This window comes from Streptomyces sp. NBC_01267 (genome assembly GCF_036241575.1).
Lineage (GTDB): Bacteria > Actinomycetota > Actinomycetes > Streptomycetales > Streptomycetaceae > Streptomyces.
This window is the reverse complement of record NZ_CP108455.1, coordinates 6,279,511-6,394,853: the sequence shown is the minus strand read 5'-3', so window position 1 is coordinate 6,394,853 and position 115,343 is coordinate 6,279,511. Positions and strand designations below refer to the sequence as shown.

The window sequence follows — 115,343 nt, the reverse complement described above, 5'->3', positions numbered from 1 at the left end:
TGCGCACCCGTTGGATCAACGAGGGCAAGGACCTGGAGATCGTTCCCGGCGCCGAGCTGGACATGGCGGCGATCGACGCGACGGCTGCCCGCCGTACCCGCTCGATCATCATGTTCCTCGGCCCGCTGCTGCACCGCCTGGACAGCTTCAAGCTGCCGTACGCCGGAGGCTGCGACCTCGGTACGCGCACGATCGAGCCCCATATGATCGCGCTGCGCCGCTTCGGGCTGGACATCACTGCGACCGAGGGGCTCTACCACGCCCGGGTGGAGCGGGGAGCGACCCCCGACCGTCCGATCGTGCTGACCGAGCGCGGGGACACGGTCACCGAGAACGCGCTGCTCGCGGCTGCCCGCAGCGGCGGGGTGACGGTGATCCGCAACGCGTCCTCCAACTACATGGTCCAGGACCTGTGTTTCTTCCTGGAGGCCCTGGGCGTGGAGGTCGAGGGCATCGGCACCACGACGCTGACGGTGCACGGAATGCCGCACATCGACGTGGACGTCGACTACTCCCCCTCCGAGGACCCGGTCGAGGCGATGAGCCTGCTGGCCGCCGCCGTGGTCACGGAGTCGGAGCTGACGATCCGCCGGGTGCCCGTCGAGTTCATGGAGATCGAGCTCGCGGTACTGGAGGAGATGGGCCTCGACCACGACCGCAGTGGCGAGTACCCGGCGGACAACGGCCGGACGCGGCTGGTGGACCTCACGGTGCGCCCGTCCAAGCTGGAAGCTCCGATCGACAAGATCCACCCGATGCCCTTCCCCGGGTTGAACATCGACAACGTGCCGTTCTTCGCGGCCATCGCGGCGGTCGCCCAGGGCCAGACCCTGATCCACGACTGGGTCTACGACAACCGCGCCATCTATCTGACCGACCTCAACCGGCTGGGCGGCAGGCTGCAACTCCTCGACCCGCACCGGGTGCTGGTCGAGGGCCCGACCCGCTGGCGGGCGGCCGAGATGATGTGCCCGCCCGCACTGCGTCCCGCGGTGGTGGTGCTGCTGGCGATGATGGCCGCCGAGGGCACGTCGGTGCTGCGCAATGTGTACGTGATCAACCGCGGGTACGAGGAGCTGGCCGAGCGGCTCAACTCCGTCGGGGCGCAGATCGAGACGTTCAGGGACATCTGACCCACCCGTCCCCCAACAGGGCAGCACCCACCGCATCCTGAACCGTGCCGGGCCGGTCGCACCTCGCGACCGGCCCGGCACAGTCATGTCCGGCCTCGGCCCTCGCGGATTCCTCCCGCGACGCCCGGACCCCATCGCGGACAATCGACCCGAAGAATTCCCAACCATGATCAATCGGGCACGTCCGGCAAATAGCCAACACCCCGCATGACCCCAAATGGGCCCCTTGCTGAATTTCCGTCAGATGCCAGATTGATAACGCTTCCCCAGGAACGGCACCCCGTTCCGTGGTGCTAAGATCATCGCACTTGCCTGGCTGTCCCAAACCAGCTATGGCAAATTAATCGCGCAGCGCGTCGGCCCAGAATTCCGCCACCCCGGGGGGAACTATGCCATCAGCCGGGCCTTTCAAGGCAGTCGGGCAGGAGTACGCGCGCGACCGATCCCGTATGTCTGAGGCCACGAGCGAACTCGACCGCACCCCCGAGACATTCAGCACCCGGCGGCCCAGCCACCCGAAGAGAGCCTTATGACTCAGTACTTCCAGGATCCAGCACTCTGGGCTTTGATAGCTGGCACTCCTGTCGCCGCAACCGCGATCGTTCGCGGCAGAAAGTCGCTTTCCCAGATGCGACAGGAAAAGCAGGAACTCCGAACTCACTATGCCGCTCTGGAAGACCATTACGCGGAGTCCGTCGAGGAGGCGAAGGAGCGGGCCGAAGAAGCCACCAAGACCGCTCTGAAATCCGCCATGCGGACGCTCCAGGGCCTCGCGAGTGAGCAGCAGCTCGCCATTTCCAAGCTTCAGGGGAAATACGGCGAGTTGCAGATCCTGCAGGACCTGCTCGACATCGACCACATGAACTCGCAGTTCGCGCGACGGGCCCAGTCCATCGCCGTTCTCTGCGACGGCTGGCTCGGCCGCCAGCGTACGGATGCGTCGCTCTACGACGTGGTCCGCAGTGCCAAGGGCCGTATCCGGCACTTCACGCGTGTCGAGATCCGGACCCAGAGCCATTTCGCGATCGTCAGCCGGGCCGTCGAGCCCGTCGCGCTCACACTCGCGGAACTGCTCGACAACGCCACGAGTTACTCGGCGCCGGAAACGATGATCGAGATCAACATCCGCCCGGTACCCAAGGGCGTCTGCATCATCGTCGACGATGCCGGTGTCGGTATGAACGAGGAAGAGAAGAGCCGTGCGGCCAAGCTTCTCTCCAGCGAACGTTCCCCCGGCGTCTCGGGGCTGGGCAACCCGCCGCAGTTCGGATTCACCGTGATCGGTGTGCTCGCCGCCCGGTACGGATTCAGCGTGTCCGTGGACACCACCTCGCCGTACGGCGGTGTGCGTGCGGTCGTGCTGCTTCCCGATGAGCTCCTCACGGCCATGCCGGAGCCCGCCCCCCAGCCCGAGGCAAAGGAGATTCCCACCGTGGCCGCGTCTTCCCCGATGCCGCCCGAAGAGGATTCGGCGGCTCGCTCGACCACGTTCGGCGGCCTGCCGAAGCGCAGCCGAAGGGGTGCGATATCCATCGTGCCGACAGCCGACAGCGAGGAAACCCCGGTCCGCTCCACCGAGCAGATCGCATCCGTGATGGGGGCGTTCCAGCGAGGGACGCAATCCGGACGCCGTTCCACCAGTGCACGCAGCGAAGGGCATGAGACTCAGTGAATTACGACCTTTCATGGATGCTTGACAGTGCCCTGGAAGTCCCCGAGGCGCGGCACGCGATTCTCGTCTCCGCGGACGGACTGCTCATGGCCCGCTCGAAGGACGTCGGCAAGGACCACGGCGACACCGTCGCCGCCGCGATGAGCGGCATGCAGTCCTTGAGCCGTACGGTGGCCGACTTCTGCGGCGGCCCCCCGAGCAACCGGCCGCAGTGGCGTCAGACGCTGGTCGAGTTCGAGCACGGCTGGGTCTTCCTGATCTCTGCCGGCGAAGGCGCCTACCTCGCCGTCTCGGCTTCCCCCGAGGTCGACATGGCGGAGATAACCTTCCGGATGCAGCAGCTCGTCGGCCAGCTCGGCAAGGCGCTCACCAGTCCCCCGCGCGAGATTGCCGACACCCGCGCATGACGACGCCAGTGGATCCGGAACAGGGACCGGAAGCCCCGCAATTAGTGCGGCCGTACGTCATCACCAACGGGCGCAGCCTGCTGGACGACCACGAGCTGTCCTTGATCACGCTGGTCACGGTGGCCGAGGACAGTCCCCGGAGCGATCACCTCGACCCGGAGAAGCGCCGTCTCGTCGAGCTGTGCTCGGGCGGCTATCTCGCGGTCGCCGAGATCGCCGGACACAGCCAGCTGCCCGTGGGAATCATCAGAATCCTGCTCGCCGACCTCACGGAGGCGGGATATCTCTACACACGCAAACCCATCCCACGTGCGGAGCGGGTCGAACGCCACATACTCGAGGAGGTGCTGAATGGCCTACAAGCCCGTTTCGGATGACGGTGTCTATCTGCGCGATTCAGTGCGGACCGCGGCGAAGATCCTTGTGGTCGGCCATTTCGCCGTGGGAAAGACAACGTTCATCGGGACCATGTCGGAGATCCCACCGCTGCGGACCGAAGAAGTAATGACGCGGGCCGGCGAGGAGATCGACGACCTCAAGGGCACGCGCGGTAAGACCACGACGACCGTGGCCATGGACTTCGGCCGCCTCACGCTCAGCGAGAACCTGGTCCTCTATCTCTTCGGGACACCCGGTCAGCAGCGCTTCGTCCAGGTGTGGGAAGACATGTCCCGGGGCGCGCTCGGGGCATTGGTGCTGGTCGACCCCGAGCGCCTGGAGGAGTCGTTCCCGGTGATGGACCTGGTCGAGCAGTACGGAATTCCGTACACCATCGCCGTCAACCGTTTCGACCTCAAGCCGAATCACGAGGATGCGGAGATCCGGGAGGCGCTCGACCTGCTGCCCGAGACCCCGCTCGTGAATTGTGATGCGCGCGATCAGCGCTCGTCGGCGAATGCCCTGATCGTTCTCGTCCGCTATCTTCAGTCGCGCCTTTCCTAGGAGTTCGGCATGCAGTACCATTCGGAAGCTCAGGCACCGCCGCCTGGCTGCCCGGCACACAACAGCGGAAAAAGCGTCCCCTTGCACGGGTCCGAATTCGCTGCCGCTCCCGACGCCTTCTACGAGCACATGCGGGCGTACGGCACAGCCGCTCCGGTCGAGCTGTCCCCCGGTGTGGAGGCCTCGCTGGTCACGGACTACGCTTCGGCGCTCCATGTCCTGCAGAACCCCGACGTGTTCGCCCGGGACTCGCGTCGCTGGCGGGCCCTGAACGAGGGTCAGGTGCCGCTGGACAGCCCGGTCCTGCCGATGATGGCGTACCGGCCGAACTGTCTGTTCACCGACGGCACCGAGCACTTGAGGCTGCGTCAGGCGGTGACGGACTCGCTGTCCCGGATCGACACGCACCGGGTGAGCCGGCACGTGGACCGCGTCGCGCGGTACCTCATCGCACAGTTCAGTACGCGTGGCCGGGCCGATCTGATCGCCGAGTACGCCCAGTTGGTTCCGCTGCTGGTCTTCAACGACCTCTTCGGCTGCCCCGCGGAGATCGGCGACCGGCTGGTCTACGGGATCTCCTGCCTCTTCGACGGGGTGGACGTCGAGAAGGCCAACGAGATCCTGACGGAGTCCCTGTTCGAACTGGTCGCGCTGAAGCGTGCCCAGCCGGGTGAGGACATCACCTCCTGGCTGATGCAGCACGAGGCGGGGCTGTCGGACGAGGAGATGATCCACCAGCTGGTCATGCTCATCGGGGCCGGCACCGAACCCACCCAGAACATCATCGCCAATGCGCTGCGGCTGCTGCTGTCCGACGACAAGTACTCCGGCGGTCACCACTCGGCGGGTCTGCTGGTCGAGGACGCCATCAACGACGTGCTCTGGAACGGACCGCCGATAGCCAACTACGCGGCGCACTACCCGCTGTACGACGTCGACCTCTCGGGAACCACCCTGCGGGCCGGCGAGCCCGTCCTGATCAGCTTCGCGGCAGCGAACAGCGATCCGGCTCTCGCCATGAGCCGTCAGTCGCTCAGCAAGGGAGCCCATCTCGCCTGGGGCGCGGGCGTGCACGCCTGCCCGGCGAAGGACCCGGCGCTGCTGATCTCCGTGCTGGCGATCGAGAAGCTGCTCAACACCCTGCCGGACATCGATCTGGCCGTGCCCGCCGACAATCTCACCTGGCGGCCGGGCCCGTTCCACCGGGCACTCAACACCCTGCCCGCCCGTTTTACCCCGGAACGGAAAGAAAGGGGTCTGTCCGCGTCTTACGCGCCGGGCAACCGGGCCCCTGGAATCGCTCCCGCCCAAAACCCCCCGAAGAAGCCGGAGAAGGGTAGCTGGTGGAGTGGATTCCTGAGCTGGCGCAAGGTGTGACATCCACAACACCTTCAGTGACTTTACCGTCGCATGAACGTTCAAGCGTACGGGTAGACAGGGTTGGCAAATCTTATGTGTCTCTTGAAACAAGGAGTCGCTGTGGAGCTTTCTCTGGCTACCCCGCCTGTTGACAGGCGCGCTGTTGTTTCCCTGTTCTCGCGTATCCGAACTTCAGCAGGACAGGCGAATCCGTTCCCTTTTTACACAGACCTCAGGGCGATGGGTGATGTCTTCCCAGCCCCCTGGGGCGGCTATCTCGTCACCCCTTACCACCTGTGTGACCAGGTACTGAGGGACAGGTCCTGGACCGTTCCGGGCAGCGAGTGGCGGACTCGGCAGGAGGACGCCACTCGCTGGAGCGCGCCCGCTTCTCTTCAAATGGGCGACACGCTCCCCATGCTTAATCCGCCCGATCACACGCGAATGCGGCGGTCTATGGGAAATATGTTCGACCGAAAATCCCTGGAGATCATGCGGGAATCGGTCGACCGAATAACCGAGCGATTGCTCGATCAACTCACTGATGAATTGAAGGACGGTGACGCAGATTTCTGCGCGCTTGTCAGTGAGGAATTGCCGGTCATGGTGATAGGGGAATGGCTCGGCCTGCCGCCGACCGATTTCCCTCTTATGCGTTCGCTCACGCACGACCAGGTATTCACCCAGGAATTGTTCCCGTCCCGGAGTCAGCTCGCGCTCTCCGATGCCGCGACCAGCCGTTTGCGGGAGTATTTCACCGCCCTGGTCCAGGAACGCCGCAAGAACCCCGGGGACGATCCCGTCTCGACCTGGATCCGCACCTGGGACGAGCTGGAACCCGACCGCGCAGCCGCCGACGAGGCCGTCTACTCCCTCGCGCTCTTCGTGGTCCTGGCAGGTCTGGAAACCACCTCCCACCTGCTCTCCACCATGGTCTGGCTGCTCCTTGAGCACCCCCGCCAGCTGGACTGGCTGCGCACGCACCCCCAGCACCTGCCCGGCGCGATCGACGAAGTGCTGCGCTACGACCCGCCGATCCACATGATCAGCCGGATCGCCCCCGAGGACACCTGTCTCGGCGATGTACTCATTCGCAAGGACGAGATGGTGCAGCTGATGGTGGGCACCGCCCACCATGATCCGGAAAAGCACGATGCCCCTGATCTGTTCAACATCCACCGCAAGGCGTCGCACCTCAGCTTCGGCGGCGGAATTCACTACTGCATGGGTGCGCCACTCGCCCGGCTCGAAGCCACCTCGTTGCTGACCGGACTGCTGAATCGGCTTCCGGATCTTCAGGTCAGCGGCACCCCCGTCTGGTCGCCGCGCGTCGCTTTCCGCCGACTCAGCGAACTGCGGGTCGTCCGTTCATGACGTCGTAGGACCCCTCTTCCCCCCACAGGACTTGGAATGCCTCGTCGCGCCCACCGGCCGCGCATATGCCATGGGCCAATGAATCCAGTGAACAAGGAAAAGAAACCAGCATCGTGGAAGACTTCAAGACCCTGCGTGTCACGCACGAGGGCCCCGTACTGAATGTGGAGCTGAGCAGCCCCGAGACGGGCAACGCGATCTCCGGACTCGTCCTCGACGAACTCCTCGCCGTACTCGACGCGTTGCACGACGACCCGAGCATCCGGGTTCTGGTCCTCTCCGGTGCCGGGGACGACTTCTGCCTGGGCGGCGAACGCAAGGAATTCGCGACGCTGCTCGCCACTGATCCCGGCGGGGCGGGTCTGCACGCCCTCGGCAACAAGGCCCGCCGGGTCTGCGACGCTCTCGCGACGGCCAACGCCGTGACCATCGCCCGGCTGCACGGCGGGGTGATCGGTGCCGGCATCGGGCTCGCGGTCTTCTGCGACCTGCGGGTGGGGGCGGACAGCTGCCGGTTCCGGATGCCCGAGCTGGCGCTCGGAGTGCCGCCGGCCTGGGGTGGCGTCCTGCCGCGGCTGCTGAGCGAGGCGGGCGCGGCCCGGGTCCGGGAACTGATCCTGACCGCGGACAACTTCGACGCCGCGAAGGCGGTCGAGCTGTCCATCCTCCACAAGGCGGTCCCCGAGAGCGAGCTGGACGCCACCGTCACCCGGTGGATCAAACCGCTGGTCCGCCGCTCCCCCGCAGCCCTGCGCAGCGCGAAGGTCATGCTCAACGCGTACGCGGGTGCCAGCAGGCTGGCCGACGCCTCGTTCTTCGACGCGGAGCTGCTGACGTCGTCGGTGGCCGCGCGGCTCCGCTGAGCCACGGGCCGGGCGCCCGACCGTGCCGGGGTGTACGGCCGGGCGCCCGGTGTCAGCCGGTGGTGGCGATGCCGGTGGTGGCGATGAATTCCCGCAGAGCGGCGGTCAGTTGCTCCGGCTGGTCCTCGGCGATCAGCGTGCAACTGTCCTCGATCTCCAGCAGCCTTCCCTGCGGCAGCAGTTCGGCGAGCCGTCGCCCGTGGGCCCGGGGCATCATCCGGTCCTCGACCGCCCAGACGACCAGGGCGGGCTTGTCGAACGTCCGCAGCCCCTCGGCGGCTTCGAGCAGTTCCGTCTTCCGCACGCCCAGGTTGTAGCGCCGGAAGTCCGCGCGGATGGCCTTGTCGGTGAGCAGCGGGCGGAGCCAGCCGTCCACGATCTCGTCGGGGACGGGCCGTTTGGTGAGTGCTCCGAGGCCGACGGGGAGTCGGCGCATCGGCTTGACCGCGAGCGTACGGGCGAGGAGGGAAATACCTCCCGGCACCCGGCAGGCCCACCCGATCAGCTTGCCCGGGACGCCCGGCGGGTAGTTGTCGAAGGCTTCGCAGGAGGTCAGGACCAGCCGGGCGAGCCGTTCGGGGTGTCGCGCGGCGACGCTCTGGGCCCGGCCGCAGTCGTTCTCCACCAGGGTCACGTCCCGCAGGTCCAGCCGGTCGAGGAACTCCACGACGAGTTCGGCCACCGAGTCGGGGGTGAGCGGGACGTCGGGGCGCATCGGGATGCGGTGGGAGCCGTACGGCAGGGTCGGCGCGAGCACCCGGTGGCCGGGGCGCAGGCCGGCGATCACCTTGCGCCAGACGGTGGAGTCGTGGACGAGTCCGTGGAGCAGGACGACGACGGGTCCGGGGCCGCCGGTGTCCTCGTAGCTGACGGTGCCTGCGGTGAGCTCGATATCGGGCATGTCAGGACAGTACGGCGACGCCGTCGATCTCCACCACCGTGTGCTCGTCCCAGAGCCGCGTGGCGCCGATCACCGCCATGGCCGGGTAGTCGCGCCCGGCCAACTCGCGCCAGATACGGCCCAGTTCGGCGGAGTGGGTCCGGTAGTCGGCGATGTCGGTGGCGTACACGGTGACCCGAGCCAGGTCCGCGGGGGCGCCGCCGGCCGCGCGCAGGGCGGTGAGGAGATTCGACAGGGCCAGCCGGAACTGGGCCGGGAGGGTGGCACCGGTGACCTTGCCGTCGCCGTCCAGCGCGGTCTGTCCCGCCAGGAAGACCAGCCGGGTCCCGGTGGCGGCGACGGCGTGCGAGAAGCCGGTGGGCGGCGAGAGCTGCGGCGGGTTGACGCGGTCGAGACTCATCCGTACAGCTCCTTGGCGATGATGGTGCGCTGGACCTCGGTGGCACCTTCGTAGATCCGTGGGGCACGGACCTCGCGGTAGAGGTGTTCGAGGAGGTGGCCGCGCTGGAGGGCGCGGGCGCCGTGCAGTTGGACGGCGGTGTCCACGACGTACTGGGCGGTCTCGGTGGCGAAGAGCTTGGCCATCGCGGAGTGCCTGGCGATGCCGGGGGCGCCGGTGTCGTACGCGGAGGCCGCCGCGTACACCAGCAGCCGGGCCGCTTCGGTACGGGTGGCCATCTCGGCGACCTGGTGGGCGACCGCCTGGAGGTCCTTCAGCGGGCCGCCGAACGCGGAGCGCCGGGAGGTGTGGTCGCGGGTCGCGTCCAGCGCCGCCCGTGCCATGCCGACGGCGAAGGCGCCGACGCTGGGACGGAAGAGGTTCAGGGTGTTCATGGCGACCCGGAAGCCCCGGTCGGGCTCGCCCAGGACGTCCGCGGGCCCGACCGGGACGTCGGCGAAGTCCAGGGCGCCGATCGGGTGCGGGGACAGCATGTCCAGTGCGGTGCCCGTCAGTCCGGGCCGGTCGGCGGGTACCAGGAACGCGGTGACTCCACGGGCCCCGGCGCCCTCGGTCGTGCGGGCGAAGACCGTGTAGAAGTCGGCCTCCGGGGCGTTGGAGATCCAGCACTTCTCCCCGGACAGCCGCCACCCCCCGCCGTCGGGCACGGCCTTCAGCGCGAGGGCCGCCGCATCCGATCCCGCGCCGGGCTCGCTCAGCGCGAAAGCGGCGACGGCGCGGCCCGCGATCACCTCGGGGAGCAGCCTCGCGCGCTGCCGCTCGGTGCCCGCCTGGACGAGCGGATACGTCCCCAGCCCCTGGAGGGCGAGGGCGGTCTCCGCCTCGGTGCAGCCGTACGCCAGGGACTCCCGCAGCAGGCAGAGGTCCAGCGCCCCGGCACTGAACAGCCGCTCCAGCAGGCCGAGTTCACCGAGGGCGGCGATCAGGGGGCGGTTGACCCGGCCCGGCTCGCCCGCCGCGGCGAGCGGCGCGAACCGCTCCGCCGCGAGTGTGCGCAGCTCGGCGCACCACGTCTGCTGATCCTGGTCCAGCGCGAATGCGCCCATCGACGATCCCCTCTATCGTGAACCGTTGACTGTCGTCACACAAACGATACGCTCCATGGGCGACCAGGGAGGCGATCCCGTCATGGAGCTGAAGACCTCAGCGCACGTCGACACCTTTCCCCGCGAACAGCTGCCGCCCGCCGATCAGTGGCCGGAGCTGCTCCTCGACTCTCCGGAGCTGTCCGACCCGCCCTGCCCGGACCGGCTCAACTGCGCCACGGAACTGCTCGACCGGACCATCGAGCGCTTCGGCGCCGACCGCCCCGTCTTCCGCACCGGGGACGGCGAGCTGTGGACGTACGGGGAACTCCAGGCCGAGGTCGGGCGTATCGCGCATGTCCTCACCTCGGACCTCGGGGTCGTGCCGGGCAACCGGGTGCTGCTGCGCGGACCCACCACGCCGCGTCTCGCCGCCTGCTGGCTCGCGGTGCTGAAGGCGGGCGCGGTGGCGGTGACGGTGCTGGCCACCCAGCGGGCGCACGAGCTGGCCACGATGTGCGACATCGCCCGCATCAGCCATGCGCTGTGCGACATCCGGTCCGTGGGCGATCTGGAGAAGGCGGAGGTTCCGGGGCTGCGGATCACCACGTACGGCGGTGACGGCCCGGAGGATCTGCTGCGGCTGGCCGCCACCAGACCGGCGGTGTATCCGGCCGTCGAGACCTCGTCGGACGATGTCGCGCTGATCGCGTTCACCTCGGGAACGACGGGGCGGCCCAAGGGCTGTATGCACTTCCACCGTGACGTCCTGGCCGTCGCGGACACGTTCTCCCGGCACGTCCTGGAACCCCGCCCCGACGACGTCTTCGCGGGCAGCCCGCCGCTCGGCTTCACCTTCGGCCTGGGCGGTCTGGTGATCTTCCCGATGCGGGCGGGGGCTTCGGCACTGCTGCTCGAACAGTCCGGCCCCCGGCAGCTGCTGCCCGCGCTCGCCGAGCACCGGGTGTCGGTGCTGTTCACCGCGCCGACCGCGTACCGCACGATGCTGGACCGGCTGGGACCTGCCGGGGACGCGTACGACATCTCCGCCCTGCGGCGCTGTGTCTCGGCCGGTGAGAACCTTCCCGCGGCGACCTGGCGCGCCTGGCACGAACGGACCGGGCTGCGGATCATCAACGGCATCGGCGCGACGGAGCTGTTGCACATCTTCGTCTCGGCTGCGGACGAGGCGATCCGTCCGGGGACCACGGGGGTGGCGGTTCCCGGCTGGCAGGCCCGGGTGGTGGACCGGTCGGGGCGGCCGGTCGCCGACGGTGAGCCGGGGCTGCTCGCGGTCCGCGGCCCGGTGGGCTGCCGCTATCTCTCCGACGAGCGGCAGTCGGAGTACGTCAGGGACGGCTGGAACCTGACCGGCGACACCTATGTGCGGGATCCGGACGGCTACTTCCGCTACGTGGCCCGCGCCGACGACATGATCATTTCTGCCGGGTACAACATCGCGGGCCCCGAGGTCGAGGACGCGCTGCTGCGGCATCCCGACGTCCTGGAGGCGGCGGTGGTCGGGCGGCCGGACGCACGGCGGGGACAGGTGGTGGTGGCGTACGCGGTGCTGCGGGACGGCGCGGTACGGGACGCCGGGGCGCTGCGCGAGTTCGTGAAGTCCGAGCTGGCTCCGCACAAGTGCCCCCGGGAGGTGGTGTTCCTGGACGCGCTGCCACGGACCGCGACGGGGAAACTCCAGAGGTTCCGGCTGCGGGAGTGACGCGGGGCTCCCCTCCGCGGCCCCGGAAATCGCGTGCCCCGCATGCCCGGCATCCTCCACCATGTGGCCCATGGCCTGGACCTTCACGCACGACCTCGACGCCTTCCTGACCATCGCGGCACCCTCGGCCTCCGACCGGCCTGCCGAAAACACCCTTGTGCTCAGCATCACCGCCGCTCTGCACCGCCACGGCCCGCACTTCTACGGCGACGAACCGCCGCTCTTCGGCTGGTGGCGATCCCCCGACGACGTGGTGGACGGCACCGTGGTGTGGACTCCACCGCATGCCGTACAGGTCGGGGCGGTCCCCGACGAGGCCGTCGCGCCGCTCGCCGAGGCGTTCGGGGAGCTGGGGGTGTTCGGCGAGCTGGGGGTGACGGCCGTCAATGCGATGCGGTCCGTCGCCGATGCGCTCACCTCGGGCTGGCCGGACCGGGTCACCACCGGCGAGCAACGGCTGTACCGGCTGGCGGAGTTGATCCTGCCGTCGCCCGCCCCGCCGGGCCGGGCCCGTGTCGCCACGGCCGGTGACCGGGGACTGTTGGTCGAGTGGTACCGCGCCTTCGGCCGGGAAACCGGTCAGCCGGTGGACCGGGTGGAGAGCACGGTGGACGACCGGCTCTCGTACGGCGGGCTGACCCTCTGGGAGTCCGGGGGCGTCCCCGTGTCGCTGGCCGGGGCGACCCGCCCCGGCGCGGGCACGGTCCGGGTCGCCCCCGTGTACACCCCGCCGGAGCTGCGCGGTCGCGGCTACGGGGCAGCGGTCACCGCGCACCTCAGCGGCGCGGCCCGGGACGCAGGCGCGGGTGAGGTGCTGCTCTTCACCGATCTGGCCAACCCGACCAGCAACGGCCTGTATCAGCGCATCGGTTACCGGCCGGTGGCCGACCGTGTCGTCGTCGCCAGGGCGCTCAGCCGAGTCTGAGCCGCGGCTTCGGGTCGTCCGTCCTGCCCGTCCGTGGGGCGCGGCTGCCCGCCCGGTACGGGAGGGGCCAGGGCGCGCCGGGGCCCGCGTAGCCCTGTTCCGCGGCGGCGTGCAGTGTCCACTGCGGGTCGTAGAGGTGGGGGCGGGCCAGCGCACACAGGTCCGTACGGCCCGCCAGGAGCAGGGAGTTGACGTCGTCCCAGGAGGAGATCGCGCCCACCGCGACGACCGGGACGCCGAGTTCGTTGCGGATGCGGTCGGCGTACGGCGTCTGGTACGAGCGGCCGAACGCGGGCTGCTCGTCGGGGACGACCTGGCCCGTCGAGACGTCGATCGCGTCCGCGCCGTGGGCGGCGAAGGCACGGGCGATGGCCACCGCCTCGTCGGGTGTCGTCCCGCCGGGGGCCCAGTCGGCGGCGGAGACGCGGACGGTCATCGGCCGGTCGGACGGCCAGACGTCCCGTACCGCGTCGAAGACCTCCAGCGGGAAGCGCAGCCGGTCCTGGAGCGGGCCTCCGTAGGCGTCGGTGCGCCGGTTGGTGAGCGGGGAGAGGAAGCCGGAGAGCAAGTAGCCGTGGGCGCAGTGCAGTTCGAGCAGGTCGAAACCGCACTCCGCGGCGCGGCGGGCCGACGCGGTGAACTGCTCGCGGATCCGGGCGAGCCCGGCCCGGTCCAGCTGCGCGGGGACCTGGCTGACGCCCGGCCGGTACGGGAGCGGGGACGCGGCCGACAGCGGCCAGTTGCCGCCGTCCGGGAGAGGCTCGTCCATGCCGTCCCACATCAGCCGGGTGGAACCCTTGCGGCCCGAGTGGCCGAGCTGGATCCCGATGGCCGTGCCGGGTGATTGGTCGTGGACGAATGCGGTGATCCGCTGCCAGGCCGTGGCCTGTTCGGCGGTGTAGAGGCCGGTGCAGCCGGGGGTGATCCGGCCCTCCGGACTCACGCACACCATCTCGGTCATGACCAGTGCGGCCCCGCCGAGCGCGCGGGCGCCGAGGTGGACGAGGTGGAAGTCGCCTGCATTGCCATCCACGGCGGAGTACATGTCCATGGGCGAGACGACGACGCGGTTGCGCAGTTCGAGAGCGCGCAGCCGCAGCGGGGTGAACATCGGGGGTGTGCCGTCGGGGCAGCCGAAGTCCCGCTCGACGGCGTCCGTGAACGCGGCGTCGCGCAGCCGCAGGTTGTCGTGGGTGACCCGCCGGCTGCGGGTCAGGAGGTTGAAGGCGAACTGGCGCGGCGGCTGGCCGAGATACATCTCCAGCTGCTCGAACCACTCCAGGCTGGCGCGGGCCGCGCGCTGGGTGGAGGCCACCACGGGGCGGCGTTCGCTCTCGTACGCGGTGAGGGCGGCCGGGAGGTCGGGCTGCTCCTCGATACTGGCGGCCAGTGCGAGCGCGTCCTCGACGGCGAGTTTGGTGCCGGAGCCGATGGAGAAGTGCGCGGTGTGGGCGGCGTCGCCGATGAGGACGGTGTTCCCGTGCGACCAGCGGTCGTTGACGACGGTACGGAAGGCCGTCCAGGAGGAGTTGTTGCCGGTGAGCGGGCGTCCGCCGAGCGCCTCGGTGAAGATCGCGGCGCAGCGTTCGGTGGACTCCCGCTCGTCGCAGGAGTCGAGCCCGGCGGCCCGCCAGACCTCCTCGCGCATCTCGACGATGACGGTGGAGGCGTCCGGCCCGTACGGGTAGCCGTGCAGCTGCATCACACCGTGCTCGGTCTCGGCGATCTCGAAGCGGAAGGCGTCGAAGGCGAACGGCGCGGAGAGCCAGATGTAGCGGCAGCGGTGCGTGGTGACACGGGGGGCGAAGACGTCGGCGTACGCCTGGCGGGTGGCGCTGTGCACACCGTCGGCGGCCACCACCAGGTCGTACCCGGCGGCCAGTTCGGCGGGGGGCGGCGCCTCTTCCCGGAAGCGGATGTCCACGCCCAGGGAGCGGCAGCGCCGGTGCAGGATCTCCAGCAGTCGGCGCCTGCCGAGCGCCGCGAAGCCGTGGCCGCCGGAGGTCAGTGTGGTGCCGCGGTGGACGATGTCGATGTCGTCCCACCGCACGAACGCGTCCTGGAGCGCCCGGTGGACGACCGGGTCGGCGTGTGCGATGCCGCCGAGGGTCTCGTCGGAGAGGACGACGCCGAAGCCGAAGGTGTCGTCGGGGGCGTTGCGCTCCCAGACGGTGACCGAGCGGGCCGGGTCGAGCCGTTTGAGCAGCGTGGCGGCGTAGAGGCCGCCGGGACCGCCGCCGACGACCGCGACCCGCAGCGGCTGGGCGGCCGGTCGTTTCTGCGGCTGCGGCTGCGGCTGCGGCTGCGGGGCCACCGTTACCTGCCCTGCCATTTCGGGGGCCGCTTCTCGGTGAACGCGGCGTGGAATTCGGCGTAGTCCTCGCCGTTCATGAGCAGCGCCTGGGTGGCGGCGTCCAGCTCGACGGCGGCGGCGAGCGGCATGTCCAGCTCGGCCGTGAGCAGCGCCTTGGTCTGCGCGTACGCCAGCGCCGGCCCCTCGGCGAGGCGGCGGGCCAGCGCGGCGGCCCGTTCGTCGGCCCGGCCCTCCTCCGCCAGCTCGCTGATCAGTCCGATCCGCTCGGCCTCGGGAGCGCGGACGGGCTCCCCCAGCATCAGTAGCCGGGTGGCGTGCCCGAGGCCGACGACGCGTGGCAGCAGGTAGGCCGCGCCCATGTCGCCGCCGGACAGGCCGACCCGGGTGAAGAGGAAGGCGAAGCGGGCGGACGGGTCGGCCACCCGGAAGTCGGCGGCCAGCGCGAGGACCGCGCCGGCGCCCGCCGCGACCCCGTGCACGGCGGCGATCACCGGGAAAGGACACTCGCGCAGCGCCCGTACGACCTGTCCCGTCATCCGGTTGAAGTCCAGCAGCTGGGCGGTGTCCATGGCCAGGGTCGCGCCGATGATCTCGTCGACATCGCCGCCGGAACAGAAGCCGCGGCCTTCGCCTGCGAGGACGAGCGCCCGTACGGATCGCTCACGGGACAGTTCGGCGAGCAGGTCACGCAGATCGGCGTAGCCGCCGAAGGTGAGGGCGTTGAGTTTCTCCGGTCGCGCGAGAGTGACGGTAGCCACCCCGTCCTGCCTGGTCAGGCGCAGATGGCGCCACTTCTCCACACGGGGGGCTGAGCCGGAAAAGGGGCTCATGAGGGCGGCCTCCTTCGGTCGGTGGGCCCGTCCGGAGGCCGGGCGGAGACCCGGTGGAAGGGCTACCTGTTCGCACAAATTATCACTCCCCCGTGACTACCGTCACGAGTACGCGATAAACAAGATGGAGGCGACCCTGGCAGAAGGTCCCGCCGAAATGTGACGCAGGTCCCATTTCCTCCCGGCTGCTTCCTCTACTCGCCACGCCTCTCGGTTCGTATCGTTTAAACCAGGACGACCCCTCCCACACCGAACGGAACATCAGCCGTGCCGGACATCTCGCACCCCGCCTCGTGGCGCATCGCGCTGCCGCACACCGCGGCAGCCGCGCCCATAGCGCGGGCGCTGATCCGTACGGTGTTCGCGGACATCGAGGGCGAGGAGGCGGCGGACAGCGACACGGTCGAACTCCTCACCACCGAGCTGGTCGCCAACGCCGTGGAACACACCGACGGCAGCGAACCCATCGAGCTGGTCGTCGAGATCCTGCGCGCGGGCTGCCAGGTCGAGGTCCACGACCGCGATCCGGTACCGCCGGGCGAACTCACCCGGACGCCGCCGGTCGCGCCGCCGGACCCCTGGCAGGAACACGGCCGCGGTCTGCTGCTCATCCGTACGCTCAGCTCGTCCTACGGCCACCGGCCCACCGAGCACGGCAAGGCCGTCTGGTTCACGCTGCCGGCCGCCCCGCGGAACTGAGATCGCCCGGCAGCCGCGAGTTGCGGCGCCCGTAAGCGGCGTACACCGCGGCCCCCACCACCAGGAACACCGCGAACTGCACCCAGGTCCGCCAGCCGGTCCCGTACATCAGGTAGACGCAGAAGCCGACACCCAGCAGCGGGCTCACGGGGAACAGCGGCACCCGGAAGGTGCGCGGGAGCGCGGGGTGGCTGCGGCGCAGCGCGATCACGGCGATGTTCACCGCGACCATGGTCGCCAGCGCCCCGATGGTCGTCAGGTTCACCACGACGTCCAGCGAGGAGAAGGCCGCCGGGATCGCGACGACGGTCGCGACGATCCAGGTGTTGGCGATGGGTGTCGAGGTCTTCGCGGAGACCCGCTCGAAGACTCCCGGCACCAGCCCGTCGCGGGACATCGCCATCAGGATGCGGGTCTGGCCGTACATGACCGCGAGCACCACCGACGCGATGGCGACGACCGCGCCGAACGCCACGATTCCGCCGCCGACCGCCGATCCGGTGACCTGGTCGACGATCAGGGAGAGCGCGGCGGGCCGGTCGGCGACGGCGGGTGCGCCGAAGGCCCCGATGGCGGCGAGGGCGACCGCGCAGTACAGCACGGTGACGATGCCGATGCACACCATGATCGCGACCGGGATGTTGCGCCGGGGATTCCTGACCTCCTCACCGGCCGTGGTGATCGCGTCGAAGCCGATGTACGAGAAGAAGGCGATCGAGGCACCGGACGTGATGCCGCCGACGCCGTGGGAGGCGAACGGCACGAGGTGGCCGTGCCGGAACGCGGTGAAGGCGATGGCGCAGAAGACCAGCAGGATGCCGATCTTCAGCACGGCCATCGCGGCCGTCGCACCGGCGCTCTCCCGGATGCCGCGCACCAGCAGCAGGGCCGCGAGCGCGATCACCACCACGGCGGGAAGGTTGATCACCCCACCGTCGCCGGGGCCCTTGGAGAGCACGGCGGGCAACTGATGGCCGATGACACTGTTCAGCAGTTCGTTGAGGTACTGGCTCCAGCCGACGGCGACCGCGCTCACCGAGATGCCGTACTCCAGCAGCAGGCACCAGCCGACGAGGAAGGCGGTGCGCTCGCCGAGTGTGGCGTACGCGAAGGAGTACGAGCTGCCCGACACCGGAATGGCGCCGCCGAGTTCGGCGAAGGAGAACGCCGTGAAGACACAGGTGATCGCGGCGAGCGCGAAGGAGACGATGACGGCGGGGCCCGCTTTCGCCACGGTGTCCGACAGGCCGACGAAGATGCCGGTCCCCACGATGGCGCCGACGCCGAAGCACACCAGCTGGAAGAGGCCCATGCTGCGCCGGAGGCCGTGCCCCTCCAGGTCCGCGCCGGATTCGGCGATGAGCATTTCGGGGGGCTTGATTCGCAGTCCTGACGGACCCATGGATGCGGTTCTTTCTCTGGACTTTCCTACGGCGGACGTACACACGGCGGTCCGCACACGACGGACGGCACACAGCGAAGTGGGGTTCGGGCGTGCGAGCCCGAACCCCACCAATACGCGCCACAATATCTGCCGAACCGTACATTCACCCCATTGGGGGCATGTGCCTTCTTACTGCCGCTCACTGCCCGCGAGCGTGGCGACCATGACCGCCTTGATGGTGTGCATCCGGTTCTCGGCCTCGTCGAACACGACCGAGTGCGCGGACTCGAAGACCTCGTCGGTGACTTCCAGCTCGGTCAGCCCGTACTGCTCGTGGATCTCGCGGCCGACCTTGGTGCCGAGGTCGTGGAAGGCGGGCAGGCAGTGCAGGAACTTCACCTGCGGGTTGCCGGTGGCGCGCAGCACGTCCATCGTCACGGCGTACGGGGCCAGCGCGGCGATGCGCTCCGCCCAGATCTCCTTCGGCTCCCCCATCGAGACCCAGACGTCGGTGACGACGAAGTCGCACCCCTGGACGCCCTCGTCGATGTCCTCGGTGAGGGTGACGGTCCCGCCACTGGTTTCGGCCAGCTCGCGGGCCCGCGTCACGACGTCCTCGGCGGGCCAGTAGGCGCGGGGGGCGACGATCCGCACGTCCAGGCCCAGCAGCGCGCCGGTGACCAGGTAGGAGTTGCCCATGTTGAAGCGGGCGTCACCGAGGTAGGCGAAGGCGATCTGCTCCAGTGGCTTGTCGCTGTGCTCGGTCATGGTGAGCACGTCGGCGAGCATCTGGGTCGGGTGCCAGTCGTCGGTGAGCCCGTTGTAGACGGGGACCCCGGCGTACGCGGCGAGCTCCTCGACATGGGGCTGACTGTCCCCGCGGTACTCGATGGCGTCGAACATCCGGCCGAGGACCCGCGCGGTGTCCTTGAACGACTCCTTGTGCCCGATCTGCGAGCCGGAGGGGTCGAGGTACGTCGTCGACGCACCCTGGTCGGCCGCCGCGACCTCGAAGGCGCAGCGCGTCCTGGTCGAGGTCTTCTCGAAGATCAGGGCGACATTCCTGCCGCGCAGCCGCTGCACTTCGGTGCCTGTCTTCTTGGCGGCCTTGAGCTCGGCGGCCAGCTCGATCAGACTGCGGAATTCCTCCGCGGTGAAGTCCAGTTCCTTGAGGAAATGGCGGCCTGCGAGGTCTATCGCCATGGTGGCTGCTCCTGGGGCGCGAGTAGGGGACAGTGGAAGTCTATGCGTTCGAACGCATCACTATACGGCATCCCGTACGACCGGACAGCTCATGCACCGCGGCCCGCCCCGGCCCCGCCCCAGCTCGCTGCCCGGGATCTCGATGACTTCGATCCCCTGTTTGCGCAGATGGGAATTGGTGGTGAAGTTCCGCTCGTACGCGACGACCACCCCCGGCTCGACGGCGAGGACGTTGCAGCCGTCGTCCCACTGCTCGCGCTCCGCCGCGTGGACGTCCTGGGTCGCGGTCAGCACCCGGATACCGCTCAGCCCGAGGGCCGCCGCGATGGCACGGTGCATCTGCTCCGGCGGATGGTCGGTGACTTTCAGGTCGCGCTCGGTGTCGCCCGGCTCGATCGTGTACGAGCGGAGCATGCCGAGCCCCGCGTACTGCGTGAAGGTGTCCGCGTCGACCATGGTCATCACCGTGTCCAGGTGCATGAACGCCCGCCGCTTGGGCATGTCGAGGGCCACGATCGTCGTCGCCGAACCGGCCGCGAAGAGGCCGCGGGCCAGCATCTCCACCGCCTGCGGGGTGGTGCGCTCGCTCATTCCGATCAGGACGGCGCCGTTGCCGATGACCAGGACGTCGCCGCCCTCGATCGTCGAGGGGTAGTCGACCTGCCCCTGCGACCAGTGGTGGAAGGCACCGGACCCGGTGAACAGCGGGTGGTGGCGGTAGATCGCCTCGAAGTGGACGGTCTCCCGCTGTCTCGCCGGCCAGCGCATCGCGTTGATGGAGACGCCGTCGTAGATCCACGCGGACGTGTCGCGGGTGAAGAGGTGGTTGGGCAGCGGGTCGAGCAGGAAGTCGTCCAGGTCCATGACGTGGAAGCGGACGGAGACCGGTTCCACGTGGCGCTCCAGGAACTCCCGCTTGGTCATCCCGCCGACCAGGGCCTCGACGAGTTCCCCGGCGGGCAGCTCGTCGAAGGCCGCCCGCAGATGGCCGGTGGCGAGCGGGCCGTACTCCTTCTCGTCGAAGACCCGGTCCAGGACGAGGGTGCGGGCCTCGGGCACCTCCAACGACTCGCGCAGCAGGTCACCGAAGAGGTGCACCTCGATGCCCCGGTCGCGGAGCACGGCGGCGAAACCGTCGTGCTCCTGGCGGGCCCGGCGCACCCACAGCACGTCGTCGAAGAGCAGTGCGTCCTTGTTGGTGGGCGTGAGCCGCTTCAGCTCCAGATCGGGCCGGTGGAGGATGACGCGGCGCAGCGGCCCGGTCTCGGAGTCGACATGGAATCCCATGCCCCCATCCTGTCCCCGGGCCGCTGCGCCCACCCCCTGAACGAATCGGTTCAGAGCCGCGGGTCGACCGGCTCCGACTCCAGTGCCAGGACCGCGAAGACCGCCTCGTGGATCCGCCAGAGCGGTTCGCCGTCGGCGAGCCGGTCCAGCGCCTCCAGGCCGAGTGCGTACTCGCGCAGCGCGAGCGAGCGCTTGTGGCCGAGGAAGCGACCGCGCAGCCTGGCCAGGTTGTCCGGGTGGGTGTACTCGGGGCCGTAGATGATCCGCAGGTACTCCCGTCCGCGGACCTTGATGCCGGGCTGGACCAGTCGCCCCTTTCCGTCGCGCGCGAACGCCTGGAGCGGCTTGACGACCATGCCCTCGCCGCCGCGCCCGGTCATCTCCAGCCACCAGTGGATACCGGACCCCACGGACTCCTCGTCGCCGGTGTCGACGATCAGCCGGCGCGTGGTCCGCAGGAGTCCGCTCTGGTCGTGCTCCACCAGCCGGTCCAGCCAGGCGAGCTGCTCGTCGTGCGGTACGGCGGCGAGCGAGCGGCCCTGCACGGCGAGGAGCTGGAAGGGGGCGAGACGTACGCCGTCCAGGCCGTCCGTCGTCCAGCAGTACCGCCGGTACGCCTCGGTGAACGCGACCGCGTCGTCGGACCGTCGGCGCTGCGCCGCGAGCAGCCCCTCGACCTCGATGCCACGGGCGGCAGCCGCTTCGAGCGCCCCGATGACGCCGGGGAACACGGCTCGGGAGGCGGCGCCCACCGCCGCGTACTGCTTGCGCAGCAGGCCGGTGGCCTTGAGCGACCAGGGCATCAGTTCCGCGTCGAGCAGCAGCCAGTCGGTGGCGAGTTCGTCCCAGAGTCCGGCGTCGGTGACGGCGGTGCGCAGCCGGTCCAGGATCTCTTCGGTGACTGCGGGGTCGTCGAAGAAGGGGCGGCCGGTACGGGTGTGCAGCGATCCCGTCGGACCCGACACCCCGAAGCGCTCGCGCGCCGCCTCGGCGTCCCGGCAGACGAGCGCCACCGCGCGCGAACCCATGTGCTTCTCCTCGCACACGACTCGCCCGACACCGTCCGACCTGTACTGCGCGAAGGCTTCGGCGGGGTGCTCCAGATAGCCGTCGAGGTGCGAGGTGCCGGTGGGCGACATGGTCGGCGGGAGGTAGGCGAGCAGCCGGGGGTCGACCGCGAACCGGCTCATGACCTCCAGTGCCGCCGCCGCGTTCTCCTCGCGCACGGCGACCCGGCCGGTGTGCCGGGTCTCCACGACCCGTCGGCCGCTGACGTCGGCGAGGTCGAGCGGCCGGCCGTCGTGGCCGCCGGGCGCCTCGGTGGTGAGGGGCCTGGACGGCTCGTACCAGACCTGCTCGGCCGGTACGTCGACCAGCTCGCGCTCGGGCCAGCGCAGCGCGGTCATCCGCCCGCCGAACACGGCGCCGGTGTCCAGGCAGATGGTGTTGTTGATCCAGCTGGTACTGGGGACAGGCGTGTGGCCGTAGACGACAGCGGCCCGGCCCCGGTAGTCCTCGGCCCACGGGTAGCGCACGGGCAGGCCGAACTCGTCGGTCTCGCCGGTCGTGTCCCCGTACAGGGCGTGCGAGCGGACCCGGCCGGAGGTGCGGCCGTGGTACTTCTCGGGCAGCCCGGCGTGGCAGACGACGAGCTTGCCGCCGTCCAGGACGTAATGGCTGACCAGTCCGTCGATGAACTTCCTCACCTGCTCGCGGAAGTCCGGGTCCCTGGCGTCCTCCTTCTCCAACTGCTCGATCGTCTCGGCGAGTCCGTGACTGTGCTGGACCTTCCTGCCCTTGAGGTAACGGCCGAGCTTGTTCTCGTGGTTCCCGGGCACGCAGAGGGCATTGCCCCCGTCGACCATCGACATGACGCGGCGCAGCACACCAGGGCTGTCCGGGCCACGGTCCACCAGGTCACCGACGAAGACGGCGGTCCGGCCGTCGGGGTGCACGCCGTCGGTGTACCCGAGTTCGGTGAGCAGGGTCTCCAGCTCGGAGCTGCAGCCGTGGATGTCGCCGATGATGTCGAAGGGGCCGGTGAGGTGGGTGAGGTCGTTGTAGCGCTTCTCCAGGACGACTTCTGCCGCATCGGCCTCCTCGGCGCTGCGCAGGATGTGCACCTTGCGGAAGCCCTCACGTTCCAGCCCGCGCAGGGAGCGGCGCAGTTCGCGGCGGTGGCGCTGGATGACGTGGCGGGGCATGCCGGCCCGGTCGGGACGGGCGGCGTTGCGCTCGGCGCAGACCTCCTCGGGCAGGTCGAGGACGATCGCGATGGGCAGGACGTCGTACTCGCGTGCCAGCTGGACGAGTTGCCTGCGGCTCTCCGACTGCACGTTGGTCGCGTCCACGACGGTCAGCCGTCCGGCGGCCAGCCGCTTCCCGGCGATGTAGTGGAGGACGTCGAAGGCGTCGCGGCTGGCGCTCTGGTCGTTCTCGTCGTCGGCGACGAGGCCCCGGCAGAAGTCGGACGAGATGATCTCGGTGGGCTTGAAGTGCTGGTGCGCGAAGGTGGACTTGCCGGATCCGGTGGCGCCGACGAGGACCACGAGGGAGAGGTCGGTCACCGGAAGAGTGCGCTTGCCGGTGCCGGTGGTGCTGATGCTGCTGGTACTGGTACTGGTGCTGCTGGTGCCTTCGGTTCTGCTCATGCCGCCTTCGCCTCCTTCACGGTCGTGCCCTTGTCCGTCGCGTCCTTGCCCTTCGTTTCCTGCACGGACTTGTCCCTTGCCGCCTTGGTGAAGACCGCCATCTGGGTCGGCGGTCCGACCTCGGGGTCGTCCGGGCCCACCGGCAGGAACTCCACGTCGTACCCGTGTCGTTCACCGACCGTTCCCGCCCAGTCGCGGAACTCCTCGCGGGTCCACTCGAAGCGGTGGTCACCATGGCGGACATGTCCTGCGGGCAGGGTCTCCCAGCGCACGTTGTACTCGACGTTCGGCGTGGTCACCAGCACCGTCTGCGGCCTGGCCGCACCGAACACCGCGTACTCCAGCGCGGGCAGCCGCTCGGGATCGACATGCTCGACGACCTCGCTGAGCACCGCGGCGTCGTAGCGCTTGAGCCGCTTGTCCGTGTACGCGAGGGAGCCCTGCATCAGCTTCACCCGCCCCGCCAACCGCTCGCCCATCTGCTCCAGGCGGAGCCTGCGGGACGCGATGTTCAGCGCGCGCATGGACACGTCGACGCCGACGATTTCCGTGAAACGGACGTCCTTCAGCAGCTCCTGGACCAACTGGCCCTGGCCGCACCCCAGGTCGAGCACCCGGGTCGCGCCGGACGTGCGCAGCACTTCCATGATCACCTCGCGCCGCCGGGCGGCGAGCGGGACCGGCTTCTCCTCGGTGTCCGTGGTCTCGTCGACGGCGTTGTCGATCGTCTCGACCTCGGTGTCGTCGGCCTCCGCGAGGCGCACCAGTTCCAGGGCCTCCCTCGCCTGCCGGGTCAGTCCCCAGCGATGGGACAGGTAGCGGCTGGTGATCAGGTTCTGCTCGGGGTGCTCGGCCAGCCAGCCCTCGCCCGCGCGCAGCAGCTTGTCGACCTCGTCGGGCGCCACCCAGTAGTGCTTGGCGTCGTCGAGCACGGGCAGCAGGACGTACAACTGCCGCAGGGCGTCGGCGAGCCGCAGTTCACCTTCCAGTACGAGCTTGACGTACCGCGATTCGCCCCAGTCCGGGAACTTCTCGTCCAGGGCGATCGGTTCGGCCTTCACGGTCTCCCAGCCGAGCGGGCCGAAGAGCTTGTGCACCAGTTCGGGGCCGCCGCGCGCGGGGAGCGCGGGCACCTCGATACGCAGCGGCAGCGGGCTCGCGGCCCGCTCCGGCATGGCCTTGCAGTCGCCGCGCAGGGCGCTCTTGAAGACGGTGGTCATGGCGACGGACAGCAGCGAGGAGGCGGCGTACGGGCGGTCGTTGACGTACTGCGCGAGCGCCGAATCGGGCGCGCCGCCACGTCCCTTGCCTTTCCCCCGCCGTACGAGTACCACCGGATCCACCTCCAGCAGCAGCGCCGCGGTGCAGCGCTCGGCGGTGGCCTCGGGGTAGAGGACGTGCGCCGTGCCGTGGGAGGTGGAGAACATCTGCGCCTTGTCGGGATGCTTGTGCAGCAGAAATCCGAGGTCGGTGGCAGGACGCTCTGGGGTGCCGGTGGTACTGATCGTCAGGAACACAGGTCCGATTATCGTCCGCCCCGTGCACCCCGACCAGAGGTTTTCACCCCCGTGGTTACGGTCCGCGGGGAAGGTCCGGACGCCCCGGGCCCGGCAGAGACCGGCCGGACAGGGGCCCAGAGTCTTCCGTTTGGATCAGGCCGGGCTCGCGTGGTCCGGCCCGATCCAAACGAGAGGCCCTAGTTCAGCTGGGACAGGACCTGCGAGGAGATCAGCTCCAAGTGGTCCAGGTCGTCGAGATCGAGGACCTGGAGGTAGATGCGCGACGCCCCGATCGCGCCGTACCTCCCGATCTTGTCGACGACCTCGGCGGGCGAACCGCCCAGACCGTTCGCCTTGACGTCCGCCGTGTCACGCCCGATGGCGTCCGCCCGCCGCGCCACCTCCGCGTCGTCCTTGCCGACGCAGACGACCAGGGCGGTGGAGTACACCAGGTCGTCCGCCCTTCCTGCTGTCGCGGCGGCCTCCTTGACCCGCCCGAACTGCCGCTCGCTGTCCTCGACCGAGGCGAACGGGATGTTGAACTCATCGGCGTACTGCGCGGCCAGCCGGGGTGTACGGGTCGCTCCGTGCCCCCCGATCAGCACGGGCACCTTGGCCTGGGCCGGCTTGGGCAGCGCGGGCGAGTCGGCGAGCTGGTAGTACGTACCGTCGTAGCTGAAGGTCTCGCCCACCTCGGTGCCCCAGAGCCCGGTGATGATCGCCAGCTGCTCCTCCAGGCGGCCGAACTTCTCCTTGGGGAACGGGATCCCGTACGCCCGGTGTTCCTCCTCGAACCAGCCCGCGCCCAGGCCCAGTTCGACCCGGCCACCGGACATCTGGTCGACCTGGGCCACCTGGATCGCCAGGACGCCGGGCAGCCGGAACGTGCCCGCGGTCATCAGCGTCCCGAGGCGGATCCGCTTGGTCTCGCGGGCAAGACCCGCCAGCGTGATCCAGGCGTCGGTCGGTCCGGGAAGACCGTCCCCGGACCCCATCCGCAGATAGTGGTCCGAGCGGTAGAACGCATCGAAACCGAGGTCCTCGGTGGCCTTGGCGACGGTCAGCAGGGTGTCATAACTCGCCCCTTGCTGGGGCTCGGTGAAGATTCGAAGATCCATGCATCCATCCTGCACCTTCGAAGGGCCGCGGACCGCCCCCGCACCGCCCGCCGCCCGCCGCCCGCCGCCCAGGACACGACCGGGACCGGTTCCGGTCAGTGCCACGCTCTCTCCCCGTCCCGCTCGTCCAGCCTGCGCAGCATCCCGCTCACCCGGTCACCCGATTCGTCCGCCGCGTCCATCGCCTCGATGCACTGCCAGTAGACCCCCTCCTCCTCCGTGCCACAGGCGACGCCGACCAGGGCGATCCCCACCTCCCCGAGGAGCACGCCCAGCGCGGTCAACGCCTCGCGCACATCCGATACTTCCGACAGCTGCGCGGCACGTATCAGCCCGCCGCGCAGTGCCGGCACTTCGAGCGCCCCGCAGCCACGGCCGCCGGACTCACCCAGCGCCCGCGCCTCGGCCCGCAACTCCTGCGGGCCTCTCAACGCCAGGTGTCCGCCCACGGCCTGGGCGAGCGCCTGCGCCTGCCACGCCTCCACCATGGTGTCCAGTTCCGGCACGCTCTGCGCCAGAGCGTCCCGACTGATCGCAATGAGTCGCACCCCATCCATCCGCGTCCCCGTTCCTCAGACTTTCCCTCTCCCCTTTCATTACCCAGCGTGAGGGCAGTAGGACCGTAAAGCCAGGGGAATTCGGAAATCTGTGGACTCAAGGCGCATTGTTGATAACTCACTCACTCCGGAGAGTGACGATGCGGGGTGTCCTTTACTGAAAGACCCACCGGGAAGCGTGTCTCATTTCGGTCAATTTTGTCGGAAAGTGCCGCAAGAGCATCGATCCCCAGCACCTCGCAGAACTGCAGCACATAGGCCAGGACATCGGCGACCTCGTCCACCACCCGGTGTGCCGAAGCGGTCTCCTCCATCACCCGGGCCGACTGCTCCGGGGTCAGCCACTGGAAGATCTCGACCAGCTCGGCCGCCTCCACGCTCAGCGCCGACGCCAGATTCTTCGGCGTGTGGTACTGCTGCCAGTCCCGCGCCGCGGCGAACTCGGCCAGCCGACGCTGCAATCCCGCTACATCCAGTTCCGTCACGCGCTCAGGTCTACCACTGCGACGCCTTCCGCCCCACAGGCCCATCCCGCGTCCAGAGCCGTCCCCACCAGCCGGACACGGCCCCGCGCGCAGACCGCCGCCGCCAGGGAGGTCAGCTCCCGGATCTGCCGCCCGTCCAGACAGCGGTCGAATCCGTCGGCCAGGACCGTGAGCGACTGCATCGTGGACGGAACCTCGCCCGCGGCCCCCGCAGCGAGCACTCCGGGCCCCGTCAGCATCACCAGCGCGAGGGCCAGATAGCGCAGCTCGCCCTCGCCCAGTCCCCCCGCCGGTGCGACCGTCCCACGGCCCCGGCCGAGCACCATCCGCACGGTCCCGTCCGTCAACTGCTCGGCGGCCAGCTCCTCCACGGGCCCCGAGCATCCCGCACGCGCCGCCGCCGCCAGCTGCCTGTGCCCGTCCCCGCACTCGGACCGGGTGCGGTGCAGCACCGCGGCGAGGTTGTCACAGCCGCTCCGCAACCGGTCGTCCGTCACCACCGAAGGGTCCCGCATCCACTGCGGCTGGGGGTCACAGGCGAAGACCGTGCGGAGCGCCACCACCATCTGCTCGGCGGCGGCCAGCACCTTCAGCTGCCCGACGGTCTTGCCCGCCACGCGCAACGGCAACAGCGCGGTACCCAGCCGGTCGTCGGGCAGCGGAGCGCGGGTCACCGGGACCGAACCCGCCGTGTGCCAGGCGGCCTGTACGGTACGGCGCGCCGGATCGCGCAGCGCCGTGGACAGCAGTAACTCCCCGCCGGCGGTGAGGCGTTCACCGACGATACGCAGCGCGGGCTGTGCCTGGACCGCGAGATCGAGCCGCACGGGACCGGCCGGGCCGTCGGCGGTGCAGCCGATCCGGAATCCCCGTCTGCCCTGCTCGTCAGCCCCGGCCCACTCGGGTACGCACCCGGCCGGATCTCCGAAGACCGCGCCGAGTTCCTCCCCCGCACCGAGACGCGCGAGCGCCTCGTACGCCTGGAGCGCGCTCGACTTGCCGCTCCCGCTCGCTCCGGTGAACAGGGTCAGCGGGGCGAGCGGGAAGACGGCACTCCGGTGCGACTTGAAGGCGGAGAGCCGCAGTTCGGTGACGGCGGGGCGGGTGTGCTTCAGGTCCATGGTCCGGACCGTATGCACCCTCCACGGTGGCGAACCGTTCCGTCTCTCCTACCTTCCTACGATCGGGGGACCGCAGCCGCAGCGATCCCTTCGACCTCCATGCCGACCGGAGCCAGCAGGAAGACGTTCTTGTCGACCCGGTGCATCCCGCTGCCGAGACCGAAGACCACACCACTGGTGAAGTCCAGGATGCGCTTGGCCACGTCGGTCTCCGCCGCCGTCAGATCCAGCAGCACGGGAACCTGGGCGATGAGGTGCTCGGCGACTTCCCGGGCGTCCGAGAAGATCTGCACCCGCAGCACGACGAGCCGCCGCTGCTCGGACGCCTGGTCGTTGGGGATGGTTTCGTGATCGATCCGCGACGGCCATTCGTTACGGCCACGCAGCGGTACTACCTGGGCAAGCCCCTCCCACTGTTCATCGGTGACGTCGTACCTGTCGTACCTGCTCACCGGACCACCTCGGCTGGGCTTTCTATCTGCATCAGCCAATTCTGACCCTCCTCACCCGTTCGGCCCAACTCCGACACGGGCGAGTCCCTTGATCAGGTCCCGGTGTGAGCACACTCACCGCGCCGCGGCGGCCTCCACGGCGTCGGCCACCGCACCGAAGAACCGGGCGTGCGCGCGGGCGGTGCCGGGGGATTCCGGGTTCCACGGCATCACCCGGGCACCGGCCCCGATACGCTGCCAGCCCTCGACCGCACGCAGCGTGTCGAGTGGCGCGGCATTGGCGCGGACGTCGGCGAGCACGATGTCGGGGCGCAGCTCCGCCGCCTCCGACCAGCTGACGGTGGCCCAGTTCGCCCCGCCGCCCTCCGGTGGCCGCACGGTCCGGACACCACACTCCGTCAGCGCGCGCAGATCGGGCCAGGCGGTGGGGCGGGCCAGGTGCACCTGGTCGGGCCCGGCCGGCGAGAGTGCCAGTACCCGCGGCCCGGACGGTGCGCCCGCCACCGTACGGAGCCGGTCCCGCGCGGCGTCCAGCAGCCGCTGCCCCTCCCCGTCACCGGCGGCCCCCAGCGAGCGGGCCAGGGCGCCGAACCGCTCCCGGATCTCACTCAGGGTGCGCGCCTGTCCGACATCGACGACCACGACCGGTACCCGCTCCTCCAGATGTTTGGCGGCGTCCGGGTCCAGCCCGTACACCTGACCGCCGCCGTAGCTGACGGCCACGACGAGGTCCGGCCCGCCGGTCAGCAGGGTGTCCACGTCCAGGGCGCTGCCCGCCCCCAGATAGCCGATGCCGTCCAGGGGCAGCGAACCCGCTTTCACCGGGTCGGCCGTGGAACCGTCGTGGAACGAGCCGAATATCGCGGCCGGGGCTATGCCGTGGTCCCACAGGGTGGCTCCGGCCTGGATGTACGCCGTCACCTTCGAGGGCGTCCGCCCGGCTGTCGACAGCTGTCCACGGTCGTCGGAAAATTGCCAGGCCGGCTGTTCCATGACGTTTCGCGCCCCCTCCGGGTCCGCGCCGTCCGGACACCCGGACGCCGCACACCTGTACCTGCCCAGCCCGCGGGCGGGACATTCGGCGCCCACAGCCGATCGGCCCGGAATCGCACCAGGACCGCACCAGGACCGCACCAGGAATCGTGCCGGAACCGCCCGCGTTGCCCGGTCGCGGGTATGCCGGGAGAATGGCGGTATGCAGAGACTGTCCCTGGAAGCTCTGGCCCGCCAGCAGATCGAACTCGCCGCCGCGGCCGGTGGCGGCCACACCGCGGACACCGTCTACGGCGGCCACGAGAAGGTTCTGCGCCAGACAGTGATCGGCATGACCCTGGGCGCCCAGCTCGCCGAGCACGAGAACCCCGGCGAGGCGACCGTACAGGTGCTGCGCGGGCGGGTGCGGCTGACGGCGGGCGACCTCGCCTGGGAAGGCCGGGAGGGCGACTTGATCATCGTGCCCGACAGCCGTCATCGGGTTGACGCCCTGGAGGATTCCGCGATCCTGCTGACCGTGGCCAAGCTGCTCTGACGGTCACCGAGGAGTTCCGACAGACCTCGGCGATTCCGCCCGACGGCACCAAGCCGTAACCTCGTCGGGCGGGAGTTCGACCTACAGGGGACGGGGCGGCGATCCATGGGGCACGCGGGCGACGACGGAACAACATTTGCATCCGAAGCAGCTCTGCGGGCAGGCCCGTTGGGCAGGCTGCCGGCGGTCGTCAGGGGTGGGGTGACCATCGCGCTGCTCATCGTTGTGGCCGCAGTCGGGGCCGTCTTCCTGCCGGTTTCGGCGACCGTCGACCCGGCGGAACCCGGCACCGTCTACACCTACCCCAGGCAGGTGCACTGCGGGTCGGTCGTGCGCCCGGCGGGTGACGATGCGCTGGCCGACGACACCCACGATGCGGCGGCATGCGGCTCCGCACGGGTGCAGCGCCTGGGCTGGATCGGGGTGGGGCTCGGCGGTGCGTTCGCCGTTCTGCTCTTCACCCTGCTGATGGGCGACGGTATGTCCGGACCGCCGGAGGCCGCTTCGCCGGAGACCGGGCGGATGCCCGAAGAGGCAGAAGGGCGCCGAGAGACCGAAGAGTCAGAAGGTAAGGACGGGCCCGAAGTGCCGCACAGGAGCGCGTAGTTCCGGACCGCGCACTGTGTCGAGCCACAGCTCCGGTCACGGCGCCAGGTCAGCCTTCAGCGACCGGCACCGGTGCCTGATCGGTACAGCTCCGCCACGAGAAAGGCCAGATCGAGCGCGCCGGAGTGGCTGAGGCCGGGGGCCGCGGGCGCATCGGTGACGGTGCCCGCGCCCGAATCCGTACCGGTCAACTCGACGTGGATTCCGCCCGGATGGGTACCCAGGGCCCGGTGCACGTCGAAGAAGGCCGTCACCCGGTCGCGCACCGCGTCGAAGCGGCTGCTCGCACCGCCACGGGGCGCGTCCGATGCCGTGTCGTGCACGGGGTCGCAGATCCAGGTGACCAGATGGCCCTCCGCGGTGACCTTCTCGATCAGCGCGGACAGCCTGTCGCTCCCGGGCCCACCGCCCATGCGGACGAGGAAGGTCAGCCGTCCCGGCTCGCGCGCCGGATCGAGCCGGTCCAACCGGTCCAGCGCCTCGTCGTGGCCGCTGTCGGGGCCGAGTACGACGCCCAGCGGATTGCTGATCGTGGCGGCGTGGTCGACACGTGCCGGGTCGAGTTCTTCTGCGCCCGTCCCCGTGCCCGCCCTCGTCCCCGTACCGAGCCCGACGAAGTGGCCCGCGGTGTTGTACAGCCGCCCGGTGTCCGCGTCGGCCCGGGTGAGCGCGGAATCGTAGTCCGGTAACAGGCCCTCGTGGGAGGCGAAGAGCTCCACCGTGCGCAGCGGTTCGGGCGCGGTGCCGCAGGCCCGCATGAACGTGAGCGCGCGCCCGATCTGTGTGGTCAGTGACTCGTAGGAGGCGCCGCAGGGCGAGTTGGCGACGAAGTCGAGGTTCCAGTCGTGGACCCGGCGCAGATCGGCGTACCCGCCGGCGGCGAAGGCCCGGACCAGGTTCAGGGTGGCCGCGGCGGACCGGTAGCCGCTCACCGGGTTGCCGGCCGGTCCGGCGATCCGGCTGATCTTGACCACGGGCAGGGACGTGGCGTAGGTCAGCAGGGCGGACATCTGGAGCAGAGTCCTCAGCCGGTGACGGATCGTGTCGCCGGTCGCGCCGTCGAACGTTGCCGGGCGGGCTCCGCACTGGAGCACGAAGCCCTCACCGCGAGCGGCCTGCGCCAGCCGCCGCTTGAGCAGTTCACACTCCGCGGCGAGCACCAGGGGCGGGCACGAGCGCAGCTCGGCGGTGGCCTCGCGCACGGGATCGGGTCCCGGCGGCCGGCTCTCCGCCGTACGGATCACCCTGGTCTCGATGTCGGTCATTTCCACCCACCAGCTACCTGACCCCGCGTGTGTCCGACCCGTCCTTCTGCTTTCTCCGAGAAGACGGACCATAATGCGTGATCACACTCGGTGGCCCGGGTTACGGCGAGTCACTATAAGAAGTGCCAGAGGCGGGGGACTTACCCGTTGGCGCAGCCCTCGGACACGCCGGAGATACGGCTCGGCACGGGGTCCCGCGCGGGTGGTGGAATTGCACCTTTTCGTACCGGTGGTTCACCCAGTTGTCGCCCGACGGGACAGTTGGATAGGATCTTGACGCACCGCGAAGAGACCATGCAGTCTTTATGAAATCCTTTGGCATTGGGTCGGTTGAGAAAATGACACAGGGAATGGTAGTCCGGTTCGACGAGGCCAGAGGATACGGCTTCATCGCACCGGACGACGGCGGGGACGATGTATTCGTCCATGCCAACGAGTTGAGTGAGCGCGGCGCCTCCATCGGCTTCGGTACCCGGGTCGAATTCAGCGTTCTCGACGGCGGTCGCGGCCCGAAGGCGTACGGCGTCCATGTCGTCGACACGGCGCCGCCGGGCACCGGCACCGCTGTCGCCGACCGGTCCGGTGACAGCACGGGACCGGCCGACGCGGCGCCCGGCGGACCGGTCCCGACAGCCGGCGACCAGCCTTCCGCCGTCCGGGGCGAGGGGATCGCCGACGGGCTCTGCGAGGTGTTCTCGAAGGGCGAGTTCACCCGGCACGTCACCGAACTGCTGCTGGCGAACGGCCCCGACCTCACCGGGAAACAGGTCCTCGCCCTCCGCGCGGCCCTGGTGGACTTCGCCTCCCAGCGCGGTTGGGTCGACTGACACACGCGAGCACGGGGCCGACGGTTCGCCCGCCGGCCCCTCCGTTCCCGTCGGACAGCGATCGGACAGCGATCGGACAGCGCTCAGTCAGCAACGGGCCGGGGCACCCGCAGCCGGGTCACACGGACCCGGCGAGCGTCAGCCGGTAGCCCGATCCCTCGACCGCTTCGAGCCGGTGCGGCGCGCCGAGGCGCTGACTCAGTGACGCGACACAGCGGTGGACCGACTCGTGCAGCGTCGTCCTCTTGGCCCGCAGGATCTCGTCGGCGAGCTGCTCGAAGCAGAGCGTCTCGCCGGGCCGCCTGGCGAGCGCGGCCAGGATGCTGAACTCCTCGTCGGACAGCTCGGTCGGGTATCCGTTGATCAGCACGACCCGCTCCCACAGGTCGATCCGCACCGGACCGGCCAGGATGAGATCCCCGGGTGCGGCGCTGCCCGCCGCCGGCTCCGGCGGTTGCCGTCGCCTCATCACCGCCCGTACCCGGGCCAGCAGTTCGGCCAGGTTGTACGGCTTGACCAGGTAGTCGTCGGCGCCCAGGTCGAGCCCCCGCACCCGTGAGGCGTGGTCCGAACGGGCCGTGGTCACGAGGAGCGGAACCGAACTCCTCGCCCGGATCGCGCTGCACAGCGCGAACCCGTCGCAGTCCGGCAGGTCGATGTCGAGGAGAATCGCATCCGGGTGGCTGTCGAGCAGGTCGATCGCGGCCTTGCCGGTACCGGCGCAGACCGCCTCCAGCCCCTGCTGGGTCAGCGCGGCCTCCAGCGCGGCCGACACCCGGGCGTTGTCCTCCACTACCAGGAATTTCAAGACGCCCGCCCCCCGACCGTTCTGCGTCTGCGCTCCTCGTGTGCGTCCTGGCGGCCGTCGCCCCGGGTGCGCTCGGACCCGTTCCGATCGGCACGGATGTACTCCGGGAGCACGGTGGGCGGCCAGCAGCCGATGCTGAACATACCCATCGAGTACGCCTTCGCGGCGAGCGCGGTCCGGTTGGGCACCTTGAACTGCCGCAGCAGGATGCTCACGTGGTACTCGATGCCCTGACGGCTCAGGAACAGCTTGGCCGCGAGCCGTACGGTCGGGTCGCCCGCGGCGACCCCTTCGAGGACCCGCGCCGTGAGGGGCGTCAGCTTCCGCTGGGCGCCGATGAGCACCTGCTGGTCGTCGGACTTCTCGGGCGTGAACTGCACCATGATCATCTTGACCTTGCCGGCGTCGTCGTCGACCGGGAAGGCGCTCAGCTTTCCGGCGAGCGCGGTGTCGTTGAACCACATCGCGATGGACTGCCCCACCAGGCGTGCGTGGTGCCCCTGCACGAGCCTGCCGAACTGGCGCATCAGGTACTGCCGGACGCTCGGGTGGAGGAACTCGGCGAAGCTGCGCTCACAGATGTCGTCGTGGTGCCGGCCGCACTGCCCGCTGAACGCCCCGTTAACGGCCCTCACACGCAGCGTCGGATCAAGAATCGCGAGCCCGATCCCGGACCGCTCGAAGAACGACAGCACCACGTCGCCGTATTCGTCGCTGCGGATCTCCGCGTCGAAGAGAGATGAATCCGCAGGGCGAGAAGTATCGATGGAATTTGTCGACTGCCGAGGTATGAGTGCCACATCGGGCGACAAAGGAAATGGTGAATTTACGGTTGGATCCGGAGTCGAATAAAATTCGGCTCCCTCTCGAATGTCGCTGTCCGTGCCATTCTCTGTGAAGATCATCTACGCCACACCTTCCCCGTTGCGTTTACCGGCGGGCGTCGGGAGCGTAAGCACGGCGGGCCCAGGGGGTCAATGCATCACTGTGACGCGAGTTAACACTGTGGTCGCCCCTGCGGGGTTCGGAGAGCGGGCGGTGCGTGGAGCCGGGACCGACTGCCGTAACCCTGCGGACACCGCCCCCCTGCCCGAAGTCGACGTGCGGGACTTGGCGCCCGCGGCGGACGCGGGTCGGCAGGTACGGAAAGAGGGGATCGGGCCGTCCCGGATAGCCGGTTGGTGCACCGATCGGCTACCGAAGCACCGGACCGCAGCACGGCCGACGGGCCCGGGAACCGCACCGAGGGGTCGAGCCGGTGCAAACGTCCTGCACAGCGCCACTTCCTGTGGTCGAAGACGACCGACAGCGACCGGTGGAACACTCCCCGTGGGCGGATTCTCACCGACCGTACCAGAACCGGAGTACGTTGCCTCCGGCATTGCCAGGGGCGCGTGTCCGCCTCGACCGAGGCTCAACTCACCTTGTAGTGAACGGAGATGAGGTCCTTCGTACCGGCTCACTGGGCGCGGTACAGATCCTCCGGCCGGACTCCCCAGCCGTACGCCGTCGCACCCGCGATCCGGCGCACCACCGGGATCAGTTCCGCCCGGCTGGACACACCCAGCCGTCGGTAGAGCCTCGTCAGGCACTTCTCCACAGCGCGCCGGGTGACATCGAGTTCATCGGCGACGCCCTGATTGGTGCGGCCCAGCGACACCAGTCCGGCGACCCGGCGCTCGGTGACGCTCAGCCAGTCGGTGCCCAGCAGGCCGACCCCGCGCGACTCGCCCTGCCCCGGCTCCGCCCAGCACTTCAGCAGTGAGGTGCCCACCGTGTCGGCGATCCCGTCCGCCTCGGTGAAGAGGTCACGGAAGCCAGGCCGTCCCGCGGCGCGCAGCCGGGTGCCGTACGCCATCAGCGCCCGCCCCAGCTCCAGGGTGTTGGAGCTCTCCCTCAGTACGGCGACCGATTCGGCCAGCAGGGACAGCGCGTACCGGCCGGGAACGAGCGTCCCCCACACCCGCAGGGCCCGGCCCAGGGTCGCCGACGCCCCCCACATGCGGGCCCGGTCGCACTCCTCGGCGATGAGCTCGCGCGCCGTCTCGGTCTCCCCGAGCCGCAGCAGGGCGGGCGCGGCCCAGTACGCCATCGGGAAGAGCGAGGGGTTGTGCCAGCCCGCCGCGGCAGCCCGGCGTGCGCCGTCGACCAGTTCGGCCACCAGGCCGGGCAGTTCGGACATCGGCGCGGTCTGGGCGCGCAGTGCCAGCAGCCCGACGTGCAGGACGGGCATCCCGGCGTCGCGCTGGTCCGCGCACGCGGCCTGCACCTCGCCGATCAGCCAGGGGTCGCGGGTGTCGACCGCCACCGACATCAGACCGAGTACGGACAGCCAGTCGTTGGTTCCGAGCACGACCGAACCGGGGCCGCAGGCGTCCCGCGCGTCCGACCAGGCGTCCGCGAGGAGACCCGTGTGCTGGGCCGCCATCGCCCGCCAGCAGAGCATTCTGGTCCGCTGCCGTTCGTCGCCGCGCCCGCGTGCCGTCTCCAGCGCCATGTCCAGCCAGCTGCGGACGGGTTCGCCCGCCCCGGCCGCCGTGCCGGACGCGATCATCAGTGAGGTCGCCGCGTACCCGGAGGCGGACGAGGCGGGCTCGCGGTCCAGCATCCGCCCCACCAGCGTGGCCACTTCGCCCGCCGGGAGCTGTCCGCCGACGGTCCCGCCGAAGGTGAGGACGGCGACGAGTTCGCGGCCCGCGGAGGTGCCCAGGTCGGCCTGCGGCCCCAGTTCCCGCAGTCGCGCGACCGCGTCGGCCGACGCGGTGGGGCTGCCGAGTCCGGCCAGCCGGGCACGGGCTTCGAGCCGGGCCGCCAGGTCAGCGGTGCCGGGGTCCGGCGTCCCCGAGCCGGCCAACGCCGCGCGGGCGCACTCGATCGCCTCGTGCGCGGCGGGCGACGCAGCCGCGGACAGGGTCAGCGGCACGCAGGCCGCGACCGCCGCGCGTTCCCGGGCGGACCCGAGCAGCGGCGCCGCCTGGGCGAGGTGTCGCAGCGTCGCGGAGGTGTCGAAGTCCTGTTCCGCATCGGCCAGCGCGGCCAGGTATCCGCCGCGCCGGGGGCTGTCGAGCGGGAATTCGCGCAGCGCCCTGCGCAGGTAGCGGATCGCGCGGTAGTGGTCGCCCCTCCCGCGTGCGTCATCGGCTGCCTCGTGCAGGATCCGGGCGGCATGGGCGTGCACACCCGGGCCGACCTCCAGCAGGTGTCCTGCCACTTCCTCGGCCGGGTGGCCGGACGCGTGGAGGAACGTGGCGGCGCGCCGGTGCAGATCGTCGCAGGCCGCGAGGGAGTAGCTGTCCTCGGCGATCTCCCGTACGCACTCCCACAGCACCTCCGGTCCGTATCCGTCGGCGGACCAGCCGAGTCTGCGCAACGCCCGTTCGGCAGCGGCCTGTTCGGCGGGGTCCAGCCGGGCGAGGCGGGCGATGAGCTGCCCCTCCGCGGGGCCGCCGAGGAGCGCCGCGCAGTAGGCGTAGCGGCGCACCGGCTCCGGGTGGCCGCTCAGCGCGGCGGCGACCCGGCCGCGCAGGCTCCACGGCGCGGGCCTGGCGAGGGCGGCGGCGAGCAGGTGGGGGTGTGCGGGCCGCCGTATCCCGGCCAGGCGTTGGCACAGGGAGTCGAGGAGCGCGGGATTGCCGCCCGCGGCCCGCGCCCACGCCCGGCTCCCCTCGTCGGAGAGGAGGACGGACCGCTGCCCGAGGAAGGCCCTGGCGCCGTCCGCGGTGAGCGGTCCGAGCCGGATGACACGATCGGCGGCGTTCAGCATGTCCTGCACGGCGGGCAGTTCGGCCTCGGCCTCGCCGTCGCAGACCGTCACCAGCACGAGCAGTCCGGCCGGGCCCGTTGCCGTATCGGCGAACAGCCGCGCCAGCCAGTCCAGTGATGCCTCGTCGGCCCACTGCAGGTCGTCCACCAGGATCGCGACGGCGGTGTGCGCGGGGGCGCGGCCGGACGCCGACAACGCGTCCCCGAGGACCGCGCCCGGTACGCATCCGTCCAGCGCCGCGCCGCACGGGGTCCGCGGCGGGGACCAAAGCGGCTCGCCGTCGTCCGCGCCGATCGCGCTTGCGAGGACCTGCCGGGCTACGCCGGACGCGACCCCGTGCTCCAGCCGTCCGGCTGCGGCCCGCAGGACGACGAGCCCCTGCCCGTCCGCCAGTTCGGCGGCCGAGTCGAGGAACGCCGAGCGGCCCGCGCCCGGTGTCCCGGTGACCGCCACGAGTCTTCGGCCACCGGCCAGGACCGGCGCCGTCGCCGCGCCGACTGCGGCGAGGTCCTCCGCCCGGTCGTGGAGCAACGCGGGTGCCTCCGTCGTGTACACGGCCGTCCTCCGCCACGGCCGAAGGCGGGAACGGGAACCGTTCGGCGCCGGGCCGGAAGGAGAGCGGCATCGGTGGTCGAGCGAATGTTGAACGAGACAATACAGTCGACCGACTACAGCGGAACGTCGGGCAGCCGCACGGGATCCGCCCGCTCCACGTCGTGCGATCCGCCCCGTGCCAGGGTGCCGTCAGGACTTCTGAGGACCTTCTGAGAACGGGGCGTCGCTCGCGCACCGGATGTCCGAACTCGGCGGTTTCCACCGGCAGATGGAACCTGGTGTCCACCTCGCTGCCGTACGTTTGTCCGACCTGGGTTCACAGTTTCGTCGTACTGTAAGAATCATGAGCTCGATCCGGTCAGAGCACGACTACGCCTGGACGCCGACCGCGGCCCAGAGACACGGCCTGCCCGATACCGACCTCCTCGGGAGAGCGTGGCGGACGAGCCGGCCACTCGTCCGCGTTCCCACCGGACCGTCCTCCGCACGCTGCGTCGTCACGCTCGGCTCGCACGCCCCGGCGCCGGTGGACAAGATCGTCCGGCGTATCTGCGGCAGTTACGGGGAGACGGCGACGCTGCGTCGCTTCAGATGCCTCCCGCACGGCATCGGCGCCGAGTACTCCGTACTCCGGGGGCTGTTCGGGGAGCAGAGCGATGCCTGGGCACGGGCCCACCGGACGCCGTCCGAAGCACTCGCCCATGTACACGGGCTCGTCGAGCGGGCGCCTCTGGTGCTGGCCCTGGTCGATGCCCAGTGGTGCGACGCCGGTACGCTCCGCTGGATCGACCAGCTGATGCGCCGTCTGCCCGGTCGGCCGCTGACGGTCCTGCTGTCGTCGTCGCACCGCGCGCTCGGCGCCGCCGACGCGACATTCCACGAGATCACGACCCGGGACTACTGCACGGTCGCCGAGGTCGCCGACTTCCTGACGGCCGGGGCGGGCCAGGCGGCGAGCCCCGACTACGACGACCTCGTACGGCACGACCCGCACCTGCTGCACGTGGCGCGGGCCGCCGCCGTGCTGCGCAGCACCGACACCGACCTGGTCGGCGCCCTCACCCGTCTCCCCGCGCGGCTGGTCGGCAAGGCGCTGAAGGCCGCGCGGAGCACCGGGATGATTCCCGAGCCGATGCCGCCGATGGGGGTGTCGCACCCCGTCGACGCCCTGCTCGCCGAGCTGCCCGAGGCCGAGAGCGAGCGGATGCACGCACAGGCCGCCGCGATCCTCAACGACGCGGCCCGGCCGGTCGGGCAGGTGGCCGACCTCCTGCTGGCGCAGTCGACCCTGGACCGGCCCTGGATGGTCTCCCTCCTGAAGGAGGCCACCGCGTCCGTGTGGCCGAACAGCCCGGCGGACGCGGTGCGTTACCTGTCGCGGTTGCGTCGCCTCGACCCCGACGACGTGTCGACGCGCGTCGACCTCGCCACGGCGCTGCTCGACACCGACCCCCTCGCGGCGCTGGACCAGCTCGGCAGGCCGCTGCCGCGCACCGCGGGGCCGGCCGCCGAGGACCGCACGGTGGTACTGCTCGGACTCATCGCGCTGATGACGGGTGAACGCCCGGACACCCCGCACGCGTTGGACGAGATCCTCGGTGATCTGCGCACCGGGGTCGGCACCGGACCGCTCAGCGCCCGCTGCGCGCCCCGGGCACCCCGGCCGGGCGCCGTACGGACACACACCGGGCCGGCGGAACAGGCCGGGCCGCCGGTGGCCGACCACGCGCTCCGCGCAGGGCCGCGTCCCGCCACGCCGCCGGCCACCGCCGCGCCGGGGCGGCTCGCACTGGCCACCCGGGCACTGCGCGACGCACTGCGCGGCACCACGTTGCAGGACACGGTCGACGATGCCCACCAGGTGCTCCGCTGCGACCAGCCGCGCAGCGCCTGGGCGACGGTCGCCGCGGCGCGGGCCCTGAGCCTGGCCGACCACACGGCCTCCGCGCTCGACCATCTGGGCCGGGCCGTCGCCGAGAGCCGACACCGCGAAGAGGTGTGGGCGGAGTGCCATGCCCGTTCGGTACAGGGCTGGATCCTGCTCCGCACCGGCGAGTTGGCCGAAGCCGTGGCCCAGGCCCAGGCCGCGCTGCGGATCGCGGAGGCACACGGCTGGGAGACGCAGACGGCTCTCCCGCTGACCACTCTGGCGATGGCCATGCTGGCCAGGTCGGACACCGACGGTGCGGAGAGGACGCTGCGCAGACTCGACGGCAGGCGGACCGACGGCTCGGTCGGGGAACACCGCCGTCTGATGGCGGCGGCCCTGATCCAGCGCAGGCGTGGCCGGCCCGAGGAGGCACTGGAGCTGCTGAATGCCTGCGGAACGAGCCTGGAGTCGGCGGGTGTCGGCAATCCGGTGTTCACCACCTGGTGGGTGGCGAGCACCGATCTGCTCGTGCGGCTCGGCCGTGCGGACGAAGCCGCCGACCGGGCCGAACGGGGACGGCAGTTGGCGGAGCGGTGGCCCACCGGGCGCAGTATCGGCCTGAGCCTGCTCGCGTCGGGGATGGTCGCCACCGGGTCCGCCCGTGCGGAGCTGCTCGCCGAGAGCGTACGGACCCTGGCGACCAGCCCGGACCGGCCGTACCACGTGCTCGCCGAACTGCGCCTCGGCTGCGCCCTGCTCGAACTGGGCGACAAGAAGGCCGCGCGCGCCCATCTGCACGCGGCACGGACCCGGGCGACCCAGCACGGTCTGCTGGTCCTGGCCGGTCACGCCCGTGCCGCGCTGGCGACGGCAGGTGGCCGGGCACCGGCCGTGGGGCGCCTCTCCCAGGACGTCCTCACCGCCGCCGAACGGCCGGTGGCGGAGCTCGCGGCGACCGGCGCGACGAACCGCGAGATCGCCGACGCCCTCTGTCTGACGGTGCGCACCGTCGAGTACCACCTGACGAACGCCTACCGGAAGCTGGGTGTGACGGGCCGGACGGATCTCGCGGAGCGGCTCGATCCGGACAGCGCGCGGACACCGCCGAGAGCGCTCGGCGATCCGCGATGAGCCCGCAGCACCGGGCCCCCGGCCCGGCGGACCCGGACGGGGACCGGGTCCGGCTGGTGGAGAGGGCGGCGGAGTCGGCGGCCCTGCGGGAAGCCGTGCGGCAGGTGGCGGGCGGGGGGTCGGCCACCGTGGTCGTGCACGGCCCGCCGGGCACCGGCCGCAGCGCCCTGCTCACCGAGGCCGCGGAACTCGCCCGGGATGCCCGGCTCCAGGTCATCACGGTGAGGTGCGCACCCGCCGACCGCGCACGCCGGTACGGGATCGCCGGGGACGTCGTCACCGCGGTGCGAGGCGCCGGTGCGCGATCGGCCGGGGAACCGTCCGGGCCACAGCCACCGCTGGCACTCCTCGTCGACGACACCCAGTGGGCCGACCCGCACTCGCAGCGGTGGGCCCACGCGCTGACCCGTCGCCCGGTGGACCGCCCCCTGCTCCTGGTCCTCACCGGTCACGGCCCGGTGCTGCCGACGGTGCGCGCGGCGGCACGGTACGAGCTGGCGCTGCGCCCGCTGAGCCGCAACGGGGTGCGCACCCTGCTCATCGAGGCGTACGGCGAGCGTTCCTACCGCCCGCTCGTCCCGGCGGCCGTCGCCGCGACCGGCGGCAACCCCGCGGTGCTGCGGGCCACGCTCCACCGCTGTCCGGCCCCGGCCCCGGCGGCCGGTGAACTGGGCGCGGTGGCCGACCAGGTGGGCAGGGACCAGGTACGACGGGCGCTGGCCGCACTCCCCGCGCAGCTGATCGCGCTCCTGCGGGCGAGCGCGGTGGGGAGCGGTGACCTCTCCTTCCGGCAGGTGTACGAGATCGCCGAGGTCCCGTCGTCCTGCGAGCGGGCCCGCGCGGAGCTGGCACACACCGGGCTGCTGGACGATCCGGCCCGGCCCCGGCTGCGCGACCCGCTCATGGCCGACCGGATCCTCGGCCTGATGGACGGCGCCGAGCGGCGTGAGCTGTACGTCCGCGCGGTCCGGCTGGGGCGCCGCGACGGGGCACCGGCCCCGGTCCTCGGGCGGCTCGTGTCGCACACCCGGCTGACCGAGGCGTGGGTGCCCCGGATCCTGCACGCGGCGGGCGCACACGCCCGCCGGTCCGGTGACCCCGGAGGTGCGGTCGCGCTCCTCGAACGCGCCGTGGACCGCGGGGCCACCGGCGCACTGCGGGCCGAGGTGCTGCTGGAACTCGCCATGGCACAGACCTATGTGCGGCCGGAGGCCGCCGACCGCGGATTCCACCGGGTGCTTGCCGAGGTGACCGAGCCGGAACTGTCCGGGCCCCGGCTCATCGCAGCCGATGTCCTGGCGCTGCGCGGCGGTGGCCGGGCCGCGGCGTGCGCGCTCGCTTCGGCGGGCGGCCGGGACACGGTGCCGGAGGCCGAGCGGCGCACGCTGCTCGGCCTGCACGGTCTGTCGGCCGCCGAACAGCCCACGGCCGGGCAGGCGTTCGCGCCCACCGGTCCCGTCGCGCCCGGCGGTGCCCGCACGGAACCCGCCCCGCCGCCGACCGATCCGGCGCAGGCCGCTGCCGCCGCCTGGCGCCGCTGCGCCCTCGGGACCGAACCGCACGAAGCGCGCCGTCTCGCCGCGGTGGCGCTCACCCGGGCAGCCGTCGCCGCCGGGCCCCTGGCACCCGGACTGGCCGCGGTCCGGGTGATGGCGGTCGCCGAGGACATGGACGCCGCACGCGCCGGTCTCGACCTGATCGAGGCCGAGGCCAGGCGGCGCGGGGTACGCCCCGCTGTCGGTCTGGCCATGCTGACCCGCGCCGAACTCGCCCTGCGCTGCGGAGATCTGCCCCGTGCGCGGGCCCGGCTCGCCGAGACCGTGATCGAGGTGCCCGGCGCCCACTGGCACCCCAGGGAGTTGCCCCGGCTGACCGCGCTGGGGGTGCTCGTCGACCTGGAGTCGGGCCTCGTCGACCGCGCCGAGTCCGCTCTCGCGGCGCCGCTCCCCGACGGGCACGAGTACAGCCTCGGCTGGACCGAGCTGCTGTTCGCGAGGGGCCTGCTGGAACTGTGCACCGGCCGGACCTCCGAGGCCACGACCCATCTGCGCGAGTGCGGCCGGCTGCTGCTCAACGCGGGGTGCACCAACCCCGCCGTCATGCCCTGGCGCTCCCATCTGGCCCTGGCGCAGGCGGCCACCGACCCGGAATCCGCCACCCGGTTACTCGCCGACGAGCTGGCCACGGCGCGCGCCTGGGGGGCGTCGGGCACCGTCGGCGCGGTCTATCTCCGGACCGCTCTCGCGCTGCCGGGACCTGCGGCGGCCAGACATCTACGGAACGCCGTACGGGTGCTGGCTGGCTCCCCCGCCCGCGCCCGGTACGCCCAGGCGAAGGTGGAGCTGGCCGCGGTACTGCTGGACGACGGACAGCCGGCGAACGGCCGCCGCATGCTGCGCGAGGCGATGGAGACGCTACGGGTGGGCGGCGGGCGCCCGACGCCCCGCGCGGACGAGGTGGCCGCACGGTACGCGGCGCTCGCCCGCACCGCACAGGTCCGCCTGACGGCGGCGCAGCTCCGGGTCGCGCTGTTCGCCGCCGAAGGCTTGCCGAACAAGGCGATCGCCCAGGCCCTGTCCATCTCCCTGCGCGCGGTGGAGCTCCATCTGACCAACAGCTACCGGGCGTTGGGGATCAGCGGCCGGGCCGATCTGGCCGCCGCGCTGGGACTCGGCGACGGCGGCACCCCCACCGGATGAAGCCCCCGGGCCGGCTGAAGCCCCCGGGCGGGCCGGTCCTCAGCGGCCCGGTCAGCCCGTACGGTCCTCGCGCCGACCGGCTGCGACCCGGCCCGCGATGCCACGGAATCCCGCGTCGGCGCCGACCAGTCCTTCCCGCAGGGCCACGGCGACGGCCTGGGTACGGTTGGGGCAGTTCAGCTTCGACAGCACGATGGCCACCAGCCGCTTGGCGCTGTGTTCGGAGAACGCCAGCGCCTGCCCGATCTGTTTGTTGCTCCGCCCCTCGACGAGGAGTTCCAGCACGTGCTGCTCGCGCGCGGTCAGCAGTACGGCCGCCACACCGGCCATGGGGGTGACGTCGCCCTTGCGGGTCCGCTGCGCCGCCCGCGCCGTCGGCTCCATCACGAACCGTTCACCGCTCGCCAGCCGTTTGAGCGCGCAGCTCAGCCCGTCGGTGGTCAGGGCGTCCTGGTCCAGGATGCCGTCGCACGGCACGACGATCCCGGCAGCGGCCCGGTCCATCTCGGCCCCGGGCAGGACCAGCACCACCAGGATGCCGTTCTCACGGGCGACCGCGGCGAGTTCGGCGGTCCACGCGTCCTCGCCGTGGCCCGATCCGTTCACGGACCACAGGATCAGCACATGGCAGGAGAGGATGAGCAACTGGATGGCGTCCTCGCGCGCCTCCGCCGCGAACTCCTCGGGTTCGAACACCGCGTAGCCGTCGACGCCCACGGCCTGTTCGAGCATCTGGGCAAGGCCGGTCCGGACCACTTCACTCGTGGCAACGACGGCGGCCTTCAGTATTCCCGAGGCGTTCATGTCCTGCTCCCCCGCTCATCCCACTGCCCTCGCGGACCATGATCTTGCACAGTAGGCGATTTCCGGCCCCGAGATGAGGGGCACCCGTTATTCGCCCCGCCGTACACACGGAGTTCATGTACTGACAGAGCGTCAGGGGGCTGGTTCCCGGGGCCGGGAATGAGACGAGGTGTCAGTCGGTACCGGCGGAAGATCAGCCCCTGGCGCGTGCCTCGATGTAGTCCGCGGCGAGCGAGGGGCCATCGGTGGCGCGCAGGTCGTCGCTGAGCGAGCGGACCCGTGTACGTACCCCTTCGTCCGAAGCGAGGGTGGCCACGGCCGTGCGGAGCCGCTCGGCCGTGACCTCGGCGGGCGGCAGGTGCACGCCGAGGCCCAGCTCCGCCAGGCGCGAGGCGATGAGCCGCTGTTCGGGCATGTGGGGCAGTGCGACGACCGGCGTACCGAAGTACATCGACTCCATGACGCTGTTCATGCCCGCGTGGGACACGAACACGTCGGCCCGTTCCAGTACGGCGAGTTGAGGCACCCAGCGCATCAGCTGGATGTTGTCCGGTACCTCGCCGAGACCACCGAGGTCGAACTGCTCGCCCACCGACATGACCACGTGCCACGGCGTCCCGGTGAACGCCTCCACACAGGTGCGGACGAACGCGTCCTGGTGGTCGTAGCTGAAGCTGCCCATCGACACCAGGACCACCGGCCGGTCCGGCGCGGGCGGCTGCCACTCCGGCTCCGTGGCCCGGCTGCCGATGCACGTGCCGACGAACGCGAACCGGTCGTCGAAGGTCTCCTGGGCGGGCTGGAACCGGCGCGGCAGGAACACCAGGTTCGCTCCGTCCGCCGGGGCGTTGAACTCCTCCAGCGTCATGCCGTCGAGACCGTGTTCCGCCCAGAGCTGCCCCTGCTTCACGAAGAAGTCGATGATCGCCGGGTGGCTCCCGTCGATCTCGTCGGCGTACATCGCGCCGATCTGCTGGGTGAGTGAGTAGTGCTCGTTCGAGGCGAAGGTGGCGAACAGCTCGATCGCGGGCCGTTTCCACTTGCGGGCGAGCACGCGCCCCGCGGCGAAGGTGCTGACGTCGTAGAGCAGCACGTCCGGTACGTCCTCGGCGAACCCGGCCTCGTAGAGCGGCACGGTGGCGATGGCCTCGTCGATGGAGCGGACCGGCTCGTGCGCCAGATAGTCCGCGTCCACCGTGTCGGGCAGCTTGCGCGAGGCGAGCCACGACTCGTAGCGCAGTACGTCCGCACCCGCCCCGGCGGCCAGCGGCGCGAAGCGCTCGTTGGTCGCGAACGTCACCCGGTGACCGCGCCGCACGAGCTCGGCGACGATCGGAAGGGTGGTGTTGATGTGTCCGAATGCGGGAAACGGCAGAAACGCCACGTGGAGTTCCGACATGGCCGCAGCATGTCAGCACCCACCGCCCGCCGACCGGCCGCGCCGGTCAACTCTGGGGAAATCACCAGGCGGTTCGTGCACCCGCCGCCGCGGTTGCGGGAAACACCCGGACTCCGGCTCTTGTCCTGGATCCGGGTGCGGGCGTCGTGCTGGGTTGGGGGCCCACGGCCCCGGCCCCACCACCCCGGCCCCGACGGAGAGCGAGACGTTCCGTGACCCAATCAGCAGGGCACGCCGATGTGCGAGTGCCCGGCGGACACATGAGCCCCGGCCTGGAGGTCTTCTCCCGAGGGTGGCCCGACCAGGCACCCGACACGGTCTGCGGCTGGGGCTCCAGCGAGCCTCACACCCAGCTCGTCCGCAAGGAACTCGTGAACATCCTCGAAACGTACGAGGTGACCACGTTGAACGACGCCGGCTGCGGCGACCTCGCGTGGATGAGCACGCTCGACCTCGGAGGGGTCGACTACACCGGGTACGACGTCCACGAGCGGGACTCCTGGCCCGAGTTGCGGCGCCGCGGGTTCCGGCTCGAAGTCGTCGACATCACGGTGGACGAACCGCGCCCGGCCGACCTGCTGATCTGCCGGGACGTCTTCATCCATCTGCCGAACGACATGATCCTGGCCGCGCTCGAACGGTTCAGGAAGTCCTGCCGGCTGCTGCTCACCACCAGTTACACCAGCGATCCCGGCGTGGCGCGGGGCGAGTTCACCAATTCCGACCGGATGGACGCGCCGAGCCTGCTGCACGCGAAGCTCGACCTCGCGCTGCCGCCGTTCGGCCTGGGGACGCCGCTGGAGCGCATCCCCGAGGACTCGCCGAACAAGTACCTCGGCCTGTGGGACATGTCGGCCGCCCCGGCGGCAGGAGCCACCCGATGACCACACCAGCCACACCGACTACCCCGGCCACACCGCTGACGCTCGCCCACTCGCCGTGTCCCAACGACACCTTCGTCTTCCACGCGTGGACGTCGGGGCTGCTGCCGGGGGCGGTCCCGCCCGAGGTCACCCTCGCCGACATCGACGTCACCAACTCACTCGCCGAGAAAGGCGAGTTGGACGTGCTGAAGATCTCCTACGCGGCACTGCCCCGGGTGCTCGACCGGTATGCGCTGCTGCCCTGCGGCGGCGCACTCGGGCACGGCTGCGGGCCGCTGGTGCTCACCCGGGGAGTCCGCGACCCTGCGGACCTGGACGGCGGGACCGTCGCGATCCCCACGGAGCACTCCACCGCGTATCTGCTGTTCCGGCTGTGGGCCGAGCGGGCACTGCCCGGCGGCAGCGTACGGACCGTGGTGATGCCGTTCCACGAGATCATGCCGGCGGTCCGGGACGGCAGCGTGGACGCCGGACTGGTCATCCACGAGGCGCGGTTCACCTTCCACACGTACGGACTGCACCGCGTCGTCGACCTCGGCGAGGCGTGGGAGGCCCGCACCGGGCTGCCCATCCCGCTCGGGGCCATCGTGGCCCGCAGGGATCTGGGTGCGGAGCGTCTGGCCGGGATCGCCGACGCGATCCGTGGTTCGGTCCGGTACGCCTGGGCGGATCCGGGTGCGTCCCGGGAGTACGTGCGCGCCCATGCGCAGGAGATGGAGACCGAGGTGCTGGACCAGCACATCGGTCTCTACGTCAACGCGTACACCGAGGACCTCGGTGAGTCGGGCTACCAGGCGGTCCGCTCGCTGCTGGGCCTGGCCGCGAGGACGGGCGCGGTTCCGGCGCTCGCTCCGGGGGCACTCGATCTGCCCGCCGTACACGGGAGCGGTTCCGCCGGCGCGGTCTGAACGGACCGGTGGGCCACGCGGGCACCGGCCTGCACCTGGTGCCGTGGCTGCGTGGCCCACCGGATCCGCCCGGCCGCCGGTCTGTTCCCATCGGCGGCCCGTTCCCACCGGCGGTCCGTTCCCACCGGCGGCCGGGCTCAGTTCGGGCCGGACATGAGCGACTCCAGCCGGTCGGCGACGCCGGGCGCTCCCGGCGCCGTCCGCACGGAACGGCTCATCTCCCGAGCGCGCCGCCCGGCGTCCGGATCGGCGGCCACCTCCTCGACGGCGGCCCGCAGCCCGTCGGCGTCGAGATCACCGGGGTGGAGCCACTGCCCCATGCCCAGGTCCCTCACCTGACGGGCAGTGGCGTGCTGGTCCCACTGCTGCGGCACCACCACGACGGGGACGCCCTGGTGGGCCGCCTCCATCAGGCTTCCGACACCGCCCTGGCAGACGAACACGGTGGCGTGTTCGAGCACCGCGAGATGCGGGATCCACTGATGTGCCTCGACGTTGGGCGGCAGCATCCCCAGCTCCGCCGGGTCCACTCCCCCGCCGAGCGTCATCACCACGTGCCAGGGCGTGTCCGCGAACGCCTTCGCGCACGTCCGGAAGAAGTCCGGGTGCTGGTTGGCGGTGGTACCGAGCGAGACCAGCAGCAGCGGTCCGGTGCCCGCCGGAGGTGTCCACCGCCCGCTGAAGTCCGACGCGCGCAGGCAGGGTCCGGCAAAGAGGTACTCGTCGCCGAAGGTGTCGCCCCGCATCTGGAACTCACGGGTGACGAAGGAGATGTCGAGCACCGCGTCGTCGCCGCTGGCCGGTCCGGTGGAGAGCAGGTCGCCCACCCCGGCCGCCGTGATACGGGCGGCGAGTTCGCCCCCCAGCTCGGCCAGCCGCGGGTCGCCCGGATCGGGCGGGGTGTGCGTGGGATCGGCCTCGGTGCCGTTCTGCGGCACGTGACTGTTGGTGCCGAACCCCGCGTACGTCCGTACGGTCGGCACACCGTACTTCCGGCTCAGCACGGCGGCCGTGTCGGAGGCGAGCGCGTCGTGCACGATCAGGTCGGGCGGATCGTCGGCCACGCTGCCCAGCGCGGTCTCCAGGGGCGCGAAGCTCTCGCGCAGGAACGCGACCATCATGGTCGTCGCGGTCTCCTCCCCGCTCAGGGAGGCGGGGAACACCGAGGAGTACGGAACGACCCGCGCACCGGTCTCGGCGACCCGGTCGGCGAGCCGGTCGGCCACGACGTAGGTGACGCGGTGTCCGCGCCGGATCAGCTCCTCGACCATGCCGAGGGAGGCCTTGAGGTGGCTGTACGCGGGGAAGCCGAACCAGAGGATGTGCCGGGACACGGGCGCTTCGGACACCGTCACTTCGGACCTCGGCACTTCGGACAGGGGCACTTCAGGCAGGGCCGCTTCAGGCAGGGGCGCCGTGGACCGCGGCTCGCTAGGCAGGGACATGAGCGCTCCTCGCGTCGTGGACCGCCGACGGCCCGGCCGGGTCCGCGGCGCCCGCCCGGCGGACCACCGATTCGAGCAGCGTCGCCTGGCGCACGGCGTCCGTGCCGTGCCGCCGGTGCCCCGACGGGTCGGCGCAGGCCTCGGCGAAGGTGGTGACCGCGCCGAGGAACTGGTCGGCGGCGGGCAGCACACGCTCCTCCCTGGAGTCCGCGCGGTGCAGCCGGATCACCGGCCGCGTCGTGGGGGGCGGGGTGAAGGCCCAGTCCACCTCGATCCGGCCCTCGCTGCCCCACACCGCGTACGTGTTGCGGTAGGCGTGGGTCAGCCCGAAGTCGCACTGGGCGGTGAGCCCGGCGCTGTCGGCCAGCAGCACCGAGCCGGAGACGTCGACCCCGCTGTCCGGGTCGTACCGCAGTCGCGCGCCCAGCACACCGATGCCGTCGCCGAGGTGGAGCTGGGCGAGCCGGACGGGGTAGCAGCCGGTCTCCCGCAGCGCGCCGCCCGCGAGTTCACGGCTGTACCTGATGAGTCCGGAGTCGGCCCGCGGGATTCCGAACGAGGCGCTGACCACCTGGGGTTCCCCGATGACGCCGTCGGCGATCAGTTCGCGCACCCGGTCGTGCTGGGGGTGCCCGAGGAAGGCGAAGTTCTCCATGAACGCGAGCCCCGCGGTCTCCGCCGTCCGCACCAGTGCGGTGGCCGCTGCCGCACTGGTGGTCAGCGACTTCTCCACCAGGACGTGCTTACCGGCGCGCAGGGCGGCCTCGGCCCACTCCTCGTGCAGGGCGTTCGGCAGCGGAATGTAGACGGCAGCCACGTCCTCACGCGCGAGCAGCCGCTCGTACCCGGTCACGGCCTCGCAGTCGAAGGCGTCGGCGAAGGCCCGCGCCTTCTCCGGGGTGCGGCTCGCGACGGCCTCCAGCCGCAGCCCGGCGCAGCGTCGGATGGCCGGTACGGTGCGCCGCCAGGCGATGTCGGCGGCGCCGAGCACCGCGATGCCGACAGGCTCGATGTCAGACATGTCCCCCCACGGGGTTTCGGTGGCCGACCGGGCCAGGCTTCGGCCGGACCGTTCCCCGGCCGGACCACGCCTCTGGCCGGCGTGATGTGCGGCCCATCCTGGACCGCCGTGGTCACCGTGGCACCGGCCGTGCCCGGAGTCTGCGACTTTCCCCAGAGTGCGGCACCGGGCACGGCGTCCGCCCAGGTCATCGGGGGTCGCGACACTAGGGTTCGGCTCACCCCCGGGCCCGCGGCGGCCGGCCCGGGGACCAGCCACCGGAGGTCTCCCGTGCGCGTGCTGTTCTCCGTGTCGTCCTGGCCCACCCACTACGCCGCGGCCGTACCGCTGGGCTGGGCCCTGCAGGCGGGCGGGCACGAGGTGCGGGTGCTGTGCCCGCCCTCGCAGTCCGCGCCGGTCACCCGGGCAGGTCTGCTGCCGGTGCCGGTGCTCGACGGCATGGACGTGGCGGTGCACAACCGGATGAGTTACGTACGGGAGGCGCTGCGCGGCGAGTGGGCGTACCCCTGGCTGCCCCTCCACCCGCTGACCGGTGCCCCGATGTCGGCGCTCGGTGACTTCGACCTCGCGGAGTACCGGCGGTCCGTCGAGCCGCAGTACGCGCGCCGCTCCGCCCACGGGCACGACGAGGCGGTCCGGTTCGCCCGGCGCTGGCGCCCCGATGCCGTGGTGCACGACCCGGTGAGTACCGAAGGGCTGCTCGCCGCACGGGTGTTGGGCATCCCGGCGGCGCTCGCCCTGTGGGGCCCGGTCGGCACGCACGAGGACCGCGGTCTCGACATCCTGCCGCAGGACCTCGGCCGTTCCTTCGAGCGGTACGGCTGTGCGCCCTTCGGCGCCGATGCGATCGAGTACGTCATCGACCCCTGTCCGTCCGCGCTCCGGCCGCCCGTGCGCGGTGAGCGGCTGCCGGTGCGCTTCGTCCCGTACAACGGCGGTGGGGTGGCTCCGGAGTGGCTGGGCGCGGCGGGCCGGACCCGGCCCCGGATCGCGGTGACCTGGTCCACCGCGCTCACCTCGATGTCCGGTCCGCGCTCCTACCTGCTGCCGCGGATCGTCGAGGCGCTCAGCGGTCTCGACGCCGAGCTGGTCCTCACCGCGACCAGGGACGACGTGGCGGCGCTCGGTGACGTACCGCCGGACGTCCGGGTGCTGGAGCGCTGTCCGCTGCGGCTGCTGCTCGACCACTGCGACCTGGTGGTGCACCACGGAGGCGCGGGCAGCACGATGACCGCGCTGGCCGCCGGGGTGCCGCAGCTGGCGATCACCTTCGCCACCGAGCAGACCCGCGTCGCGGAACGGCTGACCGGCGCCGGGGCCGGGCTCCGGCTGTCCGGGCATCCGGCGGACGCGGAGTCCATCCGTGCGGCGGCCGTGGAACTGCTCGGCGAGCCGCGCTACCTGAAGGCAGCGGCCGGGCTGCGCGAGGACAACCTCCGGCGACCGACACCCGTCGAACTCGCGGCCCGGATGGAGGAGTTGGCCCGCGGCTGACTCCCCGGCCGGACGGGGAGCGAGCAGGCGCCCGCCCGCCCGCCTCCCATCTGTTCAGCTCAGTGCGGCTTGGCGACGAACTCCCGGAGGGAGGCGACCATGTAGTCGACCATCTCGCCGGTGATCCCCGGGTACACACCGATCCAGAACGTCCGGTCGGTGATGATGTCGCTGTTGGTCAGCTCGCCACTGACCCGGTACGTCTCGTGGCGGTACGCGGGGTGCCGGGTGAGGTTGCCCGCGAACAGCAGCCGGGTGCCGATCCTGCGCGCCGTCAGGAAGTCCACCAGCTCCGGGCGGCTGAAGGGCGCGTCGTCGGTGAGGGTGATGACGAAGCCGAACCAGCTCGGGTCGCTGCCGGGGGTGGCCTCGGGCAGCAGCAGCCCCGGCACCCCGTCGAGGCCGTCGCGCAGCCGCTGCCAGTTGCGCTTGCGGGCCGCGACGAAATCGGGGAGCTTGGCGAGCTGTGTCAGACCGAGGGCCGCCTGGATGTCGGTGGCCTTCAGGTTGTAGCCGACGTGCGAGAAGATGTATTTGTGGTCGTACCCGTGCGGCAGGTCGCCCATCTGGTAGTTGAAGCGCTTGAGGCACTTGTTGTCCTCGCCCGGCTCGCACCAGCAGTCCCGTCCCCAGTCCCGCATCGACTCGGTGATCCGGGCCAGCTCCAGGGTGTTGGTGAGGACACAGCCGCCCTCACCGGTGGTGAGGTGGTGGGCCGGGTAGAAGCTCACGGTGGCGTAGTCACCGAAGGTGCCGGTGTTGCGGCCCTGGTACGTGGAGAGCACCGCGTCGCAGTTGTCCTCGATGAGGAACAGGTCGTGCTGCGCTGCCAGTTCGGCGACCTCGGCGACCGGGAAGGGGTTGCCCAGGGTGTGCGCCAGCATGATGACCTTGGTGCGCGGGGTGAGCGCCGCCTCGATCCGCTCGACCGTCGTGTTGTACGTCGCCAGGTCCACGTCCACGAAGACGGGCACCAGACCGCACTGGATGATCGGGTTGACCGTGGTGGGGAAGCCCGCCGCCACGGTGATCACCTCGTCGCCCGGCCGCAGTCTGCGGTCCTCCAGCTCCGGCACCGCCAGCGAGGAGAGCGCGAGGAGGTTGGCGGACGATCCCGAGTTGGTCAGGTGTGCCTTGCGGACACCGATGGTCCTGGCGAACTTCCGCTCGAAGAGCAGTGCCTGGGCACCGGACGCGATCCGCATCTCCAGGGCCTGTTCCACGAGCGCGGCACGGTCGTCCTCGTCGAGGACCGCACCCGACGGCAGGATCGGTGTGACCCCGGGAACGAACTCGCTCCCGGCCGAGGCCCGGTCACGGTGAAGCTTGCGGGTCTGCTCCAGTATGGACTGCACATCGGGGTCAGCCATGAATGCTCTCTCCGTCCACTGCGAGGGTCGTAAGGGGTACGCCGGGGCCGTCGGCGGGTGGGGCGACGCTGTCCCACAGGGCCCGCAGCGCGTCCGCCGGCGTCCGCGCCGGGGACCATCCCAGCTCCCGCAGCGCCAGGCCGACGTCGAGCGGCTGCTCTCCGGTCCCGGCGTCGCGGCGTACGGTCGGCGCCGGGGTGCGGACGACCGCGGCGGTCGAGCCCGCGATCCGGATCAGCGCGTCCACGGCGTCGGTCAGTGCGACTCCGACACCCGCGCCGATGTTGACGACCGGCGGGACCTCCGGCGCGTCCGCCGCGGCCAGTACGGCGTCGGCGACGTCCCGGACATCGATGAGGTCCCGCACCCCGTAGATCGGCGGAAGCTTCAACTCACCTGGTTGTTCAGCGAGTTGCAGGGCCAGCCCGCCGAGCAGGCTGTGCCGTGAGGCGTAGGGGCCGACCGAGACGGTGACCCGCAGGACGACGGCGTCGATACGGCCGTCCCGGACGGCGCCGGTGACGGTGCGGGTTCCGGCGAGTTTGGTCCTGGCGTACCCGCTGGCCGGGGCGCACGGGGCGGACTCCGACAGGGCGGTGTGCCCGGGGACGCTGCCGTACTCGTAGGACGAGCCGATGTGCACCAGCCTGACCGGTCCCGGCAGGGCCGCCACCGCCGACACCAGACGCCCGACCAGCGTCACATTGCCCTCGGTGAGTTCCTCGTCGGTGACGTCCCACAGGGCACCCGCGGCATTGACCACCAGGGTGGGCCGCAGGCGTACCAGCGCCTCGGTGAGCGTGGCGGCGTCCGCCCGTACGGCGTCGATCCGGAGCGTTCCGCAGCCGGGGGGCGCCGCGGCGGCCCGGCGCACCACGGCGGTCACCGCCCAGCCCGCGGCCCGCAGCACCGTACAGACATGGCGGCCGACGAATCCGGCGCCACCGAGCACGACGGCGACGGGCGGCGCCGGGCCGTCGTTCCCCACTGCGCGCATGGGCAGCCTCTCTGGCTCGCTGGACACTCGGACCCCTCACTGGACAACCGGGGCTCGCGGACCCCGGGGCCCGTCGCTCACTATTCACACGGATCGCCTTCCCGGGCACCCGCGTCCCCCCTTGCCGGACCGAACTCTGGGTGTTTCCCCCGACTCCGCGGGCCACCGCCCCCGCCGGCCGGGGAGCGGACGAACCTGGACCCGCACCGGATCACCCGTCCACCCAGGAGTCCACCGTGCGCGTGCTGTTCGCGACCATCCCCGAGAAGTCCCATCTCTTCTGTCTGACCCCGCTCGCCTGGGCCGCGCGGGCCGCCGGTCACGAGGTCCGTGTCGCCAGTACCGCGGAGTTCGTCGACGTCATCGCCCGTACCGGCATGACCGCGGTGGCGGTGGGCAGCAACGACGGCATCAGCGCGGCGATGAGCGCGAACCGCGAGACGCAGCAGTGGGACTCGGTCAACTGGAGTGAGCTCGATCCGCCGAACCCCACCTACCAGGAGGAGTTCGACCGCGCCCAGCTCGGGGCGTACGGGTGCGCGATGTACAACGAGCCGATGATCGACGACCTGGTGGCGTTCGCCCGGGACTGGCGGCCCGATCTCGTCGTCTGGGATCCGCTGACCTACGCGGGGCCGATCGCCGCGGGCGTGGCGGGTGCCGCGCACGTGCGGTCGCTGTGCTTCGCCGACGTGTGGGTGAAGAAGCGCCAGCTGTTCCTGAAGCTCGCCGCCGAGGCCCCGGCCGACGAACGGGCCAGGGACCCGCTGGGCGGCTGGCTCACCGAGCGCACGGAGCAGTTCGGAGGTACCTACTCCCCCGAGTCGACCACCGGTCAGCTGACCCTGGACCCGCTGCCCGACAGCCTCGCCATCGACACCGGGGTGGCGCGGGCCCCGGTGCGCTTCGTGCCGTACAACGGTCCCGCGGTGGTGCCCGCCTGGCTGCGGACGCCGCCGGAACGCCCCCGGATCTGTCTGAGTCTCGGCGCGTCGAACACCGAGCGCTACGGCGGTGACTACGTGTCGAAGTCCGACATCCTGGAGTCCCTGGCGGAGCTGGACGCCGAGGTGGTGGCCGCGCTGCTGCCCTCGCAGGTAAGGGAGTTGGGGGCGCTGCCGGCGAACGTCCGGGTGGTGGAGTCCGTGCCGCTGCACGCGCTGCTGCCGAGCTGTTCGGTGCTGATCCACCACGGCGGTTTCGGCAGCTACGCCAACGCGCTGGTCCACGGCGTCCCGCAGCTCACCGTCACCACCCCGGTGGCCGATCAGATCTACCGCGGGGCCGGTCTGGAGAGCCAGGGCGCGGGGCTGCTGCTCGAAAGCGCCAGCGCCACGGCGGGGCAGGTGCGGGAGAGGACCGCGCGGATCCTGTCCGACGCGGCCTTCCAGGAGAACTCCGACCGGCTGCGCGAGGAGGCGCTGGCGCGTCCGGCACCGGCCGATGTGATTCCGGTACTGGAGAAGCTGGTCGCCGAGCGCCGGACCGATCCCTGGACGGTCTGACGCGGCAGGCTCCGGCTGCCCCTGTCCCCGGGCCGGGTCAGGGATCGACCGGGCCCGGGATCACTGCTCCTGGGCCGGGACGACACCCGCCTCGTGCGCGATCAGTCCGGCCTGGGTGCGGTTCGCGCAGCTCAGCTTGTCGAGCATCCGTGACACATAGCCCTTGATCGTCGCCTCGGAGAGGTGGAGCCGGGCCGCGATCCGCGCGTTGGACAGACCCTCGCCGAGGCAGGCGAGCACCTCGGTCTCCCGCTCGGTCAGCGTCGCGACGAGCTGCCGGGCCCGGTCCCGCGCGGACGAGGTGTCCGTCGACGCGGCGACCAGCCTGCGGGCCGCCACCGCGGACAGCACGGTGTGGCCCTCGGCGGCCACCCGTACCAGTCCTATCAGGTCCTCCGGCGGGGTGGACTTGACCAGGAAGCCCGCCGCACCGGCCCGCAGCGCGCGCATCACGTACTGGTCGGCGTCGAACGTCGTCAGCACCACGATGGGCGGCGGGTCGGGGAGCCGGCCGATGCGTTCGATCGCGGTGAGCCCGTCGACGCCCGGCATCCGCAGGTCCATCAGTACGACGTCCGGCCTGCTGCGTACCACCGCGTCGACACCGGCCGCCCCGTCGTGCGCCTCGTCGACGACTTCGATGTCGGGGGCGGAGCCGAGGATCGTGCGCAGGAACACGCAGACCATCGGCTCGTCGTCCACCACCACTACCCGGATCATGACTCACACCGCCGATTCCGCAGTAGGTACGTAGGCGGGCAGGGTCGCCGCGAGGCAGAACCCGCCGTCCGGCGCGGGTCCGGCGCGCAGGGTGCCGTGGACCAGTTCGATGCGCTGCCTGAGGTTGACGATGCCGAGGCCGGACCCGGTCTCGACCAGGGCGCTGCTGGGTCTGCCGGTGGGGGGCGTGTTGTGGATCGTGACCCGCAACTGGGCCTCCTCGTACTCGACGCGCACGGTGACCCGCGCGCCGGGCGCGTGTTTGCGTACGTTGGTCAGCGCCTCCCGCACGATGCGGTACGCGGTACGGCCGACGACCGGCGAGGCGAGCGACCGGTCGCCCTCCTCGACCAGTTCGGTGGGTATGCCGACCGCGGCCGACTCGGCGATGAGCGTGGTGAATCCGTCCGCCGACGGTGTGGTGTCCTCCTCCGGGGCGGTGCGCAGAATGCCCACCAGGTCCCGGAGTTCGTCCAGTGCCTGGCAGCCCGCGGCGCGCAGTTCCTCCGCGGCCCGCCGGGTCGCTTCGTCGCGCGCCGTCATCTGCAGTGCACCGGCCTGGAGCACCATCAGACTCACCCGGTGGGTGACCACGTCGTGCATCTCCCCCGCCAGCCGGGCCCGTTCCTCGTCGCGGGCCTGCTCGGCGAGCAGATGGTGTTCCCGCTCGGCCCGCTCGGCCCGCTCGGTCAGCGCGAGCACCAGGCGGCGTCGGGCGTCCAGGTACAGGCCGAGCAGCGGCCCGGACACGGTGCGGAGCAGGCCGATCGTGATGATGGTGGCCGTGGGCTGCCAGACCCGCGCGACGATGAGCGTGAACCCGGTCAGAGCGACGAACGCGGTCCGGCGGCTCGTCCCGTAGAACAGCGGCCCGGTGGCGGCGAGCGCCGTCGCGTAGGGCGCCCACACGTTGCCGGGGCGGGCCGGGGTCAGCGCGTGCGCCGGGGAGATCAGCAGCGTCACGGCCAGGGTGAACGCGCCGAGCACGGCGACGACCGTCAGCGGGGCGCGGCGGCGCAGGACGAGTGAGCCGCAGGCGAGGGCCTGCACCCCCAGTAACACCTCGGCGAGCGGCCCCGGGTGGTCCGGCCACCAGGTCGCGCCGGCGAGCGTGGCCCCGGTGTCGAGCAGTACGAAGAAGACCGCGATCACCACGTCCACGGCGACCCGGTGCCGACGGTGCCAGCGCTCTTCTCTCACGCGGCACACGTTATGCCACGCGCGGGTCCGCGGGGTGTGCCTCCGCCGACAAGCAGACCCCCGGCCGGGGCGCAACCTACGAAAGTCGCATCCCGCCCCGTACGACCGGACGTTCGTCTCCTTCACGACCGACCGGCGGCCCTGCTGTTCGCCGTCCGGACGCCGTGTAATGGGTGCATGGAAACGAACCGGGGCAACGGGGCCGCGACTCCCCAGCTGGGCCGCTACGACATCGACACCAGCAGTTCGGTCATCAAGTTCAGGACCAAGCACATGTTCGGTCTCGGCTCGGTGCTCGGCACCTTCGCGATCCGCGGCGGGACGGTCGATGTCGCCGAACCGCTCGGGGAGTCGAGCGTCCGCGTCGAGATCGACACGGCCAGCTTCGAGACGGGGACCGAGAAGCGGGACTCGACCGTACGGTCGAAGACCTTCCTCGACACCGGCCGCTATCCGACGATGACCTTCGTCTCCGAGAGCGTCGACGCCACCGGCATCACCGGGCAGCTGACCGTGCGCGAGGTGACCAGGCCGGTCACCCTGGCGATCCAGGAGTCGCGGACCGCCCCCGGTGCGTTCAGCGCCGTGGCCACGACGCGGATCGACCGGCTGGAGTTCGGGGTGACCGGGTCCCGCGGGATGACCGGGCGCTACCTCGATCTGACGCTGGAGATCCAGTGCACACGCACCTGAGACCGTCGCACGTCCGCCGCCACCCGCACCCGGGCCGGGTCGCGCATGTCTAGCGCGGTGGTGGTCGAGGACCTGCACAAGACGTACGGCACGCTGCGGGCCGTGCACGGGGTGAGCTTCTCCGTCGAGCACGGGGAGATATTCGCGCTGCTCGGCCGCAACGGCGCCGGGAAGACCACCACGATGGAGATCCTGGAGGGCTTCCGCACCCGGGACAGCGGTCGCGCCGAGGTGCTGGGGCTCGATCCGGGTGACACCTCCACGGAACGGGCTCTGCGCGAGCGGATCGGCCTGGTGCTCCAGGACATCGCCGTGGAACCGTATCTGACGGTCCGTGAGACGATCGCGCGCAATGCGGGGTACTACCCGTCGCCGCGTGACGTCGCCGAAGTGATCACGCTGGTCGACCTCGCCGGTCAGGAGAACCGCAAGGTCAGAGCGCTGTCCGGCGGTCAGAAGCGGCGCCTGGACCTGGCGCTCGGCATCATCGGCAACCCGGGCGTGCTCTTCCTCGACGAGCCGACGACGGGCTTCGACCCGAACGCGCGCCGGGGTGCCTGGCAGCTCGTACGCGATCTGCGCGACGCCGGGATGACCATCGTGCTCACCACGCACTACATGGAAGAGGCCCAGGAGCTGGCGGACCGGGTGGCGGTGATCTCCAAGGGCGAGATCGTGGCCGAGGGGACGCCGGAGACGCTCGGCGGCCGGGACACCGCCAAGGCCCGGATCAGCTTCGCCCTGCCCGAGGGGTGCGCGCTCTCCGACCTCCCGGTCGACGCCGCACCCGCGCACGGGATGTCCGAGCCCGCACACGGGCTGATCGTGGTCGAGTCCGCCGAACCGACGCGGACGCTGCACCAGTTGACCGGCTGGGCCCTCGACCGGGGCACGGTCCTCGACCGGCTGTCGGTCGACCGGCCGAGCCTGGAGGACGTCTATCTGCATCTGACGGACCAGGGCGCAGGCGCACCGGAACACACACTGGAGAGGAGCGCACGGTGAGTACCGTCACCGCCGCTGCCGACGTCCGCCGGTCCCCGCACCGTGACTGGGCGTTGCTGTGGCACCAGATCCGCTACGAGCAGCTCACCTTCTGGCGTAATCCGCAGAGCGCGTTCTTCACCTTCCTCTTCCCGGTCGTGGTCATCGCGATCTTCGGTGCGCTGTTCGGCGCCGTGGGCAGCAGTGACTTCTTCTACGGGCGGTCGGCGCTCCAGTACTACGTCTCCACCGTCGCCGCGGTCTCCGTACTGGGCGCCTGTTACAGCCAGTTGGCGATCGTGCTGTCGACCCGCAGGCAGAACGGCATCCTCAAGCGCGTGCGGGCGACGCCCCTGCCGACGTACATCTACTTCCTGGGGCTGCTCGCGCACTGCATCGTCGTCAGCATCGTGGACGTCGCGCTGATCATCGGTGTCGGCAGGCTCTACGGGGTCCCGTTCCCGGCGGGCTCCCAGTGGCCCGCGATCGCGGTGACCCTCGTACTGGGATCTGCCAGCTTCTGCGCCCTGGGGGTCGCGGTGGCCTCCCTGATCCGCAACGCCGAGGCCGCGCCGTCGGTCGTGCAGCTGATCCTCTTCCCGCTGGTCTTCATCTCCGGCACGTACATGCCGATCCACTCCGGCACGCTGAACAGCATCTCGGCGGCGCTGCCGGTGCGGCCGTTCAACGAGGCCCTGCTCAGTGCGTTCGCCGAGCACTCGGGGGTGCCGTGGAAGAACTTCGCGGTGCTGCTGATCTGGGGCCTGGCCGGGGCGGTCGTCGCCATCCGCCGGTTCCAATGGGCCCCCCGGCAGGAGTGACTCCGGTCAACTCCGCTGCTGTACCGGCCGGTTGATCCGGCCCCCACGAACGGCCGTCCGCACGGCCGAAAGAGCCGTGTCGCTGCGACTTCCCCCGAGCAGCGACACGGCTCGCCTCGTTGTCCCGGTCCGGTCGGGTCCGGTCCTGTCGGGTCCGGTCGGGGTGGGCTGCGGGGTTCGGCCAGAGCCGTCACGCCTCCAGGGTGCGGAGCCAGTCGTCGACCACCCGGGCGGTCGTGCCCGCCAGGTCCTCCATCATCGTGAAGTGGTTCCCGGGGACGTCCACGACGGTGTCCGCCGCCGTCCACTGCGTCTGCCACTGCTCCGGTGCGAGCGACTCCCCGCCGGCCATGGGCTCCCCGGCCCGCACCAGCAGTACCGGCGCCGCGAGTTGCTTCGGGGCCCAGTCGCCCAGCAGGTTGAAGTACCAGCTCATCGCCGACAGCCTGGCCGCGTCCATCCGGGCGAAGCCGGCCTCGCGCTCGAACATCCCGCCGAGGAGCTGATCCTCGAACTGGCCGAGGGAGTCGTCACCCGGTACGTAGGTGTCGAGCAGCGCCACACCCCGGGGGGCCCGGCCCTCCTCGCCCAGCCGGGCGGCCGTGGCGTGCGCCAGGATGCCCCCGGAGGAGGACCCGAGCACGGCGTACGGCTCGTCGCCGACCTGCTCGCGCACCATCCGGGCCAGCAGCCCCACCAGCGCCTCGTCGGTGGCCGGCAGCGGCTCGCCGTCGGCGAACCCGGGGACCGCGAGGGCGACGACGTCCCGGACATCGCGGAACGCCGAGGCGAACCGCGCGTACTGGTGCACACCTGCGAGCGCCACCTGGGAGCTGAAGCAGACCAGCCGGACCGGCGCCGGACCTCTGGCGAGGCGGACCGAGGTGGGCAGTTCGCTCACCTCGGCGGCATCGGTGAAGGTGGGGCGCAGATTGGCGACGCTCTGCAGCAGCTCGAAGCCCTCGCGCAGCCGCCGGTCCTCGCAGGCCTGACGGAACAGCCGTCCGATGATCTCGTCCGGTGCGGACCGGCCGGGCCGCGCCACCGCAGCGTCTCCTGCTGTCTCCGCCCCGGTGATCCCCGCCCCCGTGGTCTCCGACGTGTCCCCGCCGCCCAGTTCGGCCTCCAGATGCACGGCGAGGGCGAGCGGGGACGCGTGGTCGAAGGTCACGGTGACGGGCAGCCTGAGGCCGGTCGTCGCGGCCAGTGCGTTGCGCAGTTCCACGGCGGTCAGTGAGTCGAGGCCGAGTTCGAGGAACGCCTGGTCCGGCTCGACCGCCTCCTGCGAGGCGTGCCCGAGCACGGCCGCGGTGGCACCGCGCACCGCCGCGAGCACTTCGCGCCGCCGCCCCGCCCGGTCCAGCCCGCGCAGCCGCCCGGCCAGAGAGGGCCCGGTCCCGCCCGTGGCCGCGACGCGGCGCGCCGCCGGGCGGGCGAGGCCGCTCAGCAACGGGGCCGGGTGGGCACCGAGGGCCGCGGTGTCGATGCGTACGGGGACGAGCGACGCGGCGTCGACGCGCAGCGCCGCGTCGAGGAGCGCGAGCCCTTCCTCGTCGCCGAGGGCGAGCACTCCGCCGCGGGCCATCCTGTTGCGGTCCACACCGTCCAGCCGCCCGGCCATCCCGTGCTCCCAGGCACCCCAGGCGAGCGAGGTGGCGGGCAGGCCGTCGGCGGTCCGCTGTTCGGCCAGGGCGTCGAGGAAGGCGTTCGCAGCGGCGTAGTTGGCCTGGCCGGGTGTGCCGAACGTCGCCGCCGACGAGGAGAAGAGGACGAAGTCGGCGAGCGGCGCGGACCGGGTCAGCTCGTGCAGGTTCAGCGCCGCGTCGACCTTGGGGCGGAACACCGTGTCGAACCGGTCCGGGGTGAGCGAGCCGATCACCCCGTCGTCGAGTACGCCCGCCAGATGCAGCACCACGGTGAGCGGGTGCTCCTGCGGCACGGCCTTCAGTACGGCCGCGAGGGCGTCCCTGTTCCCCGCGTCGCAGGCGACCAGGGTGATGTCCGCGCCCAGCGCGGTGAGTTCCTTCCGCAGGCTCTCGCCCGCCGGGGAGGCCGGCCCACTGCGGCTGAGGAGCAGCAGGTGCCGGGCGCCCCTCCCGGTGACGAGGTGCCGGGCGACCAGTCCGCCCAGGGCGCCGGTGGCGCCGGTGACGAGGACGGTGCCTTCCGGGTCCCACTCGGAGCCCGGTCGCCGCTGCTCGGGAACGGCACACCGGACCAGCCGCGCCTTGTTCAATACGCCGTCTCTGACGGCGAGTTGGGGCTCAGCAGTGTCGAGTGCGGCGGGCAGGGCGAGCACGGAGCCGGTGCTGCCGTCGATGTCCACGAGCACGAACCTGCCGGGGTTCTCCGACTGCGCGGTCCGTACGAGGCCCCACAGGGGTGCGGACGCGAGGTCGTCGGGCCGCCCGCCGTGCGTACCGAGTGCGCCCCGGGTCACGAACGCCAGCCGGGAGCCCGCGAACCGTGTCTCCGCCAGCCAGGAGTGCACCGTGGTGAGCGCCGTGGCCGTGACCTCCCGTACCGCGTCGGCGGGGTCGCTCCCGGCGCGGCCCGCGCAGCAGACCAGGACGATCTCGGGAAGCGTCATCCCGGTCGACACGGCGGCCGTCAGGGCATCGAGATCCACGAAGGACTCCACCGGAACGCCCGCTTCGGCGAGCGGACCCGCGATCCCCAGGACGTCTGAGCCGACCAGCACACAGCGCCGGGAGTCCCGGACCGCGCTGCCGCTGTCGCTTCCTTCGGGCACTGCCCGGGTCCACTCCACGCGGAACATCGAGTCGCCGGTGCGGGAGTTGGTGGGAGCGGCGGCACGGGAGCCCGTCCGGGAGACGGTTCCGTGGGCCGGGGCAGCCAGCGGGCGCAGGGTCAGCGAACCGGCCGAGAGCACCGGCCCGCCGGAAACGTCGGCGGCGCTGACGGCCACCTGTTCGGTACCGGTCGCCGTCAGCCGTACGCGCAGTACGGCGGCGCCCTGGGCGTGCAGCTCGACATCGCTGAAGGAGAACGGTACGAGCCGTCCGGCCGCGCCCGGCAGCAGGTACGCCAGGCCGTGCAGGGCGGCATCGAGCAGGGCGGGATGCAGACCGTAGCGCGGTGCGTCGTCGTGTACCGGTTCGGGCAGGGCGACCTCCGCGTACAGCTCGCCCTCGCGCTGCCAGGCGGCGCGCAGCCCCCGGAAGGCGGGTCCGTAGGCCACACCGGTCACGGGACGCGCGGGCTCTCCGCCGTGGTCCCCGTCGCGCTCGCTGTCCTGCGTGTCGTAGAGGCCGTCGACGGGCACCTCAAGGGCGCCCTCGGGCGGCCAGACCGTGGCGTCGAACGGGTCGGGCTCCGTACGGGCCTTCGTACCGGGCTCCGTACCGGCCGTTGTGGCGGCGGCTGTGGCGGCGGCTGTTCCGGCAGCTGTCAGGGTTCCGGTCGCGTGGAGGGTCCACGGTTCCCCGCCCACCGAACCGCCGTTGGCGTCGCCTTCGGTGAAGTGGGAGAAGAGCTGGACCGTACGGTCTCCGGACTCGTCGGCGGGCCCCGTCACCAGTTGGACCCGGCGGGGACGCGAGTGGTCGAGGGAGAGCGGCGCCGCCAGGACCAGTTCGTCCACGCGGGGGCAGCCGGTGTGATCGCCCGCGTGAATGGCCAGTTCGAGCAGCGCGGTGCCCGGCACGACCGCGGCTCCGTCGACCAGATGGTCGGCCAGCCACGGGTGGGCGGCCGACGAGAGGTTCCCGGTGCAGACGAATCCCCCGTCGGGCAGCGGCATGCACGCACCGAGCAGCGGATGTGTGCCACCTGCGGCACCGGCCGGTGCCGCAGGAGCCGGACCGCCTTCGGCCCAGTAACGCCGGTGCTGGAAGGCGTAGGTGGGCAGGTCGACCTGCCGGGCGCCGCTGCGCGCGAAGAGCGCCGTACGGTCGACCCGGGTGCCGTACGCGAGCAGCCCGCCGAGCACCGTCCCCAGTGTCCGGGCCTCGGGGCGGCCACGGCGCAGCACCGACGCGGCGAAGAACGGCGGGGTCCGGCGCAGCCCGTCCACCGACGCGTCACCGGCCCCGTCATGGGTGCCGTTGCCGGTCCCTGTACCCGTACTCGCACCCATACCCGTACCCGTACCGGCGTCCTGTCCGATGCCGGTGGTGGCCTCTTCGAGTTCCTGGACGGCCGCTGTCAGTACCGGGTCGGGACCGAGTTCGACGAAGCCGGTGACGCCCTCCGCACGCAGGTGGGCGAGCGCGTCGTGGAAGCGCACGCCCTCGCGTACCTGCCGTACCCAGTAGTCGGCCTCCCCGATCCGGTCGGCGAGGTCCGCACCCAGCGTCGGCACGATCGGGATCCGGGCCGGATGGTAGGTGACCGACTCGGCGACCGCGCGGAACTCCTCCAGCATCGGTTCCATCCGGGCCGAGTGGAAGGCGTGGCTCACCCGGAGCCGCTTGCTCGCGCGGTCCGCGAAGTGCCCGGCCACGGCCAGTACCGGGGCCTCGTCACCGGACAGTACGACGGCGTCCGGCCCGTTGACAGCGGCGATGCTCACCCCGTCCCGGAGCAGGGGCAGGACTTCGGACTCGGCCGCACGCAGCGCGACCATCGCGCCGCCCGGCGGCAGCGCCTGCATCAGCCGGCCACGTGCCGCCACCAGCCGGCAGGCGTCCTCCAGCGTGAGCACACCGGACACGTGCGCCGCCGCCAACTCGCCGACGGAATGGCCCACGAGGTGGTCGGGGCGCAGACCGCAGGATTCGAGCAGCCGGTACAGCGCCACCTCGACGGCGAACAGGGCGGGCTGCGCGCAGCCGGTCCCGTCGAGCGCGTGGGCTCCGGACCCCGATGGCTCCTCGTCCCACAGCAGTTCCCGCAGCGGCCGGTCGAAGTGCGGGGCGAGGAGCGGGTCCAGGTGCGCACACACGGCGTCCAGCGCCTCGGCGAAGACAACCGACGAGGCGTACAACTCCCTGCCCATTCCGGGGCGTTGGCTGCCCTGTCCGGTGAAGAGGAACGCGATGCGCCGCTCGGCGGACCGGCCGCGCGTCACCTCGGGAACGGTGCCACCGGCCGCGATGGCGCCCAGGGCGGCCAGTGCGGTGTCCCGGTCGGTCCCGAGTACGAGGGCGCGGTGCTCGAAGACCGTACGGGTGGTGGCGAGCGAGAACCCGACGTCGAGCGGTGTGAGCCCGGGATGGCGCGTCAGGTGCTCTCGAAGGGCCGCCGCCTGCGCCCGTACGGCGTCCTCACTCCGACCGGAGACCAGCAGCGGGACCACGGGCGGCTCCTGCACCGGGCCCTTGTACGTAACTGCCTTCTCCGGGGCGGCCGTTGAGGCGTCGTCCGGGGCTTCCAGGATGACGTGGGCGTTCGTTCCGCTGATCCCGAAGGAGGAGATACCCGCCCGTCGGGGGCGCCCGGCCGGGTTCCACGGCACCGCCTCGGACAACAGCTCCACCTGGCCCGCCGACCAGTCGACCTGCTCGCTCGGCGAATCGACGTGCAGGGTCGGCGGCAGTACTCCGTGCCGCATCGCCTGCACCATCTTGATGATCCCGCCGACACCGGCCGCCGCCTGGGCGTGGCCGATGTTCGACTTGATCGACCCCAGCCACAACGGCTCACCGTCCGGGCGGTCCTGGCCGTAGGTGGCGAGCAGCGCCTGCGCCTCGATCGGATCGCCGAGCACCGTACCGGTGCCGTGTCCCTCGACGGCGTCCACCTCGGCCGGGCGCAGCCCCGCGCGGTCGAGTGCCTGGCGGATCACCCGCTGCTGGGACGGGCCGTTGGGTGCGGTGAGCCCGTTGGACGCGCCGTCCTGATTGACCGCGCTGCCCCGGACGACGGCGAGGATCCGGTGCCCGTTGCGCCGCGCGTCGGACTCCCGCTCCAGGAGCAGCATGCCGACGCCTTCCGCCCACCCGGTGCCGTCGGCCGCGGTGGCGAACGACTTGCACCGGCCGTCGGGGGCCAGCCCGCGCTGGCGGCTGAAGTCGACGAACGTACCGGGGGTCGCCATCACCGTCACACCACCGGCCAGAGCCGTCGCGCACTCGCCCTCCCGCAGCGCCTGCGCCGCCAGGTGCAGTGCGACCAGCGACGAGGAACAGGCGGTGTCGATGGTCACCGCGGGCCCTTCCAGGCCGAGCAGGTAGGCGACCCGGCCGGTGGCGACACTGCCCGCGGAGCCGGTGCCGAGGAAGCCCTCGGCCCCCTCGGGAACGGTCTGCAACCGGGCGAGGTAGTCGTGGTACATGACACCGGCGAACACTCCGGTGCGCCCACCCCGCAGCGTGGAGGGGTCGATCCCCGCCGACTCGACGGCCTCCCAGGAGGTTTCGAGGAGCAGGCGCTGCTGGGGATCCATGACCACCGTCTCGCGCGGCGAGATCCCGAAGAAGGCGGCGTCGAAGTCGGCGGCGTCGTGCAGGAATCCGCCCTCGCGGACGTAGCTGGCGCCACCCGCGTCGGGGTCGGCGTCGTACAGCCCGTCCAGGTCCCAGCCACGGTCCTCCGGGAAGGGGGTGACCCCGTCGGCGCCGGATATCACCAGGTTCCACAGATCGTCGGGGTTCCGCACGCCGCCGGGGAACCGGCAGCTCATCCCGACGATGACGATGCGGTCCTCGGTTCGCCGTGCCGCCGCCCCGGTCGGGGAGGGGGCGGGGCTCGCCGGGTCCTGCTCGGCGCCGAGCAGCCGTTCCAGGACGTGCGTGCTGACGGCCGCCGCGGTCGGATGGTCGAACACCAGCGTCGCGGACAGCCGGAGCCCGGTGATGGCGTTCAGCTGGTTGCGCAATTCGACCGCGGTCAGCGAGTCGATGCCCAGGTCGCGGAACGGCTGGTCCAGGGCCACGTCGTCAGCCGTGTCGTGGCCGAGCACGGTGGCCGCCTGCGCGCGGACCAACTCGCGTACTGCTTCCGTGCGTTCCTCCACGGAGAGCTGCCTCAGCCGCTCGACCAGCGAGGCGGAGGTGGCCGATGCGGCCTCCGCGGCCCGCCTGCGGGGCCTGCGGACCAGGGCGCGGAACACCGGGGGGAGGTGGTCGGCCGTGTCCCGCAGCGCGGCGAGGTCGAGCCGTACGGGCAGGAGCGCGGCTCGCCCGGCCGACGGCGCGAGGTCGAAGAGCGCGACGCCGTCCGTCGCGGACAGCGGGACGACACCGCCACGCGCCATCCGGCGCAGATCCGCCTCGTCGAGACCGCCGGTCATGTCGCCCGCCCCGGCAGGGGCCCACAGGCCCCAGCCGAGGGAGAGCCCGGCGAGACCTTCGGCCCGGCGGTGGGCGGCGAGGGCGTCCAGGAAGGAGTTCGCGGCGGCGTAGTTGCCCTGTCCCGGTGCGCCGAGGGCGGCGGAGACGGAGGAGTACAGGACGAATGCCGACAGCGGTGCGGTACGCGTCAGTTCATGCAGGTTCACCGCCGCGTCGACCTTGGGGCGCAGTACCCGCCGTACCTGCGCGGGGGTCAGCGAGGTCACCGTCGCGTCGGCGAGCACTCCGGCCGTGTGCACGACGCCGGTCAGCGGGCGGTCGGCGGGGATGTCCGCCAGTACGGCCGCGAGCGCCGGGCGGTCGGCCGCGTCGCACGCGGCCAGGGTGACGTGTGCACCGAGTTCCGTCAGGTCGGCGACGAGTTGGGTCGCAGTCGGCGCCGCGGATCCCCGGCGGCTGAGCAGGAGCAGATGCCGTACGCCGTGCACGGCCACCAGGTGGCGGCAGAGGATGCCGCCGAGTTGGCCGGTCGCGCCGGTGACCAGGACGGTGCCCGTGGTGTCCCACATCGGCGTCGGCTGATCCTGCGGCGGCCGGCCCCCCTGCCGCACCGAGGCCCGGCCGAGTCTGCAGGCGAACAGGGCGCCGTCCCGCACGGCGATCTGGGGCTCGGCGGAACGGAGAGCCGATGACGTGGCGGCTGCAGAGAGGGTCGGGACAGCGGTCGGAGTAGTGGTCGGGGACGAGTTCGGGGCCGCGTTCGGGGCTGCGTTCGGGAAGGTGGTTCCGCGCAGTGGGGTGTCGATGAGCTGGAAATGCCCTGGGTGCTCGGACTGCGCCGACCGTACGAGTCCCCAGACCGCCGCTCCGGGCAGGTCGGTGACCCCGTCCCCGGCTCGGACCGCCACCGCGCCGTCCGACACGAAGGCCAGCCTGCTCCCCTCGAACCGCTCGTCTCCCAGCCATCCCTGAATCAGCTCCAGGGCTCGCAGTACCGCGTCGTGCGTGTCCTGTACGACGTCGGCGCCACCGTGTTCCGTCGCTGTTCCGATCCCGGTCAGCACCACGTCCGGCACGGGAGCGCCCGCGTCGAGCGCAGCACGCAGCGCGTCCAGATCCGCGTACCGGTCGCCGCCCGGCCCCGGCGAGTCCTCGTAAGTGTCCGTATCGATGACCGCCCAACTGGTCGGGGCGGTCTCCGGAGCCGGGACCTGGGTCCAGTCCAGTTGGAACAGCGCGTCACGCACCATGCCGTCGGCCGGTCCGGCTGCGAGGGTATCCACGGCCATCGGCCGGAGCGTCAGCGAATCCACCGTGGCCACCGGCCGACCGGACGCATCGGCGACCTGAAGGGTTACCGTCTCGGGCCCGGTGGGCATCAGACGGGCTCGGAGCGCGGTGGCACCCACCGCGTGCAGCGCCACCCCTTCCCACGAGAACGGCAGTCGCCCCGGCTCACGGTCACCGGTGTCGTATCCGGCACCGGATACGGATGCAGATGCGGATGCGGCCTCCCCGAGAGCGCCACCGAGCGCCATCGAGTGCAGCACGGAGTCCAGAGCGGCCGGGTGGAGATTGAAGGGATCCTTGTCCCCCTGCTCGGGATCGGGCAGCAGGACCTCCAGGAAGAGCTCGCCATCACGCCGCCACGCCCGCTGCAACCCACGGAAGACCGGCCCGTACTGAAGTCCGACGCCCGCCAGCCCCTCGTACAGTTCGGTCGCATCGAGGGATTCGGCATCGGCCGGTGGCCACTGGGCGAACTCGAAGGCGGCCTCGTCCGCCGCAGGAGCGAGCATCCCGCCGGCGTGGTGGGTCCACTGCTCAGCCGGATCGTCGTCGTGGCGCGACGACACCTGCAACGGACGGTGCCCCTCGCCGTCCGGCGGGCCGACCAGGAGCTGGAGATGCACGGCGCCGGTCGGGGGAATGACCAGAGGCGTCGTGATGGTCAGCTCTTCGACCCGCTCGCAGCCGACACGGTCCCCCGCACAGAGCGCGAGTTCCAGGAAACCGGTCCCGGGGAACACGATCCGGCCCGCCACCTGGTGGTCGACCAGCCAGGGCTGCGCCTGAGTCGAAAGCCCGCCGAGCAGGAGCACATCGCCCGAGCCGGCCAGCGAGATCACGGCCTGAAGCAGGGGGTGCCCGGCACGGGTGGATCCGAACGGGTGCGGGCCGACGGACAGACGAGCGGTCGGCCAGTAACGCTGGTGTTGGAAGGCGTACGTGGGCAGCTCGGTACGGCAGGCACCGGTCGGCGCGTAGAACGCCTCCCAGTCGACGGAACAGCCGTCCGCCCACAACCGGGCGAGCGCGGTGACAACCGTGCCCGGCTCGGGACGCTTACGGTGCAACAACGGCACAGCCAGCACGTCATCGCCGCAGGTCTCACCGACCGCGCCCACCAGACTTGCGTCAGGACCGACTTCTACGAGCCGGGATACGCCGAGGGCCTGGAGTCGGGTCACGGCATCGGCGAACCTGACTGTGCCGCGTACCTGATCCACCCAGTACCGGCCGGTGAACTCCTCCACCAACTCACCCGTCAGGGTGGACACCACGGGGATCTGCGGGCGATGCATTTCAATGCCAGAGGCAGCGTCGCCGAACGCCTCCAACATGGGATCCATCAGAGCCGAGTGAAACGCGTGACTCACCTCCAGCCAACGCCCTTCACGACCCGGGACAGACGCGGCAACAGACTCGACAGCCGCGCGCTCGCCGGACAGAACCACCTGACCAGGAGCATTCACCGCAGCGATGGACACACCCTCGACCAGAAGCGGCGTGACCTCCTCCACAGACGCCCGCACCGCCCACATCGCACCACCCTCGGGCAACGCCTCCATCAGCTGGGCACGCGCCGCCACCAAACGGCACGCATCCCCCAGGGACAACACACCGGCCACATGAGCGGCAGCCAACTCGCCCACCGAATGGCCCACCACATAATCGGGGACCAGGCCCCACGACTCCACCAGCCGGAACAACGCCACCTCGATGGCAAACAGCGCGGGCTGCGCCCATCCCGTCCGCCGCAGCGCCTCCCCGTCTCCGTCCTCGAACATCACCTCACGCAACGGACGGTCGAGCAGCACGTCGAAATGCCCACACACCTCACCCAAGGTCTGCCCGAAGACCGGAAAGGCGGCGGCCAACTCATGCCCCATGCCCAGCCGTTGGCCTCCCTGTCCGGAGAAGACAAACCCGGTGAGACCAGATCCCGCGACTCCACGCACCACACCAGGCGAGGACTCACCAGCAGCCAACACACCCAGACCCGAGCACAACTCGGCCACATCCGAACCGAGCACCACCGCACGATGCTCCAACGCCGTACGCGTCGTCGCCAACGAGAAACCGACATTCGTGCCGGTCAGCCCGTCGGTGCCGCTCAGAGCGGAGAGCATCTTTGATGCCTGCGCAGCAACACCCGAAGGCGCCTTCGCCGAGATCGCCCACGGCACGACCGGCAGGACCACAGCATCATCGGTCGAGTTGCCCGCACCCTCCGTGTCCGACTTCGCGGGAGGGGAAGCAGGCGCAGGCGGCTCCTCGACGATCACGTGTGCGTTCGTCCCACTGATGCCGAAGGATGACACACCTGCCCGGCGCGGCCGGTCCGCATCCGGCCACTCCTGCACCTCTGCCAGCAACTCCACCGCACCTGCTGACCAGTCCACGTGCGACGACGGCGTACCCACATGCAACGATGCGGGCATCAGGCGGTGTTGGAGCGCGAGGATCACCTTCATGACACCGGCCACACCTGCTGCGGCCTGGGTGTGACCGATGTTCGACTTGACCGACCCCAACCACAACGGCCGCCCCTCCGGCCGCCCCTGCCCGTAGGTGGCCAGCAACGCCTGCGCTTCGATCGGGTCGCCCAGAGATGTACCCGTGCCGTGCGCCTCCACCAGATCCACGTCCGACGCCGACAGACCGGCATCAGCCAGAGCCTGCCGGATCACCCGCTGCTGGGAGGGGCCGTTGGGCGCGGTGAGGCCGTTCGACGCACCGTCCTGATTGACCGCACTGCCCCGTAGCACAGCCAGTACGGGATGCCCATGGCGCCGAGCGTCCGACAACCGCTCCAGTACGAGAACGCCGGCGCCTTCCCCCCAGCTGGTGCCGTCCGCGTCGTCAGAGAACGCCTTGCACCGTCCGTCACCGGCCAGGCCGCCCTGCCTGGCGAACTCCACGAAAGCGCCCGGCGTCGACATCACCGTCACACCACCGGCCAACGCCAGCGAACACTCCCCCGAACGCAACGACTGCGCCGCCAGATGCATCGCCACCAGGGACGACGAACACGCCGTATCCACCGTCACCGCAGGACCCTCAAGCCCCAACACATACGACACCCGACCCGAGAGCACACTCCCCGAACTCCCGGTCCCCCCATAGCCGTCGACGGGCTCGCCCGTCATCGCCAGCAATCCCGGGTAGTCCTGGCCGTTCGTCCCCGCGAACACACCAACCGGCCGTCCACGCAGGGACATCGGGCCTATCCCCGCACGCTCCAGGGACTCCCACGCCACCTCGAGCAGAAGACGCTGCTGCGGATCCATCGCCAACGCCTCACGCGGCGAAATCCCGAACAAAGCAGCATCAAAGTCCGCCACGCCTTGCACAAAACCGCCGATACCACTCTCGGTACCCCAACCCCGGTCCGCAGGGAAGTCGCCCATCGCGTCGACTTCGCCCGCAAGCAGACCCCACAGACTCTCGGGCGAATCCACTCCGGCCGGAAAGCGGCATCCCATCCCGACCACGGCCACCGGATCATCTCCGGTGGACTCCACCTCACGGAGCCGCTGCTTGGTCTCGTGCAGTTCGAGGGTGACCTTCTTCAAGTAGCCGAGAAGCTTGTCCTCGTTGCCCATCAAGCTCACCGCGTCCCGATCTCGTTATCAATAAGGGCAAAGATGTCGTCGGATGTGGCGGCTTCGATCTTTGCCGAGATGTCACCGGAACTGCCCTCGCTCGCGCCGGTCTCCAGGCGTTTCATTAGCTGTTGCAGACGCGAGGCCACCCGCATGCGAGTAACTTCCTGTGCGGGCAGGGCCAGCAGTGTCGCTTCGAGACGGTCCAATTCGGCGTCGGCGTCACGACTCCCGTCGGACGAGTCGTCGACCAGCTCGCCCAGCAGGAACTCAGCAAGGGCCGAGGCCGTCGGATAGTCGAACACGAGCGTCGACGGAAGGCTGAGTCCCGTTGCCACTGCCAGGCCGTTACGTAGTTCGACAGCGGTGAGGGAGTCGAACCCGAGAGCCTTGAACGGAACAGCCGCCTCGACAGCGGTGGCGTCGGCGAAGCCGAGTACGGCGGCGACCTGCGCCCGTACCAACTCCCCGACGAGGGACCGGCGTGCCACTGCGGACTCCCCAGCCAGGCGGTCTCGTAGTCCGTCCTTCTCCGGAGCAGCCTCGATAGCGGGGAGGGTGCGTGGTGGTGCGACCTCGTCCCAGAACCGGTTCTCCCGCACCGCCGTCATCACCGGAACAAACCGACCCCAGTCAACATCCACCACCGTCACACAACCCGACACCGACTCCAACACACCCAACGCCACCCCAGGATCCAACGCCACCACACCACCACGCCCCGCACGCTCCAACACACCACCACCAGCCATACCCCCCTCAGCCCACGGACCCCACGCCACCGACGCACCCACCAACCCCCGAGAACAACGCCACTCCACCAACGCATCCAACGCCGCATTCGCCGCCGCATAACCACCCTGACCCACACCACCCCACACACCAGCCGCAGAAGAAAACAACACAAACGCATCCAACGACCGACCCTCCACCACCCGATGCAAATTCCACGCACCACCCGCCTTACCACCCCACACACCACCCAACCCACCACCAGACAAACCACCCACCACACCATCATCCAAAACACCCGCCACATGCACCACAGCCGACACATCAAACCGCTCAAACAAACCCTCCACCTCACCCAACACACCCACATCACACGCCACCACATCCACCACAGCCCCCAACCCCACCAACTCATCCCGCAACCCCACCGCACCCACAGCACCCAACCCACCACGACTCACCAACACCACACGACCAGCACCCCGACCCACCACCCAACGCGCCACCCGACCACCCAACACACCCGTCCCACCCGTCACCAACACCGTCCCCGAAAACCCACCAACACCCAAACCCCCACCCGAAGCTGACTCAGGCGAAGGACCAGACGGAACCGCAGGAACCAGACGACGACCGAACACACCACCACCACGCACCGCCAACTCACCCTCACCCACCACACCACCCGCCAACACATCCACCAAACGACCCACCACACCACCATCCACAACCTCAGGAACATCAACCAACCCACCCCAACAACCCGGCTCCTCCAACGCCACCACACGACCCAAACCCCACACACCCGCCCTCACCGGACGCAACACCACATCACCACCACCCACACCCACCGCACCCGACGTCACCACCCACACACCACCAACCCCACCCACATCACCCCACGCCTGCACCAACACCGCCGACCCCACCAACCCCACCGGCACACCCGAACCCACCAAACCAGCCGAACCATCCGAACCAGCCGAACCAGCCACGTCACCCGCATCACCCGCATACGCCGACTCACCCTGACCCAAGAACGACACCACCCGCCCACAACCCGCAAACCCAGCCAACAACCCCGCCAACACCCCACGATCCACATCACCCACACCCACCACCAACCGACTCACCCGCGCCCCACGAGACACCAACTCCTCAGCCAACAACCCCGGCCAAGGATCCCCACCACCCTCGAACTCCACCAACAACCACTCACCCGAAACATCCCGATCAGAACTCACACCCACCGGAGTCCACGAGACCTCGTACTTCAGCCGGTCCACCGCCGCACGCTCCTGGCGACGCCTACGCCACGCGGAAAGCGCCGGAAGCGCTTCGCTCAGCGAAGACCCTGCCCCCAGCCCGAGCTCTGCGGCAAACAGATCGGCATCACCCCGCTCGACCGCCTCCCATATCTCGGCGTCGGCACCCACACCGGGCTCCGCCAGGGCAGCGGGCTTCACACGCGGCCAGTAACGCTCACGCTGGAAGACATACGTCGGCAGATCGACGGCGACCGCACCCGTGGGCGCGTAGAACCCCTGCCAGTCCACCGGACAACCATCCACCCACAACCGGGCCAGCGCGGTGACAACCGTGCCCGACTCAGGACGCTTACGGTGCAGCAACGGCACAGCCGGCGCACCTTCACACGTCTCGCCGACCGCGCCCACCAGACTCGCGTCAGGACCGACCTCCACGAACCGGGACACACCCAGAGCCCGCAACCGGGTCACGGCATCCGCGAACCGCACCGTCCCACGCACCTGATCCACCCAGTACCGGCCCGTGAACTTCTCCACCAACTCACCCGTCAGGGTGGACACCACGGGGATCTGCGGGCGATGCATTTCAATGCCAGAGGCAGCATCACCAAACGCCTCCAGCATCGGGTCCATCAACACCGAGTGGAACGCATGACTCACCTCCAGCCAACGCCCATCACGGCCGGACAGAGACGCGGCAACAGACTCAACAGCCGCACGCTCGCCCGACAGAACCACCTGACCAGGAGCGTTCACCGCAGCGATGGACACACCCTCGACAAGAAGCGGCGACACCTCCTCCACAGACGCGCGCACCGCCCACATCGCACCACCCTCAGGCAACGCCTCCATCAGCTGGGCACGCGCAGCCACCAGACGGCACGCATCCCCCAGCGACAGCACACCGGCCACATGAGCGGCAGCCAACTCGCCCACCGAATGGCCCACCACATAATCGGGGACCAGGCCCCACGACTCCACCAGCCGGAACAACGCCACCTCGACGGCGAACAGCGCGGGCTGTGCCCAGCCCGTACGCCGCAGCGCCTCCCCGTCCCCGAACATCACCTCACGCAACGGCCGGTCGAGCAGCACGTCGAAATGCCCACACACCTCACCCAAAGCCCCGTCGAAGACCGGGAAGGTAGCAGCCAACTCCGCTCCCATGCCGAGCCGTTGGCCACCCTGGCCCGAGAACACAAACCCGGTCAGACCACCACTGTTCGCCGTACCGAAGACGACGTTACGCGCGGGTCGACCTGCCATCAGTGCCTCGAGCCCGGCTTTGAACTCCTCGGAGTCCGAGCCGAGTACTACCGCACGGCTTTCAAGGCCGGTTCGGGTGGTGGCCAATGACAAGCCCACGGCCTCCGGCTTCATGCCCGAAGCAGGGTCGGACGCCAGGCGGCTCGCCTGCGCTGCCACCGCATCGGTCGACTTCGCCGAGAGCGGCCATGGCACCAGCGGTAGCTTCCATGCCTCCAGTTGACCGCCCTGTCCCGACAGGTCATCACTGACCGGGACAGCGGCCAGCTCGGGTGCTTCTTCGATGATCACGTGTGCGTTGGTGCCGCTGACGCCGAACGCGGACACACCGGCCCGCCGCGGCCGGTCCGTCTCCGGCCAAGCCCGACCCTCGGCGAGCAGTTCCACCGCACCCGCCGACCAGTCCACGTGCGACGACGGCGTACCCACATGCAGCGACTTGGGCATGGCCCCGTGGCACATCGCCTGCACCATCTTGATGACCCCGGCCACACCCGCCGCGGCCTGGGTGTGACCGATGTTCGACTTGACCGACCCCAACCACAACGGCCGCCCCTCCGGCCGCCCCTGCCCGTAGGTGGCCAACAACGCCTGCGCCTCGATCGGGTCACCCAGAGAGGTACCCGTGCCGTGCGCCTCCACCGCGTCCACGTCCGCCGCCGACAGACCGGCATCGGCCAGAGCCTGCCGGATCACCCGCTGCTGGGAGGGGCCGTTGGGCGCGGTGAGACCGTTGGACGCGCCGTCCTGATTGACCGCGCTGCCCCGCAGCACAGCCAGTACGGGATGCCCATGGCGCCGAGCGTCCGACAACCGCTCCAGTACGAGAACGCCGGCGCCTTCCCCCCAGCTGGTGCCGTCCGCGTCGTCAGAGAACGCCTTGCACCGTCCGTCACCGGCCAGGCCGCCCTGCCTGGCGAACTCCACGAAAGCGCCCGGCGTCGACATCACCGTCACACCACCGGCCAACGCCAGCGAACACTCCCCCGAACGCAACGACTGCGCCGCCAGATGCATCGCCACCAGGGACGACGAACACGCCGTATCCACCGTCACCGCAGGACCCTCAAGCCCCAACACATACGACACCCGACCCGAGAGCACACTCCCCGAACTCCCGGTCCCCCCATAGCCGTCACCCGACTCACCTGCCAGGGCCAGCAGGGCCGGGTAGTCCTGGCCGTTCGTCCCCGCGAACACACCAACCGGCCGTCCACGCAGGGACATCGGGCCTATCCCCGCACGCTCCAGAGACTCCCACGCCACCTCGAGCAGAAGACGCTGCTGCGGATCCATCGCCAACGCCTCACGCGGCGAAATCCCGAACAGACCAGCATCGAAGTCCGCCACCCCCTCCACGAAACCACCCACCGGCGCAAAGTCCCCACCGGCCTCCCAACCCCGGTCCACCGGGAAACCACCCATGGCATCGACCCCACCCGACACCAACCCCCACAAACCCTCCGGAGAAACCACCCCACCAGGGAATCGGCACCCCATCCCCACCACCACGACCGGATCCTCCACACCAGCCACCACCACCGACGGAACCAGCACACCCGACGAAGCGACGCCCTCACTCCCGAACAACTCACCGATCAAGAAATCAGCCAGCGCCTCCACCGACGGGTAGTCGAACACCACCGTCGAAGCCAACTTCAACCCGGAAGCAACCACCAGGGCGTTCCGGAGTTCGACAGCGGTGAGCGAGTCGAAGCCGAGGTCCCGGAATGCCGTCGCCGTATCCACGGCAGTGGAATCCGGAAAGCCGAGCACAGCACCGACCAGCCCGCGCACCAACTCCCTCACCTGCGCGCGCCTGGACGTGGCAGCGAGGCCCGCCAACTGTTCCTTCAGGCCGCCTGCCGTGGCAGGCAAAGATCCTGATGGCGCAGCGGGGAGGGTGCGTGGTGGTGCGACCTCGTCCCAGAACCGGTTCTCCCGCACCGCCGTCATCACCGGAACAAACCGACCCCAGTCAACATCCACCACCGTCACACAACCCGACACCGACTCCAACACACCCAACGCCACCCCAGGATCCAACGCCACCACACCACCACGACCCGCACGCTCCAACACACCACCACCAGCCATACCCCCCTCAGCCCACGGACCCCACGCCACCGACGCACCCACCAACCCTCGAGAACAACGCCACTCCACCAACGCATCCAACGCCGCATTCGCCGCCGCATAACCACCCTGACCCACACCACCCCACACACCAGCCGCAGACGAAAACAACACAAACGCATCCAACGACCGACCCTCCACCACCCGATGCAAATTCCACGCACCACCCGCCTTACCACCCCACACACCACCCAACCCACCACCAGACAAACCACCCACCACACCATCATCCAAAACACCCGCCACATGCACCACAGCCGACACATCAAACCGCTCAAACAAACCCTCCACCTCACCCAACACACCCACATCACACGCCACCACATCCACCACAGCCCCCAACCCCACCAACTCATCCCGCAACCCCACCGCACCCACAGCACCCAACCCACCACGACTCACCAACACCACACGACCAGCACCCCAACCCACCACCCAACGCGCCACCCGACCACCCAACACACCCGTCCCACCCGTCACCAACACCGTCCCCGAAAGCCCACCAACACCCAAACCCCCACCCGCAGCTGACTCAGGCGAAGGACCAGACGGAACCGCAGGAACCAGACGACGACCGAACACACCACCACCACGCACCGCCAACTCACCCTCACCCACCACACCACCCGCCAACACATCCACCAAACGACCCACCACACCACCACCAACCACACCACCATCCACAACCTCAGGAACATCAACCAACCCACCCCAACAACCCGGCTCCTCCAACGCCACCACACGACCCAAACCCCACACACCCGCCCTCACCGGACGCAACACCACATCACCACCACCCACACCCACCGCACCCGACGTCACCACCCACACACCACCAACCCCACCCACATCACCCCACGCCTGCACCAACACCGCCGACCCCACCAACCCCACCGGCACACCCGAACCCACCAAACCACCCGAACCATCCGAACCAGCCACGTCACCCGCATCACCCGCATACGCCGACTCACCCTGACCCAAGAACGACACCACCCGCCCACAACCCGCAAACCCAGCCAACAACCCCGCCAACACCCCACGATCCACATCACCCACACCCACCACCAACCGACTCACTCGCGCCCCACGAGACACCAACTCCTCAGCCAACAACCCCGGCCAAGGATCCCCACCACCCTCGAACTCCACCAACAACCACTCACCCGAAACATCAGCCACCTCACCCACCACAACCGACCGCCACACCACCTCGTACTTCAACTGGTCCACCACCGCACGCTCCCGCCGCCCCCGCTGCCAAGCCGACAGCGCCGGCAACGTCTCACGCAACGACGAATCCAGCCCCACCCCGAGCTCAGCAGCAAACGACTCCACATCGCTCTTCTCGACCGCATCCCACAGTCCGGTGTCCTTCGGCTCGCTGCTGCGCGCGGCCTCGGGGTTGTCCATCCAGTAGCGTTCCCGCGCGAAGGGGTAGGTGGGCAGATCGATGGCAACCGCACCCGTGGGCGCGTAGAACCCCTGCCAGTCCACCGGACAACCATCCGCCCACAACCGGGCCAACCCCGTCACCGCAGTCAGCGGCTCCGAACGCTTCCGGTGCAACAGCGGCACCGCAAGCACGTCATCGCCGCAGGCCTCACCGACCGCGCCCACCAGACTCGCGTCAGGACCGACCTCCACGAACCGGGACACGCCCAGGGCCTGGAGCCGGGTCACCGCATCCGCGAACCTGACCGTCCCACGCACCTGATCCACCCAATACCGCCCCGTGAACTCCTCCACCAGCTCACCCGTGAACGTCGAGACCACAGGAATCTGCGGGCGATGCATCGCCATGCCCGAGGCAACGCCGCCGAACGCCTCCAACATCGGATCCATCAGAGCCGAGTGGAACGCGTGACTCACCTCCAACCAGCGCCCCTCACGGCCGGACAGAGATACGGCAACAGACTCAACAGCCGTACGCTCACCCGACAGAACCACCTGACCAGGAGCATTCACCGCAGCGATCGAAACACCCTCCACCAGAAGCGGCGTGACCTCCTCCGCAGACGCCCGCACCGCCCACATCGCACCACCCTCAGGCAACGCCTCCATCAGCTGGGCACGCGCCGCCACCAAACGACACGCATCCCCCAACGACAACACACCCGCCACATACGCGGCAGCCAACTCACCCACCGAATGGCCCACCACATAATCCGGCCGCACACCCCACGACTCCACCAACCGGAACAACGCCACCTCAACCGCGAACAAAGCGGGCTGCGCCCAACCCGTCCGCCCCAACGCCACCCCATCCCCGTCCCCGAACATCACCCCACGCAACGAGCCGCCAAGAAGCCCGTCGAAATGAGCACACACTTCACCCAACACAGCACCGAACAACGGGAACGCCTCGGCCAACTCCCGCCCCATACCGACCCGCTGCCCACCCTGACCCGAGAAGACAAACGCAAGCCGTTCCCGGGATCGCGCCGTCCCGCCGCGTGAGGCCGTGCCTCGGACGAGCGTCGGTGACGGCTGACCCGCCGCCGCCTGTCCCAGGTCGTTGATCGCCGATTCCACGTCCGTCGCGAGCACTACCGCCCGGTGCTCGAACGAAGCGCGTCCGGTTGCCAGCGAGTAGCCCACGTCCGCCGGGGCCACGTCGGGCCGTGACGTCAGTGAGGTCCTCAGGCGGGCGGCGAGCCGTGGCAGGGCATCGTCCTGACGGGTCGAGAGCAGCCACGGCACCACCGGCAGCTCCGCACGGCGCCCGCGGGTACCTGCGAGAGTCACCCCGCCCGCAGCCCCGGAGCCTGTGCCGGAGCCCTGTTCCGATCCAAGTTCCTCAGTGGCAGTCGAGGTTGGGGCCTCTTCAAGAATGACGTGGGCGTTCGTGCCACTGATCCCGAACGACGACACGCCTGCGCGCCGCGGTCGGTCCGTACGGGGCCAAGGGCGGTCTTCCGTCAGGAGTTCCACTCCTCCCGAGGACCAGTCGACGTGAGACGACGGCGTACCCACATGCAAGGACCGGGGCAGCGCCTCGTGCTGGAGAGCGAGCACCATCTTCATCACACCCGCGATGCCGGCGGCGGCCTGGGTGTGCCCGATGTTCGACTTCACCGAACCCAGCCACAACGGCTGCCCCTCCGGCCGCCCCTGCCCGTACGTGGACAGCAGCGCCTGCGCCTCGATCGGGTCCCCCAACGACGTACCCGTACCGTGCGCCTCCACCACATCCACATCCGACGCCGACAGGCCCGCGTTCGTCAGCGCCTTGCGGATCACCAGCTGCTGCGAAGGGCCGTTCGGTACGGTGAGGCCGTTGGAGGCTCCGTCCTGGTTGACCGCTGTTCCCCGGACGACCGCCAGTACCCGGTGCCCGTTCCGCAGGGCGTCGGACAGCCTGCTGACGACCACCAGGCCGACGCCCTCGGACCAGCCCGTGCCGTCAGCGTCGTCGGAGAACGCCTTGCACCGGCCGTCGGCGGCCAGGCCCTGCTGCTTGCTGAATTCGAGGAACATTCCGGGCGTCGACATGACGGTGACACCGCCGACCAGGGCGAGTGAGCACTCCCCCGACCTCAGCGACTGGGCCGCCGTGTGCAGTGCCACCAGGGACGACGAGCATGCCGTGTCCACCGTCAGCGCCGGGCCCTTGAGACCCAGGGTGTAGGCGACGCGTCCGGAGGCGACCGCCATGGAGTTCCCGGTGAGCAGATACCCCTCCACGCCTTCCGGCAGGGCGGTGAGGTGCGATCCGTAGCCGGTCGAGGCCGCGCCCACGAAGACGCCGGTGTTGCTGTTCTTCAACGAGTGCGGATCGATGCCGGAGTGTTCGAACGCCTCCCACGAGGCCTGGAGCAGCAGCCGCTGCTGCGGGTCCATCGCCAGGGCCTCGCGGGGGCTCATGCCGAAGAACGCCGGATCGAACTCGGTCGCGTCGTGGACGAAGCCACCCTCCCGGGCGTAACTCGTCCCGGTCCCGGTCCCCGTCCCGGTGTCCGACGGGTCGGGGCTGTAGAGCCGTTCCAGGTCCCATCCGCGGTCGGCGGGGAAGCCGGACCTGCCCTCGCCACCGCGGTCGAGGAGCTGCCAGAGATCCTCCGGTGAGCGTACGTCGCCGGGGAACCGGCAGCTCATGCCGATGATCGCGATCGGCTCGGTGCTCGCCGACTCGATCTCGCGCAGCCGCCGGTGTGCCTGGCGGAGGTCGCCCGTGACCTTCTTCAGGTAGTCGAGCAGCTTCTGCTCGCCGTCAGATTTCCGCACAGCCTGGTTCTCGCTCAAGACGCGCCACCAAATTCGCCGTCGATCATTTTGAAGAGTTCGTCGGCCGTGGCCGACTCAAGGGCGTCGTCGTCGACGACGCTGCTGTCCGTTCCGCCCGCCACCACGGCCCACTTGGCCGCGAGTGCCTGGAGGCGCCTGCTCACCGCGCCGTCCGGCCCGTCGCCGGGTGCCCCGCCCTGCGCCGTGCCGTCCAGCCTGCCGCCGGCCGCGAGCCGGTCGAGGGCCTGCTCCAGCCGCTCGATCTCGTCGAGTGCCGCGCTTCCCGTCCGTACGGTGTCCTCGCCGCCACCGGGCGCTGACTCACCTTCGTCCGGGAGGAGTTCGCCCAGTAGGTACTCCGCGAGTGCCGTCGGTGTCGGGTAGTCGAAGACCAGCGTCGCGGGCAGCCGGATTCCGGCGGCCGTGTTCAGCCGGTTGCGCAGTTCGATGGCGGTGAGTGAGTCGAACCCGATGTCGTTGAACGCCTGGTCCGGTTCGATCTCCTCCGCCGTGCCGTGGCCGAGTACCGTCGCGGCCTGCCCGCAGACCAGGTCCAGCAGGTGGTCCGCGCGGTCGGCCGCCGACATGGCGCGCAGGCTCCGGACCAGCCCGATCCCCTCGGACTCGGCACTCGCCACGGCGGCCGTCCTCCGCGGCGCGGCGCCCGCGAGGGCGCGGAACAGTGGCGGGACCGGCCCGGCGGCGAAGGCTCCCGGGCCGGTGCTGAGCCTCATCGGGAGCAGCGCCGCCCGGTCGACGGTGAGCGCGAAGTCGAGGAGCGCCATGCCCTGTTCCTCGCCCAGTGCCCGCAGTCCGGCCTGTTCCATACGTGCGATGTCGGTGTCGGTGAGGTGGCCCGTCATGCCGCGGTCCGCGACCCAGGGACCCCAGGCCAGGGACACCGCGGGCACTCCCCGTCCCCTGGCCCACCGGGCGAACTCGTCGACGAACGCGTTGGCCGCCGCGTAGTTGGCCTGCCCGGCGCCGCCGAGGGTTCCGGCAGCGCCCGAGAACAGGACGAACGCGGCGAGATCGGCGTCCTTGGTCAGTTCGTAGAGGTTGAGGGCCGCGTCCATCTTCGGGCGCAGTGCGGTGTCCATGCGGTCCGGGTCCAGCGCCGGGATCATCCCGTCGTCGACCACGCCCGCGACATGGACCACGGCGGTGAGCGGGTGGGCGGCGGGGACGGCGTTCACGGTGCGTGCGAGCGCGGCCCGGTCCGAGGCGTCGCACGCCTCGATCCGTACGTCGGCCCCGAGCGCGGTCAGCTCCGCGCGCAGCTCGGCCGCGCCGTCGGCCGATTCGCCGCGGCGGCTGACGAGCAGCAGGTTCCGTGCCCCGTGCTGTTCGACCAGGTGCCTGGCCACATACCGTCCGAGGCCACCTGTGGCACCGGTGACCAGTACGGTTCCGTCGGGGCTGAGCCGTGCGGGGACGGTGAGGACGACCTTGCCGATGTGGCGTGCCTGGCTGACGTACCGGAAGGCGTCCGGTGCCCGGCGTACGTCCCAGCTGGTCACCGGGAGCGGGCGCAGTGCCCCGGCCGCGAGGAGGCGCAGCACTTCGGTGAGCATCTCGCCGATGCGCTCGGGCCCGGCCTCGATGAGGTCGAATGCTCCGTACGCCACTCCGGCGTGCTGTTCGGTGACGCTCTCCGGGGTGCGGATGTCGGTCTTGCCCATCTCGACGAACCGGCCGCCCGCACCGAGCAGACCCAGTGAGGTGTCGACGTACTCGCGGGCCAGTGAGTTGAGTACGACGTCCACCCGGCCGCCCGGTGCGACCGTGCGGAACTGCTGCGCGAAGTCGAGGTTCCGCGAGGAGGCGATGTGGTCGTCGCCGAGTCCCAGGTCCCGCAGGGCATGCTGCTTGCTGTCGCTCGCCGTGCCGAACGCCTCGGCTCCCAGGTGCCGGGCGAGTTGCACAGCGGCCATCCCGACGCCGCCGGCCGCCGCGTGGACGAGGACCTTCTCGCCCGGCTGGAGCCGGGCCAGGTCGACGAGCGCGTAGTAGGCGGTGAGGAACACGATCGGCACGGAGGCCGCCTGCTCGAAGGTCCAGCCGTCCGGCATGGGGGCGATCATCCGGTGATCGGCGACGGTCACCGGCCCGAACGCCTTGCCGAACATGCCGAGGACGCGGTCCCCGGGTGCGAACTGGGTTACGTCGGGGGCGACTTCGGTGATGACGCCCGCTCCCTCGACCCCCATGGCGCCCGGTTCTCCCGGATACATGTCGAGTGCGTTGAGTACGTCGCGGAAGTTCAGGCCCGCGGCGCGCACACCGATCCGTACCTGGCCGGGTGCCAGCGGTTCCCGGAGTTCCGGGTCGGCGACCAGGGCGAGGTTGGCCAGGGTCCCGCGGCCGGTGGTGTCCAGGCGCCAGACGTCGGTGCCGGGCGGAGGGACCAGGGATCCGTCGTCGGCGAGGCGGGCCAGGCGCGCCGCCCGTACCGCCCCGTCGCGTACGACGACCTGCGGCTCGTCACCGGCGAGGACGCGTGGCAGTTCGCGTACGGACTGCTCGGCGCCGTCGATGTCCACCAGCACGAAGCGGCCGGGTTCCTCGGACTGGGCGGAGCGGATGAGGCCCCAGACCGTGGCCGCCGCGGGGTCGCAGAGCCCCTCCCGCAGGGACTCGGGGTCGGCCGCCACCGCGCCACGGGTGATCAGGGCGAGCCGGGAGGATGCGAACCTGCGCTCGCCCAGCCACTGTTGGACCAGTGAGAGGACGCGGTTCGAGAGAGCGCGCGCCTCCTGCGCCATTCCGGAGGTGTCGTCTCCGGAGGTGTCGTCTCCGGAAGTCTCGTCTCCGCCGGTGCCTGCCCCGTCTGCTCCCCCGTCTGCTCCTGCCTTCGCGGAGATGCACGGCACCAGGACCACATCGGGGGCCGGGCCTTCGCCGAGGGCGTCGGGACCGGGGACGTGGCGTACGCCGAGCGTTCCCGCCAGGTTCAGTTCGTCGGGACCGAGTACCGCCCACGACGTGGTGTCGGCCGCGCTCGCACCGGGCAGCGCGGTGTCCGCCCAGTCGAGGCAGAACATCGCGTCCGGGTACCGCGTGGGCGAGGTGTGCAGCTGCGCGGCGGACACCTGGCGCATCGCCAACGAGTCGACGCAGGCGACGGGTTGGCCCGTGCCGTCCGCGATGGACAGGGTCAGGGAGTCGGCTCCCGCCTTGGCCAGCCGTACGCGCAGTGTCGACGCTCCCGATGCGAACAGGGAGACACCGGACCAGGAGAACGGAAGTCTGCTCCGGCCGCTGCCGTCGAGTGCGACGAAGGTCAGCGCCTGCAGGGCCGCGTCGAGCAGCGGCGGGTGGAGTCCGTAGCGGGCTGCCTCTGCCGCGTGCTCCTGGTCCAGGGCGATCTCCGCGAAGACCTCCTCGCCGACGCGCCAGGCCTGCCGCAGCCCTTGGAAGGACGGCCCGTACGCGAATCCGCCCTGGCGGTACATCTCGTAGAAGCCGGAGACGTCGATGGCTTCCGAGCCGGGCGGTGGCCAGGCCGTGAGGTCGAACGCGGCAGCCCGTTGGGCGGTGCCCAGGGTGCCGGTGGCGTGCAGCGTCCACGGGGTGTCCGCCGGGCCGCCGTCGGGGCGCGCGTGCAGCTGGAGCTGGCGCAGGCCCGTCCCGTCGGGGCCGCCCACCGCGAGCTGGAGTTGGACGGCGTGGTCGGCGGGCAGGACGAGGGGTGCGGCCAGGGTCAGTTCTTCGACCTGGTCGCAGCCGACCTCGTCGGCCGCGCGCATCGCCAGCTCCAGGAAGGCGGTGCCGGGGAAGAGGACGGTCCCCATCACTTCGTGGTCGGCGAGCCACGGGTGGTCGTGGACGCTGAGCCGGTTGGTGAACAGGTGGCCGTTGTCACCGGCCAGTGCGACGGCGGCGCCGAGCAGCGGGTGCCCCGCGTCGGCCAGGCCGACCGCCGACACGTCACCGGGCCTTCCGGCCATGGCCTCCGGCCAGTACGGCTTCCGCTGGAAGGCGTACGTCGGGAGTGCGGTGACGACCGCACCTGTCGGAGCGTGGAACGCCTGCCAGTCGACCGGGCAGCCGTCCGCCCAGAGCCCGGCGAGTGCGGTGACGGCGGTGGCCGGTTCGGGCCGTTCACGGCGGAGTACGGGGACGGCGAGCGCCCCGTCGTACGTCTCGCCGATCGCGCCGATCAGGCTGGCGTCCGGGCCGAGCTCCAGGAACCGGGTCGCGCCCAGGGACCGGGCGCGGGTGACCGCATCGGCGAAGGCGACGGCACCCCGGACCTGGTCCGCCCAGTACCGGGCGTCGAACTCCTCGACGGGCTCGCCCGTCAGGGTCGAGACGATGGGGATCCGCGGGCGGCGCATCTCGATGTCCTGCGCCACCTTGCCGAACTCCGCGAGCATGGGGTCCATCAGGGCCGAGTGGAAAGCGTGGCTGACGTCCAGCCATCGGCCCCGCCGGTCGGAGAGTGTGGCGGCGACCGTCTCCACGGCCGTCCGTGCACCGGAGACCACCACTTGGCCGGGGGCGTTGACGGCTGCGATGGACGCACCGTCGACCAGCAGCGGAGCGACCTCGTCGGCGGTGGCCCGTACGGCCCACATCGCACCGCCCGCCGGCAGCGCCTGCATCAGACCCGCCCGAGCGGCTACCAACCGGCACGCGTCCTCCAGGGACATGACCCCCGCGATGTGGGCGGCGGCCAGCTCACCGACGGAGTGTCCGACAAGGACGTCGGGGGTGATCCCCCACGACTCGACGAGCCGGAAGAGTGCCACTTCGACCGCGAACAGTGCGGGCTGAGCCCATCCCGTCTGCCGCAGCGCGTCCGCGTCCTCGCGCACGACTTCACGCAGCGGACGGTCGAGCACCGCGTCGAAGTGCGCGCACACCTCGCTGAGCACGTCGTCGAACACCGGGAACGCCTGCGCCAACTCCTCGCCCATGGCCAGGCGTTGGCCACCCTGTCCGGAGAAGACGAACGCGGTGAGTCCGCTCGCGGTCGTTCCCGTGACCACTCCGGGCGCCGAGCCGCCCGCCGCGAGTGCGGCCAGCCCTGCGTGCAAGGTTTCCTGGTCGGAGCCGAGTACCACCGCGCGGTGTTCCAGACCGGCCCGGGTGGTGGCCAGCGAGAGGGCGACATCCACCGGGTTCTGCCCGGTGGGCAGGCCGTTCAGCAGACGGTCGGCCTGCGCGGCGACCCCGGCGGGCGTCTTCGCGGACACCAGCCAGGGGATCACCGGCAGTGCGGCACCGGCGTCGGCGGCCGGCGTGGTGCTCGCCGTGGTGGCCGGGGTTGTGGTCGGCGTGGTGGCCGGGGTGGTGGCCGGCGTGGTGGCCGGGGGCTCGCCGGGCGCCGTGCCATCGGCCGCAGCACCACCGGTCACCACGGCGTCCTCGGCCGGTGGCTCTTCGAGGATCACGTGCGCGTTCGTTCCGCTGATGCCGAACGACGACACCCCGGCGCGCCGCGGCCGGTCCGTACGCGGCCACTCCCGTGCCTCGGCCAGCAGTTGGACCGCCCCTGCCGACCAGTCGACATGTGTGGACGGCGTTCCCACGTGCAGGGTCCTCGGCATCACCTCGTGCTGCATCGCCAGGATGACCTTGATCAGCCCGGCGACGCCCGCCGCGGCCTGGGTGTGCCCGATGTTCGACTTCACCGAGCCGAGCCAGAGCGGCCGGTCCTCGGTGCGCCCCTGCCCGTACGTGGAGAGCAGCGCCTGCGCCTCGATCGGGTCGCCGAGTGTGGTGCCCGTGCCGTGTGCCTCCACCGCGTCCACGTCCGACGCCGACAGACCGGCACTGGCCAGGGCCTGCCGGATCACCCGCTGCTGCGAGGGTCCGTTCGGCGCCGTCAGGCCGTTGGAGGCACCGTCCTGGTTGGTCGCGCTGCCGGAGACCAGGGCCAGGACGCGGTGTCCGTTACGTCGTGCGTCGGACAGCCGCTCCAGTACGAGGACCCCGACGCCCTCCGCCCAGCCCGTGCCGTCCGCGTCGTCCGAGAACGCCTTGCAGCGGCCGTCGGTCGCCAGGCCGTGCTGCCTGCTGAACTGGACGAACGGTGCGGGCGTCGAGATCAGTGTGACGCCACTGGCCAGCGCGAGCGAGCACTCGTCGGCGCGCAGGGCCTGCGCCGCCAGGTGCAGGGCCACCAGGGACGAGGAACAGGCCGTGTCCACCGTCACCGCCGGACCCTCCAGGCCGAGCGTGTAGGCGACGCGGCCGGACAGCACGCTTGCCGCGTTGCCCGTCATGAAGTAACCGTCGGCGCCCTGCGGGCTGCTGAGGAGCAGGCCCCCGTAGTCGGAGCCGTTGCTCCCGGCGAACATGCCGGTGCGGCTGCCTGCCAGCGAGAGCGGGTCGATGCCCGAGCGTTCGGCGGCCTCCCACACGGTCTCCAGGAGCAGTCGCTGCTGCGGATCCATCGAGAGGGCTTCGCGCGGGTTGATTCCGAAGAGCGTGGCGTCGAACTCGCGGACACCACTGACGAATCCGCCCCGTCGGGTGTAGGTGGTTCCCGCCTTGTCGGGGTCGGGGTCGTACACCCCGTCGACGTCCCAGCCGCGGTCGGTGGGGAAGTCGGAGATCGCGTCGGTGCCGTCGGCCAGGAGCCGCCAGAACTCTTCGGGCGAGCCGACACCACCGGGCAGCCGGCAGGCCATCCCGACGACGGCGACCGGGTCGTCCGTCAGCTGGGCGGGCAGGGCCGGGGTGGCGGATGCCTCCGCCACCTCTGGTGCCTCGCCCACGAGTTCATGTCGCAGATGGCGTACCAGTGCGTGCGGTGTGGGGCAGTCGAAGATCAGAGTGGCGGGCAGCCGGAGGCCGGTGACCAGGCCGAGCCGGTTGCGCAGTTCGATCGCGGTGAGCGAGTCGAAACCGATGGCGGAGAACACATGGGTGGGCTCCACGTCGGACGGGGCGGCGAAGCCGAGTACCCCGGCGACGTGTTTCCGTACCAGTTCGAGCAGTTCGCGGTCCCGCTCCGCCTCGGTGAGCGGCGCCAGTCGCGCGGCCAGGCCGTCCGGGGTACCGGCCGGGCTGTCGCCGTCGGCCGCCTCCAGCGCCTTACGGGCTTCCGGGACCCCGTCGAGCAGGGGGCTGCGCCGGGCGGCGGTGAAGGCCGGTGCGTACCGCTCCCAGTCGATTCCCGCGACGGTGAGGGTCGCTTCGCCGTCCGCCACCGCGTGCCGCAGGACCGTGACGGCCGACTCCGGTGCCAGTGAGTGGATTCCGCCCTTGCGCTGCCTGGCCTCGATGGCGGCGCTGTCCGCCATTCCGCTGTCGGCCCACGGCCCCCAGGCGACCGAGGTCGCGGCGAGGCCGTTCGCCCGCCGGTGCTCGGCGAGCGCGTCGAGCACCGCGTTGGCCGCCGCGTAGTTCGCCTGCCCGGGTCCGCCCCACGTTCCGGCGGTGGAGGCGAACATGACGAAGGCGTCGAGAGCGAGACCGCTGGTCAGCTCGTGCAGGACTGTCGCGGCGTGCGCCTTGGGTGCCATGACCCCGGCGATGCGTTCGGGGGTGAGTGCGTCGAGGATTCCGTCGTCGAGTACGCCCGCCGCGTGCACGACCGCCGTGAGCGGGCTCCGCGCGGCCAGCTCGCCGAGCAGTGCGGCGACCTGCTCGCGGTCGGCCATGTCGCAGGCCGCGAGGGTGACTTCGGCGCCGAGTGCCTCCAGCTCCTGCCGGAGCTCCGGGGCGCCCGGTGCTGCGGCGCCGCGCCTGCTGGTCAGTACGACGTGGTCGGCTCCCTGTCCGGCCGCCCAACGCGCCATCCTGGCCCCCAGGGCGCCGGTGCCGCCGGTGATCAGGACCGTGCCCGAAGGGGTCCAGGACGCCTCGGCGCCGGGCTGCCGGGGGGCGCGTACGAGGCGGCGCCCGAAGAGGCCCGACTCGCGGACCGCCAGCTGGTCGTCGGTGCCCGTGGTGAGCGCGTCGACCACACGGCGCGCGGATCGCGCACCGGCCTGGCCGGGTACGTCGACCAGACCGCCCCAGCGGTCCGGATGTTCCAGCCCGGCCACCCTGCCGAGACCCCATACGGCGGCCTGCCCCGGGTGGCTCACTCCGTCCCACTTGGCGACGGACACCGCCCCCGAGGTCAACGCCCAGACCGGAGCAGCCAGTTCGGTGTCGCCGAGCGCCTGGAGCAGTACGGAGGTCAGGCCGACGCCGAGGGAGAGCCCCGGAAGGCCGGTGACCTCGCGGTCCTCCCAGGCCAGCAGCGACACCACACCCGCGACGGCGTCGCCGCCGCCTGTGCCACTTGTGTCCCCTGTGTCACCTGTGCCGTTGATGCCACCTCTGTCGTCCGTGTCCGCGAGGAGCCCGGCCAGCGTGCCGCGTTCCAGGTGGGCCGCGCCGAGCGTCAGCTGCCTGACGGTGGCGCCCCGCCCGGTGAGCTCCGCACCGACCGCGTCCGCCCAGTCCTGCCCGGCTCCGCTCTCCGGCGTCACGACCAGCCAGGTGCCGGTCGCCGGTACCTGCTCCGCCGGGGACAGCGGTGTCCAGGAGACCCGGTAGCGCCAGGTGTCCGTGGTGTTCTGCTCGCGCTGCTCCCTGCGCCACCGCGCCAGTGCGGGCAGCAGCGGGTCGAGTACGGAGCTGTCGGTGTCCAGCGTGCCGGCCAGCGCGGCCGAGTCCTCACGCTCCACCGCCGCCCAGAACTCACTGTCCACCGGGCCGCCGTCCGCCACCGCGACCGCCTCGCCCGGTGCGCCCAACTGCGGCCAGTAGTGCTGACGTTGGAAGGCGTACGTCGGAAGGTCCACGGCCTTCGGGCGGGTACCGCGGAACGCGGCGGCCCAGTCGACGTCGACACCCCTGACCCACAGTTCACCGACTCCGGCCAGGAAGCGGTCCGGACCGCCGTCGTCACGGCGCAGCGACCCGGTCACCGCACCCGGTTCGGCTCCGGACTCCTCCAGCGTCTCCTCGACCGCGGCGGTGAGCACCGGGTGCGAGGAGACCTCCACGAAGGTGCCGTAGCCCTCGCCGGCCAACCGCTCGATCGCGTCGGCGAACCGCACCGGCTCGCGCAGGTTCCGGAACCAGTACGCGCCGTCCATCGTGAGCGGATCGACGAACTCCCCCGTCACCGTGGACAGCAGCGGCACCCGCCCCGCGCGCGGGGTGACTCCGCTCAGTTCCGGGGCCAGCCCATCCTGCAGGACGTCCATCGCGGCCGAGTGCGAGGCGTAGTCCACCGCGATGCGACGCGCCCGGACACCCTGCCGACCACACTCGGCCACCAACTCGTCGACCGCGGTCGCCTCCCCCGAAACCACCACCTGAGAAGGCCCGTTCACCGCAGCCACCGACACCCGGCCCACCCACGCACCGAGCAGCTCCCGGACACGCTCGGCCGACACCCGGACCGACGCCATCGTCCCCTCGACACCGTCCGACCCGACCCCCGCACCAGCCAGCGCCGCGATGGCGGCCGACCGTGCGACCACGATCCGCAGTGCGTCCTCCAGTGACAGCACCCCGGCGACGTACGCCGCGGCGATCTCGCCCTGCGAATGCCCCACCACAGCCGCAGGCTCCACCCCGTACGAACGCCACAACTCCGCCAACGCCACCATCACCACGAACGAAGCAGGCTGCACCACATCCACCCGCTCCAACGACTCACCGCCAGAGACACCCCGCAGCACATCCGTCACCGACCAGCCCACCAGCCCCGCCAACACCCCCTCACAACGCTCCACCATCCCCGCGAACACAGGTGAGGACTCCAGCAACGCCCGGCCCATCCCCGACCACTGCGCCCCCTGCCCGGGGAACACGAACACCGTCCGCCCCACCGGACCCACCACACCCGACACCACACCGGCCGACGGCTCACCCGCCACCAACCCGGCAAGCCCGGACCCGAACCCGCCCACCACCACCGCACGGTGCTCGAACCGCGCACGCGTCGTCGCCAACGACCAACCCACATCCACCGGATCAGCCACATCCACCAGACCGCTCAACGCAGCCGCCTGACCCCGCAGACCAGCCGCACCACGACCCGACAACAACCACGGCACCACCGACGGCTCGTGGGAGACGGAGGCATCCTCCTGTTCGGCCAAGCGCACCTCGGGCACCTCTGCCACCTCGGGCGCCTCTGCCACCTTGGACACCTCGGACACTTCGGGCGCTTGCTCAAGGATCACGTGTGCGTTGGTCCCGCTCATCCCGAAGGCCGATACGGCTGCCCGGCGCGGGCGGCCCTCCTGCGGCCACTCCCGCTCCTCCGCGAGCAGTTCGACCGCGCCGGCCGACCAGTCCACATGCGTGGACGGTGTGCCCACGTGCAGCGACCTGGGCATGACGCCGTGCCGCATCGCCTGGACCATCTTGATCATTCCGGCCACCCCGGCCGCGGCCTGGGAGTGTCCGATGTTCGACTTGACCGAGCCCAGCCACAGCGGCTGCTCGGCAGGACGCTCCTGGCCGTACGTGGCGAGCAGGGCCTGCGCCTCGATCGGGTCACCCAGCGAGGTACCCGTACCGTGCGCCTCCACCACGTCCACGTCCGAAGCCGACAGCCCCGCGTTGGAGAGCGCCTGACGGATCACCCGCTGCTGGGCAGGACCGTTCGGCGCGGTGAGACCGTTGGACGCACCGTCCTGGTTGGTCGCGCTGCCCCGTACGACAGCGAGCACCCGGTGCCCGTTGCGCCGGGCGTCCGACAGGCGTTCGAGGAGCAGCATTCCGGCGCCTTCGGCCCAGCTCGCTCCGTCGGCGTCCGAGGAGAACGGCTTGGAGCGGCCGTCCATGGCGAGCGCGCGCTGGCGGCTGAACTCGACCAGCGAGATCGGGGTGGACATGACGGTCACACCACCGGCGAGCGCCATGGAGCAGTCCCCCTCGCGCAGCGCCTGGCACGCGGAGTGCAGAGCGACCAGCGACGAGGAGCAGGCGGTGTCGATGGTGAGCGCGGGGCCTTCGAGACCGAAGGTGTACGAGACGCGGCCGGACAGCACGCTGGGCGAGTTGCCGGTGCCGAGGAAGCCCTCGAAGTTGTCCTTGGCGACCGCGAGCAGGCCGCCGTAGTCCTGGTAGGTCACGCCCGCGAACACGCCGGTCCGGCTGCCGCGCATCGTGTGGGCGTCGAGCCCGGCCTGTTCCATCGCCTCCCAGCTGATCTCCAGGAGCAGCCGCTGCTGGGGGTCCATGGCGACGGCCTCACGCGGGCTGATACCGAAGAAGGTCGCGTCGAACTGGCCCGCGTCGTGCAGGAATCCGCCCTCGTGGACGTAGCACGTGCCGGGGTTGTCGGGGTCCGGGTCGTACAGCGCGTCGAGGTCCCAGCCGCGGTCGGTCGGGAATCCGGAGATCGCGTCGGTGCCCTCGGCGACCAGCTGCCACAGCTCGTCCGCGCTCCGCACCCCGCCCGGGTACCGGCAGCTCATGCCTATGATGGCGATCGGTTCGTCGAGAGCCCCGGCGAGCCGGGCGGTCGGGGCGGCGGACGCCGGGGACTCGCCGAGCAGTTCCGCCCGCAGATGTGCGATCAGGGCGCGCGGTGTCGGGTAGTCGAACACGAGCGTCGCTGCGAGCCGCAGGCCGGTCTCCTCTTCGAGCGCCTGGCGCAGTTCGACCGCGGTGAGCGAGGTGAAGCCGAGGTCGCGGAAGGCGAGGTCCTCGTTCATCGCCTGCGTCCTGGGCTGGTCGAGCACCATGGCCGCGCGGCGGCCGATCATCTCCAGGAGCATGCTGTGCTGTTCGTCCGCCGACTGTGCGGCGAGCTGTCGGCGCAGCGCGTTCCCTCCGCCGGACACCGCAGCCGCCGCCTTGCGCCGTACGCGCGCCGGACGGGCTGGGCTCGCCGCGGGTGTTGCTCCTCCCTCCGGCGTAAGTACGGCCTCGGCAAGGGGTGTTGCCGATTCATTCTCCGTACGTGCCGCTTCCGATGGAGGTGTTGCTGCCGTGTCCGGTGTGAGTGCGTCCCCCGCGGACGGGCGCAGGATCAGTGAGTCGGCGGTGAGTACGAGCTCGCCCGAGGTGTCGGCGACGGTGACGGAGTAACTGCCGACCGCCTCACCGGGTGCCAGCGCGACGCGGAGCACGGCCGCACCGGTCGCGTGCAGGGTCACCCCGTTCCAGCAGAACGGCAGCCGCGCGGCCCCGGCAGCCGCCTCGTCGAAGGACAACGCCTGGAGTGCGGCGTCGAGTGCGGCCGGGTGCAGACCGAACCGGTCGGCCTCGCTGCGGAATTCATCGCCCAGGGCGACCTCGGCGAAGAGTCCGGCGCCCTTGCGCCACACCGAGGTCAGTCCCTGGAAGATCTCGCCGTATCCGTATCCGGCCGCTGCGCGGGCCGGGTAGTAGCCGTCGATGTCCACGGGGGTGGCCCCGGCCGGGGGCCAGACGGTGAGTGCGTCGTGGGCCGCTCCGGCCGCGGCGGCGAGTACACCGCTCGCGTGCCGGATCCAGGCCGGTTCGCCCTCGCCGCGGGAGCTGATGCCGAAGTACCGGTTTCCGTTCTCGTCCGCCGGGTCGACGACGATCTGCAGCTGGACCGCCCGCTCCGCCGAGAGGACCAGCGGCGCTTCGAGGATCAGTTCATCGACCCGGTCGCAGGCCAGTTGGTCTCCGGCGCGGACGGCCAGTTCCACGTATGCGGTGCCGGGGAAGACGGTGTCGCCTGCCACCTGGTGTCCGGCGAGCCAGGGATGGCTGCGGGTGGAGATCCTGCCGGTGAACACATGGCCACCACCGTCGGCCAGCTCCACCACGGCACCCAGCAACGGGTGCTGCAGCGGGTCGGCCCCGATGGCGCCCACGTGCAGCGGGCCGCTGGCTCCTTCCAGCCAGTAGCGCCGGCGCTGGAACGCGTAGGTCGGCAGGTCGGTGACGCGCGCACCGGCCGGGGCGTAGAAGAGGCTCCAGTCGACGGGGCAGCCGTCGGCCCACAGCCGGGCCAGGGCGGTGACCGCGGTCACCGGTTCGGAACGGTCGCGGCGCAGCAACGAGGTGGCGCGGACCGCGTCGTCGCAGGTCTCGCCGATGGCGCCGACGAGGCTCGCGTCCGGGCCGAGTTCCACGAAGCGGGTGACACCGAGGGACTTCAGCCGCGTGACGGCGTCGCCGAACGCGACGGTGCCACGGACCTGGTCCACCCAGTACCGCGCGGTGAACTCCTCGACCGGCTCGCCCGTGAGCGTGGAGACGATCGGGATGCGGGGCCGCGCGTAGGTGACGCTTGCCGCGGCGATGCCGAAGTCCTTGAGCATGGGGTCCATCAGGGCCGAGTGGAAGGCATGGCTGACGTCCAGCCATCGGCCCCGCCGGTCGGAGAGTGTGGCGGCGACCGTCTCCACGGCCGTCCGCGTACCGGAGACCACCACCTGGCCGGGGGCGTTGACGGCTGCGATCGACGCACCGTCGACCAGCAGCGGAGCGACCTCGTCGACAGTGGCCCGTACGGCCCACATCGCACCGCCCGCCGGCAACGCCTGCATCAGGCTTGCCCGCGCGACCACCAGCCGGCAGGCGTCCTCCAGGGACATGACCCCCGCGATGTGGGCGGCGGCCAGCTCGCCCACCGAATGGCCCACCAGGTGGTCGGGGCGCACACCCCAGGACTCCATCAGGCGGAACAGCGCCACCTCGACGGCGAAGAGCGCGGGCTGTGCCCACCCCGTCCGCCGCAGCGCGTCCCCGTCCTCGTACATCACCTCACGCAACGAGCGGTCGAGCAGCGCGTCGAAATGCCCGCACACCTCGTCCAGAGCGTGTCCGAAGACCGGGTAGGCCTGCGCCAACTCCTCTCCCATGCCCAGGCGTTGACCACCCTGACCGGAGAAGACGAAGCCGGTGAGACCGGCACTCACGACACCCGACACGACACCGGGCGACGGTTCACCGGCCGCGAGTGCCCGCAGTTGCGCGCGCAGTTCGTCGGCGTGTGAGTCGCCGTTGGAGCCGGAGCCGGAGCCCGCATCGGAGCTGGAGCCTGATCCGGATCCGGAGCCGAGCACCACCGCCCGGTGTTCCAGTGCGGTACGGGTCGTTGCGAGGGAGAGGCCCACGTCCTCCGGCCGCACACCGGCGGCCGGGTCGGCGGGGCCGGAGGCCAGCCGGTCCGCCTGCGCCGCCACCCCCTCCGGTGATCTCGCGGACACGATCCACGGCACCACCGGCAAGGTCACCGGCGCCGCCTCCGGGCCGTGCGCGGTGGCGGCAGCGGCCTCCGGTCCGGCCTCCGCTGCGGGTGCCTCTTCGATGATCACGTGTGCGTTGGTGCCACTGACGCCGAACGCCGAGACGCCCGCCCGGCGCGGCCGGTCCGTCCCCGGCCAGGCACGCTCGTCGGCAAGCAGTTCCACCGCACCCGCCGACCAGTCCACGTGCGACGACGGCACACCCGCATGCAACGACTTCGGCAGCACCTCGTGCTGCATGGCCAGGACCATCTTGATCAGCCCGGCGGCCCCGGCAGCGGCCTGGGTGTGACCGATGTTCGACTTCACCGACCCCAGCCACAGCGGCTCACCGTCCCGGCGTTCCTGCCCGTAGGTGGCCAGCAACGCCTGCGCCTCGATCGGGTCACCCAACGACGTACCCGTGCCGTGCGCCTCCACCGCGTCCACGTCCGACGCCGACAGACCGGCATCAGCCAGGGCCTGCCGGATCACCCGCTGCTGGGAGGGGCCGTTGGGCGCGGTGAGACCGTTGGACGCACCGTCCTGATTGACCGCACTGCCCCGCACCACAGCCAGTACGGGATGCCCGTTGCGCCGCGCGTCCGACAGCCGCTCCACCAGGAGCAGGCCGATGCCCTCGCTCCATCCGGTGCCGTCCGCGTCGTCCGAGAAGGGCTTGCACCGGCCGTCGGCGGCCAGACCGCCCTGCCGGGCGAAGTCGACGAACGCGTCGGGGGCGCCGATGACCGTGACTCCCCCGGCCAGCGCGAGCGAGCACTCGCCGGACCGCAGCGACTGCACCGCGAGGTGCAGCGCCACCAGGGACGACGAACACGCGGTGTCCACCGTGACGGCCGGGCCCTCGAAGCCCAGGGCGTACGACACCCGGCCCGACAGGACGCTGCCCGAGTTCCCGGTGATCAGGTGTCCGCCCACCTCGTCGGGTACGTCGTGCACGTTGCTCAGGTAGCCGGAGCTGCCCGCGCCGACGAAGACGCCGACCCGGTCGCCCTTCAGGGACAGCGGCGCGATCCCGGCGCGTTCCAGGGCCTCCCAGGAGACTTCGAGGAGCAGGCGCTGCTGCGGGTCCATCGCCAGCGCCTCACGCGGCGAGATCCCGAAGAGCGCGGCGTCGAACTCGGCGGCGTCGGCGAGGAAGCCGCCCGTGCGGGCGAACGTTCCGGTCTGCGACGGCGTACCGGTGGTGTCGAGGCCGTCGAGGTCCCAGCCGCGGTCGGTCGGGAACGGTGTGATGGCGTCGGCCTGCCCGGCGAGCAGTCGCCACAGCGCCTCCGGGTCCGTGGCGCCGCCGGGGAATCGGCACCCCATCGCGACGAGTGCGATCGGTTCGTCGACGGCCGCCCGGCCGGGCTCCTGCAGTGCGGGGAGCCGTTCCGTACCGAGTACCTGGTCGACGAGGTGCTCGGTGAGCACCGCAGCGGTCGGGTAGTCGAACACCAGCGTGGCGGCGAGCTGCAGCCCGGTGGCCACGACCAACCGGTCGCGGAATTCGACCGCGGTGAGGGAGTCGAATCCGAGGTCACGGAATGCGCGATCCGGCTCGATCGCGGCGGATCCGGTGTGTCCGAGCGCCGATGCGGCCTCACCTCGTACGAGTTCGAGGAGCAACCGTCGGCGGTCCCGGCCGTCGAGCGTACGAAGCCGGGCGCAGAGCGCCGACCCCGCGTCGTCGCTGTCCGGCTCGGCGGGTCCCGCCGACTCGATGTGCCGCGCGGCGAACTCACCGAGCAGCACGCTGGGGCGCCGCACGGTGAACGTCGGCAGGAACCGGCTCCACTCCACATCGGCGACCGACACACACGGGTCGCTGCCGGTCAGTGCCAGCTCCAGCCCGGTCATCGCGTCTTCCGGCACGAGAGACAGCAGGCCGCGGCGGCGCAGGTCCTGCTCGGCGCCTTCCAGTGCGGCCATCCCGCCGCCGGACCACGGCCCCCAGGCGATCGACGTGGCAGGCAAGCCCTGCGCGTGCCGGCGGGTCGCGAGAGCGTCGAGGAAGGCGTTGGCCGCCGCGTACCCGCTCTGGCCGCCACTGCCCCAGGTGGCGGCGACGGAGGAGTACAGCACGAACGCGTCGAGGTCGCGGCCCTCGAGCAGCGCGTCGAGGTTCACCGCGCCCGCGACCTTCGCACCGGTCATCTCGGCCAGCTCGGCCACGTGGGACTCACGCAGCGGCGAGGACTGGGTCAGGCCGGCGGTGTGGAAGACGGAACTGATCCGGTGCCCGCCGGACTCGATCCGCGCCACTGCGTCCGCGAGGCTTGCCCGGTCGGCGATGTCGCAGACGGCGAAGGTGACTTCGGCGCCCCGGGACATCAGCTCGTCGCGCAGTTCGGCGGCGTCAGGAGCCTCGATGCCCCGACGGCTCAGCAGGGCCACCCTCCCGGCGCCCCGCTCGACTGCCCAGCGGGCCACGCGGGCGCCCAGGGCGCCGGTTCCACCGGTGACCAGGACCGTTCCGGCCGGTTTCCACGGGGGCCGTACGGAGGTCTCCTGGGGCGCGACCACCAGGCGGCGCCCGAGCACCGCCCCTGCGCGGAGGGCCAGTTGGTCCTCACTGCCGGCGCCACCGGCCAGTACGTCCACCAGCCGGGCAACTGCTCCGTCCCCGGGACGGGCCGGTACGTCGACCAGGCCACCCCAGCGGTCCGGCTCTTCGAGGGCGACCACCCGGCCCAGTCCCCATACGGCCGCGCGGCCGGGGTGCGACAGCACGTCGCCGGGGCCCGTACCGACCGCGCCGGAGGTCACCGCCCAGATGCGGGAGTCCGGGCTCGTGTCGCCCAGCGCCTGCACCAGGACGGTTGTCGCGACGAGCCCCAGCGCCAGGCCGGGGTGGTCGGCGTGATCCGTGTCGTCCTGGCCGAGGAAGGACACCACCCGGCCGCAGTCCTCGAACGCGGCGAGACGCGCGGCCAGCACGTCCCGGTCCAGATCGGTGGCACCCAGCCGGAGGCGGTGCACCTGTACGCCACGGGTGGTCAGAGCGTCGGTGAGTGCTTGGGGCCACAGGTCCTCGGCCGACTCGGCATCCCCTGCCGTGTCCGGCTCGACGATCAGCCAACTACCCCTGATGTGCGTGGTCTTGACGGGTCCGGTGGGTGTCCAGGTGATCCGGTACGTCAGCCCGTCGACGCTCGCAGCGTGTTCCCGGCGGCGCTGCCAGGCGTCGAGCGCAGACATCACGTCGCCCAGCGGGGCGTCGGCCTCGACGTCGAGCGCGGTGGTGAAGGTGCCGAGGTCCCCTCGCGCGACGAGATCCCAGAAGGGGGCATCGGTCCGGTTGAGAGCGGAGTCGGGCGTGGGCACCTGCGGCCGGGATCGCGGCCAGTAGCGCTGGTGTTGGAAGGCGTACGTGGGGAGCTCGGTGCGGCGGGCACCGGTCGGGGCGTAGAACGCCTGCCAGTCGACCGTGCAGCCGTCCGCCCACAACCGGGCGAGCGCCGTGACAGCAGTAGCCGGCTCGGAACGCTTGCGGTGCAGCAACGGCACGGTCAGCGCGCCGTGCCCGCATGTCTCACCGGTCGCGCCCACGAGACTCGCATCAGGACCCACCTCTACGAACCGGGTCACGCCCAGGGCCTGGAGTCGGGTCACGGCATCCGCGAACCTGACCGTGCCCCGTACCTGATCCACCCAGTACTGGCCGGTGAACTCCTCCACCGGCTCACCCGTCAGGGTCGACACCACCGGGATCTGCGGGCGGCCCGTCGCGATTCCTGAGGCCGCTTCGCCGAACGCCTTCAGCATCGGATCCATCAGGACCGAATGGAACGCGTGGCTGACCTCCAGCCAACGTCCGTCCCGGCCGGGGAGAGCTGCGGCAACGGACTCGACGGCCGCGCGCTCGCCGGACAGCACCACCTGGCCGGGAGCGTTCACCGCCGCGATGGACACACCGTCGACAAGGAGCGGCGTGATCTCCTCCGTGGACGCCCGCACGGCCCACATCGCACCGCCTTCCGGCAGGGCCTGCATCAGCTGGGCCCGCGCGGCCACCAGACGGCACGCATCTTCCAGCGACAGCACGCCCGCCACATGGGCGGCAGCCAACTCGCCCACCGAATGGCCCAGCACGTAATCCGGGACCAGGCCCCACGACTCGGCCAGCCGGAAGAGAGCTACCTCGACGGCGAACAGCGCGGGCTGCGCCCAACCCGTACGCCCCAACGCCTCCCCATCCTCGAACATCACCTCACGCAACGGACGGTCGAGCAGCGAATCGAAATGCCCGCACACCTCATCGAGCGCTTGCTCGAAGACCGGGAAGGCATCGGCCAACTCCCGGCCCATTCCCATTCGTTGGCCGCCCTGCCCGGAGAAGACAAACCCGGTGAGACCAGAACCCGCGACTCCGGACACCACACCCGGCGAGGACTCACCAGCAGCCAACCCACTCAACCCGGAACGCAGCTCCGCCACATCCGAACCGAGCACCACCGCACGATGCTCCAACGCGGTACGCATCGTCGCCAACGAGAAACCGACGTCCGGACCGGACGAGCCGTCCACGCCGACGGACAGCCGCGCCGCCTGCGCGCGGACACCCTCGGAGGTCTTCGCCGATATGAGCCACGGCATCACGGGCAGGGGAACGGGGGCTGTTTCCGGCTCCCCCTGTCCGGCGGGCAGCTCGGGCGGCTCCTCGATGATCAGGTGCGCGTTGGTGCCACTGACGCCGAACGCCGAGACGCCCGCGCGGCGCGGCCGGTCCGTCCCCGGCCAGGCATGCTCGTCGGCGAGCAGCTCCACCGCACCCGCCGACCAGTCCACGTGCGACGACGGCGTACCGGCGTAGAGCGACTTGGGCAACACCTCGTGCTGCATCGCAAGAACCATCTTGATGACTCCGGCGACGCCTGCGGCGGCTTGGGTGTGGCCGATGTTCGACTTGATCGACCCCAGCCACAACGGCTCACCGTCCTGCCGGCCCTGGCCGTACGTGGCGAGCAGCGCCTGCGCCTCGATCGGGTCGCCCAGAGAGGTACCCGTGCCGTGCGCCTCCACCGCGTCCACGTCCGCCGCCGACAGACCGGCATCGGCCAGAGCCTGCCGGATCACCCGCTGCTGGGAGGGGCCGTTGGGCGCGGTGAGACCGTTGGACGCGCCGTCCTGATTGACCGCGCTGCCCCGCAGCACAGCCAGTACGGGATGCCCGTTGCGCCGCGCGTCCGACAACCGCTCCAGTACGAGAACGCCGGCACCCTCACCCCAGCCCGTACCGTCCGCATCGTCCGAGAACGCCTTGCACCGTCCGTCACCGGCCAGGCCGCCCTGCCGGGCGAACTCCACGAAAGCGCCCGGCGTCGACATCACCGTCACACCACCGGCCAACGCCAGCGAACACTCCCCCGAACGCAACGACTGCGCCGCCAGATGCATCGCCACCAGAGACGACGAACACGCCGTATCCACCGTCACCGCAGGACCCTCAAGGCCCAACGCATACGACACCCGGCCGGAGAGCACACTTCCCGAACTCCCGGTGCTCCCGTATCCGTCCGGCTCCTCACCGGACATGGCCAGCAGGGCCGGGTAGTCCTGGCCGTTCGTTCCCGCGAACACGCCAACCGGTCGTCCGCGCAGGGACATCGGGCCTATCCCCGCACGCTCCAGGGACTCCCACGCCACCTCGAGCAGAAGACGCTGCTGCGGATCCATCGCCAACGCCTCACGCGGCGAAATCCCGAACAGACCAGCATCGAAGTCCGCCGCACCCTCCACGAAACCACCCACCGGCGCAAAGTCCCCACCAGCCTCCCAACCCCGGTCCACCGGGAAACCACCCATGGCATCGACCCCACCCGACACCAACCCCCACAAACCCTCCGGAGAAACCACCCCACCAGGGAATCGGCACCCCATCCCCACCACCACGACCGGATCCTCCACACCAGCCACCACCACCGGCGGAACCAGCACACCCGACGAAGCGACGCCCTCACTCCCGAACAACTCGCCGATCAAGAAATCAGCCAGCGCCTCCACCGACGGATAGTCGAACACCACCGTCGACGCCAACTTCAATCCGGAAATTATGGCCAGCCCGTTGCGCAGCTCGACGGCCATCAACGAGTCCACGCCCAGGTCGCGGAAGGCTGTGGAGATCTCCACTGCGCCGGCGTCCGCGAAGCCCAGCACCGCCGCCAACTGCTTGCGCACCAAATCCCGTACAGCAGAACGTCGTGCGGTGGCCGACGCTCCGGCCAGGCGGTCTCGTAGCCCGTCCTTCTCCGGAGCAGCCTCGATAGCGGGGAGGGTGCGTGATGGTGCGACCTCGTCCCAGAACCGGTTCTCCCGCACCGCCGTCATCACCGGAACAAACCGACCCCAGTCAACATCCACCACCGTCACACAACCCGACACCGACTCCAACACACCCAACGCCACCCCAGGATCCAACGCCACCACACCACCACGACCCGCACGCTCCAACACACCACCACCAGCCATACCCCCCTCAGCCCACGGACCCCACGCCACCGACGCACCCACCAACCCCCGAGAACAACGCCACTCCACCAACGCATCCAACGCCGCATTCGCCGCCGCATAACCACCCTGACCCACACCACCCCACACACCAGCCGCAGACGAAAACAACACAAACGCATCCAACGACCGACCCTCCACCACCCGATGCAAATTCCACGCACCACCCGCCTTACCACCCCACACACCACCCAACCCACCACCAGACAAACCACCCACCACACCATCATCCAAAACACCCGCCACATGCACCACAGCCGACACATCAAACCGCTCAAACAAACCCTCCACCTCACCCAACACACCCACATCACACGCCACCACATCCACCACAGCCCCCAACCCCACCAACTCATCCCGCAACCCCACCGCACCCACAGCACCCAACCCACCACGACTCACCAACACCACACGACCAGCACCCCGACCCACCACCCAACGCGCCACCCGACCACCCAACACACCCGTCCCACCCGTCACCAACACCGTCCCCGAAAACCCACCAGACCCCAACCCCGGCACAGGCGAGGGACCAGACGGAACCGCAGGAACCAGACGACGACCGAACACACCACCACCACGCACCGCCAACTCACCCTCACCCACCACACCACCCGCCAACACATCCACCAAACGCCCCACCACACCACCACCAACCACACCACCATCCACAACCTCAGGAACATCAACCAACCCACCCCAACAACCCGGCTCCTCCAACGCCACCACACGACCCAAACCCCACACACCCGCCCTCACCGGACGCAACACCACATCACCACCACCCACACCCACCGCACCCGACGTCACCACCCACACACCACCAACCCCACCCACATCACCCCACGCCTGCACCAACACCGCCGACCCCACCAACCCCACCGGCACACCCGAACCACTCACATCACCCGAACCAGCCGAACCAGCCACGTCACCCGCATCACCCGCGTCACCCGCATACGCCGACTCACCCTGACCCAAAAACGACACCACCCGCCCACAACCCGCAAACCCAGCCAACAACCCCGCCAACACCCCACGATCCACATCACCCACACCCACCACCAACCGACTCACCCGCGCCCCACGAGACACCAACTCCCCAGCCAACAACCCCGGCCAAGGATCCCCACCACCCTCGAACTCCACCAACAACCACTCACCCGAAACATCCCGATCGGAACTCACACCCACCGGAGTCCACGAGACCTCGTACTTCAGCCGGTCCACCGCCGCACGCTCCTGGCGACGCTTACGCCACGCGGAAAGCGCCGGAAGCGCTTCGCTCAGCGAAGACCCTGCCCCCAGCCCGAGCTCTGCGGCAAACAGATCGGCATCACCCCGCTCGACCGCCTCCCATATCTCGGCGTCGGCACCCACACCAAGCTCCGCCAGGGCAGCGGGCTTCACACGCGGCCAGTAACGCTCACGCTGGAAGACATACGTCGGCAGATCGACGGCGACCGCACCCGTGGGCGCGTAGAACCCCTGCCAGTCCACCGGACAACCGTCCGCCCACAACCGGGCCAACCCCGTCACCGCAGTCAGCGGCTCCGAACGCTTACGGTGCAACAGCGGCACCGCAAGCACGTCATCACCACAGGTCTCACCGACCGCGCCCACCAGACTCGCGTCAGGACCAACCTCCACGAACCGGGACACACCCAGGGCCTGAAGCCGGGTCACCGCATCCGCGAACCTGACCGTCCCACGCACCTGATCCACCCAATACCGCCCCGTGAACTCCTCCACCAACTCACCCGTAAGCGTCGAGACCACAGGGATCTGCGGGCGATGCATCTCCATGCCAGAGGCCACATCCCCGAACGCCTCCAACATCGGATCCATCAGGACCGAATGGAACGCGTGACTCACCTCCAACCAGCGCCCCTCACGGCCGGACAGAGACGCAGCGACGGACTCAACAGCCGTACGCTCGCCCGACAGAACCACCTGGCCAGGAGCGTTCACCGCAGCGATGGACACACCCTCGACCAGAAGCGGCGTGACCTCCTCCGCAGACGCCCGCACCGCCCACATCACACCCCCCTCAGGCAACGCCTCCATCAACCCGGCACGCGCCGCCACCAAACGACACGCATCCCCCAGAGACAACACACCCGCCACATACGCAGCAGCCAACTCACCCACCGAATGACCCACCACATAATCCGGCCGCACACCCCACGACTCCACCAGCCGGAACAACGCCACCTCGATAGCGAACAGCGCAGGCTGCGCCCAACCCGTCCGCCCCAACGCCACCCCGTCCCCGAACATCACCTCACGCAGCGGACGGTCGAGCAGCACGTCGAAATGCCCACACACCTCACCCAACACAGCACCGAACAACGGGAACGCCTCAGCCAACTCCCGCCCCATACCGACCCGCTGCCCACCCTGACCCGAGAAGACGAACCCGGTCAGTCCCTCACGTACCGTTCCTGAGATTCCGGTCCCAGCCGATGCCGTGCCCTCGGCCAGTTCCCGGAGTCCGGAGCGCAGTTCTTCCGTGTTCGTGCCGAGTACGACGGCACGGTGTTCAAGGCCCGAGCGGGTCGTCGCCAGTGACAGGCCCACGTCCACGCCCGCAGCTCCCCGCACCGCGGAGGCCAGCCGGGCCGCCTGTGCGGGCACAGCTGCGGCGGTCTTCGCCGAGACCAGCCACGGGATCACCGGCAACGCGACACCGGGGACAGCAGCCTCCGGTGCGTCGGCAGCCGCGTCCTCGTCGTCGGGTGTCCCGATCGGAGGTGCTTCTTCGATGATCACGTGTGCGTTGGTGCCGCTGACGCCGAACGCGGACACACCGGCCCGCCGCGGCCGGTCCGTCTCCGGCCAGGCCCGACCCTCGGCGAGCAGTTCCACCGCGCCAGCCGACCAGTCCACGTGCGACGACGGCATACCCACATGCAGCGACTTGGGCATGGCCCCGTGGCGCATCGCCTGCACCATCTTGATGACCCCGGCCACACCCGCCGCAGCCTGGGTGTGACCGATGTTCGACTTCACCGAACCCAGCCACAACGGCTCACCGTCCCGGCGGTCCTGGCCGTATGTGGCGAGCAGCGCCTGCGCTTCGATCGGGTCACCCAACGACGTACCCGTACCGTGCGCCTCCACCACATCCACATCGGAGGCCGACAGCCGGGCGCTAGACAGGGCCTGGCGGATCACTCGCTGCTGCGAGGGACCGTTCGGCGCCGTCAGACCGTTGGACGCACCGTCCTGGTTGACCGCCGAGCCTCTGACGACTGCCAGCACCCGCCGGCCATGACGCCGCGCGTCGGACAGCCGCTCCAGTACGAGAACGCCCACGCCCTCGCCCCAGCCCGTACCGTCCGCATCGTCCGAGAACGCCTTGCACCGGCCGTCCGTGGACAGGCCGCCCTGCCGGGCGAATTCGACGAAGGCCGCCGGTGTCGACATCACCGTCACACCACCGGCCACGGCGAGAGAGCACTCGCCGGAGCGCAGCGACTGTACGGCCATGTGCAGCGCCACCAGGGACGAGGAACATGCGGTGTCCACGGTGACCGCCGGGCCCTCAAGGCCCAGCGCGTACGAGACCCGGCCGGACAGGACGCTGCCCGAACTGCCGGTCATCACATAGCCGTCGACGCCGTCGGCAGCCGACAGACGGGTGTCGTATCCGGACGGAGAGCCGCCCACGAAGACACCGACACGGTCGCCCTTCAGGGACAGCGGTGCGATTCCGGCGTGCTCCAGCGCCTCCCAGGAGCACTCCAGAAGCAGGCGCTGCTGGGGGTCCATGGCCAGGGCCTCGCGGGGCGCGATACCGAAGAGCCCGGCGTCGAAGTCGGCGACGTCGTGAACGAATCCGCCCCGGGTCGATGCGTCGACGCCCGGCAGTCCGGTGAGGTCCCAGCCGCGGTCCAGCGGTACCGCACCGAGGGCGTCGACGCCACCGTCGACAAGCTCCCACAGGTCGTCCGCGGAACGGACGCCGCCCGGGAAACGGCAGTTCATCGCCACGATCGCGATGGGTTCCCGGGCCGCGTCCTCCACCTCACGAAGACGCTGGCGCGTCTCGTGAAGGTCGGCCGTTGTCCACTTGAGGTAGTCGCGAAGCTTGTCCTCGTTCACTTACGGACCGTCTCCTGTAGGCGTCGCCACGGGAATCGGTAGCTTCGGCGCACCCGCCTCAAGAAGACTTACCGAACTCCCGGTGGATGAATTCGAACAGCTCGTCGTCGGAGGCTGTCTCCAGCTTTCGGGACACAGGCTGGCCGGTTTCGGCGGACTGCCTGTCGCCCAGCGTCGAGATTAGGCTTCGCAGCCTGGCCTGAACGGCGTCCAGGTCGTGGTCTGGGGAAAGAGCTGAAATTCCGGCCTCAAGCTTGTCCAAGTCGGAGAGCACTGCCTGTTCCGGCGGAAGCTCCTGCTGCTCACCGGCGAACTCGGCGCGCAGCAGGGCCGTCAGGTCGAGCGGGGTCGGGTGGTCGAAGACCAGGGTCGCGGGCAGGGTCAGGCCGGTCGCGGAGGTCAGCCTGTTACGCAGCTCGACGGAGGTCAGGGAGTCGAAGCCGAGGTCCTTGAAGGCCCGTCCGGCTTCGACCGCCTGGGGGCTCTGGTGACCCAGTACGGCGGCGACGGCGGAGCGCACCAGGTCGAGCAGCGCGGCCTCGCGCTCGGCCTGCGGCATGTTCCGCAGCCGCTCGCCCGGCCCGGTGCCGGGTGTGCCGGTTTCCCCGACGGGGGCTTGCGATTCGCGCAAGGCCCTTCGTGCCTCCGGCAGTTCGTCGAGCAGCGGGCGCGGTCTCGCGGCGGCGAAGGTCGGCGCGAACCGGGCCCAGTCCACATCGGCGACGGCCACCACGGTGTCCTGGTGCTCCAGGGCCTGGCGCAGTGCGGCGAGGGCCTGTTCCGGTGCCATCACCAGGACGCCACTGCGGCGCAGGTGTTCCTCGGCCCCGGGGTCCGCGGCCATTCCGCCGCCGCCCCAGGCACCCCAGGCGATGGAGGTCGCGGCGAGGCTACGCTCCTGGCGTGACTGCGCGAGTACGTCGAGGGAAGCGTTGGCCGCCGCGTACGCGCCCTGGCCACCACTGCCCCAGACTCCGGCGTTGGACGAGAACAGGACGAAGGCGTCCAGCGGTTCGTCGTCGAACAGTGCGTCCAGATGGGCCGCGCCCAGTGCCTTGGCGGAGAGCACCTCGGCGCACTCACCCAGACTCATCTCCCGCAGCGCGGTGGCCTGTACCACTCCGGCCGCGTGCACGACGGTACGGATCTGCTCGCCTTCGGCCCGCAGGCCGGACACCAGCGCGGTCAGTGCCTCGCGGTCGGCGACGTCGCAGGCCGCGAAGGTCACCCGGGCGCCGAGGGCGGTCAGTTGGGTGCGCAACTCGGCTGCGCCCGGGGCGGTGTCTCCCCGCCGGCTGGTCAGCACGAGGTGTTCGGTACCGGCCTCGGCCAGCCAGCGGGCCACCTGTGCGCCGATCCCGCCCGTTCCGCCGGTGATGAGTGCGGTGTCCCGCGGCTGCCAGTCGCGCCGGGGAGGCGTGTCGCCGACCGGTGCGTGTACCAGCCTCCGCACGAACAGGCCCTGTTCGCGTACGGCGATCTGATCCTCTCCCGGTCCGGCGCCGGAACCGGAGCTGGAGCTGGAGCTGGAGCCGGAGGAACCACCAGAACCACCGGAACCGCCGGTGCCGATGATGCCGCCGAGGGCCTGGCGCAGTCGGTGTGCGGCCCGTTCGTCGATTTCTGCGGGCAGGTCGATCAATCCGCCCCAACGATCGGGGTGTTCGAGTCCGATGACCCGGCCGAGGCCCCAGATCTGTCCCTGGCGGAGGCCGGAGAGCCGGTCGACCGGGGTGGCCAGGACCGCTTCCCGGGTCGCCAGCCACAGAGGTGCGTCGAGTGCCGCGTCGGCCATCGCCTGGGTCAGGAGCAGGGTCGCGGCCAGTCCGGTGGACATCGCGGGATGCGCAGGATGTGGCTGTTCATCGACTCCGAGCAGGGAGAGGACGCCGTCGATCCGGCCTGCCTCGCTCAGGTGGCGGCCCAGCTGTGCGGCGAAGTTCTCGCGGGTGAGTGTGGCCGGGTCGACCTCCACCGTCACCAGGTGTGCTCCGGAGGCGTCCAGTGCCCGGCCGATCGCCCCGCTCCACTGCGGGTCGCTCGCGTCGGAGGCCAACAGGAGCCAGTTCCCGTCGAGTTGGAACGACGGCCGATCGGAGTTCCGGCCGGACTGCTGCCCGGACTGGCGGTCGGTGAGCGGACGCCAGGTGACGCGGTAGCGCCAGGAGTCCAGGGCCGTCGCTTCGCGTCGCGTACGCCGCCAGCCGGCCAGGGCGGGCAGAACCTCGGCGAGTGCGGGGGTGCCGAGACCGAGGGTGTCGGCCAGGCCGTCCAGGTTCTCCTGCTCGACCGCCTCCCAGAACGCACTGTCCACCGGGTCGGCGTTCGTCGGGGCCTCGTCGCGTTCGGCGGGGCGGGGCCAGAAGGTCCGGTGCTGGAAGGCGTACGTGGGGAGTTCGACGTGGTCCGGCCCGGCTTCGCCGAGCACGGACGTCCAGTCGACGTCCACTCCGGTCACGTAGGCCTCGGCGAGGGAGGTGGTGAAGCGTCGCGCGCCGCCGTCGTCGCGGCGCAGCGAGCCGCCCACGAAGACCCTTCCGGCGGTGACGTCGAGGGCGTCGAGCGTTTCCTGCACGGGAACGGTCAGGACCGGGTGCGGGCTGATCTCCACGAAGGTCCGGTGGCCGGTCGCTGCCAGTTCGCGGATCGCCGGGGCCAGCATGACGGGCCGGCGCAGGTTGCGGAACCAGTAGTCGGCGTCGACCGTGCCCGCCTCGTCCGCGCCGATCCATTCCCCGGTGAGCGTCGACAGCATGGGCACGACGGGCTGCCGTGGCGCCGTCGGGCTCAGTGCGGTGAGCAGCTCTTCGCGGATCCGGTCGACGTGCGCGGAGTGCGAGGCGTAGTTCACCGGGATGCGCCTCGCCCGGGTTCCCCGGTCGGCGCAGTCGCGAAGGAGCAGGTCCAGGGCTTGTGCGTCGCCCGAGACGACGACCGACGCGGGGCCGTTGACCGCCGCGACCGAGAGGCGGCCGTCGTATCCGGCGATCAGCTCACCGACCTGCGCGGGGTCGAGCATGAGCGAGACCATCCCGCCCTCCGACGCCGGTGCCTGTTCGGTCGAAGCGGCGGTCGAAGCGCTCGGAATTGTCGGAGCTGTGGGGTCGGCACCGGGTCCGGCGGGGGCCGGCCGGTCGGGTCCGAGCGCGATCAGTGCCTGGCTCCGCAGGCAGACCACCCGGGCGGCGTCGCGCAGCGAGAGTGCTCCGGCGACGCAGGCCGCCGCGATCTCGCCCTGGGAGTGGCCGATCACCGCATGGGGGCGGACCCCGGAGGACTGCCAGAGCTCCGCCAGCGAGACCATCACCGCGAACAGTGCGGGCTGCACCACGTCCACCCGGTCGAGACCGGGCGCGGCAGGGTCGCCGCGCAGTACGCCGGTCAGTGACCAGTCCACGAACTCGGCGAGTGCCTCTTCGCAGTCGGCCAGCTTCGCGGCGAACACCGGTGAGGAATCCCGGAGTTCCGTGGCCATGCCGAGCCACTGACTGCCCTGGCCGGGGAAGACGAACACCGTCTTCCCCGGGGCGCCTGCGGTCCCGGTGACGAGGTGGTGTGCCTCCCGGCCGTCCGCGAGAGAGGTCAGGCCCGCTGCCATCTCGTCGGGTGTGGCACCGATGACGGCGGCGCGCTGTTCGAGTGCCGCGCGCGAGGTGGCGAGTGACCGGGCGATGTCACCCGGGGAAGGGGTCCGATCGCCGTCAGCACCTGTCCGGGCCATGGGAAGCAGCCGTGCGGCCTGACCGGCGAGTGCTTCTGCTGTCTTCCCGGACAGCAGCCACGGTACGACCGGGGGCCCCGACGAGGCCGGTGCGGCAGGTGCGACAGGTGCGACAGGTGCGGCGTCTTCGGTGGCCTGACCCTCAAGGTCAAGGCCGGTGGGGTCGACCAGGCCGGGCGGGGCCGGGAGCGAAGATACGGGCGGCTCGGCCGGGGCCGGTTCGGGTGCCTGTTCCAGGATGGCGTGGGCGTTGGTGCCGCTGACGCCGAAGGCGGAGACACCAGCGCGGCGCGGCCGGTCGAGGCCGGGCCAGGGGCGGGGCTCCGTCAGTAGTCGTACGCTGCCGTCGCCCCAGTTGACGTGCGAGGACGGCGCGGAGACATGCAGTGTCCTGGGCAGTGTGCCGTGGCGCAGTGCCAGCACCATCTTGATGACCCCGGCCAGACCGGCCGCCGCCTGGGTGTGGCCGAGGTTCGACTTGACGGAGCCGAGCCAGAGCGGCCGGTCGTCCGGGCGGTCCTGGCCGTAGGTGGCGAGCAGGGCCTGCGCCTCGATCGGGTCGCCCAGCGCGGTACCCGTACCGTGCGCCTCCACCACGTCCACGTCCGAAGCCGACAGCCCCGCGTTGGAGAGGGCCTGACGGATCACCCGCTGCTGGGCGGGGCCGCTGGGCGCGGTGAGACCGTTGGACGCACCGTCCTGGTTGACCGCGGTTCCCCGGATGACGGCGAGCACCGGGTGGCCGTTGCGGCGGGCGTCGGAGAGGCGCTCGACCATGACCAGGCCCACGCCCTCTCCCCAGCCCGTGCCGTCGGCGTCGTCGGAGAACGCCTTGCACCGGCCGTCCGCCGACAGGGCCCGCTGCCTGCTGAACTCCATGAACACGCCCGGGGTGCTCATCACGGTCGCACCGCCCACCAGCGCCGCGGTGCATTCGCCCGCGCGCAGGGCCTGGCAGGCCAGGTGGAGGGCGACCAGCGAGGCCGAACAGGCGGTGTCCACGGTCAGGGCGGGTCCTTCGAGGCCGAAGGCGTAGGCGACGCGGCCGGAGAACACGCTGGCCGCGCTGCCGGTGGCGACGTAGCCCGCGACGTTCTCGGCGGAGCCCTGCAGAGCGGCGGGGTAGTCCTGGCCGTTGGTCCCGGCGAACACTCCGATGCGGCTGCCGCGTACGGCCTTCGGGTCGATCCCGGCCCGCTCCAGTGCCTCCCAGGAGCACTCCAGGAGCAGCCGCTGCTGGGGGTCCATGGCGAGGGCTTCGCGCGGGTTGATGCCGAAGAGCTCGGCGTCGAAGTCCCCCGCGCCGTGCAGGAAGCCGCCCTCCTGGACGTAGCAGGTGCCTTCGTGGTCGGGGTCCGGGTGGTAGAGCGACGCGGTGTCCCAGCCGCGGTCCTCGGGGAACGCCGACATCGCGTCGGCCCCGTCGGAGAGCAGCCGCCACAGGTCTTCGGGGGTGTCGACGCCACCGGCGAACCGGCAGCTCATGCTGACGACGGCGATCGGTTCGTCGTCGGCGTGGGCCGGCCGATCCGGGGACGGGCCGTCCGTCTGCGGGTGCCGGCGGGTGCCGGTGAGTTCGTCGAGCAGGTACCGGGCGAGCGAGTCGGCGGTCGGCCGGTCGAACACGAGCGTGGCCGGAAGGGCCAGCCCGGTCAGCGAGTTGAGCCGGGAGCGGAGGTCGAGTGCGAGCAGGGAGTCGAAGCCGAGTGCCGAGAACGCGGCGCCGGGTTCGACCGGTTCGATGGACGGGTGACCGAGCACGGCGGCGGCCTGGGTGCGTACGGCTTCCAGGACCGCGTCGTGGCGTGCGGCCGGGGGCAGCGCCAGTACGTCGCGGCGCAGCGCGGTGTCGCCGTCCGGCGGCCCGTCCGTGGTGGGGGCGGGCGTACGGCCGGTGAGTTCGGCGATGAGCGGTGCGGGGTGCGCGGTGTCCCGGGCGCTCAACCGTGCCCAGTCCACGTCGGCGATCACGGTGCAGGGCACGCCGCCGGACAGGGCCCGTTCCAGGGCTGCCAGCGCGGGCGCGGAGTCCATCGGGTTCAGTCCGTGCTGCCGCATGCCTTCCGCCAGGGCTTCGGTGGCGGCCATCCCGGCGCCGGCCCACGGGCCCCAGGCGACGGACAGGGCCGGGAGCCCGGCACGGGTGCGGGTCTCCGCGAGCCCGTCCAGATAGGCGTTCGCCGCCGCGTATCCGGCCTGTCCCACGGAGCCGAGGGTGCCCGCGAGGGAGGAGAACAGCACGAACGCGGACAGCTCACGGTCGCCCAGGAGTTCGTGCAGGTGGGCGGCGGCCGTCGCCTTCGCCGCCCATACGGCTGCCAGTTGCTGCGGGGTCGTGGTGTGCAGCAGGGCGTCGTCGACGACACCGGCGGCGTGCACCACCGCGTCGATGGCCACCCCGTCGGCGTCCAGGGTCCGGACGGCCGCGGCGAGCGCGTCGCGGTCCGATGCGTCGCAGGCCACGATGGTGACCTCGGCGCCGGAAGCGGTCAGTTCCGCCCGGAGCAGGTCCGCGCCGGGGGTTTCCGCGCCGCGTCGGCCGAGCAGGACGAGCCGGGCCGCGCCGCGACCGGCCAGCCACCGGGCGACCTCGCTCCCGAGTGCGCCGGTGCCTCCGGTGATCAGCACGGTGCCGCCCAGGGGCCACTCGGCGGCAGTGCGCTGACCAGCGACAGCGTGCTGACCAGTGGAAGTGTGCTGACCAGCCGGGGACGCGCCGCGCACGAGCCGTCGTACGAAGACACCGCCGGGCCGGATCGCGAACTGGTCCTCGCCGGAACGCCCGGCGAGCAGCGCGGTCAGCCGGCCGATGTCCCGGGCTTCGGGTGCGGCCGGAAGGTCCGCCAACCCGCCCCAGCGGTCCGGGTGTTCGAGTGCGGCGACCCGGCCGAGGCCCCAGGCCGCGGCCAGTCCGGGGTGCGGCGGGACGTCCGAGCCGCCGATGGAGACGGCGCCGGAGGTGACGTACCAGAGCGGGGCGGCCACCGCTGCGTCGCCCAGCGCCTGGATCACCTCGGCAGCCAGCGCGGAGGCAGCGGCGCCGGGCCCGGTCGACGGGCTCAGCAGGAGGAGCACTCCGGAGACGTCCGGGTGGCCACGCAGCAGTTCCGTGAGGGCGGCGCGGTCCACCTCCTCGTCCACCGCCACCGGTACGGGTTCTGCGCCTGATATCCGCAGGCCCTCCGCGAGTGCGGTGCACACCGGGCCCTCGGCGTCGGGCCGGGGCGCGAGCAGCAACCAGCGTCCGGTGAGGTCACCGCCCGGCCCGGCGGTGACCGGCCGCCATTCGGTGCGGTAGCTCCACGGGTCCGTGCCCGACGGGCGGTCCGCGGCGGTTCCGTGCAGCCAGAAGCGCTGATGCTGGAAGGCGTACGTGGGCAGGTCGGTGACGGCGGCACCGGTCGGCGCGTAGAACGCCTGCCAGTCGACCGGGCAGCCGTCCGCCCACAGCCGGGCGAGCGCCGTCACGGCGGTGGCGGGCTCCGGGCGGTCCCGGCGCAGCAGCGACACCGCGAGCGGCCCGCCGCCGGTCGTCCTGGTGATCTCGGAGGCCCCAGAGGTCTCAGAGATCCGGGGGGTCCCAGCGGTCCCCGTGGTCTCAGCGGTCTCAGCGGTCTCGGTGGTCTCGGTGGTCTCAGCGGTTTCGGTGGTCTCGGTGGTCTCGGTGGTCTCGGTGGTCTCGACGATCGCGCCGATCAGCCCGGCGTCCGGGCCGAGTTCCGCGAAGCGGGTCACCCCGAGGTCCGTCAGACGGGCGATCGCGTCGGCGAACCGGACCGTGCCCCGGACCTGGTCGACCCAGTAGCGCGCGGTGAACTCCTCGATCACCTCGCCGGTCAGGCTCGACACGACCGGGATCTCCGGGCGGCGCATCCCGATGGCCGATGCGGCCCGGCCGAACTCCTCCAGCATCGGGTCCATCAGCCCGGAGTGGAAGGCGTGGCTGACGTCCAGCCGGCGGTTCTCCCGGCCGGGCAGCGCGGCGACGACCGACTCCACGGCCTCCCGGGTGCCCGAGAGGGTCAGTTGGCCGGGGGCGTTGACCGCTGCGAGGGACACCCCGTCGGTCAGCAGGGGCCGGACCTCGTCCGCCGAGGCCCGGACCGCCCACATCACACCGCCGTCGGGCAGCGCCGCCATCAGCCCGGCCCGTGCCGCGACCAGCGTGCAGGCGTCCGCGAGCGGGAGCACCCCGGCCGCGTGTGCGGCGGCCAGTTCGCCGACCGAGTGGCCCACCAGACAGTCCGGCCGCAGGCCCCAGGACTCGACCAGCCGGAACAGGGCCACCTCGAACGCGAACAGTGCGGGCTGCGCCCAGCCCGTGTTCGTCAGCAGCCCCTCGGGGTCCTCGGCCATGATCGCGCGCAGCGGCCGGTCGAGCAGCCCGTCGAAGTGGGCGCACACCTCGCTCAGCGCCGCGTCGAACACCGGGAAGGTGTGGGCCAACTCCGTTCCCATTCCTGGCCGTTGGCCGCCCTGGCCGGAGAAGACGAACGCGGTCAGGCCGGTGCCCGCCACCCCCGACACGACGCCCTCGGCCGTCGGGGTTCTGTCGGCGAGCGACCGCAACGCGGAGCGCAGCTCTTCCGTGCTTCCGCCGAGCACCACCGACCGGTGTGTCAGGGCCGTACGGGTCGTGGCCAGCGACAACGCCACGTCCGCGGGGGCCTTTCCGGCCGTCGCGGACGACAGCCGGTCCGCCTGCGCGACGAGTGCGGCGGGCGACTTCGCCGACATCACCCACGGGATCACCGGCAGGTTCACCGTGTCGGGCACCCCGTCAGGCACCGCGTGCGTCACGGCATCGGAACCGGGACGGGACCCGCCGGGTTCCACAGTCTCCGGGACCTGCGAGGCCTCCGGGACCTGCGAGGCCTCCGGGATCTGCGGGACCTGGGGGGACTGCGAGGCCTCCGGAACCCGCGGGGCCTCTTCGATGATCACGTGTGCGTTCGTCCCGCTGATACCGAAGGACGACACGCCCGCGCGGCGTGGCCCGTCCCCGCGGGTCCACTCCCGTTCCTCCGTGAGCAGTTCCACCGCGCCGGCCGACCAGTCCACCTGGGTCGAAGGGGTGCTCACGTGCAGCGTCCTGGGCATCACCCCGTGCTGGATCGCGAGCACCATCTTCATGACTCCGGCGACACCGGCCGCCGACTGGGTGTGTCCGATGTTCGACTTGATCGAGCCGAGCCGCAGCGGCCGGTCGGCGGCGCGCCCCTGGCCGTACGTCGCCAGCAGAGCGTGTGCCTCGATCGGGTCGCCCAGGGCCGTGCCGGTACCGTGCGCCTCGACCGCGTCCACGTCGGACGCCGACAGTCCGGCGTCGGCCAGGGCCTGCCGGATCACCCGCTGCTGGGCGGGGCCGCTCGGCGCGCTCAGGCCGTTGGACGCGCCGTCCTGGTTGGTGGCGCTGCCGGTGACGAGGGCGAGGACCCGGTGTCCGTTGCGGCGGGCGTCGGACAGTTTCTCCAGGACGAGGATGCC

55 protein-coding genes (2 of these 55 only partly in view) are annotated in these 115,343 nt (G+C 70.9%); 23 read left to right on the top strand and 32 right to left on the bottom strand.

What is annotated here, in order from left to right; translation table 11 throughout:
- The 8 genes from OG709_RS28695 to OG709_RS28660 form a co-directional block, all read left to right on the top strand.
- On the top strand, positions 1 to 1,133 hold the 3' portion of the coding sequence (locus tag OG709_RS28695) for a helix-turn-helix domain-containing protein (protein WP_250305687.1). Its footprint begins 397 nt before the window's first position; the window shows 1,133 of its 1,530 coding nt (coding positions 398–1,530); its start codon lies beyond the left edge, outside the window; its stop codon occupies positions 1,131 to 1,133.
- Positions 1,134 to 1,662: 529 nt separating this feature from the next.
- Complete coding sequence (locus tag OG709_RS28690; RefSeq protein ID WP_250305688.1) at positions 1,663 to 2,805, top strand: ATP-binding protein; 1,143 nt, start codon at positions 1,663 to 1,665, stop codon at positions 2,803 to 2,805.
- The gene (locus tag OG709_RS28685; protein ID WP_250305689.1) at positions 2,802 to 3,212 is read left to right on the top strand and encodes a roadblock/LC7 domain-containing protein; all 411 of its coding nucleotides are present in this window, start codon (positions 2,802 to 2,804) and stop codon (positions 3,210 to 3,212) included. Before OG709_RS28690 ends, OG709_RS28685 begins: the two co-directional genes overlap by 4 nt.
- Positions 3,209 to 3,589 (top strand): DUF742 domain-containing protein, encoded by a 381-nt coding sequence (locus tag OG709_RS28680; protein WP_250305690.1) that lies wholly within the window; start codon positions 3,209 to 3,211, stop codon positions 3,587 to 3,589. The genes OG709_RS28685 and OG709_RS28680 overlap by 4 nt, the downstream gene beginning before the upstream one ends.
- A complete protein-coding gene (locus OG709_RS28675) occupies positions 3,564 to 4,154 on the top strand; it encodes a GTP-binding protein (protein WP_250305691.1) in 591 nt (196 codons plus the stop codon). The genes OG709_RS28680 and OG709_RS28675 overlap by 26 nt, the downstream gene beginning before the upstream one ends.
- 9 nt (positions 4,155 to 4,163) lie before the next feature.
- A complete protein-coding gene (locus OG709_RS28670; protein ID WP_250305692.1) occupies positions 4,164 to 5,531 on the top strand; it encodes a cytochrome P450 in 1,368 nt (455 codons plus the stop codon).
- A 447-nt stretch (positions 5,532 to 5,978) separates the two neighbouring features.
- Complete coding sequence (locus tag OG709_RS28665; RefSeq protein WP_329168103.1) at positions 5,979 to 6,887, top strand: cytochrome P450; 909 nt, start codon at positions 5,979 to 5,981, stop codon at positions 6,885 to 6,887.
- A gap of 110 nt (positions 6,888 to 6,997) precedes the next feature.
- A complete protein-coding gene (locus OG709_RS28660; RefSeq protein WP_250305744.1) occupies positions 6,998 to 7,750 on the top strand; it encodes an enoyl-CoA hydratase/isomerase family protein in 753 nt (250 codons plus the stop codon).
- Positions 7,751 to 7,802: 52 nt separating this feature from the next.
- Here OG709_RS28660 and OG709_RS28655 read toward each other — a convergent pair whose 3' ends face one another.
- From OG709_RS28655 to OG709_RS28645, 3 genes are read right to left on the bottom strand one after another with little or no spacing between them, the layout of a single operon-like run.
- Complete coding sequence (locus OG709_RS28655) at positions 7,803 to 8,651, bottom strand: alpha/beta fold hydrolase (RefSeq protein WP_329168101.1); 849 nt, start codon at positions 8,649 to 8,651, stop codon at positions 7,803 to 7,805.
- A gap of 1 nt (position 8,652) precedes the next feature.
- Positions 8,653 to 9,051, bottom strand: coding sequence for a RidA family protein (locus tag OG709_RS28650; RefSeq protein ID WP_266640284.1), 399 nt, complete (start codon positions 9,049 to 9,051; stop codon positions 8,653 to 8,655).
- Positions 9,048 to 10,157: an acyl-CoA dehydrogenase family protein gene (locus tag OG709_RS28645; protein WP_266640285.1), complete on the bottom strand. Its 1,110-nt coding sequence runs from the start codon at positions 10,155 to 10,157 to the stop codon at positions 9,048 to 9,050. The genes OG709_RS28650 and OG709_RS28645 overlap by 4 nt, the downstream gene beginning before the upstream one ends.
- Before the next feature lie 82 nt (positions 10,158 to 10,239).
- Between OG709_RS28645 and OG709_RS28640 the strand changes: the two genes are divergently transcribed.
- A complete protein-coding gene (locus OG709_RS28640) occupies positions 10,240 to 11,859 on the top strand; it encodes an AMP-binding protein (protein ID WP_329169225.1) in 1,620 nt (539 codons plus the stop codon).
- A 70-nt stretch (positions 11,860 to 11,929) separates the two neighbouring features.
- Positions 11,930 to 12,784, top strand: a complete 855-nt coding sequence (locus OG709_RS28635) for a GNAT family N-acetyltransferase (RefSeq protein ID WP_250305698.1) — start codon at positions 11,930 to 11,932, stop codon at positions 12,782 to 12,784.
- Here OG709_RS28635 and OG709_RS28630 read toward each other — a convergent pair.
- Together OG709_RS28630 and OG709_RS28625 are read right to left on the bottom strand one after the other, a co-directional pair.
- Complete coding sequence (locus OG709_RS28630; RefSeq protein ID WP_329168098.1) at positions 12,771 to 15,116, bottom strand: bifunctional salicylyl-CoA 5-hydroxylase/oxidoreductase; 2,346 nt, start codon at positions 15,114 to 15,116, stop codon at positions 12,771 to 12,773. The two genes, OG709_RS28635 and OG709_RS28630, sit on opposite strands and share 14 nt — an antisense overlap.
- A complete protein-coding gene (locus tag OG709_RS28625) occupies positions 15,101 to 15,928 on the bottom strand; it encodes an enoyl-CoA hydratase family protein (protein ID WP_266640288.1) in 828 nt (275 codons plus the stop codon). Before OG709_RS28625 ends, OG709_RS28630 begins: the two co-directional genes overlap by 16 nt.
- Before the next feature lie 267 nt (positions 15,929 to 16,195).
- On the opposite strand from OG709_RS28625, the gene OG709_RS28620 reads away from it, so the two are divergent.
- The gene (locus OG709_RS28620) at positions 16,196 to 16,627 is read left to right on the top strand and encodes an ATP-binding protein (protein ID WP_250305701.1); all 432 of its coding nucleotides are present in this window, start codon (positions 16,196 to 16,198) and stop codon (positions 16,625 to 16,627) included.
- Here OG709_RS28620 and OG709_RS28615 read toward each other — a convergent pair.
- The 11 genes from OG709_RS28615 to OG709_RS28565 all read right to left on the bottom strand — a co-directional run bounded on the left by OG709_RS28615 (position 16,599) and on the right by OG709_RS28565 (position 29,377).
- On the bottom strand, positions 16,599 to 18,029 hold the full coding sequence (locus OG709_RS28615) for an amino acid permease (protein ID WP_266640289.1): 1,431 nt from the start codon (positions 18,027 to 18,029) through the stop codon (positions 16,599 to 16,601). The two genes, OG709_RS28620 and OG709_RS28615, sit on opposite strands and share 29 nt — an antisense overlap.
- A gap of 171 nt (positions 18,030 to 18,200) precedes the next feature.
- Positions 18,201 to 19,214, bottom strand: a complete 1,014-nt coding sequence (argF, locus tag OG709_RS28610; protein WP_250305703.1) for an ornithine carbamoyltransferase — start codon at positions 19,212 to 19,214, stop codon at positions 18,201 to 18,203.
- 60 nt (positions 19,215 to 19,274) lie between these two features.
- Positions 19,275 to 20,501: an arginine deiminase gene (locus tag OG709_RS28605; protein ID WP_250305704.1), complete on the bottom strand. Its 1,227-nt coding sequence runs from the start codon at positions 20,499 to 20,501 to the stop codon at positions 19,275 to 19,277.
- Between the two features lie 50 nt (positions 20,502 to 20,551).
- The gene (locus OG709_RS28600) at positions 20,552 to 23,152 is read right to left on the bottom strand and encodes a polynucleotide kinase-phosphatase (protein WP_329168096.1); all 2,601 of its coding nucleotides are present in this window, start codon (positions 23,150 to 23,152) and stop codon (positions 20,552 to 20,554) included.
- Positions 23,149 to 24,669 carry a 3' terminal RNA ribose 2'-O-methyltransferase Hen1 gene (locus OG709_RS28595; protein ID WP_250305706.1) on the bottom strand — a complete coding sequence of 507 codons (1,521 nt, stop codon included), beginning with the start codon at positions 24,667 to 24,669 and terminating at the stop codon, positions 23,149 to 23,151. The genes OG709_RS28600 and OG709_RS28595 overlap by 4 nt, the downstream gene beginning before the upstream one ends.
- A gap of 179 nt (positions 24,670 to 24,848) precedes the next feature.
- A complete protein-coding gene (locus OG709_RS28590; RefSeq protein ID WP_266640291.1) occupies positions 24,849 to 25,769 on the bottom strand; it encodes an LLM class F420-dependent oxidoreductase in 921 nt (306 codons plus the stop codon).
- A gap of 95 nt (positions 25,770 to 25,864) precedes the next feature.
- Positions 25,865 to 26,326: a DUF6099 family protein gene (locus tag OG709_RS28585; protein ID WP_250305708.1), complete on the bottom strand. Its 462-nt coding sequence runs from the start codon at positions 26,324 to 26,326 to the stop codon at positions 25,865 to 25,867.
- 122 nt (positions 26,327 to 26,448) lie between these two features.
- Positions 26,449 to 26,811, bottom strand: a complete 363-nt coding sequence (locus OG709_RS28580) for a nucleotide pyrophosphohydrolase (protein WP_250305709.1) — start codon at positions 26,809 to 26,811, stop codon at positions 26,449 to 26,451.
- A complete protein-coding gene (locus OG709_RS28575; protein WP_250305710.1) occupies positions 26,808 to 27,932 on the bottom strand; it encodes an AAA family ATPase in 1,125 nt (374 codons plus the stop codon). Before OG709_RS28575 ends, OG709_RS28580 begins: the two co-directional genes overlap by 4 nt.
- A gap of 56 nt (positions 27,933 to 27,988) precedes the next feature.
- A complete protein-coding gene (locus OG709_RS28570) occupies positions 27,989 to 28,384 on the bottom strand; it encodes a cell division protein SepF (RefSeq protein ID WP_250305711.1) in 396 nt (131 codons plus the stop codon).
- A 114-nt stretch (positions 28,385 to 28,498) separates the two neighbouring features.
- A complete protein-coding gene (locus OG709_RS28565; protein WP_250305712.1) occupies positions 28,499 to 29,377 on the bottom strand; it encodes an ABC transporter substrate-binding protein in 879 nt (292 codons plus the stop codon).
- A gap of 202 nt (positions 29,378 to 29,579) precedes the next feature.
- Here OG709_RS28565 and OG709_RS28560 point away from each other — a divergent pair, with 202 nt between their 5' ends.
- Together OG709_RS28560 and OG709_RS28555 are read left to right on the top strand one after the other, a co-directional pair.
- Entirely contained in the window at positions 29,580 to 29,912 is a 333-nt protein-coding gene (locus OG709_RS28560; RefSeq protein WP_250305713.1) for a cupin domain-containing protein, read from the top strand.
- A 201-nt stretch (positions 29,913 to 30,113) separates the two neighbouring features.
- Positions 30,114 to 30,518 carry a hypothetical protein gene (locus tag OG709_RS28555; RefSeq protein ID WP_266640294.1) on the top strand — a complete coding sequence of 135 codons (405 nt, stop codon included), beginning with the start codon at positions 30,114 to 30,116 and terminating at the stop codon, positions 30,516 to 30,518.
- 56 nt (positions 30,519 to 30,574) lie between these two features.
- Here OG709_RS28555 and OG709_RS28550 read toward each other — a convergent pair whose 3' ends face one another.
- Complete coding sequence (locus OG709_RS28550; RefSeq protein WP_250305715.1) at positions 30,575 to 31,783, bottom strand: 3-deoxy-7-phosphoheptulonate synthase; 1,209 nt, start codon at positions 31,781 to 31,783, stop codon at positions 30,575 to 30,577.
- Positions 31,784 to 32,121: 338 nt separating this feature from the next.
- Between OG709_RS28550 and OG709_RS28545 the strand changes: the two genes are divergently transcribed.
- Complete coding sequence (locus OG709_RS28545; protein WP_250305716.1) at positions 32,122 to 32,610, top strand: cold-shock protein; 489 nt, start codon at positions 32,122 to 32,124, stop codon at positions 32,608 to 32,610.
- Positions 32,611 to 32,728: 118 nt separating this feature from the next.
- On the opposite strand, the gene OG709_RS28540 is transcribed toward OG709_RS28545, so the two are convergent.
- From OG709_RS28540 to OG709_RS28530, 3 genes are all read right to left on the bottom strand, one after another.
- Positions 32,729 to 33,418 carry a response regulator transcription factor gene (locus tag OG709_RS28540; protein ID WP_250305717.1) on the bottom strand — a complete coding sequence of 230 codons (690 nt, stop codon included), beginning with the start codon at positions 33,416 to 33,418 and terminating at the stop codon, positions 32,729 to 32,731.
- Complete coding sequence (locus OG709_RS28535) at positions 33,415 to 34,218, bottom strand: PAS domain-containing protein (RefSeq protein WP_266640297.1); 804 nt, start codon at positions 34,216 to 34,218, stop codon at positions 33,415 to 33,417. The genes OG709_RS28540 and OG709_RS28535 overlap by 4 nt, the downstream gene beginning before the upstream one ends.
- A gap of 659 nt (positions 34,219 to 34,877) precedes the next feature.
- Positions 34,878 to 37,736 carry an AAA family ATPase gene (locus tag OG709_RS28530; RefSeq protein WP_329168089.1) on the bottom strand — a complete coding sequence of 953 codons (2,859 nt, stop codon included), beginning with the start codon at positions 37,734 to 37,736 and terminating at the stop codon, positions 34,878 to 34,880.
- 343 nt (positions 37,737 to 38,079) lie between these two features.
- Here OG709_RS28530 and OG709_RS28525 point away from each other — a divergent pair, with 343 nt between their 5' ends.
- Together OG709_RS28525 and OG709_RS28520 are read left to right on the top strand one after the other, a co-directional pair.
- Positions 38,080 to 40,737, top strand: a complete 2,658-nt coding sequence (locus OG709_RS28525) for a helix-turn-helix transcriptional regulator (protein WP_329168088.1) — start codon at positions 38,080 to 38,082, stop codon at positions 40,735 to 40,737.
- A complete protein-coding gene (locus OG709_RS28520; RefSeq protein ID WP_250305721.1) occupies positions 40,734 to 43,436 on the top strand; it encodes an AAA family ATPase in 2,703 nt (900 codons plus the stop codon). Before OG709_RS28525 ends, OG709_RS28520 begins: the two co-directional genes overlap by 4 nt.
- Positions 43,437 to 43,487: 51 nt before the next feature.
- Here the strand turns inward: OG709_RS28520 and OG709_RS28515 are convergent, their stop codons facing one another.
- Positions 43,488 to 44,240 (bottom strand): response regulator transcription factor, encoded by a 753-nt coding sequence (locus tag OG709_RS28515; RefSeq protein ID WP_329168085.1) that lies wholly within the window; start codon positions 44,238 to 44,240, stop codon positions 43,488 to 43,490.
- A gap of 193 nt (positions 44,241 to 44,433) precedes the next feature.
- Positions 44,434 to 45,639, bottom strand: coding sequence for a macrolide family glycosyltransferase (locus OG709_RS28510; RefSeq protein WP_250305723.1), 1,206 nt, complete (start codon positions 45,637 to 45,639; stop codon positions 44,434 to 44,436).
- 212 nt (positions 45,640 to 45,851) lie between these two features.
- Between OG709_RS28510 and OG709_RS28505 the strand changes: the two genes are divergently transcribed.
- Positions 45,852 to 46,523: a class I SAM-dependent methyltransferase gene (locus OG709_RS28505; RefSeq protein ID WP_250305724.1), complete on the top strand. Its 672-nt coding sequence runs from the start codon at positions 45,852 to 45,854 to the stop codon at positions 46,521 to 46,523.
- On the top strand, positions 46,520 to 47,431 hold the full coding sequence (locus tag OG709_RS28500; RefSeq protein ID WP_250305725.1) for a 1,4-dihydroxy-6-naphthoate synthase: 912 nt from the start codon (positions 46,520 to 46,522) through the stop codon (positions 47,429 to 47,431). The genes OG709_RS28505 and OG709_RS28500 overlap by 4 nt, the downstream gene beginning before the upstream one ends.
- A 137-nt stretch (positions 47,432 to 47,568) precedes the next feature.
- Here the strand turns inward: OG709_RS28500 and OG709_RS28495 are convergent, their stop codons facing one another.
- Both OG709_RS28495 and OG709_RS28490 read right to left on the bottom strand, forming a co-directional pair.
- Positions 47,569 to 48,876, bottom strand: a complete 1,308-nt coding sequence (locus OG709_RS28495) for a macrolide family glycosyltransferase (RefSeq protein WP_329168083.1) — start codon at positions 48,874 to 48,876, stop codon at positions 47,569 to 47,571.
- Complete coding sequence (locus tag OG709_RS28490) at positions 48,863 to 49,897, bottom strand: Gfo/Idh/MocA family protein (protein WP_329168082.1); 1,035 nt, start codon at positions 49,895 to 49,897, stop codon at positions 48,863 to 48,865. Before OG709_RS28490 ends, OG709_RS28495 begins: the two co-directional genes overlap by 14 nt.
- 270 nt (positions 49,898 to 50,167) lie before the next feature.
- On the opposite strand from OG709_RS28490, the gene OG709_RS28485 reads away from it, so the two are divergent.
- Entirely contained in the window at positions 50,168 to 51,391 is a 1,224-nt protein-coding gene (locus tag OG709_RS28485; RefSeq protein ID WP_329168081.1) for a nucleotide disphospho-sugar-binding domain-containing protein, read from the top strand.
- A gap of 59 nt (positions 51,392 to 51,450) precedes the next feature.
- Here OG709_RS28485 and rfbH read toward each other — a convergent pair whose 3' ends face one another.
- Both rfbH and OG709_RS28475 read right to left on the bottom strand, forming a co-directional pair.
- Complete coding sequence (gene rfbH, locus OG709_RS28480; RefSeq protein WP_250305729.1) at positions 51,451 to 52,761, bottom strand: lipopolysaccharide biosynthesis protein RfbH; 1,311 nt, start codon at positions 52,759 to 52,761, stop codon at positions 51,451 to 51,453.
- Positions 52,754 to 53,758 carry an NAD-dependent epimerase/dehydratase family protein gene (locus tag OG709_RS28475; protein WP_329168080.1) on the bottom strand — a complete coding sequence of 335 codons (1,005 nt, stop codon included), beginning with the start codon at positions 53,756 to 53,758 and terminating at the stop codon, positions 52,754 to 52,756. Before OG709_RS28475 ends, rfbH begins: the two co-directional genes overlap by 8 nt.
- A gap of 236 nt (positions 53,759 to 53,994) precedes the next feature.
- Here OG709_RS28475 and OG709_RS28470 point away from each other — a divergent pair, with 236 nt between their 5' ends.
- A complete protein-coding gene (locus tag OG709_RS28470; protein WP_250305731.1) occupies positions 53,995 to 55,263 on the top strand; it encodes an activator-dependent family glycosyltransferase in 1,269 nt (422 codons plus the stop codon).
- Between the two features lie 60 nt (positions 55,264 to 55,323).
- On the opposite strand, the gene OG709_RS28465 is transcribed toward OG709_RS28470, so the two are convergent.
- Together OG709_RS28465 and OG709_RS28460 are read right to left on the bottom strand one after the other, a co-directional pair.
- Positions 55,324 to 55,983 carry a response regulator transcription factor gene (locus tag OG709_RS28465; RefSeq protein ID WP_250305732.1) on the bottom strand — a complete coding sequence of 220 codons (660 nt, stop codon included), beginning with the start codon at positions 55,981 to 55,983 and terminating at the stop codon, positions 55,324 to 55,326.
- 3 nt (positions 55,984 to 55,986) lie between these two features.
- On the bottom strand, positions 55,987 to 57,183 hold the full coding sequence (locus OG709_RS28460; RefSeq protein ID WP_266640307.1) for a sensor histidine kinase: 1,197 nt from the start codon (positions 57,181 to 57,183) through the stop codon (positions 55,987 to 55,989).
- 177 nt (positions 57,184 to 57,360) lie between these two features.
- On the opposite strand from OG709_RS28460, the gene OG709_RS28455 reads away from it, so the two are divergent.
- The 3 genes from OG709_RS28455 to OG709_RS28445 are packed head-to-tail and all read left to right on the top strand — an operon-like array spanning position 57,361 to position 59,681.
- Positions 57,361 to 57,876, top strand: a complete 516-nt coding sequence (locus OG709_RS28455) for a YceI family protein (protein ID WP_266640309.1) — start codon at positions 57,361 to 57,363, stop codon at positions 57,874 to 57,876.
- Between the two features lie 45 nt (positions 57,877 to 57,921).
- Positions 57,922 to 58,881 (top strand): ABC transporter ATP-binding protein, encoded by a 960-nt coding sequence (locus tag OG709_RS28450; RefSeq protein WP_250305735.1) that lies wholly within the window; start codon positions 57,922 to 57,924, stop codon positions 58,879 to 58,881.
- Entirely contained in the window at positions 58,878 to 59,681 is an 804-nt protein-coding gene (locus OG709_RS28445; protein ID WP_266640313.1) for an ABC transporter permease, read from the top strand. The genes OG709_RS28450 and OG709_RS28445 overlap by 4 nt, the downstream gene beginning before the upstream one ends.
- Before the next feature lie 190 nt (positions 59,682 to 59,871).
- Here the strand turns inward: OG709_RS28445 and OG709_RS28440 are convergent, their stop codons facing one another.
- The 4 genes in view from OG709_RS28440 to OG709_RS28425 are tightly spaced (at most 58 nt apart) and all read right to left on the bottom strand, a layout consistent with a single transcriptional unit that may run on beyond the window.
- Positions 59,872 to 71,766: a type I polyketide synthase gene (locus tag OG709_RS28440; protein ID WP_329168074.1), complete on the bottom strand. Its 11,895-nt coding sequence runs from the start codon at positions 71,764 to 71,766 to the stop codon at positions 59,872 to 59,874.
- Positions 71,767 to 71,771: 5 nt separating this feature from the next.
- A complete protein-coding gene (locus tag OG709_RS28435) occupies positions 71,772 to 81,413 on the bottom strand; it encodes a type I polyketide synthase (protein ID WP_329168073.1) in 9,642 nt (3,213 codons plus the stop codon).
- Complete coding sequence (locus OG709_RS28430) at positions 81,410 to 106,135, bottom strand: type I polyketide synthase (RefSeq protein ID WP_329168072.1); 24,726 nt, start codon at positions 106,133 to 106,135, stop codon at positions 81,410 to 81,412. The genes OG709_RS28435 and OG709_RS28430 overlap by 4 nt, the downstream gene beginning before the upstream one ends.
- A gap of 58 nt (positions 106,136 to 106,193) precedes the next feature.
- Positions 106,194 to 115,343, bottom strand: partial view of a type I polyketide synthase gene (locus OG709_RS28425; protein WP_329168070.1) — the 3' portion only. Its footprint extends 5,436 nt past the window's final position; only the last 9,150 of its 14,586 coding nucleotides appear in the window; its start codon lies off the right edge, out of view; the stop codon is at positions 106,194 to 106,196.

What these genes read in the sequence shown, in the direction of transcription:
- OG709_RS28645 (WP_266640285.1), bottom strand. Translation starts at nt 10,157, where the DNA reads ATGGGCGCATTCGCGCTGGACCAGGATCAGCAGACGTGGTGCGCCGAG.
- OG709_RS28510 (WP_250305723.1), bottom strand. Translation starts at nt 45,639, where the DNA reads ATGTCGGAACTCCACGTGGCGTTTCTGCCGTTTCCCGCATTCGGACAC.
- OG709_RS28565 (WP_250305712.1), bottom strand. Translation starts at nt 29,377, where the DNA reads ATGGAACAGCCGGCCTGGCAATTTTCCGACGACCGTGGACAGCTGTCG.
- rfbH (WP_250305729.1), bottom strand. Translation starts at nt 52,761, where the DNA reads ATGGCTGACCCCGATGTGCAGTCCATACTGGAGCAGACCCGCAAGCTT.
- OG709_RS28675 (WP_250305691.1), top strand. Translation starts at nt 3,564, where the DNA reads ATGGCCTACAAGCCCGTTTCGGATGACGGTGTCTATCTGCGCGATTCA.
- OG709_RS28640 (WP_329169225.1), top strand. Translation starts at nt 10,240, where the DNA reads ATGGAGCTGAAGACCTCAGCGCACGTCGACACCTTTCCCCGCGAACAG.
- OG709_RS28690 (WP_250305688.1), top strand. Translation starts at nt 1,663, where the DNA reads ATGACTCAGTACTTCCAGGATCCAGCACTCTGGGCTTTGATAGCTGGC.
- OG709_RS28465 (WP_250305732.1), bottom strand. Translation starts at nt 55,983, where the DNA reads ATGATCCGGGTAGTGGTGGTGGACGACGAGCCGATGGTCTGCGTGTTC.
- OG709_RS28520 (WP_250305721.1), top strand. Translation starts at nt 40,734, where the DNA reads ATGAGCCCGCAGCACCGGGCCCCCGGCCCGGCGGACCCGGACGGGGAC.
- OG709_RS28680 (WP_250305690.1), top strand. Translation starts at nt 3,209, where the DNA reads ATGACGACGCCAGTGGATCCGGAACAGGGACCGGAAGCCCCGCAATTA.
- OG709_RS28590 (WP_266640291.1), bottom strand. Translation starts at nt 25,769, where the DNA reads ATGGATCTTCGAATCTTCACCGAGCCCCAGCAAGGGGCGAGTTATGAC.
- OG709_RS28500 (WP_250305725.1), top strand. Translation starts at nt 46,520, where the DNA reads ATGACCACACCAGCCACACCGACTACCCCGGCCACACCGCTGACGCTC.
- OG709_RS28495 (WP_329168083.1), bottom strand. Translation starts at nt 48,876, where the DNA reads ATGTCCCTGCCTAGCGAGCCGCGGTCCACGGCGCCCCTGCCTGAAGCG.
- OG709_RS28525 (WP_329168088.1), top strand. Translation starts at nt 38,080, where the DNA reads ATGAGCTCGATCCGGTCAGAGCACGACTACGCCTGGACGCCGACCGCG.
- OG709_RS28440 (WP_329168074.1), bottom strand. Translation starts at nt 71,766, where the DNA reads ATGGGCAACGAGGACAAGCTTCTCGGCTACTTGAAGAAGGTCACCCTC.
- argF (WP_250305703.1), bottom strand. Translation starts at nt 19,214, where the DNA reads ATGGCGATAGACCTCGCAGGCCGCCATTTCCTCAAGGAACTGGACTTC.
- OG709_RS28600 (WP_329168096.1), bottom strand. Translation starts at nt 23,152, where the DNA reads ATGAGCAGAACCGAAGGCACCAGCAGCACCAGTACCAGTACCAGCAGC.
- OG709_RS28635 (WP_250305698.1), top strand. Translation starts at nt 11,930, where the DNA reads ATGGCCTGGACCTTCACGCACGACCTCGACGCCTTCCTGACCATCGCG.
- OG709_RS28545 (WP_250305716.1), top strand. Translation starts at nt 32,122, where the DNA reads ATGACACAGGGAATGGTAGTCCGGTTCGACGAGGCCAGAGGATACGGC.
- OG709_RS28615 (WP_266640289.1), bottom strand. Translation starts at nt 18,029, where the DNA reads ATGGGTCCGTCAGGACTGCGAATCAAGCCCCCCGAAATGCTCATCGCC.
- OG709_RS28475 (WP_329168080.1), bottom strand. Translation starts at nt 53,758, where the DNA reads ATGCGCGCAGTGGGGAACGACGGCCCGGCGCCGCCCGTCGCCGTCGTG.
- OG709_RS28585 (WP_250305708.1), bottom strand. Translation starts at nt 26,326, where the DNA reads ATGGATGGGGTGCGACTCATTGCGATCAGTCGGGACGCTCTGGCGCAG.
- OG709_RS28490 (WP_329168082.1), bottom strand. Translation starts at nt 49,897, where the DNA reads ATGTCTGACATCGAGCCTGTCGGCATCGCGGTGCTCGGCGCCGCCGAC.
- OG709_RS28605 (WP_250305704.1), bottom strand. Translation starts at nt 20,501, where the DNA reads ATGGGATTCCATGTCGACTCCGAGACCGGGCCGCTGCGCCGCGTCATC.
- OG709_RS28515 (WP_329168085.1), bottom strand. Translation starts at nt 44,240, where the DNA reads ATGAACGCCTCGGGAATACTGAAGGCCGCCGTCGTTGCCACGAGTGAA.
- OG709_RS28650 (WP_266640284.1), bottom strand. Translation starts at nt 9,051, where the DNA reads ATGAGTCTCGACCGCGTCAACCCGCCGCAGCTCTCGCCGCCCACCGGC.
- OG709_RS28655 (WP_329168101.1), bottom strand. Translation starts at nt 8,651, where the DNA reads ATGCCCGATATCGAGCTCACCGCAGGCACCGTCAGCTACGAGGACACC.
- OG709_RS28560 (WP_250305713.1), top strand. Translation starts at nt 29,580, where the DNA reads ATGCAGAGACTGTCCCTGGAAGCTCTGGCCCGCCAGCAGATCGAACTC.
- OG709_RS28665 (WP_329168103.1), top strand. Translation starts at nt 5,979, where the DNA reads ATGTTCGACCGAAAATCCCTGGAGATCATGCGGGAATCGGTCGACCGA.
- OG709_RS28450 (WP_250305735.1), top strand. Translation starts at nt 57,922, where the DNA reads ATGTCTAGCGCGGTGGTGGTCGAGGACCTGCACAAGACGTACGGCACG.
- OG709_RS28455 (WP_266640309.1), top strand. Translation starts at nt 57,361, where the DNA reads ATGGAAACGAACCGGGGCAACGGGGCCGCGACTCCCCAGCTGGGCCGC.
- OG709_RS28670 (WP_250305692.1), top strand. Translation starts at nt 4,164, where the DNA reads ATGCAGTACCATTCGGAAGCTCAGGCACCGCCGCCTGGCTGCCCGGCA.
- OG709_RS28575 (WP_250305710.1), bottom strand. Translation starts at nt 27,932, where the DNA reads ATGGACCTGAAGCACACCCGCCCCGCCGTCACCGAACTGCGGCTCTCC.
- OG709_RS28625 (WP_266640288.1), bottom strand. Translation starts at nt 15,928, where the DNA reads ATGAGCCCCTTTTCCGGCTCAGCCCCCCGTGTGGAGAAGTGGCGCCAT.
- OG709_RS28550 (WP_250305715.1), bottom strand. Translation starts at nt 31,783, where the DNA reads ATGACCGACATCGAGACCAGGGTGATCCGTACGGCGGAGAGCCGGCCG.
- OG709_RS28630 (WP_329168098.1), bottom strand. Translation starts at nt 15,116, where the DNA reads ATGGCAGGGCAGGTAACGGTGGCCCCGCAGCCGCAGCCGCAGCCGCAG.